At 69.7% G+C, this 114,289-nt stretch carries 89 protein-coding genes and 1 pseudogene; 45 read left to right on the forward strand and 45 right to left on the reverse strand.

The features are described 5' to 3' along the window. Positions 1–625: 625 nt before the first annotated feature. The 3 genes from E3T42_RS03470 to E3T42_RS03480 form a co-directional block, all read right to left on the reverse strand. The gene (locus E3T42_RS03470) at positions 626–3,499 is read right to left on the reverse strand and encodes a cation-translocating P-type ATPase (protein WP_134402451.1); all 2,874 of its coding nucleotides are present in this window, start codon (positions 3,497–3,499) and stop codon (positions 626–628) included. A gap of 652 nt (positions 3,500–4,151) precedes the next feature. After that, positions 4,152–6,518 (reverse strand): bifunctional diguanylate cyclase/phosphodiesterase, encoded by a 2,367-nt coding sequence (locus E3T42_RS03475; RefSeq protein WP_134402452.1) that lies wholly within the window; start codon positions 6,516–6,518, stop codon positions 4,152–4,154. Next, on the reverse strand, positions 6,476–8,662 hold the full coding sequence (locus tag E3T42_RS03480; RefSeq protein WP_134365898.1) for a bifunctional diguanylate cyclase/phosphodiesterase: 2,187 nt from the start codon (positions 8,660–8,662) through the stop codon (positions 6,476–6,478). The genes E3T42_RS03475 and E3T42_RS03480 overlap by 43 nt, the downstream gene beginning before the upstream one ends. Positions 8,663–8,954: 292 nt before the next feature. Here E3T42_RS03480 and E3T42_RS03485 point away from each other — a divergent pair, with 292 nt between their 5' ends. After that, on the forward strand, positions 8,955–9,482 hold the full coding sequence (locus E3T42_RS03485; RefSeq protein ID WP_134365897.1) for a flavodoxin domain-containing protein: 528 nt from the start codon (positions 8,955–8,957) through the stop codon (positions 9,480–9,482). 26 nt (positions 9,483–9,508) lie between these two features. Here the strand turns inward: E3T42_RS03485 and E3T42_RS03490 are convergent, their stop codons facing one another. Further along, positions 9,509–12,982 carry a DEAD/DEAH box helicase gene (locus E3T42_RS03490; RefSeq protein ID WP_194088231.1) on the reverse strand — a complete coding sequence of 1,158 codons (3,474 nt, stop codon included), beginning with the start codon at positions 12,980–12,982 and terminating at the stop codon, positions 9,509–9,511. Positions 12,983–13,163: 181 nt separating this feature from the next. Continuing rightward, entirely contained in the window at positions 13,164–15,314 is a 2,151-nt protein-coding gene (locus tag E3T42_RS03495; RefSeq protein ID WP_134402453.1) for a S9 family peptidase, read from the reverse strand. 116 nt (positions 15,315–15,430) lie between these two features. Here E3T42_RS03495 and E3T42_RS03500 point away from each other — a divergent pair, with 116 nt between their 5' ends. Further along, positions 15,431–16,138 (forward strand): HAD-IA family hydrolase, encoded by a 708-nt coding sequence (locus E3T42_RS03500; RefSeq protein ID WP_134365760.1) that lies wholly within the window; start codon positions 15,431–15,433, stop codon positions 16,136–16,138. Positions 16,139–16,157: 19 nt separating this feature from the next. Here E3T42_RS03500 and E3T42_RS17210 read toward each other — a convergent pair whose 3' ends face one another. Together E3T42_RS17210 and E3T42_RS03510 are read right to left on the reverse strand one after the other, a co-directional pair. Then, positions 16,158–16,319, reverse strand: coding sequence for a dienelactone hydrolase family protein (locus E3T42_RS17210; protein ID WP_241975805.1), 162 nt, complete (start codon positions 16,317–16,319; stop codon positions 16,158–16,160). A gap of 25 nt (positions 16,320–16,344) precedes the next feature. Then, complete coding sequence (locus tag E3T42_RS03510) at positions 16,345–16,731, reverse strand: VOC family protein (protein WP_134365758.1); 387 nt, start codon at positions 16,729–16,731, stop codon at positions 16,345–16,347. A gap of 38 nt (positions 16,732–16,769) precedes the next feature. Here E3T42_RS03510 and E3T42_RS03515 point away from each other — a divergent pair, with 38 nt between their 5' ends. After that, complete coding sequence (locus E3T42_RS03515; RefSeq protein ID WP_134365757.1) at positions 16,770–18,128, forward strand: LCP family protein; 1,359 nt, start codon at positions 16,770–16,772, stop codon at positions 18,126–18,128. 7 nt (positions 18,129–18,135) lie between these two features. Here the strand turns inward: E3T42_RS03515 and E3T42_RS03520 are convergent, their stop codons facing one another. After that, positions 18,136–18,597: a MarR family winged helix-turn-helix transcriptional regulator gene (locus E3T42_RS03520; RefSeq protein ID WP_198415973.1), complete on the reverse strand. Its 462-nt coding sequence runs from the start codon at positions 18,595–18,597 to the stop codon at positions 18,136–18,138. A 57-nt stretch (positions 18,598–18,654) separates the two neighbouring features. On the opposite strand from E3T42_RS03520, the gene E3T42_RS03525 reads away from it, so the two are divergent. Beyond that, positions 18,655–19,464, forward strand: coding sequence for a TspO/MBR family protein (locus tag E3T42_RS03525; RefSeq protein WP_134402454.1), 810 nt, complete (start codon positions 18,655–18,657; stop codon positions 19,462–19,464). Next, positions 19,461–21,143: a DHA2 family efflux MFS transporter permease subunit gene (locus E3T42_RS03530; RefSeq protein WP_134402455.1), complete on the forward strand. Its 1,683-nt coding sequence runs from the start codon at positions 19,461–19,463 to the stop codon at positions 21,141–21,143. Before E3T42_RS03525 ends, E3T42_RS03530 begins: the two co-directional genes overlap by 4 nt. Before the next feature lie 221 nt (positions 21,144–21,364). Here E3T42_RS03530 and E3T42_RS03535 read toward each other — a convergent pair whose 3' ends face one another. From E3T42_RS03535 to E3T42_RS16630, 8 genes are all read right to left on the reverse strand, one after another. Further along, positions 21,365–22,375 carry an FHA domain-containing protein gene (locus E3T42_RS03535; RefSeq protein WP_174776675.1) on the reverse strand — a complete coding sequence of 337 codons (1,011 nt, stop codon included), beginning with the start codon at positions 22,373–22,375 and terminating at the stop codon, positions 21,365–21,367. A 2-nt stretch (positions 22,376–22,377) separates the two neighbouring features. Next, on the reverse strand, positions 22,378–22,581 hold the full coding sequence (locus tag E3T42_RS03540) for a hypothetical protein (RefSeq protein ID WP_134365763.1): 204 nt from the start codon (positions 22,579–22,581) through the stop codon (positions 22,378–22,380). Positions 22,582–22,854: 273 nt separating this feature from the next. Continuing rightward, the gene (locus tag E3T42_RS03545) at positions 22,855–23,133 is read right to left on the reverse strand and encodes an HPr family phosphocarrier protein (RefSeq protein ID WP_134365754.1); all 279 of its coding nucleotides are present in this window, start codon (positions 23,131–23,133) and stop codon (positions 22,855–22,857) included. Between the two features lie 101 nt (positions 23,134–23,234). Further along, positions 23,235–24,920: a phosphoenolpyruvate--protein phosphotransferase gene (ptsP, locus tag E3T42_RS03550; RefSeq protein ID WP_134365753.1), complete on the reverse strand. Its 1,686-nt coding sequence runs from the start codon at positions 24,918–24,920 to the stop codon at positions 23,235–23,237. 46 nt (positions 24,921–24,966) lie between these two features. Further along, complete coding sequence (locus E3T42_RS03555) at positions 24,967–26,967, reverse strand: fructose-specific PTS transporter subunit EIIC (protein WP_134365752.1); 2,001 nt, start codon at positions 26,965–26,967, stop codon at positions 24,967–24,969. Continuing rightward, complete coding sequence (locus E3T42_RS03560) at positions 26,964–27,935, reverse strand: 1-phosphofructokinase family hexose kinase (RefSeq protein ID WP_134365751.1); 972 nt, start codon at positions 27,933–27,935, stop codon at positions 26,964–26,966. The genes E3T42_RS03555 and E3T42_RS03560 overlap by 4 nt, the downstream gene beginning before the upstream one ends. Further along, complete coding sequence (locus E3T42_RS03565; protein WP_134365750.1) at positions 27,932–28,720, reverse strand: DeoR/GlpR family DNA-binding transcription regulator; 789 nt, start codon at positions 28,718–28,720, stop codon at positions 27,932–27,934. The genes E3T42_RS03560 and E3T42_RS03565 overlap by 4 nt, the downstream gene beginning before the upstream one ends. 59 nt (positions 28,721–28,779) lie before the next feature. Next, positions 28,780–28,938, reverse strand: coding sequence for a hypothetical protein (locus tag E3T42_RS16630; protein WP_160140984.1), 159 nt, complete (start codon positions 28,936–28,938; stop codon positions 28,780–28,782). Between E3T42_RS16630 and E3T42_RS03570 the strand changes: the two genes are divergently transcribed. Both E3T42_RS03570 and E3T42_RS03575 read left to right on the forward strand, forming a co-directional pair. Beyond that, a complete protein-coding gene (locus E3T42_RS03570; RefSeq protein ID WP_134365749.1) occupies positions 28,937–30,163 on the forward strand; it encodes an exonuclease SbcCD subunit D in 1,227 nt (408 codons plus the stop codon). The two genes, E3T42_RS16630 and E3T42_RS03570, sit on opposite strands and share 2 nt — an antisense overlap. Continuing rightward, positions 30,160–33,219 (forward strand): AAA family ATPase, encoded by a 3,060-nt coding sequence (locus tag E3T42_RS03575; RefSeq protein WP_134402456.1) that lies wholly within the window; start codon positions 30,160–30,162, stop codon positions 33,217–33,219. The genes E3T42_RS03570 and E3T42_RS03575 overlap by 4 nt, the downstream gene beginning before the upstream one ends. Before the next feature lie 29 nt (positions 33,220–33,248). On the opposite strand, the gene E3T42_RS03580 is transcribed toward E3T42_RS03575, so the two are convergent. After that, positions 33,249–34,070 carry an HNH endonuclease family protein gene (locus E3T42_RS03580; protein WP_241975806.1) on the reverse strand — a complete coding sequence of 274 codons (822 nt, stop codon included), beginning with the start codon at positions 34,068–34,070 and terminating at the stop codon, positions 33,249–33,251. 95 nt (positions 34,071–34,165) lie between these two features. Further along, the gene (locus tag E3T42_RS03585; protein ID WP_134402457.1) at positions 34,166–34,717 is read right to left on the reverse strand and encodes a cupin domain-containing protein; all 552 of its coding nucleotides are present in this window, start codon (positions 34,715–34,717) and stop codon (positions 34,166–34,168) included. 233 nt (positions 34,718–34,950) lie between these two features. Between E3T42_RS03585 and E3T42_RS03590 the strand changes: the two genes are divergently transcribed. Next, positions 34,951–35,985, forward strand: coding sequence for a TerC family protein (locus E3T42_RS03590; RefSeq protein ID WP_134402458.1), 1,035 nt, complete (start codon positions 34,951–34,953; stop codon positions 35,983–35,985). Next, positions 35,982–36,212 (forward strand): annotated as a pseudogene (locus tag E3T42_RS03595) (winged helix-turn-helix domain-containing protein); the annotation flags it as partial. The gene E3T42_RS03590 and the pseudogene E3T42_RS03595, both read left to right, overlap by 4 nt. Positions 36,213–36,356: 144 nt before the next feature. Here the strand turns inward: E3T42_RS03595 and E3T42_RS03600 are convergent. After that, positions 36,357–37,046 (reverse strand): Pr6Pr family membrane protein, encoded by a 690-nt coding sequence (locus E3T42_RS03600; RefSeq protein WP_134365745.1) that lies wholly within the window; start codon positions 37,044–37,046, stop codon positions 36,357–36,359. 70 nt (positions 37,047–37,116) lie between these two features. Between E3T42_RS03600 and E3T42_RS03605 the strand changes: the two genes are divergently transcribed. Beyond that, positions 37,117–38,145, forward strand: coding sequence for a TerC/Alx family metal homeostasis membrane protein (locus E3T42_RS03605; protein ID WP_134365744.1), 1,029 nt, complete (start codon positions 37,117–37,119; stop codon positions 38,143–38,145). Between the two features lie 29 nt (positions 38,146–38,174). Here the strand turns inward: E3T42_RS03605 and E3T42_RS03610 are convergent, their stop codons facing one another. The 3 genes from E3T42_RS03610 to E3T42_RS03620 are packed head-to-tail and all read right to left on the reverse strand — an operon-like array spanning position 38,175 to position 40,459. Then, positions 38,175–38,954, reverse strand: a complete 780-nt coding sequence (locus tag E3T42_RS03610) for an amino acid ABC transporter ATP-binding protein (RefSeq protein ID WP_134365743.1) — start codon at positions 38,952–38,954, stop codon at positions 38,175–38,177. Further along, positions 38,941–39,621, reverse strand: coding sequence for an amino acid ABC transporter permease (locus E3T42_RS03615; RefSeq protein ID WP_134365742.1), 681 nt, complete (start codon positions 39,619–39,621; stop codon positions 38,941–38,943). Before E3T42_RS03615 ends, E3T42_RS03610 begins: the two co-directional genes overlap by 14 nt. Before the next feature lie 25 nt (positions 39,622–39,646). Next, a complete protein-coding gene (locus E3T42_RS03620; RefSeq protein WP_134402459.1) occupies positions 39,647–40,459 on the reverse strand; it encodes an amino acid ABC transporter substrate-binding protein in 813 nt (270 codons plus the stop codon). 198 nt (positions 40,460–40,657) lie between these two features. Between E3T42_RS03620 and E3T42_RS03625 the strand changes: the two genes are divergently transcribed. Further along, positions 40,658–41,671 carry an ADP-ribosylglycohydrolase family protein gene (locus tag E3T42_RS03625; RefSeq protein WP_134402460.1) on the forward strand — a complete coding sequence of 338 codons (1,014 nt, stop codon included), beginning with the start codon at positions 40,658–40,660 and terminating at the stop codon, positions 41,669–41,671. 15 nt (positions 41,672–41,686) lie between these two features. Here E3T42_RS03625 and E3T42_RS03630 read toward each other — a convergent pair whose 3' ends face one another. Together E3T42_RS03630 and E3T42_RS03635 are read right to left on the reverse strand one after the other, a co-directional pair. Beyond that, positions 41,687–43,843 carry a RecQ family ATP-dependent DNA helicase gene (locus E3T42_RS03630; protein WP_134402461.1) on the reverse strand — a complete coding sequence of 719 codons (2,157 nt, stop codon included), beginning with the start codon at positions 43,841–43,843 and terminating at the stop codon, positions 41,687–41,689. Between the two features lie 226 nt (positions 43,844–44,069). Further along, a complete protein-coding gene (locus E3T42_RS03635; RefSeq protein ID WP_134366909.1) occupies positions 44,070–44,549 on the reverse strand; it encodes a PPOX class F420-dependent oxidoreductase in 480 nt (159 codons plus the stop codon). A 90-nt stretch (positions 44,550–44,639) separates the two neighbouring features. Between E3T42_RS03635 and E3T42_RS03640 the strand changes: the two genes are divergently transcribed. Further along, complete coding sequence (locus E3T42_RS03640) at positions 44,640–45,359, forward strand: hypothetical protein (protein WP_134402462.1); 720 nt, start codon at positions 44,640–44,642, stop codon at positions 45,357–45,359. 40 nt (positions 45,360–45,399) lie between these two features. On the opposite strand, the gene E3T42_RS03645 is transcribed toward E3T42_RS03640, so the two are convergent. Both E3T42_RS03645 and E3T42_RS03650 read right to left on the reverse strand, forming a co-directional pair. After that, positions 45,400–45,861, reverse strand: a complete 462-nt coding sequence (locus E3T42_RS03645; protein WP_134402463.1) for a VOC family protein — start codon at positions 45,859–45,861, stop codon at positions 45,400–45,402. Positions 45,862–45,992: 131 nt separating this feature from the next. Next, the gene (locus tag E3T42_RS03650; protein ID WP_241975807.1) at positions 45,993–49,301 is read right to left on the reverse strand and encodes an HAD-IA family hydrolase; all 3,309 of its coding nucleotides are present in this window, start codon (positions 49,299–49,301) and stop codon (positions 45,993–45,995) included. Between the two features lie 144 nt (positions 49,302–49,445). Here E3T42_RS03650 and E3T42_RS03655 point away from each other — a divergent pair, with 144 nt between their 5' ends. Then, positions 49,446–50,732, forward strand: coding sequence for a M18 family aminopeptidase (locus E3T42_RS03655; protein ID WP_134402464.1), 1,287 nt, complete (start codon positions 49,446–49,448; stop codon positions 50,730–50,732). 203 nt (positions 50,733–50,935) lie between these two features. On the opposite strand, the gene E3T42_RS03660 is transcribed toward E3T42_RS03655, so the two are convergent. Both E3T42_RS03660 and E3T42_RS03665 read right to left on the reverse strand, forming a co-directional pair. Beyond that, complete coding sequence (locus E3T42_RS03660) at positions 50,936–51,136, reverse strand: hypothetical protein (RefSeq protein ID WP_134402465.1); 201 nt, start codon at positions 51,134–51,136, stop codon at positions 50,936–50,938. A gap of 119 nt (positions 51,137–51,255) precedes the next feature. Continuing rightward, entirely contained in the window at positions 51,256–52,158 is a 903-nt protein-coding gene (locus E3T42_RS03665; RefSeq protein ID WP_134366914.1) for an oxygenase MpaB family protein, read from the reverse strand. A gap of 449 nt (positions 52,159–52,607) precedes the next feature. Between E3T42_RS03665 and E3T42_RS03670 the strand changes: the two genes are divergently transcribed. Then, positions 52,608–54,068: a cryptochrome/photolyase family protein gene (locus tag E3T42_RS03670; RefSeq protein WP_134402466.1), complete on the forward strand. Its 1,461-nt coding sequence runs from the start codon at positions 52,608–52,610 to the stop codon at positions 54,066–54,068. Between the two features lie 45 nt (positions 54,069–54,113). Here E3T42_RS03670 and E3T42_RS03675 read toward each other — a convergent pair whose 3' ends face one another. Further along, entirely contained in the window at positions 54,114–55,718 is a 1,605-nt protein-coding gene (locus E3T42_RS03675) for a CdaR family transcriptional regulator (protein ID WP_241975812.1), read from the reverse strand. Positions 55,719–55,823: 105 nt separating this feature from the next. Between E3T42_RS03675 and E3T42_RS03680 the strand changes: the two genes are divergently transcribed. The 6 genes from E3T42_RS03680 to E3T42_RS03705 all read left to right on the forward strand — a co-directional run bounded on the left by E3T42_RS03680 (position 55,824) and on the right by E3T42_RS03705 (position 61,672). After that, positions 55,824–56,690: a hypothetical protein gene (locus tag E3T42_RS03680; protein WP_134366917.1), complete on the forward strand. Its 867-nt coding sequence runs from the start codon at positions 55,824–55,826 to the stop codon at positions 56,688–56,690. After that, the gene (gene menC / locus E3T42_RS03685; protein ID WP_134366918.1) at positions 56,687–57,796 is read left to right on the forward strand and encodes an o-succinylbenzoate synthase; all 1,110 of its coding nucleotides are present in this window, start codon (positions 56,687–56,689) and stop codon (positions 57,794–57,796) included. The genes E3T42_RS03680 and menC overlap by 4 nt, the downstream gene beginning before the upstream one ends. A gap of 71 nt (positions 57,797–57,867) precedes the next feature. Beyond that, the gene (locus E3T42_RS03690) at positions 57,868–58,800 is read left to right on the forward strand and encodes an ABC transporter substrate-binding protein (protein WP_134366919.1); all 933 of its coding nucleotides are present in this window, start codon (positions 57,868–57,870) and stop codon (positions 58,798–58,800) included. 3 nt (positions 58,801–58,803) lie between these two features. Continuing rightward, entirely contained in the window at positions 58,804–59,781 is a 978-nt protein-coding gene (locus E3T42_RS03695) for an amino acid ABC transporter permease (RefSeq protein WP_241975808.1), read from the forward strand. Further along, complete coding sequence (locus tag E3T42_RS03700) at positions 59,778–60,569, forward strand: amino acid ABC transporter ATP-binding protein (protein ID WP_134366921.1); 792 nt, start codon at positions 59,778–59,780, stop codon at positions 60,567–60,569. Before E3T42_RS03695 ends, E3T42_RS03700 begins: the two co-directional genes overlap by 4 nt. 149 nt (positions 60,570–60,718) lie before the next feature. Then, positions 60,719–61,672, forward strand: a complete 954-nt coding sequence (locus E3T42_RS03705; protein WP_134402468.1) for an AAA family ATPase — start codon at positions 60,719–60,721, stop codon at positions 61,670–61,672. Here E3T42_RS03705 and E3T42_RS03710 read toward each other — a convergent pair. Further along, positions 61,566–62,078 (reverse strand): hypothetical protein, encoded by a 513-nt coding sequence (locus E3T42_RS03710; RefSeq protein ID WP_174776174.1) that lies wholly within the window; start codon positions 62,076–62,078, stop codon positions 61,566–61,568. The genes E3T42_RS03705 and E3T42_RS03710 overlap by 107 nt on opposite strands. A 95-nt stretch (positions 62,079–62,173) precedes the next feature. On the opposite strand from E3T42_RS03710, the gene E3T42_RS03715 reads away from it, so the two are divergent. After that, entirely contained in the window at positions 62,174–62,464 is a 291-nt protein-coding gene (locus tag E3T42_RS03715; RefSeq protein ID WP_134366924.1) for a hypothetical protein, read from the forward strand. Here E3T42_RS03715 and E3T42_RS03720 read toward each other — a convergent pair. The 3 genes from E3T42_RS03720 to E3T42_RS03730 all read right to left on the reverse strand — a co-directional run bounded on the left by E3T42_RS03720 (position 62,436) and on the right by E3T42_RS03730 (position 65,535). Next, positions 62,436–63,326: a DUF429 domain-containing protein gene (locus tag E3T42_RS03720; RefSeq protein WP_134402469.1), complete on the reverse strand. Its 891-nt coding sequence runs from the start codon at positions 63,324–63,326 to the stop codon at positions 62,436–62,438. The two genes, E3T42_RS03715 and E3T42_RS03720, sit on opposite strands and share 29 nt — an antisense overlap. A gap of 127 nt (positions 63,327–63,453) precedes the next feature. Continuing rightward, the gene (locus E3T42_RS17560; RefSeq protein WP_134402470.1) at positions 63,454–64,170 is read right to left on the reverse strand and encodes an RNase H family protein; all 717 of its coding nucleotides are present in this window, start codon (positions 64,168–64,170) and stop codon (positions 63,454–63,456) included. 183 nt (positions 64,171–64,353) lie between these two features. Further along, on the reverse strand, positions 64,354–65,535 hold the full coding sequence (locus E3T42_RS03730) for a MarP family serine protease (protein ID WP_134365393.1): 1,182 nt from the start codon (positions 65,533–65,535) through the stop codon (positions 64,354–64,356). Between the two features lie 181 nt (positions 65,536–65,716). Here E3T42_RS03730 and E3T42_RS03735 point away from each other — a divergent pair, with 181 nt between their 5' ends. Further along, a complete protein-coding gene (locus E3T42_RS03735; RefSeq protein ID WP_134365394.1) occupies positions 65,717–66,919 on the forward strand; it encodes a DUF4192 domain-containing protein in 1,203 nt (400 codons plus the stop codon). Between the two features lie 48 nt (positions 66,920–66,967). Here E3T42_RS03735 and E3T42_RS03740 read toward each other — a convergent pair whose 3' ends face one another. Continuing rightward, complete coding sequence (locus E3T42_RS03740; RefSeq protein ID WP_134365395.1) at positions 66,968–68,410, reverse strand: aspartate aminotransferase family protein; 1,443 nt, start codon at positions 68,408–68,410, stop codon at positions 66,968–66,970. A 3-nt stretch (positions 68,411–68,413) separates the two neighbouring features. Continuing rightward, positions 68,414–68,896: an Lrp/AsnC family transcriptional regulator gene (locus E3T42_RS03745; RefSeq protein WP_134365396.1), complete on the reverse strand. Its 483-nt coding sequence runs from the start codon at positions 68,894–68,896 to the stop codon at positions 68,414–68,416. A gap of 206 nt (positions 68,897–69,102) precedes the next feature. Between E3T42_RS03745 and E3T42_RS16975 the strand changes: the two genes are divergently transcribed. The 9 genes from E3T42_RS16975 to E3T42_RS03790 all read left to right on the forward strand — a co-directional run bounded on the left by E3T42_RS16975 (position 69,103) and on the right by E3T42_RS03790 (position 87,139). Next, positions 69,103–70,104 (forward strand): FHA domain-containing protein, encoded by a 1,002-nt coding sequence (locus E3T42_RS16975; protein ID WP_241975809.1) that lies wholly within the window; start codon positions 69,103–69,105, stop codon positions 70,102–70,104. 28 nt (positions 70,105–70,132) lie between these two features. After that, entirely contained in the window at positions 70,133–70,975 is an 843-nt protein-coding gene (locus tag E3T42_RS03755) for a PP2C family serine/threonine-protein phosphatase (protein ID WP_134365397.1), read from the forward strand. Between the two features lie 116 nt (positions 70,976–71,091). Continuing rightward, positions 71,092–72,516, forward strand: a complete 1,425-nt coding sequence (locus E3T42_RS03760) for a serine/threonine-protein kinase (protein WP_134365398.1) — start codon at positions 71,092–71,094, stop codon at positions 72,514–72,516. Then, entirely contained in the window at positions 72,513–78,413 is a 5,901-nt protein-coding gene (locus E3T42_RS03765; protein WP_241975810.1) for a fibronectin type III domain-containing protein, read from the forward strand. Before E3T42_RS03760 ends, E3T42_RS03765 begins: the two co-directional genes overlap by 4 nt. A 22-nt stretch (positions 78,414–78,435) precedes the next feature. Then, entirely contained in the window at positions 78,436–79,407 is a 972-nt protein-coding gene (locus tag E3T42_RS03770) for a MoxR family ATPase (RefSeq protein ID WP_134365400.1), read from the forward strand. Beyond that, positions 79,404–80,750 (forward strand): DUF58 domain-containing protein, encoded by a 1,347-nt coding sequence (locus E3T42_RS03775; protein WP_241975811.1) that lies wholly within the window; start codon positions 79,404–79,406, stop codon positions 80,748–80,750. The genes E3T42_RS03770 and E3T42_RS03775 overlap by 4 nt, the downstream gene beginning before the upstream one ends. Next, positions 80,747–83,137: a transglutaminase-like domain-containing protein gene (locus E3T42_RS03780; protein WP_134365401.1), complete on the forward strand. Its 2,391-nt coding sequence runs from the start codon at positions 80,747–80,749 to the stop codon at positions 83,135–83,137. Before E3T42_RS03775 ends, E3T42_RS03780 begins: the two co-directional genes overlap by 4 nt. Further along, positions 83,134–83,853: an FHA domain-containing protein gene (locus tag E3T42_RS16635; RefSeq protein WP_166805299.1), complete on the forward strand. Its 720-nt coding sequence runs from the start codon at positions 83,134–83,136 to the stop codon at positions 83,851–83,853. The genes E3T42_RS03780 and E3T42_RS16635 overlap by 4 nt, the downstream gene beginning before the upstream one ends. 238 nt (positions 83,854–84,091) lie before the next feature. Continuing rightward, positions 84,092–87,139, forward strand: coding sequence for an FtsK/SpoIIIE domain-containing protein (locus tag E3T42_RS03790; protein ID WP_134402472.1), 3,048 nt, complete (start codon positions 84,092–84,094; stop codon positions 87,137–87,139). Positions 87,140–87,247: 108 nt separating this feature from the next. Here the strand turns inward: E3T42_RS03790 and ald are convergent, their stop codons facing one another. Beyond that, on the reverse strand, positions 87,248–88,363 hold the full coding sequence (ald, locus tag E3T42_RS03800) for an alanine dehydrogenase (protein WP_134365403.1): 1,116 nt from the start codon (positions 88,361–88,363) through the stop codon (positions 87,248–87,250). A gap of 236 nt (positions 88,364–88,599) precedes the next feature. On the opposite strand from ald, the gene E3T42_RS03805 reads away from it, so the two are divergent. Genes E3T42_RS03805 through E3T42_RS03820 form a run of 4 tightly spaced genes read left to right on the forward strand, consistent with a single transcriptional unit; the run spans position 88,600 to position 92,731 of the window. Continuing rightward, a complete protein-coding gene (locus E3T42_RS03805) occupies positions 88,600–89,814 on the forward strand; it encodes a PotD/PotF family extracellular solute-binding protein (protein ID WP_134365404.1) in 1,215 nt (404 codons plus the stop codon). A 2-nt stretch (positions 89,815–89,816) separates the two neighbouring features. Beyond that, positions 89,817–91,016, forward strand: coding sequence for an ABC transporter ATP-binding protein (locus E3T42_RS03810; protein WP_134365405.1), 1,200 nt, complete (start codon positions 89,817–89,819; stop codon positions 91,014–91,016). Beyond that, entirely contained in the window at positions 91,017–91,928 is a 912-nt protein-coding gene (locus E3T42_RS03815; protein WP_134365406.1) for an ABC transporter permease, read from the forward strand. Further along, positions 91,925–92,731 carry an ABC transporter permease gene (locus E3T42_RS03820; protein WP_174235674.1) on the forward strand — a complete coding sequence of 269 codons (807 nt, stop codon included), beginning with the start codon at positions 91,925–91,927 and terminating at the stop codon, positions 92,729–92,731. Before E3T42_RS03815 ends, E3T42_RS03820 begins: the two co-directional genes overlap by 4 nt. 75 nt (positions 92,732–92,806) lie before the next feature. Here E3T42_RS03820 and E3T42_RS03825 read toward each other — a convergent pair whose 3' ends face one another. Both E3T42_RS03825 and gabT read right to left on the reverse strand, forming a co-directional pair. Beyond that, positions 92,807–93,832, reverse strand: coding sequence for an asparaginase (locus E3T42_RS03825; RefSeq protein ID WP_134365407.1), 1,026 nt, complete (start codon positions 93,830–93,832; stop codon positions 92,807–92,809). A 12-nt stretch (positions 93,833–93,844) separates the two neighbouring features. Then, positions 93,845–95,227 (reverse strand): 4-aminobutyrate--2-oxoglutarate transaminase, encoded by a 1,383-nt coding sequence (gene gabT / locus E3T42_RS03830; protein WP_134365408.1) that lies wholly within the window; start codon positions 95,225–95,227, stop codon positions 93,845–93,847. 107 nt (positions 95,228–95,334) lie between these two features. On the opposite strand from gabT, the gene E3T42_RS03835 reads away from it, so the two are divergent. Continuing rightward, the gene (locus E3T42_RS03835; RefSeq protein WP_370261659.1) at positions 95,335–95,808 is read left to right on the forward strand and encodes an OsmC family protein; all 474 of its coding nucleotides are present in this window, start codon (positions 95,335–95,337) and stop codon (positions 95,806–95,808) included. Positions 95,809–95,987: 179 nt separating this feature from the next. Here the strand turns inward: E3T42_RS03835 and E3T42_RS03840 are convergent, their stop codons facing one another. Together E3T42_RS03840 and E3T42_RS03845 are read right to left on the reverse strand one after the other, a co-directional pair. After that, a complete protein-coding gene (locus E3T42_RS03840) occupies positions 95,988–97,325 on the reverse strand; it encodes an aminotransferase class III-fold pyridoxal phosphate-dependent enzyme (RefSeq protein WP_134365410.1) in 1,338 nt (445 codons plus the stop codon). An 83-nt stretch (positions 97,326–97,408) separates the two neighbouring features. After that, positions 97,409–98,215 (reverse strand): 1-acyl-sn-glycerol-3-phosphate acyltransferase, encoded by an 807-nt coding sequence (locus E3T42_RS03845; RefSeq protein WP_134365411.1) that lies wholly within the window; start codon positions 98,213–98,215, stop codon positions 97,409–97,411. 111 nt (positions 98,216–98,326) lie between these two features. Between E3T42_RS03845 and E3T42_RS03850 the strand changes: the two genes are divergently transcribed. Further along, positions 98,327–99,409, forward strand: a complete 1,083-nt coding sequence (locus tag E3T42_RS03850; RefSeq protein WP_134365412.1) for a 1-deoxy-D-xylulose-5-phosphate reductoisomerase — start codon at positions 98,327–98,329, stop codon at positions 99,407–99,409. A 54-nt stretch (positions 99,410–99,463) separates the two neighbouring features. Here the strand turns inward: E3T42_RS03850 and E3T42_RS03855 are convergent, their stop codons facing one another. From E3T42_RS03855 to E3T42_RS03865, 3 genes are read right to left on the reverse strand one after another with little or no spacing between them, the layout of a single operon-like run. Further along, a complete protein-coding gene (locus E3T42_RS03855; protein ID WP_134402474.1) occupies positions 99,464–100,393 on the reverse strand; it encodes an NAD-dependent epimerase/dehydratase family protein in 930 nt (309 codons plus the stop codon). A 26-nt stretch (positions 100,394–100,419) separates the two neighbouring features. Beyond that, complete coding sequence (locus E3T42_RS03860) at positions 100,420–100,848, reverse strand: hypothetical protein (protein WP_134365414.1); 429 nt, start codon at positions 100,846–100,848, stop codon at positions 100,420–100,422. Then, on the reverse strand, positions 100,845–102,245 hold the full coding sequence (locus E3T42_RS03865) for a serine/threonine-protein kinase (protein WP_370261662.1): 1,401 nt from the start codon (positions 102,243–102,245) through the stop codon (positions 100,845–100,847). Before E3T42_RS03865 ends, E3T42_RS03860 begins: the two co-directional genes overlap by 4 nt. An 87-nt stretch (positions 102,246–102,332) precedes the next feature. On the opposite strand from E3T42_RS03865, the gene E3T42_RS03870 reads away from it, so the two are divergent. The 3 genes from E3T42_RS03870 (at position 102,333) to E3T42_RS03880 (ending at position 105,879) form a co-directional block, all read left to right on the forward strand. Next, on the forward strand, positions 102,333–103,712 hold the full coding sequence (locus E3T42_RS03870; RefSeq protein WP_198415950.1) for an RIP metalloprotease: 1,380 nt from the start codon (positions 102,333–102,335) through the stop codon (positions 103,710–103,712). A gap of 257 nt (positions 103,713–103,969) precedes the next feature. Next, on the forward strand, positions 103,970–105,223 hold the full coding sequence (locus tag E3T42_RS03875) for a sensor histidine kinase (RefSeq protein ID WP_134402475.1): 1,254 nt from the start codon (positions 103,970–103,972) through the stop codon (positions 105,221–105,223). Continuing rightward, positions 105,220–105,879 (forward strand): response regulator transcription factor, encoded by a 660-nt coding sequence (locus tag E3T42_RS03880; RefSeq protein WP_134365417.1) that lies wholly within the window; start codon positions 105,220–105,222, stop codon positions 105,877–105,879. The genes E3T42_RS03875 and E3T42_RS03880 overlap by 4 nt, the downstream gene beginning before the upstream one ends. Before the next feature lie 459 nt (positions 105,880–106,338). Here the strand turns inward: E3T42_RS03880 and E3T42_RS03885 are convergent, their stop codons facing one another. Then, on the reverse strand, positions 106,339–107,523 hold the full coding sequence (locus tag E3T42_RS03885) for an acetyl-CoA C-acetyltransferase (RefSeq protein ID WP_134365418.1): 1,185 nt from the start codon (positions 107,521–107,523) through the stop codon (positions 106,339–106,341). A 203-nt stretch (positions 107,524–107,726) separates the two neighbouring features. Here E3T42_RS03885 and ispG point away from each other — a divergent pair, with 203 nt between their 5' ends. Both ispG and E3T42_RS03895 read left to right on the forward strand, forming a co-directional pair. After that, positions 107,727–108,887, forward strand: a complete 1,161-nt coding sequence (gene ispG / locus E3T42_RS03890) for a flavodoxin-dependent (E)-4-hydroxy-3-methylbut-2-enyl-diphosphate synthase (protein WP_174235675.1) — start codon at positions 107,727–107,729, stop codon at positions 108,885–108,887. 296 nt (positions 108,888–109,183) lie between these two features. Next, positions 109,184–110,935, forward strand: coding sequence for a proline--tRNA ligase (locus tag E3T42_RS03895; protein WP_134402481.1), 1,752 nt, complete (start codon positions 109,184–109,186; stop codon positions 110,933–110,935). A 171-nt stretch (positions 110,936–111,106) separates the two neighbouring features. On the opposite strand, the gene E3T42_RS03900 is transcribed toward E3T42_RS03895, so the two are convergent. Then, positions 111,107–111,934: a DUF1206 domain-containing protein gene (locus E3T42_RS03900; RefSeq protein WP_134402476.1), complete on the reverse strand. Its 828-nt coding sequence runs from the start codon at positions 111,932–111,934 to the stop codon at positions 111,107–111,109. Between the two features lie 157 nt (positions 111,935–112,091). Between E3T42_RS03900 and nusA the strand changes: the two genes are divergently transcribed. From nusA to E3T42_RS03915, 3 genes are all read left to right on the forward strand, one after another. Continuing rightward, positions 112,092–113,102: a transcription termination factor NusA gene (gene nusA / locus E3T42_RS03905; RefSeq protein ID WP_134365420.1), complete on the forward strand. Its 1,011-nt coding sequence runs from the start codon at positions 112,092–112,094 to the stop codon at positions 113,100–113,102. A gap of 8 nt (positions 113,103–113,110) precedes the next feature. After that, a complete protein-coding gene (locus E3T42_RS03910) occupies positions 113,111–113,368 on the forward strand; it encodes a YlxR family protein (protein WP_134365421.1) in 258 nt (85 codons plus the stop codon). Positions 113,369–113,444: 76 nt separating this feature from the next. Next, a partial coding sequence (locus tag E3T42_RS03915) for a translation initiation factor IF-2 N-terminal domain-containing protein (protein ID WP_174776676.1) occupies positions 113,445–114,289 on the forward strand: 845 nt, incomplete at its 3' end.

The following is a 114,289-nucleotide window of genomic DNA, read 5'->3' on the forward strand; positions in this document are numbered from 1 at the left end:
CCCGCGCCGGCGGGCGGCCCCGAGCTGGGGCGCCCCAGCCGCCGGCGGGCCCGAGCTGCCCCGCTGCGCCGCCCGGCAAGTCCGTTCTGCCTGCGCGCGGGCTCACTGCAGCCACGGATGCTGGCCAAGGCAACGGCGCGGAGCAAGGCGACCCACGACTAACCAATTCGACGGAGATTTTGATCTAAAAAGGTGATTGCGCGCTGTTTTGGCCCGATTTCGGCAGAATCTCCGTCTAATTCGTTCGGACGGGAGGGCCGCGCACAGGTGTCTGTCCGACCGGCGGCCTCCCTCCTTATCTGCGACCTGACCGTGGAGACCGCGACTAACCAATTCGACGGAGATTTTGATTTAAAACATTGATTTCAGCCTGTTTTGGACCGATTCTGGCAAAATCTCCGTCGAATTCGTTCGGACGAGCGGCGAACGGCAGACGGGGAGCGGGGGTGAGCGGGGTGAGCGGGGGTGAGCGGGGTGAGCGGGGGTGAGCGGGGTGAGCGGGGTGAGCTGGGTGAGCGGGGGGAGCTGGGTGAGCTGGGTGAGCGGGGGTGAGCTGGGTGAGCGGGGTGGATGTCGCGGGCGGGGCGAGCGGCGAGCGCACACACGAGCGCATCACACGGACCGGTCAGGCGCGGCCGAGCGAGCGCAGCATCCGTTTGCGCAGTTCCTCGACCCACAGCACGAGCGAAGCCATGCCCACACAGACCAGCCAGTGCAGCGGGTCCATCGAGGCGGTGCCGAACGCGGCCTGCAGCACCGGGAGTTGCACCACGGCGACCTGAAGCAGCACGGCCAGCAGGATCGCACTCCACAGCCACCGGTTCACGAACAGGCGGTGGAAGGCGCTGGTCGACTCCGAGCGGGCGTTCAGGGTGTTGAACAGCTGGGCGAAGACGAGGGTGGTGAAGCCGGCGGTGCGCGCCACGGTCAGGCCGTCGCTGCCGGGGTCCAGCGCAGGCAGGAGACCACCGGGCAGGAACAGATCGATGGTGGCGAGGGTGACCATGGCCATGACCAGGCCGGTGGACATGATGCCCACCCACATCCGCCGGTCGATCGCCCGGTCGGTGATGCGCCGCGGCGGGCGCGCCATCACGTCGTCGATCTCGGGGTCGACGCCCATCGCCAGGGCCGGCCCGGAATCGGTGACGAGGTTGATCCAGAGGATCTGGGTGACCAGAAGCGGCAGCACCACGGTCTCGGTGCTCGCGCCGGTGAGCCCCAGTACTCCGGCCAGGAGCACGCCGAGGAACACCGTGAGCACCTCGCCCATGTTCGAGGAAAGCAGGTAGCGCAGGAACTTCTTGATGTTGTCCAGGATCACCCGCCCGGCCCGCACGGCGGCCACGATGGTGGCGAAGTTGTCGTCGACCAGGATCATCTTCGCGGCCTCCTTCGTCACCTCCGTGCCGGTGATTCCCATGGCCACGCCGATGTCCGCGGATTTCAGGGCCGGCGCGTCGTTGACGCCGTCGCCGGTCATCGCCACGATGTCGCCGTTCGCCTGGAGGGCGTCGACGATGCGCAGCTTGTGGCGGGGGGAGACGCGGGCGAAAACGGATGTCCCGCGCACCGCCTCCCGCAGCCCCGCCTCGTCGAGGCGGTCGAGATCCGCTCCCGACAGCGCGGTCGCCCCGGGCCGGTCGATGCCCAGGTCGCTCGCGATCCGGGCCGCCGTGCCCGGGTGGTCCCCGGTGATCATCACCACCCGCACGTCGGCGCGGTGGGCCTCCGCGATCGCCGCCGTGACCTCGTCGCGCGGCGGATCGATGATGCCGACGACCCCGGCGTAGATCAGGTCGCGTTCGTCGGCCTCATCCAGCGGGGCGGTGTTCTCGTCGGCGCTGCTGTAGGCGACGCCCAGGGTGCGGAACGCCTGCGCGGAAAGCTCCTGAATGTCGGCCAGCAGCCGCCGCCGCGACTCGTCGTCCAGGGGCACGATGGTCTCGCCGACCTGCAGGCGCGTGCACCGGTGCAGCAGAACGTCGGGCGCGCCCTTGCTGAAGATGCGCAGGCTGCCGTCGCTTCGCTCCTGGTGCAGGGTAGACATCATCTTGCGCTCCGAGGTGAACGGCATCTCCCCGAGCCGGTCGAACCGGGCCATGTGCACGGTCGTGCCCTCGAGTTTGGCCGCGGCCACCAGGAACGCGGCCTCGGTCGGGTCGCCCTGGATCTCCCACTCACCGTCCCGCTCCGCCAGCTGCGCGTTGCCGGCGAGAGAGCCGGCGCCCAGCACGAGCTGCGTCTCGTAGCGCAGGGCCGGGTCGGTGAGCGGCGCCCCGCCGTGGCGCACCTCGCCCTCGGGGCGGTAGCCGACCCCGGTCACCTCGACCCGCCCCGACGCGGTCAGCACCCGCTGGATCGTCATCTCGTTGCGGGTCAGCGTGCCGGTTTTGTCGCAGCAGATCACGGATGCGGAACCGAGCGTCTCCACGGATTTCAGGCTCTTGACCACGGCGTTCTGCCGCGCCATCCGTTGCACCCCGATGGAGAGGATCACCGACAGGATCGCCGGCAGCCCCTCGGGGACGGCGGCCACGGCGAGGGAGACCCCCAGCAGGAACACCGTGACGAAGTCGGCGGGGGTGGACACGCCCTGCGCGAGCACGATCGTGAGCATCACGACGAGGGCGATCGCGATGACCACCATGCTGAGCAGTTTGCCGATGTGGCTGATCTCGTCCTGCAGCGGGGTGGGGTGCGCCTGCGTGCTGTCGAGCATGGTCGCGATGACGCCCACCTCGGTGTCCATGCCGGTACCCGTGACGACGGCCCGACCGACGCCCTCGCTGACCGCGGTCGCCTTGAAGACCATGTTCAGGCGGTCGCCGAGCCCGACGGCCGCGGGGAGGGTGCGCGGGTCTTTGGTCACGGACTGGCTCTCGCCGGTCAGGGAGGCCTCCGCGATGCGGAGCGCGGTCGCCTCGGTGAGCCGGGCATCCGCCCCCACGCTGTCGCCCTCGCCGAGCACGAGCAGATCCCCGCGCACCAGCTCGGTGCTGGGCACGGTCGTGAGCAGGCCGCCGCGCAGCACGGTCGAGGATGCCGCGGTCATGGTGGCCAGGGCGGCGACCGCGTTGTCGGCCCGCGCCTCCTGCACGAAGCCGAGCACGGCGTTGAGAATGACGATCGCGGCGATCACGATGGCGTCGACGGGCAGCCCGGCGGCGCCCTCGATCAGCCAGGCCCCGATCGACACCGCGGTGGCGACCAGCAGCAGGTAGATCAGGGGGTCCTGAAACTGGGTGAGGATCTTGCGCCAGCCGGGCACGGGCCGCACCGTGCGCAACGCGTTCGGTCCGTCGGCCGCCAAGCGCCGGGCAGCCTCGTCGGTGGACAGCCCGGTCGTGACATCGACCTCGAGGCGGCGGGCGATCTCGCCGGCATCAACCAGGGACGCGTCGACGAGTGACGCGTCGACGCGTGACGGGTCGACCGCTGACGGCTCGAGGCCCGGCTCACCCTGCCCGGGTTGCTCCGCTGGAACCGACGCGTCCATCTGCAGAGGTCCTCGTCTCCGGTGTCTTCGGTGTCCGGTGTCTCCGGAGTGTCCGGTGCCGCTCCCGGTCCACCGGGTGCCGCCCCGGGAACCCGGGTCCAGCCCAGTCTAGATCCGGCCACTGTTCCCGTTCCGGTCGAGAGTGGCCGCTGTGCCGGTCACTCTCGACCGGAACGGGAACAGTCGCCCCTCACGGCTGTGCCCCACGGCGCGCGCTCAGCGCCACTGGCTGGAGTCGATCTGGATCGCCACGACGTAGAGGTGCCGGCCCTGCTCGATCTTCTCCACTTCGTACACCCGCACCGGCGTCTGCGGCACGGAGTCGAGCGTCGTCTCCGCTCCCCCGGCCGTGATCGGTTACGACGCCATCACCCGGTATGCCCCGGCCGGTGATTTCGAGGGCTACGTCACCTACGGGATCGGCGTCGGACGCCCGATGGACGAAGACCGGTCCACCCGTTTTCTACTCCGCCGCGCGCCGCTCGACAAGGGCACCGTGACTGTTCCCGTTCCGGTCGAGCGCGGCCGGTATGCCGGTCACTCTCGACCGGAACGGGAACTCTCGGGGCTACGGGAACTCTCGGGGCTACGGGAACTCTCGGGGCTACGGGGCTACGGGGCGGCGGGGCTACGGGGCTACAGGGCTACAGGGCTACAGGGCGGCGGGAGCGACGGGAGCGGCGGGCACGAGTTCGGGCGGCGCGCCCCGCGCGGCGAGCCAGTCGTCGAGAACGGCGGCGGAGACCGGGCGCGAGAGGTGATACCCCTGCGCGAAGTCGCAGCCGTAACCGATCAACTTGTCGTAGGCCGCCATATTGTCCACGCCCTCGGCCACCATGCGCAGGCCGAGGCTGTGGGCGAGCGCAATGGCCGAAGAGACCAGGGTCGCGGCCCGGGCATCGTCCACCATCGGGAAGACGAAGGACTGGTCGAGTTTGAGCTCCTCGATCGGCAGGTCGCGGAGATAGGCCAGCGAGCTGTAGCCGGTGCCGAAGTCGTCCACCGAGATGCGAATGCCCTGACCGCGCAGCCGGGTCAGGATGGCGCGGGCCCGATCCCGGTCGTTCAGGAGGAACTCCTCGGTGATTTCCAGGGTCAGTGCCGCCGCGGTCAGCCCGCGGGCGGAGATCATGGCTCCGATCCGCTCCGGCAGCTCCATGTCCACGCGGGAACTGGCCGACAAGTTGACGGCGATCCGCAACGGATGCCCCTGGGCCTGCCAGACGGCCGCCTGGTCCAGGGCTTTCCGCAGCACCTCCTGCGTCAGCGCGTGCATCAGCCCGGCCTCTTCGACCAGTTCGATGAACTGGTCCGGCATGAGCATGCCCCGGGTGGGGTGGTTCCAGCGCACGAGGGCCTCGACGTCCTGCACGTCCCCGGTGACAAGGTCGACCTTGGGCTGGTAGTGCAGCACCAGCTGGTCATCGGTGAGGGCGAACCGCAGGTCCTGCAGGGTGCGCAGACGGATGTCGCCGTGGCTGTCGTCCTCGCTGTCATAGACTTTGTGCCCGGTGTGCCCGGTGTGCGTGGTTTTGGCCTTGTACATCGCCATGTCCGCCTTGCGGAGCAGGGCGATCACGTCCTGTCCCTGCTCGGGGTAGAGGGAGATGCCGATGCTGACGCTGGTCTGCAGCGCGATCCCGTGGAGCGTGAACGGCACGGCCAGTGCGGAGCGCAGCTTTTCGGCCCTGGTCGCCGCGTCCTCCCTGGTCGAGTCGCCGAGCAGGATCGCGAACTCGTCGCCGCCCAGCCGGGCCAGAAGGTCCCCGGAACGCAGCTGCTGCGACAGACGGATGCCGACCTGGATCAGCAGCCGGTCGCCGACGTCATGGCCGAGGCTGTCGTTGACCTCCTTGAACCGGTCGAGATCCAGCAGGAGCAGGGCGCTGTGGCGGTGCTCGGATGCGGCCAGGCGGAGCGGGACATCCGTGTTGAACGCCCGGCGGTTGCGGAGACCCGTGAGGTCGTCGGTTCGGGCGAGGAGGCGCAGCACGCGTTGCCTCGCGACGAGGGGGATCGCGGCCAGGGCCATGGTCGCGCCGGCCAGACCGACGGCCGGGCCGGACACGGGAACCTGGCTGGCCAGGAGCAGCACACCCAGTCCGGCCAGGGTCGACACCGCCGGAACGGCGAGGGCAGACACGTTCGTGACCGGGCGGCTCGGCAAGGGCAGCGGGGTGGTGGAGCGATCAACCCAGAGGGCGATCAGCAGCGTGCCGATGTTCCAGCTCGCGTCCAGCGGGGTGCCGACGAGGTAGCCGCCGCCCAACAGGGCGAAGGCCGTGTCGGCGGCGGCGAAGACGAGCAGTCCCGCGACGAGCAGGAGCCAGCGGCGGCCGGACGTCGGACCGTGGGTGGCGACGATCACGGCGACGGCCGCGACCAGCAGAAGGTCCAGGACCGGGTAGGCGGTAGCGACCGCCATGGTGAGGGAGACCGGACCCGACGTCGCGGAGTCCAGCACGGGGCTGAGCAGCACTGCCAGCACGGCGGCGGCGCCCAGGGAGCCGACGGCGCTGTCGAGGAGCACCGACCACGCCGATCCGCGGAGCCGGCGGTTGACGAGCACGGCCAGCGCGCCCAGCATCAGGGCGTAGAACAGGAGGTAACCCGCGTCTGCCGGCGAGGGGAACGGCGCCGCACCGCCGGAATCCGTCGACGCCAGGTAGTACGTGTCCGCCAGCGCGTTCGCGGTGAGAGCGGCGGCCGCCAGGGCCACCTCGATGCGGCCCCCGCCGACCCGGCGCAAGGCGAGCCAGGCGATGAGCACGGGGACCCACTCGGAGACCATGGCCAGCCAGCCGTCGACCAGCGGGCTGAACCCCGAGCCCTTCACCACCAGGCCCACGGCGTAGGCAACGACGAGGAGGCCGGCGAGCAGGAGCAGCAGGGTCCTCGCCAGCCCGCGGATCGAGGTGTCCCCGGCCGACATCCCGGTCGAGGTACCGGTCGAGGTCCCGGTCGATGTCACCCCGATCAGAGCGACCTGGCCGGGTCGCCCGTGCGGGCGGCGATCCACAGGTCCAGCTGTGCGGCCGGAACGGGCCGGCACATGAAATAGCCCTGCGCGTAGTCGCAGCCGTAGCGCACCAGTTCGTCGTAGGTGGTGGCGTTCTCCACACCCTCGGCCACCATCCGCAGGCCCAGGCCGTGCGCGAGGTCGATCGTCGAGGCCACCAGGGCTGCGGCCCGGGGGTCCTCGGCCATCGGGAAAACGAAGGACTGATCGAGCTTGAGTTCGTCGATGGGTAGATCGCGCAGGTAGGCCAGCGAGCTGTAACCGGTGCCGAAGTCGTCGACGGAGATACGGATGCCGCTGCCGCGGAGCCGCACCAGGATGTCCCGGGCCCGGTCGCGGTCGGCCATCAGGAAGTCCTCGGTGATTTCCAGGATCAGGGCGCTCGCGGTCAGGTCGCGGGCCTTCAGCATGGCGCCGACCCGCTCGGGGAGGTCGGCATCGACCAGGGAGCTGGCCGACAGATTCACCGCGACGGTCAGGGGTCGTCCCTGGCTCGCCCAGTCCTGGGCCTGGTCGAGGGCCTTGCGCAGGACCTCCTGGGTGAGGCCGTGCATGAGGTTGGCCTCTTCGACCAGGGCGAGGAACTGATCGGGGAAGAGCAGGCCACGCGTGGGGTGGTTCCAGCGCACGAGGGCCTCGACGCTGTGGACGATGCCCGCCGACAGGTCGATCTTCGGCTGGAAGTGCAGCACCAGCTGGTCGTTCTCCAGGGCGACGCGCAGCTCCTGCAGGGTGCGGAGCCTGGTCTCGCCGTGGCTGTTGTCCACGCTGCGATAGACGTGGTGACCGCTGTTGTTCGACTTGGCCTTGTACATCGCCATGTCGGCCTTGCGCAGCAGGGCGGTCAGGTCGTCGCCCTGCTCGGGATACAGCGCGATCCCGATACTGACGCTGATCTGCAGGGCGATTCCCTCCAACGTGAATGGCGCCGCCAGCACGTTTCGCAGCTTGGCGGCCACGGACTCAGCCTCGACCTGGCCGGAATGGTCGAGCAGGATCGCGAATTCGTCGCCGCCCACCCGGGCGAGGAGGTCCCCGGTGCGGAGCACGCTCAGCAGGCGGTCACCGACCTGCACCAGGAGACGGTCGCCTGCGTCATGTCCCAGGCTGTCGTTGACCTCCTTGAAGCGGTCCAGGTCCAGGAGCAACAACGCGCGACGCTGGCTGCGGTCGGTGCTGAGGCGCAGGGAGACGCCGGCATACAGGGCGCGGCGATTGGGCAGCCCGGTCAAGTCGTCCGTCCTCGCCTGGCGCCGCAGGGCCACCTGCCGGGAGACCAGCGGGATGGCGGCCAGGGCCATGGTCGTGGCCGCGAGCCCGACCGCGAACGCAGGAATCGGGACCTGGCTGGCCAGGATGAGAACACCGAGGCCGGCCGCAGTGGAGATGGCGGGCAGCGCGAGAGCGGCCGTACCGTTCACATAATGGGGCGACGCCGTCTCGGGGTTGGCGGCGGCATCCGTCCAGGTGGCGATCAGGGCCAGGCCGACGGCCCAGCCGGCGTCCAGCGGGGTGCCCACCACGTAGCCGGTGCCGATCAGGGCGTAGACGATGTTGGTGGAGGCGAAGATCACCAGGCCGAGCACGAACAGGATCCACCGTCGCTTGTCTACCGGGCCCTGCGAGATCGCGATGCCGGCGATGCCGGCCACCAGCAGCAGCGTGAACAGGGGGTTGCCCATGCCCGGTGCCAGGGAGAGGCCCGTCCCGTTCTCATCGATCGATAACAGCACGGGAGTGAGCAGAACGACCAGCGCCGAGGACGCGCCGAGGACACCGATGGTGCTGTCCAGCACCACCGACCAGGTTGTGGTGCGGATCTGGCGGCGCAGCAGGATCACGAGCACGGACAGCATCAGAACGTAGAACCCGAGGTAGCCGACGTTGTTCGGCGCCGGGAAGGCGACCGGTCGGACATCCGCCGGAACCAGGAGGAGGTAGGTGTCGGAAATGCCGACCAGGGTGACACCCGCGGCGGTCAGCAGGAGTTCAGGACGACGGAAGCTCGTTCTGGCCGCGGATGCCCAGCAGACACCGACGAGAGCCAGTTTGATCAGGCCCGCGAGCCAACCGTCGAGCAGGGGGCGGGGAGCGTCGCCGGGCAACAGCAGTCCGGCCACATAGGCGGAGACCAGTAATGCCATGACCCACATGAGCTTCGTGCCCGGACTGGCGATGTACACGCCGAGTCGGCGACGGTAATCAGCACCTGACTTCGACTGCAATGGACCCCCACATATTTCATGATCAGAGTAGCAGCGGGGACGGGCTGTCAGTGGCCGATGACAGCAGGAAAACCGTCGCCCGGTGAACGTTGGGGGCAGGGTGGGATAATCGGTGCGCGGAACGCCCGGGATCAGGCTCGCCACGAATACGATTGAACCGTAGGACTGACGACCCCGTAGGGCCGGCGTGCACGACGAGCGGGAGGCAATCATGACGATACTGGTGGGTTATTCGAGCAAGTACGGCGCCACCGAGGGGATCGCGGAGCGCATCGCACGGAAGCTCCGCGAAGCGGGTCGCGAGGCCGAGGCCCGACCCGTCGCATCCGTTGACAACCCCGGCGACTACGCCGGGTTCGTGATCGGCAGTTCCGCCTACATGGGCTCCTGGCGCAAGGAGGCGACCGAGTTCGTCAAGCGCAATCGGGAGCTGCTCGCGACCCAGCCGGTCTGGCTGTTCAGCAGCGGGCCGCTCGGCGCGGCGGGCAAGGACGCCCAGGGCCGAGACCTGCTCAAGGAGTCCGAGCCGAAGCAATTCGAGGAGTTCAGCCAGGCGCTCCAGCCGCGCGGGATGCAGGTGTTCTTCGGTGCACTCGACCCGGCCGTGCTCGGCCGCCGCGACCGGTTGGTCCGGCGTATCCCGTCGGGCCGCGACCTGCTGCCCGAGGGAGACTTTCGCAACTGGGCCGCGATCGACGAGTGGGCGGCGGCCATCGCCAAGGAGCTGCCGGCCGGCTGACGCCCGCTGACCGCTCTCAGGGCCTGTCAGCGCTCGAGCAGGCCGCGGATATCGTCGGCGGTGAGGGCGTCGCTGAAACCGGTGCCTTCGCCCCCCAGCACGGAATCGAACAGGGCGGCCTTGCGCTGCTGCAGGGCCATCACCTTCTCCTCGATCGTGCCGGTCGCGACCATGCGGTAGACCATCACGTTGCGGGTCTGACCGATCCGGTGGGTGCGGTCGACGGCCTGCGTCTCGGTGGCCGGGTTCCACCACGGGTCGAGCAGGAACACGTAGTCCGCCTCGGTCAGGTTGAGACCGAACCCGCCTGCTTTGAGGCTGATCAGGAACACCGGCTCGGCGCCCGTCTTGAACCGGTCGATCACCTCCGACCGGCGCAGGGTGGAGCCGTCGAGGTAGCAGTACGAGGTGCCTCGGGCGTCGAGCCGGGCCGCGGCCTTTTGCAGGAACGAGGTGAACTGGCTGAAGACAAGCGCCCGGTGGCCCTCGGCGACGACGTCCTCGAGCTGCTCGAACAGGGCGTCGAGTTTGCTCGACGGCACGCCGGCGTATTTCTCGTCCACCAGGGACGGGTCCAGGCTGAGCAGGCGCAGCAGGGTCAGGGAGCGGAAGACGATGAACCGGTTCTGGTCGAGGTCGTCGATCAGGCCGAAGAGTTTCTGCCGTTCGCGCTGCAGGAAGGTGTCGTAGAGGGTGCGGTGCCGGGCGTTCAGCGGGATCTGCAGCACCTGCTCCTGCTTGGGCGGCAGCTCGGGGGCGACGAGTTCCTTGGTGCGCCGCAGCAGCAGGGGGCGGATGCGTCGGCGCAGCCTGGCCAGCCGCTCCGGGTTGTCCCCGCGTTCCACCGGGCGCACATATTCCTCGGTGAACCGGCGGAGGGAGGGGAACAGTCCGGGGGCCACGATCGCGAACAGCGCGTGTAACTCCAACAGGTTGTTCTCCAGCGGGGTGCCCGTGATGGCGAGCTTGAACGGGGTGTTCAGTTCGCGTGCGCACTGGTGCAGCCGGGAGGTGCGGTTCTTCACGAACTGCGCCTCGTCGAGGATCAGTCCGGCCCAGCCGTGGGCCTGGTAGGCCTCGAAGTCGAGACGGAACAGCGTGTAGGAGGTGACCAGCACGTCGGCGCCGGCCGCGGCATCCGTCAGGGTCACGCCGGACGCCGCCTCGGTGGCCGTGATCACCCGCACCGTCAGGCCCGGGGTGAAGCGGGCGGCCTCGGAGGCCCAATTGGCGACGACGGATGTCGGGGCCACCACCAGGAACGGCCGCCGGTCGGTGCCGGGCTCGACCGGGCCCGGCTCGCCGGTGGCGTGCACGATCAGCGCCAGGGTCTGCAGCGTCTTGCCGAGGCCCATGTCGTCGGCGAGGATGCCGCCCAGCCGGTGCCGCCAGAGGAACGCCAGCCAGGTGAAGCCCTGCATTTGGTAGGGGCGCAGGGTCGCCCGCACGCCGGCCGGGAGGGCGGTCGGTGCGAGGACGGGGGCGGGGCTCGTGTCGGTGCTCGCGGCCGCGCCGGTGCCGGTGTCGCCGTTCTCTCCGTTCGGGCCGTTCAGGGCGAGCAGCCCGGACACGGCCGCGCGCCACGCCACGGCCTGCTCGGTGTGCTCGGCGAGGTCCTCGAACTCGGCCCAGAGCCCGGCCTGGTAGCGGCTGATCCGCAGCCCGGTGTCCCATTCCTGCAGGGCGCGGGCCTCGTCGATCAGTTCGTGCAGCCGCTCGAACGCCGGCTGCCGCAGCGAGAGATAGCTGTTGTCGACGAGCAGGAGCTTGTTCCGCCCCTTGGCCAGCGCCTTGAACAATGGGCCGAACGGCACGCTGCGGCCGTCGATGGTCACGATCACGCCGAGGTCGAACCAGTCGCGCTGGTCGGTCTCGATCGTGGTGATGGTCAGCTCCGGCGTCTCGGTCAGCTCGCGGTAGTCCGGCTGCACGCCGACGGCATCGACCCGCACGCCCGGCAGCGCCAACCGCCCCAGCGTCTTCTCGGTGAACTCGGCCGCGTCCACGCCCTGCAGGGTGACGGATGCCGCGGCCGGGCCCAGCCGCCCCTGCCCGGCCTGCTCGAGCTCTGCGTTGACCCGGCCCAGGATGTCGCGCTCGGCGGCCGTGTCCCTGCTGCCGTCGTCGCCCGTGCCGTTGTGGTCCGTGCCGCCGTCCGTGCCGTCGCCGTCCGTCCCGTCGCCGTCCGTCCCGTCGTCCGTCCCGTCGTTCGTCCCGTCGGCGGTGCCATCGTCGCCCGGAGCGTTCGTCGTGGCGGTGGTTACGGCCCGGGGCGCATGCTCGAGCCTGCGCCCCGGGCCAGAACCTGCGCCACGAGAGTCGGCCGGGCTGTCGGCCGGCCTCCCGGCCGGGCTCCCGGCCTCGGCCCGGACGGCCCGGACGGGCAGCAGGGGCAGCGAAGGCAGCACGGGCAGCACGGGCAGCGCGGTCACGGCGGAACCCTCGTGGTACTCCCAGTGCCACCCCAGGTCGAGGGTCTGCCGGGGCCGGAAGCGTGCGGTGAGCACGAGCACGGGCGGGTCGGACTCGGGGAAGTGCACCGTGGCATCCGTGCTGGTCACCGGGAGGGCGTGGCGCAGCGCCGGGTAGAACTCGGTCAGGAACTCGGTCACGTCGGATTCGGGCACGATCACGGAATCGGGCCGGCCGAGCAGCCGGGCCTGTTCGGGGCTAAGCGGGCCGGCGGTGGGGGCCAGGGTGAACGCCGGCTGCGGACCCAGGGCGAAGCCGTACACCCCGTGGGTGCCGATGGCGCCCGCCCGGGCGGGGTCGTGCGGGGCGCCGTCGAACAGGAGCCGGGTGGTCAGGCGCAGGCCGGCGGGCGCGGGCACGGTGGCGGGGGTGGTCGCGGGGGCGACGTCGATGGTGTCAGGCACGGCGGGGTGCGCGGTGGTCTCGAGCGCGATCGCGTCGAGGAGCTCGTAGTCGATGTGCGCGGTGGCGTCGAGGCTGACGCGGGCCTCGCGGTGCACCGTGACCGTGGCATCCTTCTTGCTGCCGACCAGCCGCAGGCCGAGCACGTCGGCTTCGTCGAACAGAGTCCAGAGCAGCGGGCTCGCGAAGTCGTCCAGGTAGAGCCAGTCGGCTTCCTGGCTGGTGTAGACGCCGCGCACGGCCCGGTGCAGGGCGAGGAGCTGGCTGAGCCAGCGGTGGTGGGCCAGGTTCAGGTTCAACCGGTTCAGGTGGAAGCCGAGCTGGTTCCAGGACACGTTGGTGCGCACCCAATTGCCTCGGGCATTCAGGATGACCGGCCGCACCCCCAGCCGCAGGACGCCGTGGCCGGCGCCGAGGGACGTGACCGTCCGGGCCGTGGCGCCGCGCCAGCGGTCGTTCGTGCGGGGTGTCTGCTCGCGCAGCTCGAATTGGAGGCCCATGGCCACGGGCGGGGCCGGGGCGGCGCGCCGCGCGCCCGGTGACACGGCTGCGCCGGCCGGCTCAGCGGCGCGCCCCGCAATCCGCTTCCAGTCCGCCCGCGCCGGGGGAGACCCGGCCTCAGACATGGCTCCATGCTCTCACGCGGGCCGCACAGGCGGAGCGCCGCCGTGTCCGGTGTTCATCCAATTCGACGGAGATTTTGCCGCAAAACTGCTTGTGCGGGCTGTTTGGGGGCGATTCGGGCAGAATCTCCGTCGAATTGGTTCGGGGCCGCTCACCCGGGCCGCGGGCGCGGTCCCCGCCGACTCAGGCCGTGAGCGCCCCTTCACCCGACGGATGCGCCCGCGCGGCATCGATGATCCAGGCGAAGTCGAACGCGGTCTCACGCCAGCGGCTGTAGCGGCCGGACACCCCGCCGTGTCCGGCCGACATCTCGGTCTTCAGCAGCGCGTCCGCCCCCACGTCGCGCAGCCGGGCCACCCATTTCGCCGGTTCGACGTAGAGCACCCGGGTGTCGTTGAGGCTGGTCACGGCGAGCACGCGCGGGTAGTGCGTGTCGTGCACGTTCTCAACGGGGGAGTAGCCGCGCATGTACGCGTACACCTCCGGGTCGTGCAGCGGGTCGCCCCACTCGTCCCACTCGATCACGGTCAACGGCAACGACGGGTCCAGGATCGACGTCAGAGCGTCGACGAACGGGACCCCCGCGAGGATGCCGGAGAACAGCTCGGGGGCCAGGTTGGCGACGGCGCCCATCAGCAGGCCGCCGGCGCTGCGGCCCTCGGCGACGAGCCGGTCGGGAGCGGTGTAACCCGCGTCGATCAGGTGCTGGGCGCAGTCGATGAAGTCCGTGAAGCTGTTGCGCTTGTGCAGCTTCTTACCGTTCTCGTACCAGAGCCGGCCGAGTTCGCCGCCGCCGCGCACGTGCGCGATCGCGAAGATCATGCCGCGGTCGAGCAGGCTGAGCCGGGCGATGCTGAACGACGGGTCGATGCTGATCTCGTACGACCCGTAGCCGTAGAGCAGGGTCGGCGCGGGCTTGCCTGCCGCGACCAGGTCCCGCCGGTAGACGAGGGAGATCGGCACCCGCGTGCCGTCGGCCGCGGTGGCCCACTCGCGGCGCTGCTCGAACAGGCTCGGGTCGTAGCGGCCCAGCACAGGCTGCTGCTTGAGCAGGTGGCGCTCGCCGGTGGCGACGACGTGGTCGTAGACGGTCGACGCGGTGACGAAGCTGGTATAGCCGAGACGGATGGTCGGCTGCTCCCACTCGGGATTGGCCGAGGTACCGACCGAGTACAGCGGTTCTTCAAAGGCGAGCTCGGTGAAATCGAGACCGCCCCCGGCCCCGCCCCCGGCCATGGACGGGGCGACGGCCACGCGGGTGAGCCCGTCCCGGCGGTATTCGGCCACCACGAAATCGCGGAAGGCGTCAATGCTTTCCAGGCGCACGGCGGCGTCGTGGGGCAGCAGCATCCGTTTCCCGCCCTGCGGGTCGGTGACGGAGACGCTGACCAGTTCGAAATTGACCGCGTTGTCGTTGTGCACGATCAACAGGACGTCCTCGCCGCCCAGCACGGCGTGCTCCACGTCGTATTCGACGCCGTCGCGGCGCGGCCAGACCAGCGCGAAGTCCCCGGTGGGGTCGGCGGCGTCGAGCAGGCGGGTTTCGGTGGTGACGCTCGAGCCGGCCTCGATCAGCAGGAACCGGCGGCTGCGGGTGAGGCCGATGCCCACCCAGAACCGTTCGTCGGGTTCGTGGAAGACGGACACGTCGGCGGATGCCGCGGTGCCCACCTCGTGCCGCCAGACGGTGTCGGGCCGCCAGGCGTCGTCGACCGTGGTGTAGAAGATGTAGCGGCCGCTGGGGTCGAACAGGGCGCCCTCGCCGGTGTTCGGGATCTCGTCGGCGAGGTTCTCGCCGGTCGCGATGGTGCGCACCCGGATCGTGTACCGCTCGTCGCCCTCGGCGTCGACGGCGTACAGCAGCCGGCTCGAGTCACCGCTGACGTCGGTGCTGCCGAGCGAGTAGAACTCGTGGCCCGCCGCCTCGGCGTTGTCGTCGAGCACGATCTGCTCGCCCGGAAGGCCCGGCGTCACTCCGGGAACCTGCTCGGGCAGAACCGGCGGCGTCCAGTCGCCCTGCCCCGCGATGGGCGCCCGGCAGTGGATGCCGTACGACTGCCCCTCCACCGTGCGGGTGTAGTACCACCACTTTCCCTGCCGAACGGGAACGCTGAGGTCGGTCTCCTGGGTGCGACCCTTGATTTCCTCGAAGACCTGCTCCTGCAACAGGGACAGGTGCGCGGTGCGGGCATCCGTGAACGCGTTCTCGGCCTCGAGATGGGCGATCACATCGGGGCTGTCCTTGTCGCGCAGCCAGTCGTAGTCGTCGGTGAACACATCGTTGTGGAAGCTGCGCTGCTGGGGCTTCCTGGCGGCGCGGGGAGGAGTGGTCATGAGTTCCAGCGTAGTTGCGGTGGATGCGCTCCGGCCGGGACGCCGCCCCGGATAGGTCCGGGCGCGGCGGGGGCGCAGACTTGAGGGGTACCGACCCAGAGACGAATGGAACCAGAATGACGCAGCCAGGAACCGCCCCGCTCGACACGTCCGTGCCCCACGTGACGGAAGCCCTGGAGGGACGGGTCTTCCAGGCGGTGCTCTTCGACATGGACGGCACCCTGGTCGACTCCACCCGGGCCGTCACCCGGTCCTGGCTGCGCTGGGCCGCCGAGGTCGGGCTCGGGCCGTCGTTCACCGGGCCCGAGCACGGCGTACCGGCACGTCAGATGATCGCGACCCTGGTGGCGGAGGAGCTGGTCGAGACATCCGTCGTGCGGCTGACCGAGCTCGAACTGGCCGACACGGATGGCGTCACGATCCTGGCCGGCGCGGCGGAACTCATGCAGAGCATCCCCGAGGGCCGCCGGGCGATCGTCACGTCCTGCGGCCGGGAACTCTGCCTGCTGCGCCTGGACGCCGCGGGCTTTTCCGCACCGGTCACGGTCGTGACCATCGACGACACCAGCCGCGGCAAGCCGTTCCCCGAGCCGTTCCTGCTGGCGGCCGAACGTCTCGGCGTCGACCCGGCCCGCTGCGTCGTCGTCGAGGACGCCCCCGCCGGACTCGCTGCGGCCCGCGCCGCCGGCTGCGCCACGATCGGCGTCGTCGGCACCCACCTCGCCGCCGAACTGGAGGCCGACCTGGTCGTGCTCGGTCTCGACCGCCTGCGCGTGTCGGTACAGGACGATGGAGTGGTCTTCCACCTGGTCGAGCCGCGCTAGCGGCCCCGGGCCCGGCTGCTCACCCGGGGATCTTGCCCAGGAAACCGATCACCCGCTCCAGAAGGAGCTCGGCGGCGCCGGCATCGTAGGAGGGCAACGAACTGTCGGCGAAGTAATGCTGATCACCGGGATACAGGAACAACTCCGCCTGCGGGGCGGAGGCGACGATGGCGCGGGCCACTCTACCGATCGCCCCCGAAACCGGGTCAGCGTTCGTAGACCTCCAGCGGCAGGCCGTCGGGGTCCCGGAAGAAGAACATTGCCTTCCCGTTGTTGGGATCCACCCGGAGCTCCTCGCAGTCGACATCCTTGCCCAGCAGTTCGGCGTGCGCCGCCGCCACGTCGTCGACCTCGAACGCGAGGTGGCGCAGCCCGAGCGCCTCGGGTCCGCTGCGGCGGGGCGGGGTGTCCGGAAACGAGAACAACTCGATCAGGTAATGGCCGTTCAGGGCGAGTTTGCCCATCCAGGACTCCCGTTCGGCGCGGTAGTACTCCGCTTCGAGGGTGCACCCCAGAATCTCGAGATAGAAGGCCTTGGACACTTCGTAGTCGCTGGCAATAATGGCGATGTGGTGCACTCCGTTGATGAGCATCTCCGCAGTTTCGCATACTCGAGTGGCGGGAGGGACCGGTGGCTCCGGATGGGCAACCCGACGAACTGGCCGAGCCGGGGCGCCGCCACGGCACCGTTCCGGTGCGGCACCGGCGCCGCTCCCGTTGGCACAGCACGGGGCTGCCGTTGCTCGAGTTCACCGCGAGCACCCTCGCGGTCGTGTTGGTCAGCGGCACGGTCCTGGCGGGGTTGTGGGTGACCCGATTCGCCAACGATGTCACGGCGAACGCGGTCGACATCTCCAACGGCCGCACGGATGGCCGCGGGGCCGCCGCCCCGCAGCTCGGCTCGTTCGACGGCGGCTTCAACGTGCTGATGGTGGGGGTCGACAACACGGCCGACCAGAGCGCGGCCTTCGGCGATCGTGGCGGCACGCTCAATGACGTGAACATCCTGCTGCACGTGGCGGCGGACCACCGGAGCGCCGTCGTCGTCAGCATTCCCCGGGACCTCGTCATCCCGCAACCGGACTGCACCGACCCGGTCACCGGCGACGTCGCGGGCGCGGTCTCGGCCCAGCCGATCAACGAGGCGTTCGGCCGGGGCGGTCTGGGATGCGTGGTCGCGACGGTCGGCCTCCTGACCGGACTGTCGATCCCCTACGCGGGGCTGATCTCGTTCGAGGGCACCGTCGCCATGGCCGATGCGGTGGGAGGCGTGCCGATCTGCCTGACCGACCCCATCAACGACCCGTTCACCGGGCTGAACCTCCCGGCCGGACCGAGCGTCGTGTCGGGCCAGACCGCACTGTCCTACCTCCGCAGCCGGCACGGGGTGGGAGACGGCAGCGACCTGTCCCGGATCTCCTCGCAGCAGGCCTACATGTCCTCGCTCGTGCGGGTGCTGAAGAGCAACTCCACTCTGACCGACCTGCCCAAGCTGTCTCGGCTGTCCGCCGCCGCCGGCCAGAACCTCAAGCTTTCCACTTCGCTCGCGAACATGTCCACCATGGTGAGCATGGCGCTGGCGCTGCGGGACATCAGCCTCGACCGGATCGTGTTCGTGCAGTACCCCTCGGAGCCCAACCCGGACAACAGCGCCAAGCTCGTGCCGTCCCCGGACCTCGCCACTGAGCTATTCCGCAAGGTCGCCGCCGACGAATCCTTCGCACTCGCGCCGGATGCGCTCGGTCCCAGTGCCACGCTCGACCAGGCGTCCCCGGGGCCGACCGCCCCCGCAACGTCGGTCCCTGCGTCGGCTGCCCCGTCGGCGCCACCGTCGATCCTGCCCGGCACCAACCCGTCGGCTGGCCCCGTCTCGGGCCCGGCCCCGGCGCCGACCCCCACGCCGACCCCGACCCCGACCAGCCCGGCGGTGCTCGAGGGGCTCCGGGGCCAGACCGCCGCGCAGCAAACCTGTTCGGAGGCGTCCTACTAGGTGAGTGCTACCAGCGGTGGGCGGAGGAAGCGGAGATGATCTGGAGCAGCGTGTCGCGCATCGCGTCGGCGTTCTCGAGCGCGGGAAACAGGTCCGCCTCCAGCGTGCGCGACTTCTCCCAGGCGGCGGTGCCGGCATCCGTTCGGGCCACGGAGTGTCGCCGGGCGTCGTGTTCGTCCCGGGTGCGCACCACGTAGCCCTCCCGTTCGAGCCGTTCGAGGGTGCGGGACATGGTCTGGGTCTGCACCCGGGCGGCGTGCGCGAGTTCGGTCTGGCTGAGCGGTCCCGAGCCGAGCAGGTGCAGCGCGATCATGCCGGCGTGGGTGAGTCCAAGCCGGTCCAGGGCCTCCACCCAGGCGTGTTCGACCAGCCGTGCGGCGGTCGAGAGCAGGCGTCCGGTCGGCCAGCAGGCCATCGACTCGGTCAGCGGCTCCTTCTCCGCGGGAGGTCCCGGATCAGGTGTGGTCATGCCCCTAATCTAGTGCTAGCGTCAAGTCATCAGCTAGCTGATTACTAGGAGACTGAAATGAAACAGAGCAGCGATCGCCTGCGGCAGACGGTGGTGCTGGTCAGCGCCGTCCTGGCCATCGTGGGGTCGTTCATCGGCTCGGGCGCCGCCGGCGGAACCCCGATCCAGAACGCGTCGGGCGGTGCCCTCGCCGCGGACGCGACTCCGATCGCGCCCGGCGGCCCGGCATTCGGCATCTGGACGCCGATCTACCTCGGCCTCATCGCCTACGCCATCTGGCAGTTCCTGCCGGCGCAGAAGACGGATGCCCGGCAGCGCGCCCTCGGTTACCCGATCGCGGCCTCGCTGGTGCTGAACGCCGCCTGGATCCTCAGCATCCAGTTCGATCTTCTGGTGCTCAGCGTCCCCGTGATCGTGCTGTTGCTGATCGTGCTGACCCGGGCCTTCCGGCTCACCCTCGCGTCGCGGCCGAAGAACCTGATCGAGACGATCGTCGCCGACGGCACGGTCGGCCTGTACCTCGGCTGGGTCAGCGTCGCGACCGCCGCGAACGTGACGGCCGTGCTGGTCGCCTCCGGCTTCTTCGGCTTCGGCCTCGGCTCCGACGTCTGGGGGGTCGGGGTGATCGCGGTGGCCGGCCTGGTCGGCGTGCTGATCGCCCTCTACGGCCGTGGCCGGCTCGCCCCCGCCGCCTCGCTCTGCTGGGGCCTCGGCTGGGTGGCCGTCGCCCGGCTGACCGGCTACCTCCTCTCCACCCCGACCGCGATCGCGGCCATCGCCGCGGTGGCCGTGATCGTGATCGTCACGGCCTTCGCCCGCATCCGCAGCTCCTCGTTCGCCTCAACAGAAGGATTGGTATCCGCATGACCGGCCCCGCCCCCGCCCCCGCCGTCACCTCGCCCGCCGCAGCGGCCCGCCGCCGCTGGTTCGGCCTCGTCTTCATCAGCGTCGCGGTGGCCCTGATCATCGTCGACTCCACGATCATCAACGTCGCCATCCCCTCGATCGTGGACGACCTGGCCATCACCTCGACCCAGGTGCAGTGGGTGCAGGAGAGCTACACCCTCGTCTTCGCAGCGCTCCTGCTCGTGTTCGGCACCCTCGCGGACCGCTTCGGGCGCCGCAGCATCCTGATCCTCGGCGTGGTCGTCTTCGCCACGGCATCCGTCTTCGCCGCGTTCTCGCAGTCGGGTGACCTGCTCATCCTGGCCCGGCTGGTGCAGGGCGTCGGCGGCGCGATGGTGCTGCCCACGTCGCTGTCGATCATCAACGCGACCTTCCGCGGCCGGGACCGCGGCATCGCGTTCGCGATCTGGGGCTCGACCATCGGCGGCATGGTGGCCGTCGGCCCGCTGCTCGGCGGCTGGCTGACCACGTATTACTCGTGGCGGTGGGCGTTCGGCATCAACGTGCCGCTCGGGATCGTCATCATCGTCGGCGTGCTGGTTTTCGTGGCCGAATCCAAGGACGCGGGGGAGCCCCGCCGCGTCGACGTGGTCGGCGCCATCCTCTCGGTCATCGCCAGCGCCTCGCTCGTCTTCGGGCTGATCGAGGGCCGCAGCTACGGCTGGTGGCTCACCAACAATGCCCCGACGGTCGGCGACTGGACCTGGCCGTACGAGGTGTCCATCATCCCGTTCGTGTTCCTGCTCACGATTCTCTCCGGGGTCGCGTACGTCTACTGGGGGCTCTACCGCCAGCGGGTCGGCAAGACCACCCTGCTCGCCTTCTCCCTGTTCGCGATCCCGTCGTTCCGCAACGGCAACATCGCCGCCATGATCGTGTCGCTCGGCGAATTCGGCATTATCCTCTCGCTGCCGCTCTGGCTGCAGAACGTGCTCGGCTACGACGCCCTGCAGACCGGGTTCGTGCTGCTCGCGCTCGCGATGGGCTCCTTCGTGGCCAGCGGGCTGTCGGGCGCGTTCGGCAACAAGACTTCACCGGAGACGATCGTGCGCATGGGCATCGTTGCGGAGATCATCGGTGTCACCGGGCTCGGCCTCGTCATCACGGCGGATGCCACCTGGCTGGTGGTCGTGCCGTTCCTGTTCGTCTACGGAATGGGCGTCGGCCTGGCCACCGCCCAGCTGACCGGCGTGGTGCTCAAGGATGTGCCGGTGTCCCAGAGCGGCCAGGGCTCCGGCACCTCCAGCACCGCCCGGCAGATCGGGTCTGCGCTGGGCATCGCGGTGCTCGGCACCGTGCTGTTCACCGCGGTCGGGGCCTCGCTCGACGAGAAGCTGTCCTCTGTGCCGGGTCTGCCGGCCCAGACGCAGACCCAGATCGTGGACGCGGTCGTGGACAGCGCCGGCTCCGCGATCCCGGCCCTGGAGGCGCAGAGCCCGGCCGTGGCGGATGCCGCGCGGGAGGCCTTCAGCGACGGCACCCGTTACTCGGCCTTCGCCGCGGCGGGGTTCCTCGTGCTCGGCTTCCTGGCCACCCTGCGCCTGTCCGGAACGGCGCCGCACCACGAGCCCCGCGAGCAGCCGGAGCCGGCGCCCGGCGCATCCGTCCCGGCGGCCCGAACCTCGGGCGAGCCCCTCTAGGCCTGCCTCGGCTGGCCTCGCGAGCCAGCCCCGCGCGTCTCCCGCACATCCCCCGCACGCGTGGGAGCCCCACGCCCTAACGAATTCGACGGAGATTTTGCCCAAATCGGTCCGGAACCGCCCGGATCCGGGTTTTTAGGGCAGTATCTCCGTCGAATTGGTTCGACGCAGGGCCCGGCCGCCGCGCGTCGAGACGGCGGCGCCGCCTCTGCCGAGAGACCTCAGATTTCGGAATCGTCGACCGGGGCGGCACCGGCGGGTGGCGCGGCATCCGCGGGCTGGGCGGACGCCGGCGGTTGGGGCGGGGTGCTGCGGCGGCTGGGCTGCGGCTTCTGGTACGACAGCTCACCGCCCAGGCGACCGCCGTAGGGGCGGCCGTGGTCGGCATATTCCTCCCGGAAGAACGCCATCCGCCACGGCCCCATTTCGATCCGAGCCCCGGTCCGCAGCACCTGCCCGGCGCCGGCCTGGTCCGGAGGGGACTCCCGCCGGGCGCCGCCGGACACCTCGCCGAGCGGGTACAGGACGTATTCGTCGTTCTCATCGTGGCGGATCTCGGCGTGGAAAGGCTGGAGGCCCTGCAGCTGCAGGTCGGCATCCGGCGCCGAACCGATCGTGGTGGTGCCCGGCAGCAGGTCGAACTCGCGCGGCATCTGCCCGTTCCAGTTCTCGGAACCGACGACGAAGATCAGCCGGGGCCGGCCTGCCCCCGCCGCGTAGTGCGTCGTCGTGATCCTGCGCCGGATCCTGCGGTCGAAGGTGGGCACCAGCGGCAACAGAGTCGGCGGCGGGAGCGGGAACGACGGGGCATCCGCGGCTCCCGCGCTCCGTCGGCGCAGCAGGGGAACCAGGGCGGCCCGGCTGCCGAGTGCGATATGCGCTGAGCCGGTCAGCAGACGTTGGATGACCGGCGCGCGCACGGCGCCGAGACGGATGATCAAACCGTCCGGCCCCGACACGGAGACGGTCAGCCCCCGCTCGGCCAGGTCGGCGGCCAGGCCACGGATGTCTTTCAGCTTCGTCGTTCTGGCCCGCACGAAGAGTTCGGGCTTGCTCGAGAAGACCTCGACGTGCAGTCCGCGGGCGGTGATGGTGCCGTTCATCTGCTCGGCGGGCTCGGACGGCGCTGCGGGGCCGGCAGCCGGGGCGGCGCCGGGCTCCGGGGACGAGGCCGCACCCGGCCCCACCAGGGAGAACGCCAGGTCGATATCCAGGCGCGTGGAGGGACTCATCGCTACGGCGCGAGCGGTTCGGTGCCGGAGCCCTCACTGGTGGTGACTTGCAGCGTCCCGTTCAGCTTCCAGGTGGCGCGCGGGGCGTCCGGCCCGATGTCGCGCGGCACCTCGACGGTCATATCGATGAACTTGTAGTTGATCACGGCGCTCTTGCCGGTGAGATAGGACCACATCTCCTTGCCGAGGTCGGTCCAGTCCTTGATGTTGTGTGCGTCCGGGCCGGTGGCGGGGCCGGTGACGCTGGGGGCGGCTGCGGGGTTCTGGCTGTCAGTCACGGTTGGTTCCTTCTCGCTCGTCTGCAGGGAATCGGGCGGCCGCTCAGGGTCTCGTCCGCCGCGTGTACGGGCAACCCTAGTCAAGGGTGACCGCCGGGGGAAGACCCGCGCGTGACCTGTTCCGGCTGATGCCGAAACAAAAAAAGCACCCTCGTGGCGAGGGTGCTCTTTTCGGTTTCGTCGCGCCGGCGGCGCGGGGTGCTACTCGGCGTCGAGGTCCGTTTCCAGGATCTTCACGAGTGCTTCGAGCACCTCGTCGGATCCGTCGCCCTCGGCGCGAAGAACCACGACGTCGCCATTGGAGGCGCCCAGGCTCATCAGCGACAGGATGCTCGAGGCGTCCATGGCGTCTTCGGCCGGGTCGGTCTCCAGGCCGATCGTGACCTCAGTGGTCTGTTCGCCGACCGCGGCCGCGAAGATGGACGCGGGGCGGGCGTGCAGGCCAACGCGGCTCGCAATGGTGGCTTTACGTTCGGACATTCTTCCTCCTCATTGGTGCTCGGCGAGGGTAAGGCCCGCCGATGGTGATGCTCACAGTGTTGCTCTGTGTTCTGCTGCTGCGACGGATGGCCGGCGAGCGGTCAGAGTCCCAGCTCTTCCAGTATGGGCAATCCGGCGCGCACCCGCGTACGCGCCTCGTCGGCGTTGCGTGCCGAGAGTGCGAGTTCGGCGAGCCCCTGGGCCTCTTCGAGCGTCACGGACTTGAGCACGGCACCGACGGCTGACATCGAGCGGGATGTCATCGACAGGGTTGCGACGCCCAGTCCGACGAGCACCACGGCGAGCACGGGGTCGGCCGCGGCTTCGCCGCACACACCCACGGGCTTGTTGTGGCCTTCGGCGATCGACCCGGCGACGGTAAGCTGGATCAGCTGCAGCACGGCGGGCTGCCAGGGCGAGTTCAGCGCCGCGAGCGTGCCGAGCTGCCGGTCCGCGGCCATCGCGTACTGGGTCAGGTCGTTCGTGCCGAGGCTGACGAATTCGGCTTCGGTCAGGATGCTCGCCGAGCGGAGGGCCGCGGAGGGAACCTCCACCATGACGCCGGGGGTCTTCAGCCCGGCAACGCGGCACATGGCCGCGAAGTCGGCGGCCTCGTCGACCGTGGCGATCATCGGGGCCATCACCCAGACCACGGCGGAGGACGCCTCGGCGGCGGTCGCGATGGCCGTGAGCTGGCGCTTGAGCACGCCGGGGCTGGTCATGTCGGTGCGGTAGCCGCGAACGCCGAGCGACGGGTTGGGCTCCGTGCTGTCGGTGAGGAACGGCAGCGGCTTGTCGGCGCCGGCGTCGAGCGTGCGCACGACGACCTTCTTGCCGGGGAACGCGTCGAACACGCCCCGGTAGGCGACGACCTGCTCGTCGATGGTGGGTTCGGTGTCGCGTTCGAGGAAGCAGAACTCGGTGCGGAGCAGACCGACACCCTGCGCTCCGGCTTCAGCGGCCTTGACCGCGTCCGCGGCCCCGCCCACGTTGGCCAGGATGGGAACGAGGTGGCCATCAGCGGTGGCACCGTTGCCGTCGAACACGGACAGGCTGGCCGCGACGTGCTCCCACGCCTCGACGGCCTTGCGCTGTTCGTCACCCGGACCGACCTGGAGGGTGCCGGCGGCCCCGTCCACATAGACCTCGGTGCCGTCGGCGAGGGCGTCGACGCCGACCGCCGCGACGACGGCCGGCAGGCCGAGGGCGCGCGCGATGATCGCGGTGTGCGACTGCGGTCCGCCGCCGCTGGTGACCAGTCCGAGGACCTTCTTCGGGTCCAGGGTCGCCGTGTCGGCGGGGGCCAGGTCTTCGGCAACGAGAATAAAGGGAACGTCCGAGTGGGGGATCCCGGGCGCGGTGACCCCGCGCAGTTCGGCGACGATCCGGGCTCGGACGTCAAGGACATCCGTGGCCCGTTCGGCCATGTAACCGCCGAGGTTGTGCAGCATCTCAGCGACGGATGCGCCGGACTCCCAGATGGCCCGTTCGGTAGACGTTCCGGTCGCGACTAATTTCACTGCGGCTTTAATCAGCATCGGGTCGGTGGCCATCAGCGCGGTGGCTTCGAGGACCGACTTGCTGGCACCCGTGGCGGCTTCGGCGCGGCGCTGCAGCTCGGCCTGCACCGTCTTGGCCGCGGCGCGTAATTCGCCGGTCGCCTCATCCGCCGATTTCGACGGATCCAGCCGGTCGCCAGCCGGGGGTTCGCTGATCGGTTTCGGCATTTGCCTGACGGATCCGATGATTCGGCCGGGGCTTACGCCGACGCCGGTGAAATTTTGCACGGTATAACCTCTATTCTCGCGCAGCGAAACTACTGCGCTCTTGATGCTACGCGTTGGTCAGTGCGGGCACGGTTGCATCCGTGGTGACCAGCGGTGTCCTGCGGGCGTAGCGCTTCAGAGCGATCACGAGCAGGGCCGCGACAACGGTTCCGATCGCGATGGCCAGGGCGAAGAGCGCGAAGCTGTCGATGGCGAAGAACACGAACACGCCACCGTGGGGAGCCTTCGAGGTGACACCCCAGGCCATCGAGAGAGCGCCTGTGACACCGGCGCCGACCATGCAGGCCGGGATCACGCGGAGCACGTCTGCTGCAGCGAACGGGATGGCGCCTTCGGAGATGAAGGACGCACCCAGCAGCCAGGCCGCCTTGCCGTTTTCCCGCTCAGCGACGCTGAACAGTCGGCGGTCGAGCACCGTGGCCAGAGCCATGGCGAGCGGCGGAACCATGCCGGCGGCCATGACCGCGGCCATGACCTGCCACGGCGCCTGGTTGGCCATGGTGGCCGTACCGAGGCCGGCGACGGCGAAGGCGTAGGCCACCTTGTTGACCGGGCCACCGAGGTCGAAGCCCATCATGAGGCCCAGGATCAGGCCGAGCAGGATGGCGGAGGCGCCGGTCATGCCGGACAGCCACTCGTTCAGCGCGGTGCTCAGCAGCGCGATGGGGCCACCGAGAACCAGGAACATCAGGCCCGAGGCGACGATCGACGCGACCAGCGGGATGATGACGACGGGCATCAGGCTGCGGAGCCAGCGCGGAACGTCGAGCTTCGCGAAGCTGGCGGCTGCGACACCGGCCAGCAGACCACCGGCGATGCCGCCGAGGAAGCCGGCACCCATGAACCCGGCAACGGCACCGGCGACGAAACCGGGGGCGATTCCGGGGCGGTCGGCGATCGCGTAGGCGATGTAACCGGCCAGGGCCGGAACCAGGAAGCCCATCGACAGGGCGCCGATCTTGAAGAAGACGGCTCCCAGGTAGGTGAGCATTCCGCCGTCAGGCAGGTTGAACAGACTGTTCTGCAGCGTCACCGTGTCGGCGACCTTGGTGATCTCGTAGCCTCCGAGGAGGAAGCCGAGTGCGATCAGCAGGCCTCCACCGGCGACGAACGGGATCATGTAGCTGACACCGGTGAGCAGGGCGCGCTTGACCTTCTGGCCGAAGTGCTCGTTGGTCTCCTCGGCCTCGGCCGCACCGACGGTGCCGCCGACGCGGCGGGCATTGGGGTTCTGTGCCGCGGCCAGCGCATCCTGGATGAGCTTGGCCGGTTCGTCGATGCCGCGCTTCACGGGCACCTGGATGACGGGCTTGCCGGCGAAACGCTCGCGACCGCGAACGTCCACGTCGACCGCGAAGATGACGGCATCGGCCGCGGCGATCACGGACGCGTCAAGCATCGTGAGGCCGGCGGAACCCTGCGTCTCGACCTGCATGTCCACGCCGGCGGCCTTGGCCGCGGCGGCGAGGGACTCGGCAGCCATGTAGGTGTGCGCGATGCCGGTCGGGCAGGCGGTGACGGCGACGAGGCGCTTGACCCCGGTGGCCGCGGACGGCGTGCTGCCCACGTTTGCGGACGCGCCGACGGTGACTCCGACGGGGGCGACGACGTTGGTGACCAGCTCGACGATCTCGGCCTGCGTCTTCGCCGCGCGCAGTGCGGCGGTGAAGTCGGCCTTCATCAGCGAGCGAGCCAGCTTGGCCAGGATTTTAAGGTGGTCCTGGTCGGCTCCCGCGGGGGCTGCGATCAGGAAGACGAGGTCGGCGGGGCCGTCCTTGGCGCCGAAGTCGACCGGGGAGGTCAACCGGGCCAGGGCCAGCGTCGGCTCGGAAACGGCCTCTGAGCGGCAATGAGGAATTGCGATGCCGCCCGGAATCCCGGTGGCGGTCTTCGCTTCGCGGGCGAGGGCATCCGCGTAGAGGCCCTCAATCTCGGTGGCTCGGCCGGCGCCGACGACGAGCTCGGCAAGATGCCGGATTACGCTCGAGGGCGCGGCTCCGAGATTCTTATCCAGAGCAACGAGCTCCGGCGTGATCAGTGCACTCACTGGACATCCTCCTTTGGATGGGTAACAAGCGTCGTCACGGTGACGTCGCCCGGTTTGGTTTGGTTCAGTGCCGGAACGGTTGATCCGGGCAAAGACGCGGCGGCTGCCCCATGGGCGGCTGCCTGACGAAGGGAGTCGGGGGCGGGTTCCCCGGCGCTGGTGCTGAGCAGGTATCCGGCGAGGGACGAGTCCCCGGCGCCGACCGTGCTGACCGCCACCATCGGCGGGGTCTGGGCCAGCCAGGCCCCATCGGCGGTCACCAGCACGGCACCCTTGGAACCGAGGGTGGCCAGCACGGCGCCGACCCCGCCGGCGACGAGGCGCTGCGCGGCCCGGGCCACGAGTTCGGGGTTGCCCTCGAGGCTGTCCGGGTCGGGGATGCCGGTGAGCTCGGCGAGCTCCTCCGCATTGGGCTTGATCAGGTCAGGGCCGGCGGTCACGGCGGCGGCCAGCGGCGCTCCCGAGGAGTCGACGGCCACCTTCGGGGCGCTCGTGCCGAAGCGGGTGCGCAGCTCGCGGGTGATCCTGGCGTAGAAGTCCACCGGCACCCCGGGCGGCAGGGAGCCGGCCAGGACCAGCCAGCTGGCCCCTTCGGCCTTCTCCAGCACGAGCTCGATCAGGGCGGCCTGCTGGGCGGGGGTCAGGACCGGCCCGGGCACGTTGACCTTGGTGGTGGTGCCGTCGGGCTCGGTGATGGCCACGTTGCTGCGGATCGTGGCGCCGATCGGCATTCCGAGGTGCGGGACACCGTCGGCGCGCAGGGCGACCAGGACCGGGTCCATATCGTCGCCCGGCAGGATGGCGAGGCTCAGGATGCCGGATGCCTCGAGTGCGCGAACGATGTTCACGCCCTTGCCGCCCGGTTCCTCGTGGGAGGAGCCGGCGCGTTGCACCTCGCCGCGCGCCAGGGGCCCGCTCAGCTCGATCGTGCGATCCAGGCTTGGATTAGGGGTAAGCGTGATGATCACGCGATCACAACCTCAACGTCGGCCGCGGCCAGGGCTGCGGCAAGTTCGAATGATGGGGAGGCGTCCGTGATCAGCACGTCGATTTCACCCAGGGCGGCGAAGCGCATCAGGGTTTCCTTGTCGAGCTTGGAGGAATCGGCCAGCGCGACAACGCGGCGGGCCGAACGGACGATGGCTGTTTTCACTGCGGCCTCGACGGCATCCGGGGTGCTGAATCCGAAATCGGAGTGCACGCCGTTGGCGCCGATGAAGGCGATGTCGGGCCGCAGGGCGTCGAGCTGGGCGATGGTGCTGGGGCCGACGACGGCGCGGGTGAGGCCGCGCACGCGGCCGCCGAGGATATAGAGCTGGATGTCGTCGTTCAAGGCGAGCTTGGTGGCGATGGGGACCGCGTTGGTGATGACGAGCAGTTCGTCGTCCAGTTCGGCCGGGGCCCAGTCGACCAGGAGGTCGGCGAGGAGTTCGGTGGTCGTACCGGCGTCGAGCAGGATCGACCCGGTCTGGCTGGCCGGGATCAGCGCGAGGGCTGCGGCCGCGATCCGCATCTTCTCATCATGGTGCTGGGTCCGGCGCTCTTCGAGGCTCGGCTCCGACATGCTCTGCCGGTCGAGGGCCACGGCACCGCCGTGAACGCGGCGCAACTGGCGGGCGCCCTCCAGGGTGGTCAGGTCTCGGCGCACCGTTTCGGGGGTGATGTCGAAGCGGGTGGCCAGCTCGCTGACCGTGACCCGGCTCGAACTGGACACCAGATCGGCGATCAGGGCCTGGCGCTCTTCAGCGAACATTTGTCCTCCTCGACGATGTATGAAACGGTTGTGGCGGGGACCACGGGACTTCAATGGCTCTACCGTACCTGTGTTTGTTTTTGCTTGTCAAGCAAAACGCAGATAAACAAAGAAGTGGCTGTCCCGGGGCGATTTTCGCCTGCCGCCTGCACGGCGATGGGCCCCGGATCGGCAGGCGTGCGGCCGGTGTCAGTGGTCGGCACTACCGTGAAGAGCATGAAGATCCTGCACACTTCTGACTGGCACATCGGGCGAACCTTCCACACGCATTCGACCCTGGGGCACCTGCGTCAGGTCCTCGACGCCCTGGTCCAGGCCGTGCGGGACCACCGGATCGATGTGGTTGCCGTCGCCGGCGACATCTTCGACTCGGCGATGCCCTCCGCCGACAGCTACACCCTGCTCGCGGCGGCGCTCCGCGAGATCCGGGAGGCCGGCGCCCAGGTGGTCATGACCAGCGGAAACCACGATTCGGCGACCCGGCTGGGCTTCCAATCCGAGTGGGCCCGGCTGGCCGGCATCCACGTGGTGACCCGGCCGGAACAATTCCTCGAGCCCGTCACCCTGCAGGACGAGCATGGCCCCGTGCACTTCTACGGCATCCCTTACCTCGAGCCGGCGTTGATCCGACACCTCTACCCGGACGAGACGCTCAAGACGCACGAGCAGGTGCTCACCTTCGTGATGCGCCGCATCCGCGCCGACCTCGCCGTGCGGGGCGGCCGCTCGGTCGTCCTCAGCCACTGTTTCGCGGCCGGAGTCGCGGTAGCCGAGGCGACCGACGTCGAGCGCGACATCACCGCCGGCGGGCTCGACCTCGTGCCGGTCTCGGTGTTTACCAACCCGGTATTCATTAACGACGGATTCATAAATGACGGCGCGAAGTCCGTCGGTCCCGACTACGTCGCCCTCGGCCACATCCACGGCCGGGCCGTCCTCAACGACCGGGTGCGCTACTCGGGAGCACCACTGCACTACTCGTTCTCCGAGGCCGGCAAGCCCCGCGGCGGCTGGCTGGTCGACCTCGGGCCCGGTGACGGGCGCGGCGGCCACGAGGCGCAGATCGAGTGGGTCGACCTGCCCGTGCCCCGCCGCCTCAGCGTGCTCACCGGTGAGATCGACGCGTTGCTTACCGACGACTCGTTCGATGAGTTCACGGATGACTGGGTGTCGGCGATCCTGACCGACCAGGTTCGGCCCCTCGATGGAATGCGGCGACTGCAGAAGCGTTTCCCGCACTGCGTCACCCTCGAGCACCGGCCCTTCATCGTCGTGCAGTCAGAGGTCGCGACCTACGGGGAGCGCATCTATCGCCAGAACGACCACGAGATCGTGGCGGGATTTCTCGAGTTCGTGCGCAACGGGGTCGGCCAGACGGATTTCGAGCGTGATCTCGTCGCCGAAATCCTCGCCGCGAGAGACCTCCTGGAGGTGACGGAATGAAGATCAAGCGCTTGCGGATCGCCGGTTTCGGTCCCTACAAGAACGAACAGGTGATCGACTTCCAGCGGTTCGATGCCGACGGAATATTCCTGATCAGCGGAAAAACAGGGGCGGGCAAGTCCAGCATCCTCGACGCGGTCTGCTTCGCCCTGTACGCCAGCGTGCCGCGCTATGAGGGCACCGAATCCCAGCTGCGCAGCGACCATTGCGACCCCGACGACCTCACCTTCGTCGAGCTCGAATTCGGCCTGAACGGCCAGAATTACCGCATCTACCGCACGCCCCGATACGAGAAGAACAAAAAGCGCGGGGTGGGCACCACCATGTCGCAGCCCGACGCCCGCCTCGACGTGTTCGACCGCGTTGGTGACAGCGGTGCTGCTGACGGTGCTGCTGACGGTGCCGGCTGGCGCAGCATCGCCACCCGCCCCGTCGACGTCGGACATGAGCTGGCGCGGATCCTTCCCCTCAAGCAGGACCAGTTCCTGCAGGTCATCCTGCTGGCCCAGAACCGGTTCCAGCGGTTCCTCCTGGCCAAGACGGACGACCGCCGTGCCGTGCTCCGCACACTCTTCGGCACGGCACGCTTTGAGAGAGTGGAGACGGACCTCCAGGGCCGGCGCAAGCTGCTCGGCGACGCTCTGGAATCGGTGCGGCAACGGCTGGCCGGGCTTTCCGGCACCGCGGCGCGGCAGCTCCAACGTGAGGACGTGCCGCAGAACCCCGACCGCGACTGGTTCGACGCCGCCCGGGACGAACTCGGCGCCCTGCACCGGGCCGCCGCCGTGACGGCAGACCGATCTGCGGCTGCACTCGCCGCCGCGACGGCTCACCACCAGGCGCAGGGCGACCTGCGCAAACGACAGGATCGCCGGGACGGTGCCCTGTCGTCCCTCACTCTGCTGCATGAACGCGAGCCCGGGGTGGCCTCAGACCGGGGCGCCGTGCAATCCGCGAACCGGGCGGCAAAGGTCTGGCCTCAGCTCCTGGCCCTGCAGGCCGCCGATGACGCCCGTGACCTCGCCCTGGCCGCGGAGCGGGCCGCACGTCAGGCCTGGCAACCGTTCCAGGACGACCCGGACACGGCCGGGGATTCCCCGGCTCCGGGCGGCGCGCCCATCCCGGCCGATCGGGTCGCCGCCTCCACGCGGAAGAGCCTCGGCACCACGATCGAAGTCCTTCTCGGTCAACTGGGCTCGCTGGACGACGTCGTCCTCGCTGAACAACGACTGCCGGGGCTCGACGGTGACCTCGCCGACCTGGCGGCTCGGCTCGGCCGCCACACGGCGGCCGTCTATGCGACGCAGGAGCAACTCGACCTGCTGCCCGACCGGCTCGACGGGATCGACCGGGAACTGGCCGCTGCGGTTCGGACGGCAGCACGCGAACCGGAGGCCCGTGCACTCGTGCAGGCTGCGCTCGCCGCCCAGACCGCGGCGGAAGAGGTGCGAGCCCTTGACGCCGATCTCGCGGCTGCCCTGGTGGCCGACGCCGCCACCGCCCGGGAGAACACCGAGGCCGCGGTGCACTATCAGGACCTCGGTGATCGGCGACTGGCCGGTCATGCCGCGGAGTTGGCCCTGCAGCTCGTCGACGGGGCGCCCTGCGTCGTCTGCGGCTCGAGCGTGCATCCCGTCCCCGCCGTCGGCGACGGCGAACCGGTCACCGAGCGCGACCTCGAGGCCGCTCGTGCGCGGATGGCGCTGGCCCAGGCCGGACTCGACCGCAGCCACGCCCGAATCGGTTCGGTCACCACTGCTCTCGCGCTGGCCGGAATCCGTGCCGGCGAAGGGAGCGCCCACGAACTGGCCGCCGTCATCATCACGGCTGAGGCGGCGCTGGCCGAAGCCGAGGCCGCGGCCGAACGCGCCGAGAGCCTGGGCCGCGACAAGAGCCGGCTGCGGGCCGACCTCGAGGAGGCGGGGCGGTCACTGGCGGACCTGCGACTCGCCCGTGACGAGGCGGCCACGACCCTGGCCGAGCGCCGCAGCCAGCGCCTGGCCATCGACGAGCGGGTCGAAGCCCATCGCGGCGACTTCGCATCCGTCACGCACCGGGCACTGGCCCTGCGCGCCCGACTCGACGCCGCGCGCACCCTGGACGAGGCCCTGGCCCGCAGCCTCGAACGGGACAACGCACGGAAGTCAGCTCTCAACGTCATACACGCGCAGCTGGCGCAGGAAGGTTTCACCGACCAGGCGGCCGCGGTCACCGCTCGCCTGGACGAGGCCGCCATTGCGACGTTGGAGGCGGCGATCCGGCGCCACGACGACGAGCTGGCGGCGTCGCGCGCCGTGCTCGCCGAGCCGGAGATCGTCGGCCTCCCCGACGGCCGGACCGATCTGGAACCGTCCCGCATCGCCCTCGCGGCCGCCGCCGACGCCCGAGACGAGGCCGTGGCCGCCCGCGGGTCGCTGGACGAGCGGGTGGCCGTCATGGCCGGGCTGGTCGCGGACGCCGCGGCGCACTTCGACGCCGGGGCCGAGCTCCTCGCCACCCACACGCGGGTCCGCGAGCTGGCTGCCGCGGTGCACGGGGATGAACCGAACACCAAACGGATGCGCCTGGAGACCTACGTCCTCGCCGCGCAGCTCGAGGAGATCATCGCGGCGGCCAACAACCGGTTGCGCACCATGACCGGCGGCCGTTACTGCCTCGAGCACGATGATTCGCTGCAGTACCGGGGCAACCAGTCCGGCCTCGGGCTGATGATCCGCGACGCGCACACCGGGCGAGCCCGGCCCACCCACTCGCTCTCCGGGGGTGAGACCTTCCTCGCCTCGCTCGCGCTGGCCCTGGGTCTGGCCGAGGTGGTGTCGAACCAGGCCGGCGGCATCGCCCTGGACACCCTTTTCGTCGACGAAGGGTTCGGTTCCCTCGACAGCGCCACGCTGGAGACGGCCATGAGCACCCTGGACGGGCTCCGCGCCGGTGGCCGTACCATCGGCCTGATCAGCCACGTCGACTCGATGAAGGAGCAGATCCCGGCCAAGCTGGTCATCACCGTCACCGATCAGGGTTACAGCGAGATCGACGACGGTCTCGTGCCGGTGTAGTCAGTGGCAAGCGTGAGCCGGGGCCGGGGTCAGAACGCGGGCGCGGGCGTGTCGGCGTAGGCCTGCTGGTCGGGGCAGGCCGCGAGCACGCGCGCCATCGCGTCATGTTCGGCCGGGGCCACCCACAGGCCATAGGCGGCCTTGACCGAAATCTGCCGGGCGACGTATTCGCAGCGAAAGGACGAGGCTGCGGGCAGCCAGGTGGCGGCGTCGCCGTCACTCTTCTGTGAGTTGGAGGCGCCATCGGACGCGAGCAGGTTCACGGGATCGTTGGCCAGCGCGATCCGCTGGTCCTGCGTGAGCTGCTGGGCACCGGTCTGCCAGGCGTTCGACAGCGCCACCAGGTGGTCGATCTGCACGAGTGTCGAGGTCGTTTCGCCGCGCACGAAGGCCACGGTCCGACCGGTGTACGGCGCCAGGAGCTGGCCGCTCATGACCTTGCAGGGCCCGGACGTCACGATCACCGTGAGATCCCGCGCGAGGATGTCGTTGCGGGTGTCGCAGCCGTTTCGATCGACGTCCCGCCAGGCGGACCCGAACTCCCCGGTGCGGTCGTAGCCCGTCTTCGCGGCCTTTCCCTTCACCGGCAGGGTGGCGAGCAACGCCGAGGCGGAGCCGGCGGGGGAGGCCGCCGCCGAGGCCCCGGGTGAAGCCGCAGTGGCCTCGGGAGTGGCCACGGCCGAGGCGGCGGGCGACGCCGAGCTCGCGGCCGGGGCGCCCGGGTTCCCGGTGTTCCCGGCTGCGATCGCCAGCGCGAGAATCAGCAGGGGCAGGGCCACGAGCACGGTCAGGCCCGGCCGCAGCCGCGAACGCCGTCGGGCCCGGCCGACGTGGTGCAGCGAGTTTCGCACGGTTCCCCCAGGGTCGGCTTTCGACCCTACCGGTAGCGATAATGACCGGATGACCACGCGCCTCACCCAGCACAGGATGAAGCGCGGGCACTCGACTACTCGGTGTCGGCGCTCGTCTTGCCGATGCTTGCCTTCCCGGCGGTCGTCTTTCGAGAAGTCGTCTTTCGAGAAGTCGTCTTTCGAGCAGTCGTCTTCCCGGCGGTCGCTTTCCCGGCCGTTTTGTTCCCGGCCGACGTGCCCTTGGCGCGCGCGCGCTCCGTGGTGGTGCCGTCGAAGCTTTCCTCGGCGGACTCGGCGTCTTCCCTGGTCGCGTGCACGGTGCCGTCGGCATGCTGAGGCGGCCCGTACACAGTGACCAGCCGGAGCTTCTTGCCCCCGGTGTTCAACACGTTGTGCCGCGCCCCGGCGGGAACCACCATGCCCATGCTCCGACGGATTTCGGTGGTGATGCCGTCAATCCAGATCTCTCCCCGGCCTTTCTCGACGAGGAAGAACTGGTCCCGGTCATCGTGCACCTCCTCGCCGATGTCTTCGCCGGGCTTGAGTGACATCACCACCAGCTGCAGCCCGCTGCCGGTGTAGAGAACGCGGCGAAAATCCGAATTCTGACCGGCAAGATCCTTGATGTCCTGAACGAAACCCTTCATGGGCGACCTCCCTGTTTGAACGCACCATAGTCGCCGAGCCGGGGCCTTTCAACGTCGTTTGATGCCGTTGCTTGATCCGACAGGTGAAGCATGCTTCACTAATTGCAGGAGGGGAGTAATCCTCAGCGTGTGGTCGTCACTACGGTTTCGTGATCGAAACCCGGCCGCACGGGCCACCGCGGCCGGACCAGACCTCCAGTTGGCGCACCTGACTGGAAGGCATCACTCTCCCCATGGACGTTTCTCTCTCCGCCTGGCTGGGCGTCTTCGGCATCATCCTAGCGATGCTCGCCATCGACCTGTTCGCCCATCGCAAGGCGCACGTGATCCGGGTGCGGGAAGCCGCAGCCTGGTCCGTCGTCTGGGTGCTGATCGGTATCGGCTTCGGGCTGGTGGTCTGGATCACCGCCGGAGCCGAATTCGGTCAGCAATACTTCGCCGGCTACCTGATCGAGAAATCCCTCGCGGTGGACAACGTCTTCGTCTGGGCGATCATCTTCGCGGCCTTCGCGGTGCCGCGGGAATACCGGCACCGAGTGCTGTTCCTCGGCGTGGTGGGCGCCCTCGTGCTACGCGGCGGCTTCATCGCCGCCGGCGCCGTGCTGATCGAGAACTTCTCCTGGATCCTGTATGTCTTCGCCGCGTTCCTGATCTACACCGGCTACCGCATGATCAAGACGCGCGCCGAACAAGCACATCCGGAGAAGTCGCCGGTGCTGCGTCTCTTCCGCCGTTTCATCCCGATGACCAACGCCTTCCATGGCCAGCGCTTCCTCGTGCGCAGGAACGGCATCCTGCTCGCGACGCCGCTGCTGGCCGTCCTCGTGCTCGTCGAGGTGACGGATGTCGTGTTCGCCGTGGACTCCATCCCCGCCATCTTCGCGGTCACCAACGAACCGTTCATCGTCTTCACAGCCAACGCGTTCGCGATCCTCGGGCTCCGCGCCATGTACTTCCTGCTCGCGGACCTCATGCACCGCTTCGTCTACCTGAAGATCGGCCTCGCCCTGGTGCTGGTCTGGGTGGGTGTCAAGATGCTGCTGCTCGACGTCTTCTACATCCCCACGACGGTATCGCTGGCCGTGATCGTGGCGATCCTCCTGGTGTCGATCCTGCTGAGTCTGCGGGCCACGCGGGGACAGGGCCGCCGCAGCGTCGAGGCGGTTCCGGCCGGGGCATTCCGGCTGGCCACTCCGGACGAACTGGCCGAACTCGAGCCGGTCTGGTGGATCCGACCGAGAAGAACCGAAAGTGAGACGAGACGATGACACAGATCCCGGCCCGGTCTCCGTCCCCTGCCCCGTCACTGTCCCCGGCGGACCGCCGGCCTCCCCCCGACACACGGTGGACGTTCCTGACTCACCACGCGCACCTGCTCCTCGCCATCGCGGCGAACCCCGATGCCCGGGTGCAGGAGCTCGCGGACACGGTGGGGGTGTCGTCCCGGGCGGCACTGAGCATCCTGGCCGACCTGGTCGAGGCCGGGTACATCCGGCGTGAACGGGTCGGGCGGCGCAACCACTACAGCATCGAGCGGAACCGGCCGTTCCGGCATCCATCGACCGCGGCGCACAGCGTGGACGAGATGATCGCGGTGTTCGGCACGTTCGCGCCCGCCGAACGGACTCAGTTGAGCCGATCAGGCCGTGGTGTCGGCCCGGAACGCAGGGGAACGGAACCGGCTCTCGGCGATCGCGGCCGCGGCGAGAGCGGTGATGAAGGCCGCGATGCCGAGCACGTAGAGCGCCACCGCGAGGTAGCCGCCCGGCTGGCCTGGGTCGAGGAAGGGGTAGGTGTAGAAGCCGGTCAGGTTGCCCCGCACCACGGCGTAGGCCACCCAGGCCAGCGGATAGATCAGGGCCAGACCGAGGCGCTTCCAGGCCAGGGCGGGGCGCCCCGGGGAGAGTATCCAGTCCAGCGCGATGAAGATCGGCGCCCAGACGTGCAGCACCTCGTTGGGCCAGGCGATCCCGGTGAACCCGTCGGAGACGACGTTGCGCAACAGAGCGTTGTACACGGCTCCGGTGACCACCGCGTAGGTGAGCACCGACATCCGTACTCCGGTCAGGAGCTGGGGATCCAGCCTTCGGCGCAGGGCGAGGGAACCGCCCACGAGGAGCACGACGACGTTCATCAGGCTGGACTGGATGGTGAAATAGCCGAAGTACTCGGTGGCCACGAAGGCATCGTTCCAGAGCTGGTCCGTGACCTGCGTGGCAATGCTCGCGAGAAGCAGCAGGCCCATGCCGATCCGCAGCAGACCGGCGAGGCGCCGGAAGGGGGCGGGCGATGTTGAGTCGGAGACCACCGGAGAAATCGCTGTTGACATCACTGAAGAAGAATAATGCCGCCGAGATGGGGAAAAAATTCTCACCGGGGATACGACAGGAAGGTCACCATTGCTGGAAGTAACCGCGCTCCGCTGGGCGCTCACCATCGCAGTCATTCTGGTTCTGCTCGCGCTGGACCTGGGCCTGGCCATCGCTCGGCCGCACGTTGTCAGGTTTCGGGAGGCCGCACTCTCGTCCGTGCTGTACATCGCGGTCGCGATCCTGTTCGGCCTCGTTTTCGCGGCGCAGGTGGGCTGGGGCTTCGGCGCTGAATACTTCGCCGGTTACATCGTTGAGAAGAGCCTGTCCATCGACAACCTCTTCGTATTCGTGATCATCATGTCGACCTTCGCCGTCCCGGAAAAATACCAGCAGAAGGTTCTTATCTTCGGGATCGTGCTGGCACTCATTTTGCGGGCGATCTTCATCGCCTTGGGCGCCGCACTGCTCTCGCTGTTCTCATTCATGTTCCTGATCTTCGGTCTGGTATTGATCTTCACGGCCGTACAGCTGTACCGGCACCGCAATGTCGACCCCGACGTGCAGGACAACGTGCTGGTCCGGGTGGCCCGCCGGGGCCTGACCGTCACCGACGACTATGACGGCGGAAGGATGTTCTCGCGAAGCGCTGGCCGCCGAGCGGTGACACCGCTGTTCATCGTGCTGATAGCCATTGGCAGCACCGACCTGTTGTTCGCACTCGACTCGATCCCGGCGATCTTCGGAATCACCGACGAGGCCTACATCGTCTTCACGGCCAACGCCTTCGCACTGCTCGGGCTCCGGGCGCTGTTCTTCCTCGTCAAGGGGCTCCTCGACCGGCTGGTCTACCTGTCGACGGGCCTGTCCCTCATCCTGGCCTTCATCGGTGTGAAACTCGTTCTGCACTGGGGACACGGCCTGGACGCCCGCGTGCCGGAGATCAGCACGAACCTCAGCCTGATCGTCATCGGTGTGGTCTTGACCGTGACCACGGTTGCGAGCCTGATCAAGACGCGGCAGGATCCCACGGCGCGGGCTCATGCCGGCTCACTCCGGGCAGCGGATCAGACCGTCGCGGAACCAGCGAATAAGCACGACCCCGAGCACCAGAGCTAGCGGGCGGATTTCAGACGCCGGCCGGTGGTCTAGAACGGGAACAACAGCCGGTGCAGGAACTGGCGGGTGCGTTCCTCTTTCGGCTCGCGAAGAACCTGCTTCGGATCGCCGTGCTCGACAACGGTGCCGCCGTCGACGAACGCCACCTCGGTGGCTACCTCGCGGGCGAATTCGAGCTCGTGAGTGACGATCACCATGCTCCAGCCCTCCACCGCCAGCTCCTTGATCAGGCGCAGCACGTCGCCGACGAGTTCGGGGTCCAGCGACGAGGTGGGCTCGTCGAAGAGCAGCAGCTGCGGTCGCAGCGCGAGCGCGCGTACGATCCCGACGCGCTGTTGCTGGCCGCCGGAGAGTTCGAACGGGTAGCTGTCCGTCTTGTCGCCGAGGCCCACGCGCTCGAGCAGGGCGATTGCCTCGGCCGTCACCTCGGCCTTCGGCCGCCGCTGCACCACGACGGGCCCCTCGAGCACGTTTTCCAGCACGGTCTTGTGCGGGAACAGGTTGTAGTGCTGGAAGACCATGGCCGAGCGGTCCCGCAACGCCGTGAGCTGCTTCTTCGTCGGGGGCGGGTCGAACGAGACGGACACCTCGCCACCCACATCGATCGTGCCGCCGTCGGCCAGCTCGAGGCCGTTCAGGCAGCGCAGGATGGTCGTTTTCCCCGAACCGGACGGGCCGATCAGGGCGAGCACCTGGCCGCGCCCGACCGTGAGGTCGATCGATTCGAGCACCCGGTTCGTGCCGAAGTTCTTCCGCAGGCCGCGCACCCGCAGCAGGGCGTCGGGAACGGGCTGGTCAGTGGGCGACATAGCGGTCCAATCGCTTCTCGAGGATGCTCTGCACCGACGACAGGGCCAGGCAGATCACCCAGTACACCAGTGCCGCTTCCAGGTACAACAGCATGAACTCCTGGCTGAACGCGGCCACCTCCTGGGCCTGGCGGAACAGCTCCGTGACCAGGATCAGGGAGGCCAGGGAGGTGTCCTTGACCAGGCTGATGAAGGTGTTCGACAGGGGAGGGACGGACACCCGGGCGGCCTGGGGCAGGATGATCCGGGTCAGCGCGCGCCGGTGCGACATCCCGATCATGTATGCGGCCTCCCACTGTCCTTTCGGAACCGAGAGGATCGCCGCGCGGATCACTTCGGCCGCATACCCGCCCACGTTCAGCGAGAACGCGACCACCGCGCTCGGCCACGGGTCGATCAGGATGCCCAGCGACGGCAGGCCGTAGAAGATCACGAACAGCTGCACCAGCAGGGGCGTTCCGCGAATGATGGAGATGTAGACGCGGGCGATGCCGGACACCCAGCGGCGCCGGGATAGGCGCATCAGGGCCAGCCCGAGGGCCAGCGAGAGCCCGATCGCGAAGGATGCCAGGGCCAGCGGGATGGTTCCCGTGACGGCTCCCTGCGCGATCGGTCCCAGGGAGGTCAAAAAAAGGTCCCAGGCGGACTGGGTCGCGGTCTCGTTCATCGGTACGCCTCGTCAGCCGAGGCGGTTACTTGGAGACGTCGGTCCCGAAGTACTTCTCGGAGATCTTCGCCAGGGTCCCGTCCGCGGTCAGCTCGGCCAGGGCCTTGTCCGCGGCGGTCTTAAGCGCCGTGCTGCCCTTGATGAAGGCCAATGCGGACTCGGACTTCTCGTCGGTGTTCGCGGCCACCTTGAGACCGGCGGCACCGGTCTGCTTCTTGTAGTCCAGGTAGGTCAGGTTGTCGTTCACGGTCGCGTCGACGCGGCCCTGCTCGACCAGTGCCACCGACTGGGCCCAGCCTTCGACGGCCTGCACGTTGGCGCCGCTCTCGGTGGCCAGGGTGTTCCAGTTGCTGGTCAGCGACTGCGCCGAGGTCTTGCCCGACAGGGTCTTGAAGGAGGTGATGGACGTGTTGTCGCTCTTGACCACGATCACGCCCGTCGAGTACGTGTACGGCGTGGAGAACTCGTACTTGGCGGTGCGCTCTTGGGTGATCGAGACCTGGTTGGCGATCACGTCGAAGCGGCCGGCCTCGAGGCCGGCGAAGATGCCGTCCCACTGGGTTTCCTCGAACTTGGCCTTGACGCCGAGCTTGCCGGCGACGGCTTCGACCACCTCGACGTCGAATCCGGTCAGCTTGCCCGACCCGTTCTCGTGGAACGTGAACGGGCGGTAGGTTCCCTCGGTGCCGACGGTGAGCGTGCCGGACTTCTGCACGGCGGAGAGGGACGTGTCCGCCCCGGCGGTCTTGTCGGAGTCAGTGTCCCCGCCGGTGGAGCAGCCGGCCAGCGAAACGGCGATCGCTGTGAAAAGGACTGCCGACATGATCTTGAGCTTCATTAGTTTCTGGCCTAACCGAGGTTTCGTCGTTCCGTTGCTGATCAGCAACGTCCGAAGACTAACAAGGTGTGCGCACCGGTCACTATTCCCATCCGACATGTCCCGTCACACAGGAGGGGACGCCGGGTCAATGGCCTTGCCCGCGATTTTGCGTGGTAATAGGCTGCGCGAGCCGTACTCAACCCGAAGGAGTCCGCCATGAAGCTCACCCCTGCCCAGCACGATCGTTCCGCCGGCGTGCTCCTCGGCCTGGCTTGCGGAGACGCGCTCGGTGCCGGCTACGAATTCGCAGGCCCCCTGCCCGACTCCACGCCCGTCAGTATGCGTGGGGGCGGCGGGTTCCACTGGGCGCCCGGCGAATGGACCGACTACACCGCCATGGCCGTGCCCCTGGCGCTCGCCGCGGCAGACGGCGGAGACCTGCGGGATGAGGCCGTACTCGACGGCGTGGCCGTCCAGTGGGTGGGCTGGGCGAAATCCGCCCCCTACGGTGGAATCCAGCTGGGGGCGGTGCTCTCGCGCAGCGAACCGACGGCAGCGGGGGTGCGCCGGATGGCCCGGGAACAGCACGAACGAAACGGGCGCAGCGCCGGCGCCGGCTCGCTCCCTCGCACCGCGGCGGTCGCCCTGGCCTACCTCGACGACCCGGGGGCGCTGGCCGATGCTGCCCGGCTGGTCAGTGAGTTGACGCACTGCGAGACGGATACCGGGGACGCCTGCGTGCTGTGGGGACTCGCCATCCGTCATGCGGTGATGGAGGGGGAGCTGGACCTGCGGGTCGGTCTTCCGCTGCTGCCGGCCGGTCGGCGCGACGCCTGGGCGGCGCGGTTCGCCTACGCCGAAGAAAAGCGGCCGGCAGACTTCTCGAACAACGGCTGGGTGGTGCAGACGCTGCAGGGCGCCTGGTCGGCGATCACCCACACCCAGGGCACGGATGCCGGCCAGGTGCGCCGCGCCATCGAGGCCGCTGCGCGGGGCGGGGGCGAGACGGATGCCGTGGCGGCCACCGTCGGTGCGCTCGTGGCCGCGCGCTGGGGACTGGCGGAGGTGCCCACGTCCTGGCGTCGCCTGGTGCAGGGCTGGCCGGGGTTGCGCGGCGTTGATCTCGTGCGCCTGTCCATGCAGGCGGCACACCGGGGCGAGGCCGCGGACGCCGACGAGATCGGTGAGCGGCGGGGCGTCAAGCTGCGGGCGCTGCGGGCGCTGCGCTGACCCGGGGCGCCGGCATCAGGACGTGAGGGCGAGAGCGAACGGCAGCACCGCCGCGACGCCCTGCCGCCGCAGCAGGCGCCCGGCGACGGTCAGCGTCCAGCGGCTCCCGGCGATGTCGTCGACCAGCAGGATCGGCCGCCCGGCGAACGGGGCCAGCGCCTGGGCGAGATCGGGCCCCACACTGAAGCGGTCCCACACATTGGAGAGCCGGTAGGCGCTGTTGCCGCCCGGGGCGCCGGTCGGCCCCGTGCCCACGAGGTCGAGGGAACCGAGCCAGGGCAGCCGCCCGGCATCGGAGAGGGCGCGGGCCACCGAGTCGACGAGCACCGGATGCCGCCGGGACGGCAGGCTCACCACCGCCGCCGGCCGCTCCTCCCAGCCCCACTCGGCCAGCACGCGGATGCAGGCGGCGATCATGGCCTTGCTCGCCGGGGCATCCGTGGCCTGAGCGGCGAAGAGGTCGCGCAGGGGCCCGCCCCAGCCCAGGTCGGTCAGCCGGGCGAGGGCGCGCCCGGCCAGCAGACGCTCGTCGACCGGGATGTTGCCCCGCACGTTCACGCCCAGGCTGGCGACCCCGGTCGGCCACTGGGCGCGCGGCTCGAGGGCCACGCCGACCCGGTCGAGGGACTGGGCGGCGGCTGATGCCATGTCGGGCCGCACCTCGGCCGGGAACCAGGCCGCGGTGCAGTTGTCGCAGCGCCCGCAGGCGACGGCGGTGTCGTCGTCGAGGGCGCGCTGCAGGAACTCCATCCGGCAGCCGGTGGTGGTCTCGTATTCGATCATGGACTGCTGCTCGGCGACGCGGGCGGCGGCGATGCGCTCGTAGCGCTCCTGGTCGTAGAACCAGGGCTCGCCCGTGGCGACCCAGCCGCCCGTGACCCGGCGCACGGCGCCGTCCACGTCGAGCACCTTGAGCAGGAGTTCGAGCGGGCTCCTCTTCAGGTCGACGCGGGCTTCCAGCGCCGGGGTGGAGAGCGGGGCGCCGCCGTGCGCGGTCAACGCGGCGATCACGGCCTCCGCCTTGTTCTTGCTGGGCATCGAGGAGGTCGCGAAGTACTGCCAGATGTCCTGGTCTTCGACCCCGGGCAGCAGCAGCACATCGGCGTTCTCGGTGGCGCGGCCGGCGCGGCCGACCTGCTGGTAGTAGGCGACCGGGGAGGAGGGTGCGCCGAGGTGGAGGACGAAGCCGAGGTCCGGTTTGTCGAAGCCCATGCCGAGGGCGCTGGTGGCGACGAGGGCCTTCACCTCGTTGCGCTTGAGCATGCCCTCGGACTCCTCGCGTTCGGCCGTGTCCGTCTGGCCGGTGTAGGCGCGCACCGGGTGGCCGGCCTCCCGCAGCAGCCGGGCCGTGTCTTCGGCCGCCGACACGGTGAGGGTGTAGACGATGCCGCTGCCGGGCAGCTCGTCGATGTGGCTGAGCAGCCAGGCCAGGCGGGTGCGGGAGTCGGGCAGGCGCAGCACGCCCAGGCGCAGGGAGGCGCGGGCGAGCGGCCCGCGGATGGTGACCACCGCGGCGGAGGTGTCGGCTCCGGCGGAGGTGTCGGTGGCGGATCCGGTCGCCGCGCTGTCCAGCTGCGCCGCGACATCCGTCACCACCCGGCTGTTCGCGGTGGCCGTCGTCGCCAGGACCGGCACCCCGTCGGGCATCTGGGCGATCAGGTCGCGCAGGCGCCGGTAGTCGGGCCGGAAATCGTGGCCCCAGTCGGAGATGCAGTGGGCCTCGTCCACGACGAGCAGGCCGACCCGCTCCAGCAGCGCGGGGAGCTGCTCGTCACGGAACTTCGGGTTGTTCAGGCGCTCCGGAGAGACGAGGAGCACGTCGACCTCGTCGTTCTGCAGCTGCTGCCGTACCTCGGCCCACTCGTGCGGGTTGGACGAGTTGATCGAGACCGCGCGCACGCCGGCCCGGGCGGCCGCGGCCACCTGGTCGCGCATCAGGGCGAGCAGCGGCGACACCAGGATCGTCGGCCCGGCGCCCTGCCGGCGCAGCAGCAGCGTGGCGACGAAGTACACCGCCGACTTGCCCCACCCGGTGCGCTGCACGACCAGGGCGCGCCGGCGCTGGTCGACGAGGGTCTCGATCGCCTCGAACTGCCCCTCGTGGAAGTCGGCGTCATCGCGCCCGACCAGGGTGCGCAGGATCTCGAGGGCGTCGGTGCGGGTGTCGGTCATCGGTCCAGCTTCGCAGGTGCGGGTGACAGGATGCCGGGTGACCTCTGGGTCACGGCCGGTCACCGGGCGCCGGGCCGCACTCGCGGCGCAGGTTAGACCCTGCGCCGGCGGGCACAGGGTCCGCCGCGACGCTGCGGGCGGGCGCGGGCGCGGGCGCGGGCAGGGGCGGGAGGTCGGGCGCGGGCGAGTGTGGGCAGGCGCGGGCTGCGGGCGGGCCGGTGGGGGACTAGAGCGCGTCGAGCCGGGCGGCCACGTCGGCGGGGAAGCCGCCGGTGCCGATCGGGCTCCAGCGGGTAGGCACGATGCGGATCAGCGACTTGTCCTGCAGGGCCATGGCGGCCCGGTACTCGGCCCAGTCCGAGTGCTCGCCGGCGATGCAGCGGAAGTACTCGACGAGACCGTCGGCCGCCTCGGGCATGTGCAGCACCTCGGCGTCGCCGTCGACCTGGATCCAGCCGCCGTCCCAGTCGTCGGAGAGCACCAGCACGGAGGCGTGCACATTGCGCTCGGCGTTGCGGGTCTTGGCCCGGGACGGGTACGAGGAGATCACGATCCGGCCGTCGGGGTCCACCCCGCCGGCGACCGGCGAGATCTGTGGGCGGCCGTCGGCGCGGGTGGTGGCCAGCAGCATCCGGTGCCGCGGGCGAACGAAGTCGAGCATGCCGTCACGGTCGACGACGGTGGAAGTTGCGATGTCTCTGGCCATGCGTCCAAGGCTACGTCAGCGTCGGGCCGGACCGGACCGGTCTCGCCCGGGTGCGTCCGGCCCCCGATCGGGACTCGCTATGCTCGCAGCGTGAAGGTCATCCAGGAACTCGAAACCCGCATGCACCCCGACTCCATCGCGGGCTTCCGGCTGGTGGTGGCGGAGGCCCGGGTTACCGACACGATTCTGCTGCACGAGCGGGCGATGCGCCGGATGGTGGGGCATGTGCAGTGGATGCTGCGCCGCGTCGGCGCGGACGGCATCCGTTTGACCGCGGCCGGCTTCCTCCCTCCCGCGATCGTGGTCGAGGCCACCACCGAGCTGGACTGGGGCTGGCCGGTGGCCGTGAACCGGGAGGTGCACATCCTGCCGCTGCGGGAACTGCGCGAGCACCTGGTCAGGGTCGGCCTGCTGCGGGTGACCCGGGGCAGCCTGCTGCAGACCAGCCGGGGCCGGGCGCTCGCCGAGGCGCCGCGTGAGCTGTGGTGGCATCTCGCCCGCACCATCCACGTCAGCCGCTCCGCGGTGGAGACGGATGCGATCAACCTGCTGCTGCTGCTGATCGCCCGGCGGGGCTTCGACGAGAGCGAGCTGTTCAAGGAGATGCTGGCCCTCAGCCTCGAAACCGTCGGCTGGGTGCAACCGGACGGGGAGCCGTTCTCCGGCGCTGCCGCGTTCGCCCTCGTGCTGACGAAGTGGCGGCTGCTCCACCAGTTGGGCGTGATCGACCGCAGCGACGATTACCTGCGGTGGGCCATCACGCCCGGCGGGGCCGCGTTCGCGCGGGCGGCCCTGCAGACAGAGGTGTGAGGCAGACCGGCAGACCGGCAGACCGGCAGACCAGACCGGGCTACCGCTGCACGTCGGAGACGCCGGCGGCCTGGTCTGCGGCCTGCTGCGTGGCGGCATTCTCCATTCCCGCCAGGTCCATCCAGAACGCCTCCCAGAGGTGCCCGTCCGGGTCCTGGAAGCTGCGACTGTACATGTAGCCCTGGTCGTCGGGGGGATTGGAGGCGCTGCCGCCGGAGGTGAGTGCCTTGTCGGCGAGGGCGTCGACCGCCTCCCGGCTGTCGGCGCTGAGGGCGAGGATGGCCTCGGTGCCCTCGCGTGCGTTCACGATCGACTTGCGGGTGAATCGCTTCATCATCTCCGTGGTGAGCAGCATCGCGTAGACGTGGTCCTGGTCGATGACCAGGCAGGCGGCGTTCTCATCCGTGAACCGGGGGTCGAAGGAATAGCCGAGTGCGCTGAAGAAGTCGGTGGACCGCTTCAGGTCGGCGACGGGCAGGTTGACGAAGATCATCGTGGACATGGTTTCCTCTCTTGGCGTCCATGGGTGGAGTCGGAACGTATGAAGGTGAAGTCCCCTCCAGTACACGCCGGGGTGCGGGTGCCTGCAAGGCCCGCGCAGCATCCGCCGCAGCCTCGGACCAGGGTCGGCCGCTAGGGTCCGAGCGGGAAGTCGCGGGTCTGTCCGGGGGAGAGGATCGCTTCGCGGCCCTCGACGCGCACCCGGATCGGGGTGGCGCCGCCGGCGTGCAGGTGCAGCCTCAGATTCGTGGGCGTCAGCTCCAGCCGGATCGGCTGCTCCCGGTAGTTGATGCCGAACGCCACCCAGGTCAGTTCAGCCGGGAGCACCGGGTGCAGCCAGAGCATGTTGTCCCGGATCTCCAGCCCGGTGTAGCAGCGCACCACCATGTCGACCGAGCCGGCCATCGCCCCGAGGTGGATGCCTTCGTGCGTGGTGCCACCCTGGATGTCCGCGAGGTCGCTGTCGAGCGCCTGGTTCAGGAACTGCCAGGACCGTTCGCGGTCGCGGCGGGCCTCCAGCCAGGAGTGCACGACATTGCTCAGGGTCGACCCGTGGGTGGAGCGGGCGGCGTAGAAGTCGACGGTGCGCACCACGGCCTCGGGCGGCAGGGAGTAGCCCATGCCGCCGAGCAGCTCGCGCAGTTCCTCGGCGGAGAACAGGTAGAGCAGCATCAGAACGTCGGCCTGCTTCGATGCCCGGTAGTTGTTGGTGCTGTCGCCTTCGGCATTGAGGATGAGGTCCAGGCGGCCGATCGAACCGTACCGGGCCCGGTAGCCGGCCCAATCGAGCTCGGGCAGGGCCTCGTAACCCTCGAACTGGCTGAGCACCCCGTCGGCCATGAACGGGACCCGCAACCGTGGGCTGATGTGCTCCCAGCGCCTGACCTCCTCCGGCCGCAGGCGCAGCCGGCTCCAGAGCGGGCGGCAGTATCTTCGTTCGAGCAGGGAAACCGTTTCCGCCGCCCGGAGCAGCACCCACGCCGCCATGACATTGGTGTACGCGTTGTTCCGGAGGCCCTCCCCGGGGGCGTCCGGGTAGCCGTCATGGAATTCGTCCGGCCCCATCACGCCCACGATGTCGTAGCGGTCGTCGGCCTCGTCGTACCGGGCCAGGCTGGCGAAGAACCGCGCCACCTCGAGCAGAAGCTCGGCGCCCTGGTGGATCAGGAAGTCGGTGTCGCCGGTGGACTGGTAGTACTGCCAGACGCTGTACGCGACGGCGAGGCCCACATGCCGCTGCAGCCGGGTGTTGTCGGGCATCCACTCGTCGGTGCGCACGTTGAGGAATTCGGTGGGGGTCACCTCCCGCCCGTCGATCCCGCTCTGCCACGGGAACATCGCCCCCTCGAAACCGGCTTCGCGGGCCGCGGCCCGCGCCTCGTTCAGGCGGCGGTAGCGGTAGCCGAGCAGCACCCGGCTGAGGTCCGGCCGACGCAGGGTGAGGATCGGGTAGACGAACAGCTCGTCCCAGAAGATGTGTCCGCGGTACGCCTCGCCGTGCAGGCCGCGGGCCGGGATGCTGGCGTCCAGGTCGGCGTCGACGTCGGCCAGGGTCTGCAGCACGTGGAAGGTGTTCAGATTGAGCGCGAGCGACTGGCGCGTGCCCGTTTTCAGCTGCACGGCGAACTCGTCCCAGAGGATCTCCCACTCCCGTTCGTGCGCGGCGAGGAGCTCGGCCGGGTCGGTCAGCCGGCGAAGCCAGGTCGTCACCGACCGGGCCGGGGAGGCGATCGCCCGGTCCCGTGAGGTGCTGACGCACACGATCTTCTCCACCCTGACCGGCCGGCCCGGGCTCAGCTGCAGCTCGAATTCCTGCGCGACCCAGCCCGCGTCATCCGTCTGCACCCGGCGTTCCGGGGCCAGGATTTCGTCGCCCGCGAAGGCCCGGGTGCGCGCCGCCATGGCGATGTGGATGCCGGACTGGGTGGTTTCCATCTCCAGCAGCAGGGTGTCCGCGTCGATGGCCACGTTCGTGCGGGGGATGAGGTGGCGGCTCGCGAGGAGCCGGTCTGCGGCCACGTTGCGGTTCGCGATCCGGCCGTCCAGGGCGGACCTGACGGTGATCGGCCCGGACCAGTCCTCGGCCTCGAACGTCGTCTCCAGCACGGCGGCGTGCGGGGCGGCCTGGGAGACGAAACGGCGGGTGGTGACCCGGGTGGTGCGGCCGGCGTCGTCGCGGAACCGCACGACCCGGGTGAGCAGGCCGCGCCGCAGGTCCAGTTCCTGCCGGTAGGTCTGCACCTGGGGGCTGCTCGGCCGGAACCAGTCGTCGTCGGCCACCCGGAACCAGAGCGGCAGCCAATTGGGGGCGTTGACCACGCTCTCGTCCTCGACCCAGTGGGTGCCCAGATCGGTGCGCAGCCGGTTGTAGACGCCGGCAAGGTAGGTGCCGGGGTAGTGCACGTCATCCGCGTCGGTTTCGGGTGCCGCTCCCCGGGTGCCCCAGTAGCCGTTGCCGAGCGTGCAGAGCGCTTCGCGGAGCCCCTCGGTGGCGGGGTCGAAGCCGTCGTATCGGAGCAGCCAGGGGTCGCTCCCCGACTCGCCGCCGGCCCAGCCGCCGGTGGGATCGGTCGTGGGGTCGGGCGTGGGGTCGGCTGCCGGGTCGGCCCGGTCCGCCGGTTCATCCGGGTTGGCCGGCTGGCCTGGTGGCTCGGTGATCGTGCCGTTGAACTCGGCCAGGTCCAGCCCGGCCGGGTCGAGGTCGCCGAGCCCGGAGACCACGAGGTCGGCGCCTGCGTCCCGCAACCGGTCGCCCGTGTTCGTGCGGTCGAGGCCGATCACCAGTCCGAAGCCGCCGCGCGCCGCGGCCCGGACGCCCGCCTCGGCATCCTCGATCACGGCCAGCAGCGGCGGAGGCACGCCCAACCGGCGGGCGGCCTCCACGAAGAGGGCAGGATCGGGTTTTCCGGGCAGCCCCAGGCGGGCCGCGTCGGCGCCGTCGACTCGCACGTCGAACAGGTCTGAGATTCCCGCGGCGGCGAGCACGGCAGCGCCATTGCGGCTCGAGGACACCAGTGCGCGCGGAATCCCCTCCGCGCGAAGCCGACGGATCAGGGTGACCGCGTCGGGGAAGGCGAGCACCCCCGAGACCTCGAGGAGCTCGTGGAACAGCTCCTGCTTGCGCTCGGCCAGGGCGGCCACCGTCAGCCCGGCTTCGGCCCGGTCTGCGGGCCGTGCTGCGGCCGCCGGCCCGTCGGGCGCTGTCAGGCCGCGGGACGCCAGGAAGGAACGGATGCCGTCCTCCCGCGGGCGCCCGTCGATGAAGCCCCGGTAGTCGTCGGAGTCGAACGGGCGCTGGGGGGTGGCGGAGAGGCCGGGCAGCACCTCGTCGAAGAGGGCCTTCCAGGCCGCCGCGTGCACCGACGCCATGTCGGTGACCACCCCGTCGAGGTCGAAGATGACCCCGGCGCACGCCACCCGGGGCGGTGGGCTCTCAGTCACGGGTCTCCCAACGGTCGGGGTGCTTGCGGTGCTTCGGTGCTTCGGTGGAGAGAATCGCACCTTTCCGGCCTTTCCGCACCTGACGGAGGGGATGCGGCGGGGACCGGGCGCCCGGCCCGCCCGCCCCAGTGGTTGGATGGATGCATGACCTTCCCGCCAACCAGCGTCGCCACCCACACCGACGATTTCGCCCGCTTCATCACCGCCTCCCCGTCGTCATACCACGCGGCCGCGGAGGTCGCCCGACGCCTGGACTCCGCCGGCTTCAGCCGTGTCGACGAAGCCGAGGAGTGGTCCGGTGAGGCCGGACGGCGCTACGTCGTTCGTGACGGCGCGGTCATCGCCTGGGTGCAACCGGCCGGCGCGGGCCCGACGACGCCGTTCCGCATCCTGGGCGCCCACACCGACTCGCCCGGGTTCAAGCTCAAGCCGAAGCCGACCATCGGGGCCCACGGATGGCTGCAGGCCGGCGTCGAGGTCTACGGCGGCCCACTGCTCAACTCCTGGCTCGACCGCGAGCTCGAGCTCGCCGGCCGGCTGACCACCATCGACGGCTCCGAGCACCTGGTGCGCACCGGACCGTTCTGCCGCATCCCACAGCTGGCCATCCACCTCGACCGTGATGCCAACACGGGCCTCACCCTCGACCGGCAGCGACACCTGACCCCGGTCTTCGGTGTGGGGGAGGCCGGCCAGGCCGACCTGGTCGGGCACCTTGCCGGACTCGCCGGGCTGCGGGGTGAAGAGGTCGCGGGGTACGACATCCTCACCGCCGACACGGCGGCCCCCGCCCGGTTCGGCCTGGACGACGCACTGTTCGCCGCCGGCCGGATGGACAACCTGTCCTCGGTGCATGCCGGCCTGGTGGCGCTGCTCGCCGCGCCGGAGCCCAGTGATCAGATCCTGGTGTTCGCGGCCTTCGACCACGAGGAACTCGGTTCCCAGACCCGCTCCGGCGCGAGCGCACCGCTGCTCGACGACATCCTGACCCGGATCGGGGCGGGGCTCGGGGCATCCGTCAGTGAGCGGTTGCGTGCTTACGCCGGTTCGTGGTGCCTATCGGCCGACGCCGGTCACTCCGTGCACCCCAACTACCCGGAGAAGCACGACCCGGCGAACCGGCCCGTGGCGGGCGGGGGGCCGTTGCTGAAGATCAACGCGACTCAGCGTTACGCGACGGATGCCGGCGGTGCGGCACTCTGGGCAGGTGTCTGTGCCCAGGCCGGCGTGGAATATCAGGAGTTCGTGTCGAACAACAACGTGCCGTGCGGCTCGACCATCGGTCCGCTGACGGCGACGAGGCTCGGCATCCGCACGGTCGACGTCGGAATCCCGCTCCTGTCGATGCACTCGGCCCGCGAACTCTGCCACGTGAACGACCCGTTCGCGCTGAGCGCGGCCATCGCGGCCTTCTTCGCGCCCGTCCGGTAGCCGTTACTCGGCTGCCGCTCGTCGCCCGTTGCCTCGTCGCCGGTTTCCTCGCCGCCCGTTTCATCGCCGCCCGTTTCATCGCCGAACCGTGAGTTGCGCCCCTGTTTCCGTTCCGGAAACAAGGTCTTCTCACGGTTCGGCGAGGGGCACCAGGGGTAAGAGGCGGTGTTCTGCGACGGGGTCAGTGCGCGAAGGCGCCGGGGTCAGCGTGCGAAAGTGGGCTGCCGGCCGTACACCGACTCGCCGTGCCTCGACTCCACAAGATCCTGCGCGTCGGCGAGTTCGCAGTTGGACTCGTGCACGATGAGCGGCCAGACAATGCGGCGGTCGTTCCCGACGTGGGCTGTACCACCGATTCCGCACTCCCGGCAGTGGACGTTCAGGACCCAGTCGTTTTCTCTCATTCTCAGAGATTTCCTCAAATACGTCCGTGCGGCAAGGGGGTGTACCTCCGCGCCGCAGTGTGCGAGGCCCGGCGGTGTGCACGGCCCGGCATCCGGGCATCCGGACGTCCGGTCCGAGGCTAGGCGGGGTTCGCGGCGGCGAGACGTTTGATCCGGGCCCGGGCCGCGTCCTCCGAGGACGACGAGCGGCCGAGCAGGAACCGCACCGCGCCGAGCACCGCGCCCGTGGCCCAGACCGCGGGCAGCATCGACCGCCGGAGGCCGAGCAGGTCACGGTATTCGCGGGGGATCGACGCGACCGCGCCGGCGAACATGACCCGGTAGAACGGCATCATCGCGGGCCGGAGCGGGGGGTTGCGGATGAAACGCACCGCCTCGGCGACGCGCTCGTCGCTCTTGAGCACGCCGGCATCCTTGAACGCGTCGAGTTGTTGCTTCAGTTCGGCGGCCGACAGCGGCGGGTTTCGCACGCCGACCAGTTCTCCCGCCTTCGCCCATTCGCGCACGTAGCCGTCGGCGCCGCCCGGAATGGCGTCACCCCAGATCGTGTGGGACTGCAGGAAGGCGTCGGTGAAGACGATGTGCACCCAGGCCAGCAGCTCGGGGTCGCCGGCCGCATAGGGGCGTTCGATGCCCTGGGCGTCGCGGTAGGTGCCCGTCACCCGGTCATGGAAGCGCCCCACCCGGGACGATTCGAGCTCGGCCAGCTTGGTGTCGGCGAAGGTCACCGTGACCAGCCACTGGATCGTGCCGGCGAGACGCCCGAGGGGGTCCTCCTGATAGCGCGACCAGTCGTGCACGCCGGCCATGGCGCCCGGGTGCAGGGTCTGCATCAGCAGTGCACGGATGCCGGCGACCATCGTGGCCATCCCGCCGTGAACGGCCCACGAGGCCGAGCCCGGGCCGAAGAACCCCGCGTCGTCGCCGAGCTCGATCTTGTCGACCCAGTTCGGCCGGCCCTCGCTGTTCCCGGAAAATGTCACCAGGAGATGTGACCGCCAGCTGTCTACGAACCTGCCCATGGAGAGAGGCTAACCCGTGGTTGCTGGGCATCGGCTTCGAAGCTCGGCGCTGCTCCTCGAGGGTCGGGCGCGGCGTCCGGCGCCGAACCAATTCGACGGAGATTCTGATCCAAAAACAGGGTTTCAGGCGGTTTGGGCTCCATTCGGGCAAAATCTCCGTCGAATTCGTTGGGGCACTGAGGTGAGCGCCGGCCGCCGGGCAAGGGCGCGTGCAGCGAGGGTGGAGTGGATGCCCGGCGAACCAATTCGACGGAGAAACGGCTCTAAAAAGTGCGATTGCGGGTGTTTGATCCCGATTCGGGCAAAATCTCCGTCGAATTCGTTGGGGCACGGGCACGGGCACCGGCACCGGCACCGGGACCGGCACCGGGACCGGGGGCCGGTGGAACACGGGGCGGGCTCGGCGACCATGGCAGGGCGGGACCGGGTGATCTAGGCTCGGAATCACCATGCCGCCACGCTTCCTGTTTGCCGATCAGCTCGGTCCCCACTTCGATGACGGCGGACCGCTGGTGATGGTGGAGGCCGTGGGGGTGCTCGGGCGCCGCCCGTACCACCGGGCCAAGGCGCACCTGATCCTCAGCGCCCTGCGCCACCGGGCCAGGGAGCTGGGCGACCGGGTGGAATACCTCCGCGCCGATCACTACCGGGACGTTCTCACCGGTCGTGAGCTCGAGGTGATCAATCCCACCTCCTGGGGTTCCCGCGCCCTCGTGCAGGAACTCGGCGCGCACGTGTTGCCCAGCCGCGGCTTCGTCACCAGCGAAGCGGACTTCTCCGCCTGGGCGGCGGGGCGGCCGCCGTCGCGGCTGATCATGGACCAGTTCTACCGCCAGGTGCGCACCGACACGGGACTGCTGATGCGCGGCCCCGACCCGGAGGGCGACCGGTTCAACTTCGACCACGACAACCGTCAGCCGCCGCCGAAGGGCGCGGTGAGCCTGGGCCTGCCCGACCCGTATCGCCCGGTCGAGGACGACATCGACGAACAGGTGCGCGCCGACCTGGACCGGTGGCAGGCGGAGGGGCGCATCCGTCTGATCGGGGACGACGGCCCACGCCGGTTCGCGGCGACCCGCACGGAGGCGCTGGCGGCGCTCGCCGACTTCGTCGAGACGCGGCTGGGCGACTTCGGACCGTTCGAGGACGCCTCCCTGCTCGGCGACGACGCCATGGCCCACTCGCGGTTGAGCGTTCCCCTGAATCTGGGGCTGCTGCATCCGCGCGAGGTGATCGACGCCGTTGTCCTGGCCTACGAGACCGGGGGAGCGCCGCTGCAGAGCGTGGAGGCAGTCGTGCGGCAGATCATGGGCTGGCGGGACTGGGTCTGGCACCTCTACTGGCACCTCGGCGAGGATTACGTGCGGCGCAGTAATTTCCTGGATGCGCAGGTGCCGGTGCCGCGGGAGTTCCTCGAACTCGACGGACAGGGCGTGCGGGCGAAGTGCGTGAGCCACGTGCTCGACCAGGTGCGCCGCACGGGACATGCCCACCACATTCAGCGCCTGATGGTGCTCGGCAACTGGGCGCTGCAACGCGGGTACCGGCCGGCGGAACTCACCGACTGGTTCACGAACGCCTTCGTCGACGGCACGCCGTGGGTGATGCCCGCGAACGTCGTCGGGATGTCCCAGCACGCCGACGGCGGAATCGTCGCCACCAAGCCCTATGCCTCCGGTGGCGCGTACATTTCGAAGATGAGCGACTATTGCGGCTCGTGCACGTTCAACCCGAAGAAGCGACTGGGCGAGGACGCGTGCCCGTTCACCGCCGGGTACTGGGCCTTCCTCGACCGGGTGGAGCCGCGCATCCGCGGAAATCACCGGATGGCGCAGCCGCTCGCCGGTCTGCGCCGCCTCGTCGACCGGGACGAGGTCGTCGCCCAGGAGCGCGAACGCACCGACTGGTGAGGCTAAGACTGGTGAGGCTCAGAGTGGTGAGGCTCGGGCAAACGGTCAGTCGAATTCGGCCACCCGCAGGCTGAGCCACAGGGTCAGGGTGTCGTCCGCGTCATCGAGGTCGATCCCGAACAGCTCCTGAGCCCGGCGTAGGCGGTACCGGAGGGTGTTCTGATGCACCGACAGCCGGCCGGCCGTGACGGCCGAATCGCGCGAACAGTCCAGATAGGTACGCAGGGTCTTGGCGTAGTCGGTGCCCGTGCGGGCATCCGTCTCGAGCACCCGATTCGCCTGCTCGGAAACGAGCCGCGGGGTGCGGCGGAAGATCTCCGCGAGTTCGAGGAGCGTCAGCCGGCTGCGCTCGTCCCTGGCGCTCGCCACGGAGCCGGCTCCCGGGAGAGTCCCGACGAGCAGCAGCACCAGGTCGGCGTCGTGCCGCGACCGGGCGATGCCGGCCAGGGCCGAGACCACCGACCCCACGGATGCGCGCACGGTGATGCCGAATGCCGTGGCCGAGCGGCCCGCGACCCGGGCCGCCAGGGCCTCGACGCCCGTCGGGTCTGACCCGGCCGCGCCGCTGAACAGCGCGTAGACCTCGCCGCCGATCACGACGCATTCGGCGTTGTGCTGGTGGGCCTCGCACTGGATCGCGATCAGGTCGATCAGTCTCAACAGCCGCAGCTCGTCGCCGGTTGCCGCCAGATCCGGCTGGAACGCCAGCACCACGAACGGTCCGGCGGCGTCCAGCCCCAGCTGGGTGGCGAGGAGCCTGGAATCGTCTCCGCCCTCGAGCAGCCGGCGCAGCAGTTCGGCGCGCTGCTGGCGGGCCAGGTCCGCGGTGCTCCGGGCGCGCAGCAGGTGCAGCGCGGCGATGTCGGCGGCCCGTTCGAGCGCACGCAGGGCATCGCTGTCGAGGTCTGCGGCTGCGTCGACGACCCAGATCGAGCCGAGCGGCTGAACGCCGGCCCGGACGGCCACGGCCAGCCGGTCCAGGCCCGGAGGCAGGCCGGGCACCCGCACCGCACCCGGAGCCCGGAACACCGACGCATACTGCTCGGCGTTCTCCGGCAGGTCCGGCACCTGCCGGCCGAGGATGCCCTCCCGTCGATCGTCGTCGATCACCTGTCCCGGCACGGTCGAATAGGCGAGGATGTGCGTCTGGAGGTCCTCGATCGCGGTCGCACCGCCGATCAGGGCGGCGATCGCGTTGGCCAGCGCGAACAGGTCGCCGACCGGGGTGGCCGAGAGGGAGCTGTCGGCCTCACTCGCCGTGGTCAAGGCGGAATTCATGAGCGAGTCCACCTGGCGCCACTCGAGCTCGTCGTCCACGACCAGCAGGGCGATTCCCTCGGCGTCGGCGACGGCCGCGAGGGTTTCCACGCTCAACCCGAGCGACTTCACGACGACCGCGCCGAATCCCCGCCGGGCCGCGTTCCGCACGGCCTCCGCGGATTGCGGCGCGGCCGGGTGCAGACCGATGCCCAGGAGGATGCCGCTGCGCCGGCCGGTCTCGGTGCCGAGCGGGTCGTGCAGCGTCGGACTGGTCAGGGGCAGGCGGATCCGGGTCAGGTGCGAGGCGAGGCGCAGGCCGGAGCCGTCGAGAATCTGCAGCAGTTCGGCGACGCCAATGCCAATGCCCGGTCCAGGCGGATTCGATTGCATCACCCGGCAACCGTAGCGGCTTATTGTGCTGCACGACAATGAATTCACCCAAGCTTCGTGCTGGTCGACGAGGATCGAGCGCCGGGTTCTGACCACACTTGGACCATGTCCCTCAGCCTCGAAGTCAGTCCGCTCGTCCGCCAGGCGCGAGACGCGTCGGCCCGGGCGGCAGCAGCGGCCCGGATCCGCGTCGTCGACGAGTCTGACCTGGATCGGCTCCGAGACGTGGAAGCCCTGCTGATCACCGTGTGGGGAACGTCGCCGCACGGAGCGCCGATCCCGACGGATCTGCTGCGCAGCATCAGCCACGCCGGCTGCAACGTCACGGCCGCGTACTCCGAGAACGGGACGCTCTGCGGGGCGGCCGCGGCGATCGTGTCGCCGGGGAACGCGTCCATGTACTCCCTGATCGCGGGCGTGCTGCCGGGCCTCGCCGACAACGGTGTCGGATTCGCCCTCAAGCAGCACCAGCGGGCCTGGGCCCTGATCCGGGGGATCGAGACCATGACCTGGACCTTCGACCCCCTGGTCAGCCGTAATGCCCGGTTCAACCTCACGAAGCTGGGGGCGCACGCCGACGAGTACCTCGAGAACTTCTACGGCCTGATGGAGGACGACATCAACGCCGGCGACCAGAGCGACCGGCTGGTCGCCGTCTGGCCTTTGACGAGCCGCGAATCCGTCGCCTGCAGCGAGGGCGTTCCCCTGGCCACCGTCCTGCCCGGCTTCGGCCCCGCCGACGTGCGCGGCATCGGGCCCGACGGCCGGCCGAGCGTCGCCGAGAGCGCCGGCTCACTGTGGTGCCGCGTGCCCACCGACATCGTCGCCCTCCGCGGCCGCGATCCGGAGCAGGCAGCGGCCTGGCGGGCGAGCGTGCGGGACATCTTCAGCACCGAATTCGGCCGGGGCCGTTCGGCCGTCGGAGTCACCCGAGGCGGCTGGTACCGGCTCGAAACAGGAGGACAGCAATGAGAATCGAGAACATCGAACTGCGCAGGGTCACCCTGCCCCTGGTGAGCCCGTTCCGGACATCGTTCGGAACGGCCACCGAACGGGAGACGACGCTGGTGCGGGTGAGCACCGCCGACGCCGAGGGGTGGGCCGAGTGCGCCGCCGAACCCGACCCGCTGTACAGCTCCGAGTTCCTCGACGGCTGCGACCTCGTCCTGCGTGACCACCTGATCCCGAGGCTCCAGGCGCTCGGCGACCGTTTGACGGCCGAGCACGTTGCCACGGCCCTGGCGCCGGTGAAGGGGCATCCGATGTCCAAGGCCGTGCTCGAAACGGCCATTCTCGACGCCCAACTCAAGGAAACCGGGGTGTCCTTCGGCGGTTACCTGGGTGCGGTGCACGAGACCGTGCCCGCCGGCGTCTCCGTGGGAATCATGGACTCGATCGAGGAACTCCTCGAAGCCGTGGGCGGCTACCTCGACGAGGGCTACCTGCGGATCAAGCTGAAGATCGAACCCGGCTGGGACCTCGTCCCGGTCCGCGCCGTGCGGGAACGCTTCGGCAACGACATCCTGCTGCAGGTGGACGCCAACACCGCGTACACGCTCGCGGATGCCCGTCACCTCGCCCGACTCGATCCCTTCGACCTGCTCCTGATGGAGCAGCCCATGGCCGAAGACGACATCCTGGGGCACGCGGCCCTGGCGAAACTGATCAAGACCCCGATCTGCCTCGACGAGTCCATCGAGTCCGCCCGAGACGCCGCCGCGGCGATCACTCTCGGCGCCTGCAGCATCATCAACGTCAAGCCCGCGCGGGTCGGCGGCTACCTCGAGGCCCGCCGCATCCACGATGTCGCCGCGGCGCACGGGGTTCCGGTCTGGTGCGGGGGGATGCTGGAGACCGGCATCGGCCGGGCCGCGAACGTCGCGCTCGCCGGACTGCCGAACTTCGTGCTGCCGGGGGACACCTCCGCATCGAATCGTTACTATGCGCAGGACCTCACCGCCCCCTTCGTGCTGGAGGATGGTCACTTGCGCGTGCCCACGGGTCCCGGCATCGGCGTCGAGGTGCTGCCCGATGTGCTGGCCGACCTCACCACCTCCACGGTGGACATCGCCTTCTAACCCCCCCCCGAACATCCTGGACGCACCCGGTCCCGGCCAGCCCGAGCAACACCCCAGTCTGGAGAGCACGAATGAACACTGAAAAACGCACCGGTCCGTCGTGGCTGATGGTGGCATCGATCGGGATCGCGGCGACGCTGGCGCTCTCCGCCTGCGCCACCGCCGACGCGGCGCCGTCCACCGAGAAGGCGCCGTCGACCGCCGACGTGGATGCGACGGCCGCCGCAGCCCTGCCCGCGAAGTACAAGGACGCCGGCATCATCAAGGTCGCCTCCGACATCCCGTTCCCGCCGATGGAGATGTTCGACGAGAACCAGAAACTGACCGGTTTCGACTACGACCTGGCACAGGCCATCGGCGCGAAACTCGGCGTCACGATGGAACTGCAGACTCAGGCCTTTGACAGCATCATTCCGTCCCTGCAGTCCGGCAAGCACGACGTGATCATGTCGGGGATGAACGACACCCCCGAGCGCCAGGTGACCGTCGACTTTGTCGACTACCTCCACGCCGGCTTCTCCATCCTCGTTCCGGCCGGCAACCCCAACAAGATCGCGACCGTTCTGGACCTGTGCGGCCAGGAAGTCGCGGTGCAGAAAGCCACCGTGCAGGCCGAGATCCTCCGCGGCTACGACAAGCAGTGCACGGATGCCGGCCCCGGCCCGATGAAACTCTCCGAACTGCCGCTCGAGACCGACGTGCAGACCGCCGTGCGGGCGGGCAAGGCCGTCGCGGACGTGGTGGACTCCGCCGTGGCCTCCTACGCCGCGCAGACCGCGGGCGACGGGAAGTTCTTCGAGGTCGTGCGCGACCCGGCCAACCCGGCCGGCTACGACCCGGTGTACACCGGCATCGGCGTGCTGAAGAAGGATGCCGCGCTGAGCAAGGCGCTCATGCTCGCGCTGGATTCGGTGATCGCGGACGGGTCGTACGCCAAGATTTTGGGCAAGTACGACATGAGCGACTTTGCCGTTGACGCGGCCGGAATCAACCTCGGGTCCTGAGCGTTGGCGCACGCGACACTGGCGACCCCGGTCGGGGCCGGGCCGGCCACCCAGATCGATCCTGACGACATCGTCGCGGTTCCGCTGCGGCATCCGTGGCGCTGGTTCCTCGCCGTCTTCCTGCTGATCGGCTTCGTCAGCCTCGGGATCTCCCTATGGCAGAACGAGAACATCAACCACCCCACCATCACCGAGTTCATCTTCAACCCGCGGATCCTAAGCGGCGTCGTGCTGACCGTGGTCCTCACGGTCGTCGCGATGCTGGTGTCCACGGTTCTAGGGGTGCTCCTGGCCGTGATGCGGCTCTCGAACAATCCGGTGATGAACACGCTGGCCTGGCTGTACGTCTGGGCGTTCCGCGGCACCCCGCTGCTGATCCAGATCGTCTTCTGGGGCTACCTCGGCCTGCTCTACGCGCAGATCTCGGTGGGCATCCCGTTCACGGACTTCACGATCTTCTCCATGGAGACCAACACCCTGATTCCGGCGCTAACGGCGGGGCTGCTCGCCCTGACCCTGAACCAGGCGGCCTACTCGGCGGAGATCGTGCGCTCGGGCATGCTCTCGGTCGACGAAGGCCAGTACGAGGCGGCGTACTCGGTGGGAATGAGCCCGGTGTTCACCCTGTTCAAGGTGGTGCTGCCCCAGGCCATGCGGGTGATCATCCCGCCGATGGGCAACGAGACGATCTCGATGCTGAAGAACACCTCGCTGTTGTCGGTGATCGCGGTGCTGGAGCTGTACACGGTCGCCACCCAGATCTCGTCGCAGAACCTTCGCCAGGTCGAGCTCCTGCTCGTGGTCAGCTGCTGGTACCTCTTCCTCACCTCGGTGCTGTCGATCCCGCAGTACTACCTGGAGCGGTATTACGGGCGCGGCAAGGCCCGCACCCTGCCGCCCACGCCCTTCCAGCGGGTGCGCGCCCTGCTCGGACGCCGCCCGATCACCGTTCGCCGGACCGAAAGCCAGGACGCCTCATGACCATCGAAGCTCCCGCCTCAGCGCCCGTCGAACCGTTGCTGAGCGCGCTCAAGGTGCGCAAGAGCTACGGCGGCGTCGAGGTGCTCAAGGGCATCTCCCTCGCCGTTAACCCCGGCCAGGTGATGTGCTTGCTCGGGCCGTCCGGGTCCGGCAAGTCGACCTTCCTTCGCTGTATCAACCACCTGGAGCGCATCGACGGCGGCCGGATCTCGGTCAACGGTGAGCTCGTCGGCTATGCCCAGCGCCGGGACCGGATCTTCGAGATGAACCCGCGGGAGGTCGCCCGTCAGCGCCGTGGGATCGGGATGGTCTTCCAGCGCTTCAACCTGTTCCCCCACATGACCGCCCTGGAGAACATCACGGCCGCTCCGATCGGGGTGCGCCGCATCAACAAGCAGAAGGCCAGGGACCGCGGGCTGGAACTCCTCGACCGGGTCGGCCTCGCCAATCTGGCCCAGTCCTATCCCGCCCAGTTGTCCGGCGGCCAGCAGCAACGCGTCGCGATTGCGCGCGCGCTGGCGATGGACCCCAAGCTGCTCCTGTTCGACGAGCCGACGAGCGCCCTCGACCCCGAGCTGGTCGGCGATGTTCTCGACGTGATGCGCACCCTGGCGTCCGACGGGATGACGATGGTCGTCGTGACGCACGAGATCGGGTTCGCCCGGGGCGCCGCCGACGTCGTCGTCTTCATGGACGGCGGTGTCGTGGTGGAATCCGGACCGCCAGAAGTGGTGCTGGACAACCCGCAGAGCGCGCGCACCAAGGCGTTCCTCGACAGCGTTATGTAGGCGACTGCGACGGCGACGGCGCGGCGACCGGCCCATCGGGGCGCGGCGCGGCGCGGCCCGGCCTGGCCGCGGCGACACCTCGACCTGCGCGGCGACCCGGGGTACCGTGACAGTGGCTGCGGCCCCCGCGGCCGGAAGCCGGAGCCACTATGTCCTCCCTCACCAACTACGGCCAGGCCATCGCCTCGACGACGGTCGCGCTCCTGCAGATGCTCTCCTCGCCGCCGATCGGGCTGGAGGTCACCGCGTACCCGCTCAACGCACCGCGCACGGGCGTGTCCGGCCCGTCCGTCAACCTGTTCCTCTACTACGACAGCCTGATCACCTATCGAGAGGAAACCCAGCGGGGTCCCAGCCGCGTGATCGCGGAGCTGCACTACCTGGTCAGCGCCTACCCCGGCGACGACGGCGACACGGATGCCGGCAGCCACCGGGCATTCGGCACGGCGCGGGCGGCCATCGAGCGCCACCCCGTGCTGAGCGTGCCGCTGGGGTCGGCCGACGTCCTGCAGGTCTGGCTGTCGCCCTCGCCGCTGACCACGGAGGTTCTCACCGCACTCTGGGCGGCCGCTGCCGAGCCACTCCGGCTCTCCTTCGCCGTGATGGCCTCCTTCACCCTGGACGCGTCCGAACGGGTCGCGGTCGTCGGAACCGTGCGCGACGTGGTGAAGCTGGCCGGCGCGGGAGCCATCGCGGTGCTCACGGGAGCGGACGCCGCGGGGAAGGCCGAGGCCGCCGCATCCGTCGCCCGGGAACTGGGCAAGCCGCTGGTGACCGTTCCCGTCACGGACATCGTCGGGGCCACCCTGGCCGAGACCGAGGAGAAGCTGACCCGGCTGTTCGAACAGGCGGAGCACCGCGGGGCCGTCCTGCTGATCGAGGAAGCCGACGCGGTGTTCGGGGTGCGTCCCGAGGTGCTCGATGTCGACGACCCGTACGCCGGGCTGGACATCAGGTCGGTCCTGGACCAGCTCGGGCATGCGCCCAGCGTCGTGATCATCGGGTTAGGTCATCTGGCCAGCGACGAGCTGGCGGACCGGGCGAAGGTCGAGGTGCGGTTCCCGGCCGAGGAAGGGTCGGCTGCTGCTCGGACCTCGGGTTGAGCGCATCCGGCGCGTTGACCACGTCGAGCGAGAGCAGCACCAGCACCAGTTCGAGCAGGCCGAAGCCGAAATAGACGGCCTGCAGGACACTGAACGGGATGATCACCATCTGCACGAACACCCAGATCAGCAGGCCGAACCCGGCCGCCGCGGCCGCTGCCGCCGCCGCCCGGCCGTTGCGGCGCCACAACAGCAGGAACGCGGCGAGGTGGGTGCCGCCGACCACCAGGAACAGGATCAGGCCGGGCACCAGATATGAGTCGAAGGGGGTGCCGGCCAGGTACTCCGGCGGGGGCGTGATGCCGAGCCCGCCGATGGCCGGCCCCAGGATCAGGGCCAGTCCGCCCGCGAACGAGGTGACGGCCAGGAAGGCCTGGAGCACCAGGAGTGATCGGCGCCAGATCATGATGTGCCTCGATTCTTCAGATAAATCCAGTGAACAGTGAACCCCTCTTCGCGCCCGGTGGCCACCCGGGGGAGCGGGCACCCTACGCTGGCAGGATGCCTTCGTTCCGCATCACCCTGATCATCGGGGCGCTCCGCCCGGGCGTCACCCCGGACTCCGTTCTGCCCGGCATGGCGGCCGCGGCCGCCGAGTTGACGACCGTGGAGGCCTCCGACCTGGCCGTGGTCGCCGGATCGGCGCGGGCGACGGTCAGGTTCACGGCGAATGATACGGGCATGGCTCTGCGGGTCGGCCGCCAGGTCGTCGCGGCGACCCAGGCCAGAGCCGAGCCGTTGTCGTGGCAGGTGACCGAGCGGGTCAAGGCCCGCTGGTACCCGGTGCGCTAGAGCCGCACGGCGTCGACTGTGACGGCGCCGCCGACAGGACGACGGCTTCGCGGCGCTGTTCCGGGCGGGCCGGCGCGATGATGGTGGGCCGGTGCCCGTCGTCCGAGACGGCGTCCCGGGCACCCAGAACCTGGCAGCGCCGGGTGCCCTCCCGCCACCAGAGTGACGCCGTCCAGGCGCAGAGCAGGGCGTCGATCAGGTCTTCGCGGTGCTTGTAGGCCGTGTCGAGCAGGGGCGAGGCCGTCGTGATCAGGGCGTCGGAGACGGGATGCGAGCCCAGATCGAGCGGCGGGGTGGCGCCGGTGAGCCCCCACATCCGCTGGATCAGGTCATCGCAGACGATCGCCCGCTCGGTGCGGCGTTCCCCGAGCGGAAGCGAGGTGCCCATGCGTTTGTACCGGGGACGCCTGTCGGAGTAGCCCAGCTCCTCCGCGCCGACCAGGGTCGTGTACGGGTAGCACTCGAAGAAGCTCGCGGCGGCCGGCGGCACCGCGGAGAGGCCGTCAGTGTAGGTCCAGCCCGCGGCCTCGAGCCGGCGCCGCACCGCGACCCCGGCGAGCCAGGGGAGACCCAGGTTGGAGGCGTTCGCGGCGACGTGCCAGCGACCGTAGCGGCTGCCGGTCTCCCGCTCGCAGAGTCGCATGCCGGAGGGGTTGTCGACCACGAGGGGCGCGTCGATGGCGAGGACGGCCCCCGGTTCCCACATCCGTTCGATCCACCGCACCACGGCATCCGTGCCGCGGGCCCAGCCGGCGTCGAGCACGCGCCCGTTCTCGTCGACGCAGGCGAGGCCGGATTCGTTGGCCTGTTTCGTGGCGCTGCCCTCACCCCAGGCCAGATCCACTCCGAGGAAACGTGTCATGGGTCATGACTAGCACACGGTCATGACCAGCACAGGGCCGTGACCAGCACAGGGCCGTGACCAGCACAGGGCCGTGACCAGCACAGGGCCGTGAACGGCGCTGCGGGCGCGGTGGCCGATTCATCGGTCAGATCAGACCGCGCAGCAGCTCCTCGACGCTGACGCCGAGCGTGGCTGCGCGCCGGGTCAGGCGGGCGTGCGCCTCCGGAGAGAGCTCCAGCGACACTGTGTGCGAGCCGGCCGGCTCGTCGTCGAACGCGAAGAGCTCCGGATGCGCCGGCCCGGCCGGCGGCTTCCGCGCGGCCGGCAGAGCGGTCACGGCAGCCGGCTTCGTGGCCGGTGCGGTCAGGGCCGGCCGTCGCGGCGGCGGGGCGTCGCCCGCCCGCACCCAGCCGGGGCCGGGGTTGATCGGAGCACTGCGTTGGAATGCCTCTGACACGGCGCGGGCGCGGGTGTCCGCGGCCTCGTTGAGGGGATGGTTCGCGTGCCCCTTGACCCACTCGAACCGGTATTTGCGCCCCTTCAGGGCCTCATCGAGTTCCTGCAGCAGGTCGAGGTTCATCACCGGCTTGCCGTCCGCCTTGCGCCAGCCCTTCGCCTTCCAGCCGCGCATCCACTTGGTGATGGAATTGATCACGTACTGGCTGTCGCAGAGCACGAGCAGGTCGTCGTCCAGGTGCGCGGTGGCCCGGAACAGCTCGAGCACGGCCTTGAGCTCGCCCTGGTTGTTGGTGGCGTGCTTCCACCCGCCGGCGGCCCAGCAGGAATCGTCGACGAACCAGGCCCAGCCGGCGGGGCCGGGGTTGCCGAGAGCGGAGCCGTCTGCGGCGGCGATGATAGTCATACGGGCCTTTCGTGGTGCCGGCTTCTGCGGGACCCGTCTAGTCTGCCATCGTGACGAGGGGCCCAGCCCAGCCTCGCGGCTCAGGTTAGGACCGCCGGCGCAGGCTACAAGCTCCGCCGGCGTCGCTAACCTGCGCCACGAGGCCCGACCACGGGTGCGGGCGGCCATCGTGACGCGGGGCTGCTATTCGCTGATGCAGGCTCCGGAGGACACGGGCGCACGCAGCGCCGCGGCCTGCTCCACCACGGGGTCGACCTCTTCCATGGCGAGGGCGTAGCCGAGGTTGGCGGTCACCGTCGACTTCGCGAAGATGACACCGGAGACGAGACCGGCCTCGCTCAGCAGGGGGCCGCCCGATTCGCCGTGCTGCACATCGGCGGCCAGCGTGTAGATCTGCCGTTGGGAGGGGTCCTGGCCGTAGATGTCGGCCACCAGGGCGGGCGCGACCGCGACCACCTCCGCGGGCCCGGACTCGAACGGGCCGCCGAAGGGATAGCCGTCGCTGACGGCCGGGCTGCCCGGCGCGAGGTTGTCGCCGAGCGGCAGCGGAGGAGCGTCCAGGCCGGAGACGGCGATCACGGCGAGGTCGACGCTCGGGTCGAAGTAGACGACCTGACCCGGCCTGGCGTTGCCGTCGGGGGTCTCGACGACGGGTTCGGCCACGCCGGCGACGACGTGGGCGTTGGTCAGGACACGGTCGGGGGCGATCACGAAACCGCTGCCCGACTGGTTTTGCCCGCAGGCGTAGGCGGTGCCGGTGATCTTCACCACGGATGCCTGTGCCGCGAGCAGCGCGTCGCTGTCCGTTCCCATGCTCGGGAGCGTGGGGGCCGGGCCGTTGAAGGCCTCGATCACCCGGGGGATGCCCTCGGTCACGACGACGGAGCGCAGCTGGGTGAGCAGCGTCCTGACCTGGTCGGGCGTGAGGGAGTCGATCGTGCGGATCACGCTCGAGGAGGCGATCGCCGGGGACAGCACGGGCACCCCGAGGGAGCCGATGCTGAAGGCGATCATGGAGGCGACCAGGGCGGAGACCGTGAGAGCGGCTCCGGCGCCGAAGACGCGGTCGACGGCGTGGAGCCTGGCGCGGGCGCGGCGCGGGCGGAGCGCCCGGCCGATCGCTCCCCCCAGGGAGAGCCCGCCGAACAGGAGCAGGGCCGCGGTCGCGAGCGTGGCCGCCGTGCGCCACTCGGCGGCGGGGACCCAGGAACCCACCAGCGGAACGAAGAAGTAGGCGGCGACGGCGCCGCCGACGAGGCCGGCGATGCCGCTCAGGCTGCCGATCAGACCGCTGCGAAAACCGGAGACGAGGTAGCCGACGAGCACGAGCAGGAGGGTGAGGTCGAGGATGGTGGTGATCGGCATCCGTGGACCTCGTTCGCTAGTCGGTGTGCTGCTTCCCCCACCGGCCGCATCTGTCATCACAGCGTACGTCGTCGGCGGTCGGGTTTGCTGAAGGAAGCCTCCACAGGCGGCGGAGCCCGGAGTTCTTCACCGGTCCCGGGCGGCGCCGTGCCGTGCCGCCGGCCAGGGCAAGGGTTGTCCCATGAATCGGACAATCGTCAAGACCAGGGAAGCCCACGACTTCCTCGCGCTCGTGCCTCAGCTGGCCGGGTTCCTGCCCGAGAACAGCCTGGTGCTCGTCGCCTTCCGCGGCAACCGAACCTGCGGAGCGATGCGCTTCAACCTTCCTGAACCCGACTCCTCCCGTTCCGTGCTGGGACGAGTCGTCTCGTCGCTCATCGGCACGCTCTGCAAGATCCCCGGGGTGGATGCGGTCGTCCCGGTCGTCTACAGCGATGAGCCCATCGCGAGCGTGACCGGTCTGCCCCAGGAACGATTCGCGGAGGTCCTCTCTGCACGCGCACGCCTGTGCGGGTTCCTGGTTCGGGACTCGCTCTGCGTGGCACCCGATGGATGGGGGTCCTACCTCGACCCCGACTGCCCGGCCGGCGGGCATCCGTTGAGCGCCATCGCGGCGTCCGAGGTCAACCGGTCCATTCCCGCCGAGGCGCGCCTCGACCTCGCCACCCTGCGAAGCCGGGCCGACCTGCCGCGGGTCGACCCGGCGCGGAAGGCTCGGGTCGGCCGCAGGCTGGCCAGGTACCAGCGGCTCGGGAGCTCCGCGCAGACCGTGCCGGAACTGCTCGACCTGGCCGGCGACATCATCGACCCGGTCGCCACCGCCGAGGCCGCGCTCGGCTTCGATTCGGAGAACCTCGCCGTGGAGGAAGCCGCCGCGTTGCTCTTCCTCGTGCAGGGACCGGCCTGCCGGGACCAGATGATGCTGCAATTCGCGTTCGGGGAATCGGTCGGGCGCCGAACCTTCGCGCTGAATCTGCACTACGCGGCCCTGCAACGCGCCACCGGGCGCAGCCTCGACGACCTCGTCGCCGAGGAATGCGCGGCATCCGACGTGCCCGATGTGCCGGACGCGCGGGAGACCAGCGACTACATGCTCGGTCTCACGGACGAACGCCCGGACCCCGGCCGAATCGAGCGGGCCGTCCGGCTGCTGAAGGCTGTCGTCGCGCTGGCGCCTCGCGCGTGCCGGCCGGCACCGCTCTGCATGCTGGCGTGGCTCTCCTGGGCGATGGGCCGCGGGTCGGTCGCCGGCATCTTCATCGACCAGGCGCGTTCCATCGACCCCGGTTACGGCATGGCCGAGCTGCTCGACACGGTGGTGTCGAGCGGACACCTGCCGGACTGGGCGTTCGCCGTGCCGCCGGACGAGACCTCAGAAAAATGACCGGGACGCCCTGGCCGTGAAGTCAGGGCGTCCCGGTCGGGTGCTTGCCTAGAGGTACTTGGGTGCCTCGGAGAGCACGCCGTGCAGGATATCGCCGATCTCGCTGAACTCGGCCGGGCCGATGGTGAGCGGGGGAGCGAGCTGCACGACGGGGTCTCCGCGGTCGTCGGCGCGGCAGTAGAGCCCGGCCTCGAACAGTGCCTTGGACAGGTAGCCGCGCAGCAGGCGCTCGGACTCGGCGTCGTTGAAGGTCTCCTTCGTCACCTTGTCCTTGACCAGCTCGATCCCGAAGAAGTAACCCTCACCGCGCACGTCGCCGACGATCGGCAGGTCGAGCAACTTCTCCAGTTCGGCGCGGAAGAGCGGCGAGTTCTCGCGCACGTTCTCGTTGAGCTTCTCCTCCTCGAAGATGTCGAGGTTGGCCATGGCCACCGCAGCGGACACCGGGTGCCCGCCGAAGGTGTAGCCGTGGTAGAAAGTCGTGTCGCCGTGCTTGAAGGGCTCGTAGATGCGGTCGCTGATGATGGTGGCGCCGATCGGCGAGTATCCGCTGGTCATTCCCTTGGCGCAGGTGATCATGTCCGGTTCGATCCCGAAGGTCGTCGACGCGAACATGTTGCCGATTCGTCCGAAGGCCGTGATGACCTCGTCGGCCACCAGCAGCACGTCGTACTGGTCGCAGATCTCGCGTACCCGCTTGAAGTAGCCGGGGGGCGGCGGGAAGCAGCCGCCGGAGTTCTGCACGGGTTCCAGGAACACTGCGGCCACGGTCTCCGGCCCCTCGAACTGGATCATCTCTTCGATCCGGTTGGCCGCCCACAGGCCGAACTTCTCCAGGTCGTCGCCCAGACCGGAGCCCATCTCATCGGCCCGGTAGAAGTTCGTGTTCGGCACCCGGAACCCGCCCGGGGTGACCGGTTCGAACATCTCCTTCATCGCGGGGATGCCGGTGATGGCCAGGGCGCCCTGCGGTGTGCCGTGGTAGGCCACGTTGCGCGAGATGACCTTGTGCTTGGTCGGGCGGCCCTGCAGCTTCCAGTAATACTTCGCGAGCTTGAAGGCCGTCTCGACGGCCTCGCCGCCGCCGGTGGAATAGAACACACGGTTCAGGTCGCCGGGGGCGTGGGAGGCCAGTCGGTCGGCCAGCTCGATCGCGCTCGGGTGGGCGTAGGACCAGATCGGGAAGAAGGCGAGTTCCTCCGCCTGTTTCGCGGCCGCCTGCGCGAGGCGCTTGCGGCCGTGGCCGGCCTGGACGGTGAACAGGCCGCTCAATCCGTCGATGTACTTCTTGCCGTTGGAGTCCCAGATGTGGTGACCCTGGCCCTTGGTGATGATCGGCACGCCGTGGCCGGCTTCGAGCACCGACTGGCGCGAGAAGTGCATCCAGAGGTGGTCCTTCGCCTTCTGCTGCAGGGTGGCGTTCTCGGCATCCGTGTAGACGCGAGGTGTCGCCGTCTCGTCGGTCTGAGCGATGGGTGCTGTGATAGTCATTTTTTACCGTGTTCCCCAGTTGTAGAACTGCTTGTGGAGTTTGAGATAAACGAATGTCTCGGTGGAGGAAACCCCATCGAGACTGCGGATCTGTGAGTTGAGCAGGGTGATGAGTTCGTCGTCGTCCTCGCAGACGACTTCGACCAGAAGATCGAACGAACCGGCCGTGAGCACGACATAGTCGACGGCCGGGATGGCGGACAGCTGCTCGGCGAGAACCCGGGTGTCCCCGGTGGCACGGATGCCGATCATGGCCTGGCGGTAGAAGCCCAGCTGCATCGGGTCGGTGACTGCGACCACCTGCATGACCCCGGCATCCGTCAGCTTCTGAACGCGCTGGCGCACGGCCGCTTCGCTCAGGCCGACCGCCTTGCCGATTTCGGCATACGATCGGCGGCCGTCAGCCTGGAGCTGCTCGATGATCTTCTTCGAGACATCGTCCAGTTGTGCCGTCTTGCCCGCAGCGTTGCGTCCGATTAGAGCCATTCAGCGATTATGACAGCGAGAACACCCTCAGGCAAGCGATTCCGCAGAAAATCAGCTCGAAAGCGACGGAATCGAATGAGAAAGGCCTGGTTTCGTCTGGTTGGGTTTCGGTCGGTCGCCGTTAGGATAAACCCGTCGACGTGGTGCCGTCGGCGATTTGCACCCGGTACCCGGTGCCCGGTGCACTCAACGGAAGGTGGCCTGCCGTGGGACGCGTCGGTTACGAACTTCTGCCCGGACAGGCAGCCGACTGGACCTTTGTGGTGGGGCGCGGCTTCATGGCCGCCCTGCCCGCGGCCACCCCGTCCGGCATCATCGCCACCCTGAACGCGCTGGTAAGCGCACCCCAGGTGGAGGCCGAGGACATCGTCGCGCTCCTGCCGCTGGGTGGCGGGGACGCGGTCGAGAGCTTCGCGGTCATCGTGCAGCGGGCGCCGACGGATGAGGACGGCATCCCGGTGTCCGTGATCGTCCGCGGCGAGGTCGCGGTCGATGTGTTCTCGGTCGGCGGGTCGCGACGGTTCACGGCCGGCGGCATCCGTCCCTGGCACCTCGCGGACTTCCGCGCCGTGATCGGGCTGGCCGTCGGTTCGCCGGAGCGATCCGCCCCCCGGTTGGACCGGCTCGAAGCGGGCCGGGATTTCGGCGTGGGCACGGTTCTGGCGCGCACCCTGTTCTGGTCGCTGGCGGACCTCGCCCAGAGCGAGGAATCGACGCTCATCCGGGTGCCCCGCCCCGATGCGGGCGCGGACGCCGATACCGTCCTGCATCGGCCGACCCTGCCCGCGCCCGCCCCGCAGCCCCAGGCCGAGCCTGCCGACGGGCCCCGGGGCGCGCCCGCCGACCGGCCCCGGTGCGGGTTCCGGCTGCCGGACGGCCAGGAAATCCGCCTGGACACGGTCTGCCAGCTCGGCCGTCGGCCGCGCCCACCGCGCATTCAGCGGTCCGTTCCGGTTCGGCTCGTCACCGTCGCCTCCCCGACCTCCGCCGTCTCCGGAACGCACCTGGAAATAGGGCAGGAGGGGGAGTCGGTGGTGGTCACCGACCTCGGCTCCACCAACGGCACAATCGTCACCGCGCCCCGGGGCCGCGGGCAGCGGCTGCGCCCCGGCGAGTCGCTGGTGGCGCTGCCCGGTACAAAGGTGGACATCGGGGACGGTAATATCATCGAGATCCTCCCCGCGAGCGGCATCACGCCGACTCAGTAAGCGCACGCCGATTTCGGAAGGCACATCCGTGACCCAGATAGGTCAAGGTTCGACCGGCTTCACGGTCGTTCTCCCGTCGGTGCAGAAGACGGTGACCCTGGCCTGGGCCGCCCTCACCGACACCGGGCACCGCCGCCAGGTCAACGAGGACAGCCTCGTCGCCGAACCTCCCGTCTTCGCCGTCGCTGACGGCATGGGCGGCCATTCGGCCGGCGACGTCGCCAGCGCCGCGGTGGTCACCCGGCTCGCCGAACTCGCCGGGACCGACCACCTCGAAGCGGAAGCGATCAACTTCGCCCTCGGCCTCTCGGTCATCGACATGGCCGCCGGCGAAGGCGTGACCGACCTCGGCACCGGAACCACGGTGACGGGCGTGGCAATCGGCATCGTGTCCGGCGCACCCCAGTGGATCGTCTTCAACATCGGCGATTCCCGGGTGTACCAGCTCACCTCCGGCGTGCTCGAACAGGTCACCACCGACCACTCCGTTGTGCAGGAACTCGTCGACGCGGGACGCATCACGCGGGACGAAGCCGACGTGCACCCGCACGGCAACATCGTCACTCGGGCCGTGGGCTTCCACGAACCGCCCGTTCCCGACTACCGCATCCGCCCGCTGCAGGCCGGAATGCGCCTGCTGATCTGCTCCGACGGCCTGACCAAGGAGCTCACGGCGTACGGCATCCGTCATTTCCTCATTTCCAACCCGCGGGCGGATGACGCGGCGGAGGCACTCCTGGACGCGGCCCTCGACAACGGCGGTCGGGACAACGTCACCGTGATCGTGCTCGACGTTCTCGCCGTCGAAGACTCCTCAGCAACCGAAGACACCGCAGCAGCCGAAGGGTCCGTACCCCCAGAGTTGGGGTGATTCCCCGGCCCCGGTTCGGGAAATCCCGTGCCTAGACTTAAAACCACGCCCGTCGATAAACCCGGTCGCCGGCATGGGTCCACGCACGAGATGCATCGATGACACGGGAGGCGACAATGGCCAGACGCTTACCGTCGACGCCCCCGAACCTGCCCGGGTTCTCCTACCTGCGCGTGCTCGGTTCCGGCGGTTTCGCCGACGTCTTCCTTTATGAGCAGAACATGCCCCGGCGTCAGGTCGCGGTCAAAGTGCTGCTGGCGGAGATCGTCAACGACCACGTTCGCCAGCTGTTCCAGGCCGAAGCCAATCTGATGGCCCAGCTCAGCTCGCATCCGTCCATCCTGACGGTCTTCCAGGCGAGCGTCTCCGCCGACGGGCGACCGTATCTGGTGATGGAGTACTGTTCCTCCACCCTCAGTCAGAGCTATCGCGTCGAAGCGCTCTCGGTGCCGGAGACCCTGCGGGTGGGAATCAAGATCGCCAGCGCCGTCGAAACGGCGCACCGGGCCGGAGTGCTCCACCGGGACCTCAAACCCTCCAACATCCTCGTCACCGCGTACGGACACCCGGTGCTGTCCGACTTCGGAATCGCCGCCACGCTCGGCGAGGCCGAGAATTCCGACGCGATCGGGCTCTCCATCCCCTGGTCGGCGCCCGAGGTGCTGCTGAACGAGATCTCCGGCTCGGTGGCCTCCGAGGTGTGGTCGCTCGGCGCCACGCTCTACTCCCTGCTGGCCGGCCGCTCGCCGTTCGAATTGCCCGGTGCGGACAACGGCTCGGCCCAGATCATGGGCCGGATCCAGAAGGCCGGGATTCCCCCGCTGAACCGCACCGATGTGCCCGGCCGGCTCGAACTGATCCTCGCCAGGGCGATGTCCCGGCGCCCGGAACTCCGGCAGCCCAGCGTGCTGGAACTCATCCGTGAGCTGCAGTCGGTCGAGGCGGAGCTGGGGCTCGCGCAGACCCGCCTCGAGGTCGCGGTGGACGACTGGGCGACGAGCACGCTCGCGGACCAGGACGACAAGACCCGGATCACGGCCATCAACTCGATCGACGCCTACGCCGGGCGCCGGCGCCGGAAGCCCGTCCCGGCCGGCGCCGCACCGCGGTCCACGACCAGGGCCGGAACGGGCAGCGGCACACCGGGGGACACCGTGACGACCCTGCCCCGCACGCGCAAGCGAGCGCTCACGCTCGTGGCGCTGCTCACGGCGGCGGTGCTCATCCTCGGGCTGGCCGCGACGGCGGTCGCCTTCCTCATGCGCGACTCCGGGAACGCGATCCCCGGCGTCAGCGATGTGTCCGGCGAACTCCGCAACGGGACGGTCGTCTTCAGCTGGCCCGACCCGGGGGTCAGGGACGGCGACAACTTCGTGGTCGCCCTCCGCACCGGCGAGAGCAGCATCCAGCGCGGAACGGAATTCGCGGTCGACCCGCAGGGCGAGGAGCGGGTCTGTGCGACCGTGTCCGTCAGCCGGGACGGCCAGGCCGGCACTCCGAGCGGCGAGAAATGCGTCGACACCACCGGTGGCGGCCCGTGATCCGTCGGTGGCTCTCCGCCCACCGTTCCCTGTTCGTCACCACGCTCAGCGGCACCGTCGTGGTCGCCGTCATCGCCGCCGTGGCGATCGTCTCCGGCGGCTACACGGCCCAGCGCCTCGACCTCGGCGACGCCGCCGTCTGGGTGACGAACGAGACCCGGCAGGTCGTCGGTCGGGCCAACACGGCGGTGTTCGAGCTCAACACCGTCGTCACCGCCGGGAGCGGGAACCTCGATGTCGTGCAGCAGGGCGCCACCGTCCTGGTGCTCGATCGCGGCAACAGCGCGCTCGACATCCTCGACCCCGCGACCGCGGAGGTCGCCGACAGCGTGGCGCTGCCGCCCACCGCGCCCACCGTGTTCCTCGCGGGGGACCGAGCGGTGATCGCGTCGGATGGCAACGTCTGGAACGTGCCCGTCAGCCGCCTGGACGGCTTCGACGCGGCCGCGGAACCCACGCTGGCCTTCGGCGCCGGATCCGTCGTCAGCGTGGACGCCGACGGGGTGCTGTACGCGTTCACCCCGTCCACCGGCGAGCTGTCCCGGGTGGACCTGCTCACCGCCGGTACTGTCACGGACACTCTCACCCTGGCCGCGGGCGCACCGGAAGACCGCTACCAGCTGACCAGCGTCGACGACCGGTGGGCACTGCTGAACGAGTCGACCCGTCGCCTGCACCTCGAGAGCGGCGAGGTCGACCTGACCGGGATCATCCGTTCGGGGGACGGGCCACTGCTGGCCCAGCCGAGCGTGCGCGGCGACCGGGTGCTCGTCTCCCACCGGGAGGGGCTCGTTTCCGTGAGCCTCGAGGGCGGACCGCCGGCCGCGGTGGTCACCGGTCGCAGTGGGGCCGCTGCCGCCCCCGCGTCGGATGAGGCCTGCTCCTACGCGGCCTGGGCCGACGGCACCGTCTGGCGCCAGTGCGCGAACGACCCCGCCGACGGCACAACGGCCACTCTGACCGGCCTCGCCGGGGACGCCCGGCTCTCGTTCCGCCGGAACGGCACCGGCCTGGTGCTGAACGACGCGCGAGACGGCGCGGCCTGGGCGGTGCAGCAGGGCAACGAACTGATCGACAACTGGGCCGACCTGATCGACGCCGACCAAAACCAGCAGCAGGTCGAGCAGAACACGGATGACGCCACCCCGGAGTACGAGAAATCCCAGGCTCCCCCGGTCGCCGTCGACGACGAATTCGGGGCCAGGCCCGGCCGAACCGTGACGCTCCCGGTCCTGCTCAACGACTTCGACCCCAACGGCGATGTGCTGGTGATCGACGCGGTGACCCCGTTGCCGGCCGAAACCGGCCGGCTCGCCCTCGTCGGGAACACCCAGCAGGTGCAGCTCGCGCTGACACCGGAGGCCACCGGCACGGTGAGTTTCGGCTACACGATCAACGACGGGCGCGGGGGAAGCGCCTCGGCGACGGTGACTCTCACCCTGCGCGGCGACGACGAGAACTCAGCCCCCGTGCAGGCCCGCACCACCAGCACGACCGTGCGGGCGGGCGGGCGGGTGACCAGCCAGGTGCTCGGCGACTGGGTCGACCCGGACTCCGACCCCTTCTACCTGACCGCAGCGACGATCCCCGCGCCCGACCTGGTCAGCTTCACGCCGGCCGGCAGCGTCGTCTACACGGATGCCGGAACCGAGGCCGGTGCCAAACAGGTCACCCTGTCGGTCACGGACGGCCGGGACACCGGCACCGGATCGCTCTCGGTCACGGTGCGGCCGAGCGGGTCGGTCCCGATCGTCGCGGAATCCTTCGTGGTCCTGGCCACCGCCGGCAGCGAGGTCACCGTGGTGCCGCTCGAACACGCCCGCGGCGGCTCGGCGCCCCTCCGGCTGAGCAGCGTGCCGGCCAAACCCGATGCGACCATCACCGCCGACTACGACGGCGGCAGTTTCCGGTTCGAGAGCGCCGTGGTGGGCGTGCACGAGGTCGAATACGCCGTCACGGACGGCCAGCTCACCGGGACCGGTCGGATCCGGGTGGAGGTCGCCCCCGCGCCCGACGCCAACACCGCGCCGGTCACGGTGCCGCACACGGCCTTCATCCGCGGCCAGCAGGCCACCCTGGTCGATGTGCTGGCCACCGACTCCGATCCCGCCGGCGGTGTTCTGCTGGTGACCGGCACGATGGATGTCCCCGCCGACAGCGGCCTCCGGGTCGAGATCCTCGACCAGCGGATCCTGCGGGTGACCCTGACGCAACCGCTCGAGAACGCGACGGCCGTCTTCGGCTACCGCGTCAGCAACGGCCTCGCCGAGGCGACCGGCACGGTCACCGTGATCGAGATCCCGCCGCCGGCGCAGAAGCAGGCTCCCATCGCGGTGCCGGACACGGTCTCGGTGCGGGTGGGCGATGCCATCGACATCCCGGTGCTGGCCAACGACGAGCACCCGGACGGCGACACGCTCACCCTCGACCCGACGCTGGCGACCCCGCTACCGGCCGGTTCCGGCCTGCTCTTCGCCGCCGGAACGAAGCTGCGCTTCCTGGCGCCGAAGACGGCGGGGAACTTCACGGCCGTCTACCGGGTCAACGCGCCGGATGGCCAGTTCGCCAACGCCGAGGTGCGGATCGCGGTTCGGGAAGCGGACCCTGATTCGAACAACCCGCCCGTGCCGAAGACGGTGACCGCCCGCGTGCTCGCCGGCGACACGGTGAGCATCCCGATCCCGCTGTCCGGGATCGACCCGGACGGGGACTCCGTGCAGCTGGTCGGCCAGGAGACCAATCCGGAGAAGGGGTCGGTCACCATCCGTGGCGCCGATTCGATCGAGTACACGGCGGGGGAGTACTCGGCCGGCACGGACACGTTCACCTATTCGGTGGTCGACGCCCTCGGCGCCCGCGCCGTCGGCAGCGTGCGCGTGGGCATCAGCCCCCGCCTGGACGGTGCGCGGAACCCGGTCGCGGCCCCCGACGAGGTCGCCGTCCGCCCCGGCAGCACGGTCGCCGTGCGGGTGCTCGGCAACGACTCCGATCCCGACGGCGGAGACCTGACCATCACCCGGGTCGAGGCGACCGGCACCGCCGGTTCCCGCGGGCGCGCCGTCATCGACGGTGACGTCGTCTCCGTCAGAGCACCGGCGCAGGAGGGGCGCTACGGGTTCATCTACGAGATCCAGAACGCGCGGGGCGGCACGAGTTCGACCTTCCTCACCGTCGTGGTGCGCGCGGACGCCCCGCTCTCCAAACCGGACGCCCGTGACACCCACGTGGCACTCTCCGATGTGCTCGACGCCCGCGGCACGATCGACGTCGACGTCCTCGCCAACGTCTTCTTCGCGGACGGCCCGGTCAAGAGCCTGGGGCTGAGCGTGCCGGCGAGCTTCTCGGGCGTCGCCGAGGTGACGGATGCCCGGCGCATCCGGGTCAGCGTCGGCGACGCCGGCCAGATCATTCCCTTCTCCGTGAGCAACCCGGATGACCCGAGCATCGTGTCCTACGCCTTCATCTGGGTGCCGGGCACCGACGACGCCCTGCCCCAGCTACGCAAGGGCGCCCCGAGACTGACCGTGTCGAGCGAGTCCCTGCTCAGCATCGACATCAACGACTACGTCGTCGCGGTCGGCGGCAAGAAGGTGCGCCTGACCGACCGGAGCCTGGTGCAGGCCACCCACGCGGACGGCGCCGACCTGGTCAGCTCCGATTCCGCCCTCGCCTACACCAGCGCCGACCAGTATTACGGGCCGGCCTCGATCTCGTTCGAGGTGACCGACGGTGCCGGCGCGGCCGACCCGGACGGGCGCACCGCGACGATCGTGCTGCCCATCACGGTTACCCCCCGCAAGAATCAGCCGCCCGCCTTCGACGGCGCCGTGCTGGACCTCGAGCCGGACCAGACGAAGGTCATCGACCTGACCAGGCTCACCTCCTACCCGTATCCGAAGGACCAGGCCGAACTGGCCTACACGGTGCTCGAACCGCTCCCGACCGGGTTCACCTATTCCCTCGACGGCCAGCAGCTGACCCTCCGAGCCGCGGAATCCACGCCGAAGGGCGACCGGAGCGCGATCACCATCGGCGTGCGCGACAGCGTCACCGCGGGCAAGGCGGGCCGGATCGACCTGGGCGTGGTCGCCTCCACTCGACCGCGGGCGATCCCGGTCGCCGACACGGCCATCGCCCCACGCGGACGCACCACCGTCGTCGACGTCCTCGCGAACGACGACGCTACGAACCCCTTCCCGGCGGTGCCGCTGCGGGTCGTCGCCGTGCGCGGCCTCGACGGCGGCAGCGTCCCCCGCGGAGTGACGATCACGCCCAGCGCCGACAAGAGCAGGCTCACGGTCGTGGTGGCCCAGGACGCGGCGCCGGCGGACACGAACCTCCAATACCAGGTCGCCGACGCCACCGGAGACCCGAACCGCTACGCCTGGGGCACGGTGCGGATCTCGGTACAGGACAAGCCCGACGCGCCGACCGGCGTGCGCGTGACCGGCTTCGCCGACCGCGGACTGTCCGTGGCCTTCAACCCGGGCGCCTTCAACAACTCAGCCATCACCGGTTACGAGATCACCCTGCTCGACGCGTCCTCCGGCGCCCCCCTCGGCACCACCCCCTGCCAGGCCACGACCTGCGAGGTGGCGACCCCCGGCAACGGGCAGGGCAACGCCCTGCGGGTGTCCGTCGCCGCCCGCAACGCCATCGGCCTGTCCGACCCGGCCGTGCTCGCCGACCGGGTCTGGTCCGACGTGGTGCCGCCCGCTCCGACCGGGCTGGCCGCCGAACCGCTCGACGGCGGGTTGCGCCTGCGCTGGAACACCGTGGCGGCGCAGGGCGGCGGGACGGCCATCCGTGGCTATGAGGTGACCGTGGGCGGAACCGGCCGCGGCGAAACCAGCGCGTCCGGGGCCGACTGCGGCGCGACCTCGTGCAGCATCGTCGTCACCGGACTGACCAACGGAGCGAACACGGAATTCACCGTGAGCGCCCGCAACGACGCCTACCCCGCCCTGGCCGGCTGGAGCAGCGCCTCGGGTGCGGGAACGCCGTTCGGACCCGCCCGGGCCGGAGCGATCTCCGCGAACGCGACGGATTCCAGCGGCTCGGTGGCGCTCACCTGGGACCCGTTCGATGGCCGGGGCGACGCGATCGACGGCTACGTCGTGCAGCGGCTGAGCGCGGACCAGGTGCCCACCGGGGCCCAAGCCTGCAGCGTGTCCAGTCCGGCGCCGGGCACGCTCAAAGCGCCCACGCAGGGCGGAATCGTCGCCGAACAGAAGATCCTCAGCGGCGCGACGACCTCGGCCACCTTCGACAACCTGCTCACCGACAACGGCCGGTACTACTTCATCGTGTGGGGCTACAACCGGGCCGGCTGCGCGCCGACGGACGTGGTGAGCGCCCTTGTGCGCCAGGCTCCGGGGCCTGTCACCGACGTGCAGAGCTCGATGGCGGCGCGAGGCGACGCCTGGGACCTGCGCGTCGACGGGGTCAGCCCGAGCGCCGGCATCAGGGAGTACAACCTCCGGGCGGTCGACGGGTCCGGCAACGGGGTCCCGGGCAGCCAGGTCACCTTCGGCGGGTCGGGCTGGCCCCGGGAACTGCTGGGCCTCCCGTTCGGGCAGACGGTCCGGTACCAGGTGCAGGCCTGTTCGCCCTGGGGTACCTGCGGGCCCTGGTCCGGAACCTACTCGGCGCCGGAGGCATCCGTCAGGTTCACCGTCACCGGGCTCGCCTACGACCCGGTCACGGGCGTGTTCGGCTGGACCAACGGGCCGGACAACAACGGGATCGGCGCCGACTACACCTGCTCCGTGCGCGGTGACCCCGCCTCCTCCACCCGGGGCGGACCGAACTCCTGCGCCCTGGCCGCGCCCGCGCCGGCCGGCACGGTGCGCCTCACGGTGACCGTCAACGGCCACGCCTACAACTACGATCAGTGATTCCGACGAAAGTGACCACCCGATGACGATGACCCCGCAGCAGGCCGCTCAGTTCGCCGATGTGTTCGAGCGCCTGGTGAACGGGGTCGAGCAGGTGCTGCTCGGCAAACACCACGTCATCAAGATGGCGTTCACCGCCCTGCTCAGCGGCGGCCACCTGCTGCTCGAAGACGTGCCGGGAACGGGCAAGACCTCCCTGGCCAGGGCCATCGCGCAGAGCGTGCGCGGCACCAGCAACCGGGTGCAGTTCACCCCGGACCTGCTGCCGGGCGACATCACCGGGGTGAGCATCTACGACCAGCGCAGCGGGACATTCGAATTCCACCGCGGGCCGATCTTCGCCAACATCGTGCTGGCGGACGAGATCAACCGGGCCAGCCCGAAGACCCAGGCCGCCTTGCTCGAGGTGATGGAGGAGGAGCAGATCACGGCCGACGGGGTCACGCACCCCGTCGCATCCCCCTTCATGGTGATCGCCACCCAGAACCCGATCGAGCAGGCCGGAACCTACCGGCTGCCCGAGGCTCAGCTCGACCGGTTCATCATGAAATCCTCGATCGGCTACCCCGACCACGCCTCGACGATCCGCATTCTCGAGGGGGCCGGCCAGCGCGCGCACGAGGCCACGGTCCCGGCGGTGGTCTCGGCACAGACCGTGATCGAGCTCGCGGCCCTCGCCCGCACGGTCTTCGTCGACGCCACCGTCAACGACTACGTGGCCCGCCTGATCGACGCCACGCGCACCAGCCCCGAGGTGCGCCTGGGCGCCAGCGTGCGCGGCGCCCTGGCGCTGGTACGCACCGCGAAGACCCTCGCGGCCGCCAACGGCCGCCACTACGTCATCCCCGACGACGTCAAGGAACTGGCCGAGGCGGTGCTCGCCCACCGCCTGGTCCTCGACCCGGAAGCCGAGTTCGACGGGGTCACGCCGTCCAGCGTGATCGCCCGGATCCTGATCGAGACCCCGCCGCCCAGTGACAGGCAGGCTGCGTGACCCAGCGGATGCCCGGCGAGGGAAGGTTCGGCCGGTTCACTCCGCGCCGGCCCCGCCCGGTGTCCCACGACGGCCTCCTGGCCGAGGGTGTGTCGCGTGGGATGCGCGCCGCCCGGAGGTCCGGCACCGGCGCCTCCGTCGCGGGCGGGTTCATCTCGGCCGTCGTCACCCCGCTCGGCTGGTGCGTCCTGGGTGTCCTCGCCGCCTCCCTGCTGTTCGGCTATGCCCTGGGCTGGACGGAACTCGTCGTCATCGGCTGGACCGCCATGGTGCTGGTCGGGGCAGCGCTCAGTTTCCTGATCGGCCGGAACGCGTACGAGATCCACCTGTCCCTGTCGGTCGACCGGGTGGTCGTCGGGGCACGCGTTCCCGGCGAGGTGAGCGTGCTGAACCCGACCCGTCAGCGGCTGCCGGGCGTGGGCGTGGAGGTTCCGGTCGGATCCGGGCTGGCCGAGTTCGCGATGCCGAGTATCGCGCGCGGCGGCAGCTTCGAGGACCTGTTCATCGTTCCCACCCTCCGGCGCGGGGTGATCCCGATCGGTCCCGTGCGCACGGTACGCGCCGACCCGCTCGGGCTGCTGCGCCGGGAGATCGTCTGGGCCGAGCGGGTCGAGCTGTTCGTGCACCCGCGCACCCTGTCGATCCCGAGCATGAGCACGGGATTCATCCGTGACCTCGAGGGCAACCCGACCAGGGACCTGACCAACAGCGACGTGTCCTTCCATGCGCTCCGCGAGTACGTGGCGGGCGATGAGCGGCGCAGCATCCACTGGAAGAGCACCGCGAAAACTGGCCGCTACATGGTGCGTCAATACGAGGAATCCCGCCGCAGCCACCTGATGGTGGCCTTGAGCCTGTTCGTGGGGGACTTCGCGACCGAGGACGAGTTCGAAATGGCCGTCAGCGTCGCCGGCTCCCTCGGCGTGCGGGCCATCCGTGATGCCCGCACCGTGTCCGTCGTGGCCAGCGCGCCGACACCGGACCTCGCCCGGCGCGGCGCTCCGGCGCTCCGGCCGCTGAGCACACTCACCCGCACCCGGCTGCTCGACGATCTCAGCCGGGTCGAGACATCCGACCGGATGATGCACGTCGGGGCCCTGGCCAAGGCCGCGGCCGACACGGTCGCGGGCATCTCCGTGGCCTTCCTGGTCTGCGGCTCGGCCGTCACCCTGTCCCAGTTGCGCACCGCAGCGAATCGCTTCCCGGCGGGGGTCGAGGTCGTGGCCGTGGTGTGCGACCCGGAAGCCGTCCCCAGCCTCAAGCGCGTGGCCGAGCTCAGCGTGCTCCGGATCGGCTTCCTCGCGGACCTGCCGCACAGCCTCGCCCGATCGCTGGCGGCATGAGCGCCCGCGCCGCCGTCCGCTCCGGCGCCCGCAGCGCCCGCCCGGGCTGGCGTTTCACGGTCGGGAACACCGTCGGGCTGTTGCTGGCGACCGCCGCGGCCGCCACAGCCCTCTGGCCGGTCTACCGCAGCCGTGAATTCGTCGTACTCGTGGGCGTCACCTTCGCCCTGGGGGCCGTGACCGCGATCCTCGGTGCGGTGTTCCGCTGGCCGGCCTGGCTGGTGGCCCTGGCCACGATCGCCGTTTACGTCATCGCAGGCGTGCCACTGGCCATCCCCGGCCAGGCGGTGCGGGGCATCCTTCCGACCGGAACCGGTCTGCTCGAGCTGGTCTCCGCGACCGCGCTGAGCTGGAAGCAGCTCGTCACGATCGTGCTGCCGGTCGGGTCCTACCAGACCCTGCTCGTGCCCGCCTTCATTCTCGTTCTACTCAGCACCGTGATCGGCCTCTCCGTCGCCCTGCGCGCGCGGATCGGCGAACTCGGCGCGCTCGCCCCGGCGGCGCTGTTCATCGCCGGCATCGGCCTCGGACCCACCGTCCCGTCCGCCCCGATCGCCACCGGCCTCGCGCTCTTCGTCGTGCTCCTGTTCTGGCTGCTCTGGTTCCGCGCCGTGCGCCGCGGAGCCGTGGTGCGCCTGGTCGCGCAACAGTCGCGCCGAACGACCGCGTCGACGGCGGATCGCCGTTTCGCGGCGGTCCGCGGACTGGTCGGCGCCAGCGTCATCGTCGCCGTGGCTGTGGCCGCGGGCACGGCGGCCGCGATCGCGCTCCCGGCATCCGCTCCACGTGACGTGCTGCGCGCACGCGTGCAGCAGCCGTTCGACCCGCGGGACTACCCGAGCCCGCTGAGCGAGTTCCGCAGCTATCTTCAGCCCGCCCGAGCCGAGGCCGCACTGCTCGAGGTCGCGGGCCTGCCCGAGGGAGGGCGGCTGCGACTGGCCACCCTCGACGGGTACGACGGCGTCGTGTACTCGGTCGGCAGCGAGCAGGTGAGCAGCGCCTCCGGATCGTTCACGCGCCTGCCCGACCGCCTCGACCAGTCCCGGATCGATGGCGACCAGGTGACCCTGGCCGTCACGATCGACGGCTACACCGGGGTGTGGGTGCCCGGGGCGGGCCAGCTGGAACGGATCCGGTTCAGCGGCCCGACGAGCAGTGCGCGCTCAGACTCGTTCTTTTACAACGACAACAGCGGCACGGCCGCGGTGCTGACCGGGCTGGCCCGGGGCGACAGTTATCGCAGCGTCGGCGTGGTCCCGCGGTCGCCGGATGCGCTGGCCGGCCTGCGCCCGGGCCCCGCCGTCCTGCCGCCGCTCAGCGTCCTCCCGGACGAACTCGAACAGGCCCTGGCCGGCTATGTGAACGCCGAAGACGCCCCCGGCGTGCAACTCCAGTCGATGCTGGACGGGCTCCGAGCGGACGGCTACGTCAGCCACGGCGTCGGCGCGGACGAGCCGGTCAGCCGGTCGGGGCACGGAGCCGACCGGATCAGCCAGCTGTTCACCGACCAGCCCATGCTCGGCGATGCCGAACAGTATTCCGTGGCGGCGGCTCTGATGGCACGGCGGCTCGGTTTCCCGGCCCGGGTCGTGGTCGGCTTCGTTCCCCGCAGCGGAGACGGAGCCGGGGCCGACGCGACCGGCACGGTCACCGTCGTGGGGTCCGACCTCTCGGCCTGGATCGAGGTGCAGTCCACGACCGGCTGGGTCACGCTCGATCCGAACCCTCCGCTGCGCGACATCCCAGCGAAGCAGCCCGACGACCCCACCGTGGTGTCCCGGCCGCAAACCGTGGTGCCACCGGCCATTCCGGAGATCGCGGAACAGCGGGACCCGGCCCCGCCCGAGAACTCGGTCGAGGACCCGCCGGCACCGCTCAGCCCCTTCCTCGCCTTCCTGCTCGCCGCGGCGAAAGTGGCCGGTTGGAGCCTGCTCGGCCTGGCCGTCGTGCTCTCGCCCTTCCTGCTCATCATCGCGGCCAAGGCCCGGCGCCGCCGGCTTAGACGCACCCGTCCGGCGCCCCTGGACCGGATCCGGGGCGGTTGGCGCGAATTCGCCGACGCCGCGCTCGACCATGGCATCTCGGTGCCGGCGGGGGCGACCCGCACCGAACTGGCCCGAACCGTGGGCGGGATGCGGCCACTGGTGTTCGCCGCGGCGGTCGACCGGGCGGTTTTCGCCCCGGACCGGCCGGGCAGTGCCACCGCCGACGAGGTGTGGCTGTTGGTCGCCGAACATCGCCGTGACCTCAACGCGGGGAAGAAGCGCCTCGCCCGGCTGCGAGCCCTCGTCTCCCTGCGGTCACTGGGTCGCTACGCTGGAGGGGCATCCGTTCGACGGTCGGCTCCACGAGGGGGAGGCCGCGGCCCGGGAGGAGTCGGTTCGTGAACTGCCGGATCTGTGGGGCACAGCTGCCCGTCGGCGCCATGTTCTGTGGCGAATGCGGCAGCTCGAGCACGGCAACCCCGAAGACCCGCAAACGGTCAGACCCTCGGCCCAGCGACACCACCATCATCCAGCCGCTGCCGCCGCAGCGGGTCGTGATCTCCGTCCCGATCGGCGCCGACGGGCGCCTCGGGGCGCCGCCGGTCCCGGCTCCGGTCCCGGTCCCGGCTCCGGCTCCCGTTCCAACCACCGCTCCCGTCCCGGCTCCCGTTCCGGCTCCCGTTCCCGTTCCGGCTCCGGTTCCCGTTCCCGTTCCGGTTCCGGTTCCCGTTCCGGTTCCGGTTCCGGTTCCGGTTCCGGCTCCGGTTCCCGTTGCGACTCCCGCCCCGGCGCCCGCGCTGTTCGTGCTCCAGTTCAGCACCGGCGAGACCGTCTCGGCAAACGGGACGGGGCTGGTCGGCCGCCGGCCTCTTCCTCAGCCGGCCGAGCACTTCGATCTGCTGGTGCAGGTCAACGACCTCGGCCGTTCCGTGTCCAAGAGTCACCTCGAATTCGGGCAGCACGACGGCGAATTCTGGATCAGTGACCGCTTCTCGGGCAACGGCACCATCATCCGTCGCCCGGACGCGGTCTCGGTCCGGTGCGAACCGGGCCGCCGCTACCTCGTGCCCCGCGGCTCGCGGGTCGACCTCGCCGACCAGTTCTTTATCCTCAACTAGCGAGTCCCCGAACCAATTCGACGGAGATTTTGCCCAAATCAGGCCCGTACGCCCACGAATAGCTGTTTTAACGGAGAATCTCCGTCGAATTGGTTACAGGGTCGACACGGTGGCCCGACTCGGGGTGAGCCTGCGCGGGCGGGGCGGCCGGTTCCTCCCCAGCGGGCGGGGGCGGCGAGAGTGCACGGATGCCGCCTCGGCGCGAGCCGGGGATTCGCCCGGGTGCTGAGCTTGCCGGGTGATCCGAGCCCAGGTGCCCCTGACCCTCCCGCCCCGGGCGGCTGACCCTCCCGCGGCCGGGTTTCCGGTGATCGCGAGCCTGGCGCCGCTGGCCGTGGCCGGCATGATCTGGATGATCACCGGCTCGGCCTTTGTTTTGCTGTTCGCCATCCTCGGGCCGGTGATCGCTGTGGCGAGCATGCTCGACGCCCGTCGCACGAATCGTCGGGGCCGGCGCCGGGCCGCGACCGACGAGAGAGAGGCCCTTGCGGCCCTGCGGACGGAAATCTCAGTGCGGCACGATCTCCTGCGCCACGACCGGTGGCAGCGCACCCCCACCGCGGACAGCCTCGCGGTCGCCCCGAACCCGGGAGCGGTGGGCACGGGTACCGACGGGCTGGTCGCCCTGGGCTCCGGCCCGGTGGAGAGCGGCCTCCGGCTGGAAGGAGGGGCCGGCCTGGACGAACACCGCGAGCTGCGGGACACGGCCGCCACTCTGGCAGACGCTCCGATCACCGCCGAGGCGGTTGCGGGCATCGGCATCGCCGGTCCGCTCCCGCTGACGCGTGCGCTGGCCCGCGGGCTCCTGGTGCAACTGGTCTGCGGGCTGCCGCCCGACCAGATCGTGCTGGCCGTGCCGCCGGGCACCGGCTGGTCCTGGGCGCGGGCGCTGCCTCGGGGTACCCCCGGGGCGGCCCCCCGTCCGGAAATTCTGGTCTGCGAGGCTCCGGCTCAGCCCGCCCCGGCCCCGGCCGGCTCCCGGATGATCCTCGCTCTCGCCCCTACGCCGGGCGAACTTCCCTGGGGCTGCGACACCATCGTGCGGGTGCACGGTCCGGGCCGGGCCGAGATCCTGCGGTCCGGGCGGCACGCCCGGGGGCTGGGATTCCAGCCCGAACTGGTCAGCGTCGAACAGGCCGCCTCGGTCGCCGCACGACTGCGCGAGCGCGCCGCGGCGGCCGGGCTGGGCCGCAGGCAACCGTCGGTTCCCGCCACGGTTCGCCTGTCCGATCTCCCCGGCCACCGAGTCTCTGGCACCCGTCCCGTGCTCGAACCGGGCCGGGGCGACGGCCCCGGACCGAGCTTTCCGGCCGGGCTGAGCTGCCCGGTCGGATTGGCGATGCACGGCGAGGTGTCGCTGGACCTGGTCGGCGCCGGCCCGCACGCCGTGGTCGGCGGCACCACGGGCAGCGGCAAGAGCGAGCTGCTCGTGACCTGGGTCGCCGCGATGGCGGCGGCGTTCGTGCCGAGCGAGGTGACGTTCCTGCTGGTCGATTTCAAGGGCGGCGCCGCGTTCGCGCCGCTCGGCGCCCTGCCGCACTGCGTGGGACTGATCACCGACCTCGACGGGCGCCAGGCCGCCCGGGCGCTGGCCAGCCTGGCCGCCGAACTGCGCCACCGCGAACGCGTGCTCCGCGGTGCCGGCGCCCGCGACCTGGTCGAGCTGGGGAAGAGAGGCGGGGCCGCGGCGCTCCCGCGACTCGTGATCGTGGTGGACGAATTCGCGACCATGCTCACGGCTTTCCCCGAGCTGCATGCGCTCTTCGTCGACATCGCCGCCCGGGGCCGGTCGCTGGGAGTTCACCTCATCCTCTGCACGCAACGCCCGAACGGCGTCGTCCGCGACGCCCTCCTGGCCAACTGCACCCTGCGGATATCCTTGCGGGTCAACAACCGCGCCGACAGCGTGGCCGTGCTGGGAACGGATGCCGCGGCGGCGCTGTCCGCCGAACACCCGGGACGCTGCCTGATCGCCACCGCGGCGGGCGCGCCGGTGCTCTGCCAGATCGCCACGACCTCGGAGAGCGAGATCCGCGCCATCGCCGACCGGGTCCTCGACCACGTCGACGGCGCGCCAGCCCTGGACGGACCCGCCCCGCGGCGCCCGTGGCTCGACGTGCTGCCGGTCACGGTGACCCGCGAGGATATTTGGGCGGTGGAGGCCGCCAATGCTGCCGAGTCCGCCGAGTCCGCCGAAGATGCAGAGTCCGCCCCGTCCACCTCGCCGGGACGGGCGCCGGAATCCCGACCAGGCCCCGGACCGACGTCTCTGCTGGGGTTGCTCGACGAACCCGAGCGGCAGCGCTACCGGGTGGCCCGCTACCAGCCGTTCCTCGGCGGAAACCTGCTCGTGCTCGGCGCTTCCCGCGCCGGCAAGACCGGCGTGCTGGCATCCCTGGCCGAGCAGTCTGCGTCCGCGCCGGACGCACCGTGCCAGGTTGAATTCGTCCCGCCTCACGTCGAGGGAGTGTGGGACGCCCTCGACCGTGCTCGGCGCCTCCTCGACAGCGACGTCGGTCCGGCCGGGCGCCTGCTGCTGATTGACGACTTCGATTCCGTCTACGCCCGCTGGGATCAGGACTACCGCCCGGCCGCGCTCGAGTTGCTGGCCGGGCTGCTCCGCGACGGCGGAGAGGGCGGGCTGCGGGTCGTCGTCGCCGCCCAACGGCTTGCCGGGGCGTTGCAGGTGCTGCCCTCCTTGTGCCAGAACAGGCTGCTCCTGCGGCTCGCCGATGTGGCCGAACACGTCGGGGCCGGGGGAACGGCAGCCTCGTTCGACGACACAATGCCGGCGGGCGGAGGCACGTGGCAGGGCCACCGCATCCAGCTCCTCTGCCCGGAACCGGGCGCCGTGGCCCGCTGCGTGGCACTCGCGGCCCGCGGCGCCGAGGCGGGAGTCGCCGAGCACCTCGCCACGGGGCCCGACCGCACACTGCTTGTGGTTTCGGGTTCCCCGCCCCGCACGGCCGCTGCGTTCCGGGCCGCCGGTGGCGCCGAAATCGTGGATCTCGGCCGAATGACGGATGCCTCGCAACTGCGGGCGACGCTTCCCGGGGCCGGAACCGTCTTCGTCGGTGACGTGGACGCGTGGCAGACGCACTGGTCCCTGCTCGCGTCCCTCAAGCCGCGCGCGGAACTCGTGTTCGACGGCTGCAGCCTCGCCGACTACTGGATGATCAGCCGCCGGCGGGACCTGCCGCCGCCGCTCGCTCCCGGACGGGGGCGGATGTGGGCGATCCGCCCGGATGGAACGGTGCGCCGGGCCGTGCTGCCGGCGGGCTCGTGACGGGCGACGCGGGAGAGGGAAGACGCGGGAGAGGGAAGACGCGGGAGAGGGAAGACGCGGGAGAGGGAAGACGCGGGAGAGGGAAGCGGAGGACCGGGCAGGCCCGGGTCAGCCGAGCGCGTCCGAGAGCGCGCGCAACTGAAGCCCGTGGGCGCTGGCCACCGGGGCGCTGGTGACCAGCCCGCCGACCGTGTTCAGGCCCAGGGCGAGCGCGGCATCCGCGAGCACGGCATCCTTCCAGCCCCGGTTCGCGATCATGCGCACATAGGGCAGGGTCGCGTTCGTGAGGGCGTAGGTCGAAGTGTTCGGCACGGCGCCGGGCATATTGGCGACACAGTAGAACAGCGACCGGTGCACCATGAACGTGGGGTCCGCGTGCGTCGTCGGGTGGGAGTCGGCGAAGCATCCGCCCTGATCGACCGCGATGTCCACGAGCACACTCCCCGGCTTCATCCGGGAAACGAGTTCGTTGCTGACCAGCTTCGGGGCTTTCGCCCCGGGGATCAGCACCGAGCCGATGACCAGGTCGGAGTCGAGGAGCGCCTTGTCGATCTCGTAGCTGTTGGAGGCGATCGTCTGCACGCGGCCGAAGTACAGGGCGTCGAGTTCGCGCAGACGGAACAGGTTGGTGTCGAGCACCGTGACCTGCGCGCCGAGCCCGAGTGCGACCTGCATGGCTGCCGTGCCGGCCACACCGCCGCCGAGCACGGTGACCCGTGCCGGGTGGGTGCCCGGCACGCCGGGGACGAGCAGGCCCGGGCCGCCATTGGGCTTGAGCATCGCGTTGGCGCCGACGATGGGGGCGAGGCGACCCGCGACCTCGCTCATAGGTGCGAGCAGCGGAAGCGTGCGGTTGGGAAGCTGCACGGTCTCGTACGCGATGGCCGTGACCCCGCTCGCCAGCAGCGCGTGGGTGAGTGCCGGCTCGGCGGCGAGGTGCAGATACGTGAAAAGAAGCAGGTCGGGGCGGAAGTAGCCGTATTCGGCGGCGACGGGCTCCTTGACCTTGAGCAGCAGGTCGGCGGCGGCCCAGGCGGACGCGGCATCCGGCATGAGGGTCGCCCCGGCCGCGCCATAGCTCTCATCGGTGATGGACGAACCGAGGCCCGCCCCCGTCTGAATCAGCACCTCGTGGCCGTTGGCCACCAGATCCTGCACCCCCGCGGGCGTGATCGCGACCCGGAATTCGTTGTTTTTGACCTCTGCGGGGACTGCGACCTTCATGGTGCTCCTTCCGGCTGCTGTGGACCCCAACGTCCATGCCCGAAATCCTACCTTCGCCCAACCGCCCTTTTCGAGTGCGTTTCTGCCGGGGGAGTGCTGATTCCGTGAGAAACCGCGGCGACAATTAACGATTTGGTCACTCTTGGGTGAAGAAACGGCCGTCCTGTGCGAGTATCTAGCAACTCGCTAAGTTGTGTGTGTTAGATCCCCGCTGAAAAACGCAAGGAGACCCGAACATGTTGCCCAGGCCGTTGCCCGCCGATCCCATGATTCAGCAGCTCATCCGTCAGGCCCAGCAGGCCAAAATGGGGCGTCGCACTCTCCTGGCCGGCGCGGGCGGCGGAGCAGCCGCCCTCGCCCTCGCCGCCTGTTCCAGCGGGGGCGCCAAGAGCAAGCCCACGGCAGCTGCGGACAAATCCGCCACCAGCAAACTCGTGCGCTGGGACAACTGGGCTCTCTACATCGACGTCGACGACGCCGGCAACTACCCCACCCTCCAGGCGTTCGAGGCCGAGACCGGCATCAAGGTCGAGTACACCGAGGCGGTCGACGACAACAACACCTACTACGGCAAGGTCAAGGACCAACTGGCGCTCGGCAAGGACATCGGCGCGGACACCGTCTGCCTCACCGACTGGATGGTCGGCCGGATGATTCGGTTCGGCTACACGCAGGAACTGGACCACGCCAACATCCCCAACCTGAAGAACCTCTTCCCGTCCTTGAAAGACGTGGGATTCGACCCCGGCCGCAAGATGAGCGTGCCGTGGCAGGGCGGGTTCGCCGGCATCTGCTGGAACAAGGAGAAGCTGCCGGGTGGCCTGACCTCGGTGCAGGACCTCTGGGCCCCCGAGCTCAAGGGCCGCGTCGGCGTCCTGTCCGAAATGCGCGACACCGTGGGCCTGATCATGCTCGACCAGGGCGTGGACATCTCCGGGGACTGGGGTGACGACGAGTACAACGCCGCGATCGACGAGCTGTCCAAGCAGGTCTCGGACGGCCAGGTTCGCAACATCAAGGGCAACGCCTACAAGGAGGACCTCATCAACGAGGACACCCTCGCGGCCATCGTCTGGTCGGGCGACATCGTGCAGCTCAACGCCGAGAACGGCGACAAGTGGGGCTTCTCCGTGCCGGAGAAGGGCGGCACGCTGTGGAACGACAACTTCCTGGTGCCGATCGGTGCCACCCACAAGAAGAACGTCGAGACACTGATCAACTACTACTACGACCCGGCCGTCGCGGCCGAGGTCGCGGCGTACGTGAACTACATCACGCCCGTCGTCGGAGCCAAGGAAGCCGCCATGGCGATCGACCCGGAACTCGCGAACAACCAACTGATCTTCCCGGACGAGGCCACCCTGAAAAAGGCGAAGGTCTTCCGCAACCTGTCCGGCGCCGAAGAGCAGAAGTACGACGCGGCGTTCCAGAGCATCCTGCTGGGTTCGTAGGAATGGCAACCGGCGCGTTCGCCAGCGCGGGGGCCGACCTGGAGCTGGTGGGCATCCAGAAGCGTTTCCCCGGCTTCACCGCGATCGAGCACCTCGACCTGAAGATTCCCGCGGGGTCGTTCTTCGCCCTGCTCGGCCCGTCGGGTTGCGGCAAGACCACCACTCTGCGCCTTGTCGCCGGGCTGGAGGAGCCGACGGCCGGACGGATCCTGATCGGCGGCACGGATGTCACGCACCAGAAGACGTTCCAGCGCCCGGTGAACACGGTGTTCCAGAGCTACGCCCTCTTCCCGCACATGACGGTGCTGGAGAACGTGGCGTTCGGGCTGCGCCGGCGCCGCATCGACGACCCGGTCGCCAAAGCCCATGAGGCGCTCCGCCTGGTGGAGCTGGACCACCTGGCGTCGCGCAAACCGCAGCAGCTGTCCGGTGGGCAGCAGCAGCGGGTGGCCCTGGCCCGGGCGATCGTCAACCGGCCGGCCCTGCTGCTGCTCGACGAGCCGCTCGGTGCCCTCGACCTCAAGCTCCGGCGCCAGATGCAGCTCGAGTTGAAGACCATCCAGGAGGAGGTCGGTCTCACCTTCCTGCACGTCACCCACGACCAGGAGGAGGCCATGACCATGGCCGACACCGTCGCGGTCATGAACAAGGGCCGGATCGAGCAGATGGGCGCCCCCGAAGAGCTCTACGAACTGCCGAGAACGGCGTTCGTCGCCAACTTCCTCGGCCAGTCGAACCTGTTCACCGGCCCGGTGGTCGGCAGCACCAGCGAGGCGATCTCCGTGGACGTGGCCGGGCAGCGAGTCGTGGTCCCGGCCGCCCGGGCGCACCGGCACGCCGGGGAGGTGACCGTCGGGGTGCGCCCCGAGAAGCTGAGCCTGCACGTCGAGGCACCCGCGGACGACGTCAACCGCAACATCGTGGGCCCCGGCCGGGTGGTGGACGTCTCGTTCAGCGGGGTGAGCACCCAGTATCTGGTCGAGGTGCCCGGCCTCGGCACCCTCGTCGTCTTCGCCCAGAACATGGCCTTCGGCCCGGTCGCCGGTGAGGGCGACGAGGTCTGGATGAGCTGGAACATCGAGCACGGCTTCGGACTCGACGACGACCCGTCGGACGAACCCCGTTTCGAGGCCGACACCTCCACCCGCAGCATCGCCACCCAGAAACGCGATTCCCTCCTCTCGGAGCTCGGGGGGGCCTAGATGGCATTCGCGGCCTTTGCCACCACCACCGCGCCCGAGCCGGCGGCTCGGCGCAGGAGCCCGATCGCCCTGCTCCTGCTGCTTCCGGGCATCCTGTACCTGGTCCTGTTCTTCCTCGCGCCGCTGGTGTCGCTGCTGCTGACGTCCTTCCAGAAGCCGACCGAGTTCGGCGACATCGGCCAGTTCGACTACGCCTTCAGGTGGGAGAACTACGTCGACGTGGTCCAGGCGTATTGGCCGCACATCGTGCGTTCGTTCGGCTATGCGCTGATCGCCACCGTCCTGGCCCTGCTGTTCAGCTACCCGCTGGCCTATTTCATCGGGGTGAAGGCCCGGAAATGGCCGCTGCTGCAGAGCCTCATGCTCGTGCTGGTGATCGCTCCGTTCTTCATCAGCTTCCTGCTCCGCACCCTGGCCTGGAAGCAGATCCTGTCCGACGAGTCGTTCATCATGACCTCGCTCAAGGCGCTGTCCCTGATGCCCACGGATGCCCATTTCACCGGCACCCCGATCGCCGTGATCTTCGGGATCACCTACAACTTCATCCCGTTCATGACCCTGCCGCTGTACACGACGCTCGAGCGGCTCGACCTGCGATACCTCGAAGCGGGCAGCGACCTGTACGCGCATCCGTTCGAGGTGTTCCGCAAGATCACCATCCCGCTGTCGATGCCGGGGATCGTGGCGGGGACGCTGCTCACGTTCATCCCGGCGGCCGGTGACTACATCAACGCGAGCCGGGACTTTCTCGGCGGACCGGACACCCAGATGATGGGGAATGTGATCGAGGCCAACTTCCTCGTTCTCCAGAACTTCCCGGCGGCGGCGGCGCTGTCGATCATCCTGATGTCGGTGATCCTGATCGTCGTGGGCATCTATGTGAAGCGCGCGGGCACGGAGGAACTGCTGTGAAGATCTCACTGGGCAAATGGCTGCTCCCGCTGTACACGGTTCTGGCGCTGACCTTCCTGATGGTGCCGATCGTGTACACCTTCGTCTTCTCGTTCAACGACTCGCTCAAGTCGAACATCACCTGGCGCGGGTTCACCTTCGACAAGTGGCTCAACGTCTGCGCCGTGCAGAACGGCGCCGTCTGCGAGGCGTTCGCGAACAGCATCATCATCGGCGTCGTGGCGACCATCGTGGCCACCGCCCTTGGCACCATGATCGCGATCGCGATCGTGCGGTACCGGTTCAAGTTCCGGTCGCAGACCAGCCTGTTCCTGTTCCTGCCGATGGCCACGCCGGAGGTCGTGCTCGGTGCCGGGCTCGCCGCGCAGTTCCTGTCGATCGGGGTGCCGAAGGACATGCTCACGATCATCCTGGCCCACATCATGTTCTGCATCAGCTTCGTGGTGGTGACCGTCAAGGCGCGCGTCTCCAGCCTGGACCCGGCGCTGGAAGAGGCGGGGCGCGATCTCTACGGCTCGCCGACGCAGGTGTTCATGCGAATCACGTTCCCCCTGCTGCTGCCCGGGATCCTGGCCGCCGCACTGCTGTCCTTCGCGCTGAGCTTCGACGACTTCATCATCACGAACTTCAACTCCGGCGCCGTGACGACCTTCCCGAAGTACATCTACGTGTCCGCCGCCCGGGGGATCCCGGCCGAGGCGAACGTGATCGCATCCGCGGTGTTCATTTTCGCCCTGGTCATCGTGGTCACCACGCAGGTGTCCCAGGCGGCGCGGGCGAAGCGGCTGGCCAAGCAGGCCTGACGCAGCGAACCCGACCGGCCCCGACGAAAACGCCGGGTCCGGTCGGGTTTCAGCTGTGGTCGCGCACGGGGGCGGCTAGATGTAGCTGGCGCTGACCTGGCCGACCGGCCGGCCTCCGCCGTACACGGTGAGGCCGAGGTCCGGCAGGATGGCCTCCACGTCGGTGTGCGCGATCGCGCCGGCATCCGCCAACAGGCGCAGGGCGACGATGGTCGCGGCCCTCAGGTTGCCGTCCAGCATCTTGAGGGCGACGGTGACGCCGTTGGCGGCCGAGGCCACCATGATCCCTTCGGCGCCGGTCTTGATGAACAGGCCCAGACGCTCGATCACGATCGTGTCCGGCAGACCGGGTCCGGCCACGACCCAACCATGCTGGCGCACGGCCTCGGCCAGGAAACCGGCTTCGCGGTAGATCGCGAACGGGGAGTTGGACTTGGACGTTGCGATGCGGGCGATGCCGCGGGCCAGGGCGGTCAGCGACAGGGCGTGCACGGGCGCGCCGCAGCCGTCGATGCCGGTGGCGGAGGGGCGCTCACCGGTGAACCGCTCGACGACGTCGAGGATTCTCTTCTGCAGCGGATGCTCCGGCTCGAGGTAGCCGGACAGGGCCCAGCCGTTCTGCTTGCAGGCCACGAGCATGGCCGCGTGCTTGCCAGAGCACTCCATGTAGACCGGGGCCTTGCCGGCGCCCAGGCGCACCAGGGCGTCGCGCGTGGCGGAATCGTTCGGCCAGGCGGCCGGGCAGGCTAGCGCCGTCTCGGGGATCCCCGCGCGGGACAGCAGGGCGCGCACGAGATCCGCGTGCCGCTGTGTGCCGCTGTGGCTCGATGTCGCGATCGCGGCGTCCTCGCCTCGCAGCGTGACCCCGCTGGCCATCACGGCGATGGCCTGGAACGGCTTCATCGACGAGCGCGGGAAAACCGGGCTCGTGACGTCGCCGAGGGCGCGGAGGACCGCGCCCTCGCTGGTCAGGACGACCGCCGACCCGGCGTGCCGGGACTCGATGAAGCCGTTGCGTTCGATCGTCGCCAGTTCGACCGCGTCGCCGACCGTGAAGGTGTGGGCGGGGGCGTCGGTGAGTGAGTCGTGTGTGAGGTGCACGGGTGCGAACGCCTAGAGCGCGGCGATCGCGTCGTCGATGACCGCGAGGGCATCGGCGAGGAGGGCGTCGGTCACGGCGAGGCTGGGCAGGAAGCGCAGCACGTTGCCGTAGGTTCCGGCGGTGAGCAGCAGCACACCGTGCTGAGCGGCGTAGGTGGCAATGGACGACACGGCGGCGGCGTTCGGCGCCTTGGTGGTGTCGCCGGTACCCGGCTGCACCAGTTCGATGGCGATCATGGCGCCGCGGCCACGGATGTCGCCGATGATGTCGTACTTGTCCTTCAACGCCCCGAGACCGGCGCGCAGCGTGTTCTCGATCCGCACGCCCTCGGCCAGGAGGTCGTTGCGTTCGATCGACTCGAAGACGGCGATCGCGGCCGCGCAGGAGACCGGGTTTCCGCCGAAGGTTCCGCCGAGCCCGCCGGGCTGGGAGCCGTCCATGATCTCGGCGCGACCGGTGACGGCGGCCAGCGGCATTCCGCCGGCGATGCCCTTCGCGGTGAGTACGAGGTCGGGGGTCCAGCCGAAGTGCTCGCTGGCGTAGTACTTGCCGGTGCGGGCCATGCCGCTCTGGATCTCGTCGGCGATCATGACGACCCCGTTGGCCGTGCACCAGGTCTGCAGAGCGGTGAAGAAGCCCTCGGCCGGAACCATGAAGCCGCCCTCACCCTGGATGGGCTCGACCACCAGGCAGGCCAGGTCGCTGGCGCCAACGACCTTCTCCAGGTACGCGATCGTGCGCGCCGCGGCATCCGCGCCACTGAGTCCGTCGTGATAGGGGTAGGAGCTGGGGGCGTGGTAGACGTCGCTGGCGAGGGGGCCGTAGCCGGTGGCGTAGGGCATGGCCTTGTAGTTCATGGCCATGGTCAGCACGGTGCGGCCGTGGTAGGCGTGGTCCAGTACGGCCACGGCGCGGCGGCCGGTGTACTTGCGGGCGATCTTGACGCCGTTTTCGACGGCTTCGGCGCCCGAGTTGATCAGCACCGATTTCTTCGGGAAATCGCCGGGGGTGTGCTCGGCGAGCAGCTCGCAGACGCGCACATACTCCTCGTAGGGCGTGATGGTGAAGAGGGTGTGGATAAAGTCCTGGGTCTGGGCGACGGCGGCCGCGACGACGCTGGTCTCGGTGTGGCCGATCGTGGTCACGCCGATGCCGGCGCCGAGGTCGATGAACTGGTTGCCGTCGACGTCGACGAGGATCGCGCCGTTGGCCTGGGCGATGTAGACGGGCAGGGCGCTGGCGACGCCGCCGGACACGGTGGCCAGTCGGCGCTTCTGCAGGTCGGCCGATTTCGGGCCCGGAACCGCGGTCACGATCCTGCGTTCCTGCGTCACCGTGTAAACCGGTGCGGCGGGGGTGGACGGGGTGGTCGAAGGCGTCATCGTGTCAGTCATGGTGTGACCAGTTTACCGATCCGGTCCACGCCCGGCGCGGCGTTTTGCTGCGAGAATCGGTTCCCAGGGCTTGAGGTCTGCTTCAGAATCCAAAAGGAGGCGCCGTGATCGGTGCACATCGCTACGCCGTGAGTGTCGCCTGGACCGGCAACCGGGGCACCGGCACCAGCGGCTATCGCGACTACGGCCGGGAACACCTGATCGAGGCGGCCGGCAAGGAGCCGATCAGCGCATCGGCCGACCGCAGCTTCCATGGGAACGCAGACCGGTGGAATCCGGAGGAACTGCTGCTCGCGGCCCTGAGCGAGTGCCACCTGCTGTCGTTCCTGCACGTGGCGGTCCGGTACGGCGTCACCGTTGTCGCCTACACGGATGACGCGGTCGGCTCGATGGTGCAGACCCCGGATGGCGGCGGCCGCTTCACCGAGGCGATCCTCCGCCCGCAGGTGACGGTTTCCGATCCCGGCCAGTTGGAACTCGCCCAGTCCCTGCACGCCGAGGCGGCGCGCCTGTGCTTCATCGGCGCATCCGTAAACTTCCCGGTCACGCACCAACCGGTCACGGTAGCCGTCACCCACTAAGCCACCACGCGCCCACCACCCGCCCACCAAGCGCCGAGCCACCACCCGCCGAGCCGTGAGCTTGACTCCCATTTTTTCAAGAAAATGGGGCGAAACTCACGGCTCGGCGAACGGATGCGACGGGGTGACGGGGTGACACGACCGGGAGAGGCGACCGGGGGAGGCCGCGCCGGAAGGGACTACAGGCCGGACAGGGCGGCGAGGGTCTCCTCGATTACGGTGGCGGCGTCGTCGATCAGTTCCTCGGAGATGACGACTGACGGCATGATGCGCAGCACGGAGTCCCAGCTGCCGGCATCCAGCACGATTACACCGTTGGTGGTGGCGTGCTTGATGATGGCGGTGAGTGCCTCGGGGTACGGCGTGGTCGTGCCGGGGTGCACGAGCTCCACGCCGAACATGGCGCCCTTACCGCGCACGTCGCCGACGACGGAGAACCGCTGGGGCCAGTCGCCGATGCGCGCCCAGAGCGCCTTCTCGACCCGCTGCGCCTCGCCGAGGAGGTCATCGCGCTCGATCAGGTCGAAGACCGCGAGGGCCGCCGCGGTGGAGACCGGGTTGCCGCCGAAGGTGCCGCCGATTCCGCCGGGCTGCACGGAATCCATGATATCGGCGCGGCCGGTGACCGCGGCCAGCGGGAATCCGCCGGCGATGCCCTTGGCCGTTGTGACCAGGTCGGGCACGACGCCGTGGTGCTCGATGGCGTACCAGGTGCCGGTGCGGGCGATGCCGGCCTGGATCTCGTCGGAGACGAAGACGATGCCGTTCTCTGTGCAGAATTCGCTCAGCCGCTTGAAGTAGCCGGGGGCGGGGATGACGATGCCGCCGTCGCCCTGGATCGGCTCGATGAAGAAGGCTGCGATCTCGGAGGCGCCGATGTGGGTGTTGATGTAGTCGATGGTCTTCTCGGCGGCTTCTTCACCGGTCAGGCCGTCCCGGTAGGGGTAGCTGGTCGGCACGCTGTAGATCTCGCCGGGGAAGGGTCCCATGCCGGCTCGTTCCGGCCAGGGGCGGTAGGTCATCGCCATGGTCAGGTTGGTGCGGCCGTGGAAGGCGTGGTCGAGCGCCACGATGGCGCGACGGCCGGTGAACTTGCGGGCGATCTTCACGGCGTTCTCGACGGCTTCGGCGCCGGTGTTCACCAGGACGGAGCGCTTCTCGAAGTCACCGGGGGTGATCTCGGCGAGCTTCTCGGCGACCGCTACGTAGTTCTCGTAGGGAGTGACTGTGAACAGGGTGTGCGTGAGCTTGGCGGCCTGCGCGGCGGCGGCCGCGGCCACGTCCTGGTTCGCGTGGCCGATGGTGGTCACGCCGATGCCGCAACCGAGGTCGATGATCTGGTTGCCGTCCACGTCAACGAGGATCGCGCCGGCTCCGTGATCCATGTAGATATTGACCAGCGTGCCGGCGCCGCGAGACACCGAGCGCAGGCGACGTTCCTGCAATTCGACCGATTTGGGGCCGGGGAGGGCCGTCACGAGTTTGCGTTTTTGGGGTACCGAATACTCTGCAGACATGACTCCAGCTTAGGTCGCGCCCATTTCCGCGGTGTTTCCGACCGGCCGGAGAGCGGCGAGACGGGCCCGGACGGCAGCCGGAGTCAGACGCGTTCGCGCGGGAAGACGCGGTCGGCGAGCTTCTGCAGCGTGCCGGACGGCGGCGATTCGTTGTACTTGCCGGCCAGTTCCTGATGGGACAGGGAGTGGATGGCGGCCATGACCTCGTCGGTCGCGGCGCGCCGGGCCTTGCCGGACTCGGGGGAGCCGTGGCGACGCAGGTCGAGGGGCTCGCCGAAGGCCACGGTGACCTTGCGGATGCGGGGAAACCTCGCCCCGACCGGCTGGATTTCCTGCGTGCCGATCAGCCCGACGGGCACGACGACCGCTCCGGTGGTGAGAGCCAGCCAGGCCACCCCCGTGCGCCCCTTGTACAGACGGCCGTCGAGAGACCGGGTCCCCTCCGGATAGATCGCGAAGGCGCTGTCGGACTCCAGGATGCTGCGCCCGGCGTCCAGGGCATCCTGCGCCGCCTGCCCGGCCCCGCGCTCGACTCCGACCGCGCCGATCGAGGTGAAGAAGGTGCGGCAGACCCAGCCCTTGAAACCCGTGCCGGTGAAATAGGTGGACTTGGCCAGGAACTGCACGCGCCGCGGCGCAGACAGCGGAATCACGATGCTGTCGATGAAGGACAGGTGGTTGCTGGCGAGGATGACGGGACCGGTCCGGGGGATGTTCTCGCGCCCGGTGATGGTGGGACGGAAGACCAGCCGGGCGATCGGCGCCATGATGCCGTAGCCGAGGAAATAGACGAATCCGGGCCGTTTCGTGGCTTCCGGTTCATCGGCGACCGGTTCGACGTGAGGCTTGTCCTGGGGTTCGTCGTGAGCTTCGTCCTTGGCACCGGTCATCCGACGACCCTACCGCCACGGTGCCGCCCGCCACGAAAGGACGGCGTCGCGCGCCCCGGCCGGGGGCCCGGGGCTCTGGGCGGACCGGGCTCCCGGACGTAACATGGAAAGGTGCGCAGACGAGTAGTTATTCTCGGGTCCACCGGCTCGATCGGAACCCAGGCCCTCGACGTGATCAAGCGGAATCCCAGCTGGTTCGAGGTGGTCGGGCTGTCCGCGGGCACCAATCGCACCATGCTCGACGAGCAGGCGGCCGAGTTCGAGGTCGAGCACACGGCGCTCGGCGCCGACGAGGCCGAACAGCTGGTGCGCGATGTGGAGGCCGACGTCGTGCTCAACGGCATCACCGGTTCGGTGGGTCTCGGGCCGACCCTCGCCGCGCTGCGGGCCGGGCGAACCCTCGCGCTGGCCAACAAGGAATCGTTGATCGTCGGCGGAGACCTGGTGAAGTCCCTGGCGGCGCCGGGGCAGATCGTGCCCGTCGACTCCGAGCACTCCGCCATCGCCCAGGCACTGCGCTCCGGCACTGCCCGTGAGGTGCGGCGCCTGGTGCTGACGGCATCCGGGGGGCCGTTTCGCGGTCGCAGCCGGGGTCAGCTGGCGGGTGTCACCCCGGCGGAGGCACTCGCCCACCCCACCTGGGACATGGGCCCGGTGGTCACCACGAACTCCGCGACGCTCGTCAACAAGGGCCTCGAGGTGATCGAGGCGCATCTGCTCTTCGACGTCGGGTACGAGCACATCGACGTGGTCGTGCACCCGCAGTCGGTGGTGCATTCCATGGTCGAGTTCATCGACGGGTCCACGATCGCCCAGGCCTCACCGCCCGACATGCGCCTGCCCATCTCCCTGGGCTTGTTCTGGCCGAACCGCGTCTCTGCGGTCGGCGTGCCGATCGACTGGACCACCCCGCACAGCTGGACCTTCGAACCCCTCGACACCGCGGCCTTCCCGGCGGTCGACCTGGCCAAACAGGTGGGGCGTGCGGGATCGACCTACCCGGCCGTGTTCAACGCGGCCAACGAGCAGGCGGTCGCGGCGTTCCATGCGGGCGCCATCGGCTTCCTCGGCATCGTCGACACCATCCAGCGGGTCGTCGAGGCGCACGAGCAGGACGGCCCGCTCACCCGCGAGTCGCTCGCCGCGGCCGAGGTCTGGGCGCGGGCCGCGGCCGACGCGCTCATCGCCGGCTGACGGCGAGCCCGGCCGCAGGCACGCTCACTGCGACACGGTGACGGATGCCGCGGCTCAGGTCGCGGCGCCGGGCCGCCGGTAGCTCTCCGCGGTCGTGCGAAGTGCCTGCGCCCACGGGGTCGCGGAGACGCCCAGTTCGCGCTCGGTCTCGGTGGAATCGATCAGATAGGGCACCAGGAACTGGTAGCTCGAGGCCCAGATCTCGCGCATCATCGGGTTCATCGCACCGAGGGAGCGCAGCAGCAACTGGGGGTAGCCGCGCACCCGGCCCCGACTGCCGTAGCGGCGGTTCAGCTGGTCGGCGATCTCGGAGCGGCTGATCGCGGCGCTCGGCACATGCCAGAGCCGGCCCCAGTCGCCCGCATGGTCGGACGCGGCCACCAGGGTGGTCACGATGTCCGGCAGGTAGCTCCAGCTGTGCACCAGGCCTGGCAGGCCGACGACCCTCGCCGTTTTCGAGCCCAGGATCGCCGTGAAGAACCGGTCTCCGAGATGGGCCGTGCCGACGACATCCGGGCCGAAGTAGTCGCTCGCGCGCACCTCGACGGCCTTCATCTCGCCTCGTTCGTGGGCTTCGCGTACGAGCCGCCAGCCCTCACGGCGCACCACACCCTTCGTCTCGGTCGTGGTCTCGGGGGAATGCTCGGTCATCGGCCCGTCGGGCAGGCCGTACGGGTAGAGGTTGCCCATCACGACCAGGGCAGCCCCGGACGCCGTCGCCGCCTTGATCGCCGCATCTATCACCGGCGGCCACTGGCTGGGCCAGTCGGTGTAGCGGGGATTGGTGCAGAGGAAGATGGTCGAGGCCCCCGCGGCGGCCCGGCTGAAGGCCGTGGGATCACCGGCATTGAGCACGACCGACTCGGCTCCGGCGGCCGCTGCCCCCGACCGGGTGGCGATGGAGACCTGGTCCCCGCGCGCGGCAAGCCGTTCGGCGAGCGGGCGGCCGATCATACCGGCGCCGACTACGAGCTGCTGGGGCATGGGACCTCCTGGATTCGCCGCCGACGCTAGTCGTCGCAGTTGTCGTCCTTCTTCTTACACGTGTCTTTCCCGTTGTCCTTCCCCGTGTCCTGTCCGGGGTCGGCGGTGGCGGCCGGCGCGGGAGCCACGGTCGGCTCCGGCTTGCTGGCGATGATCGCCGCATCGAGGTCGGCCGAGACGACGTTGAGGGCGGATTGCACCTGCGCCGAACGCTCGGCGGTGACCTGGCCGGCCGCGGCTGCGGTCAGCAGGTCGGCCTGCACCGCGACGAGTGCGGATTTGGCGCCTTCGAAGTCACCGGCTGCGGCGTCGGTGCTCACTTCCTGCACGCCGGACTGCAGCTTTCCGGCGATTGCCGGGTCCAGCGCCGGGGGCGTGTTCGAGCATCCGGTCAGGGTGGCGGCGACCAGGAACACCGTGGCCAGGGCGAGGGTCAAGCGGGGGCCGTGCGTCATGGCGTCAGGCTTTCCTGGAGCTGCTGGAGGTGGGTGCCGAGTGGCCCGTCGACGGCCGGGTAGCTGGCCGGTGGCGCGCTGGGTTCGGCCGCACGGGGGGAGAAGACCACGACGGCGAGCAGGATGGCCGCGGCTGCCACGACGACCCCGATCACCAGTCTGCGCCTGCTGCGGGGCAGGGCGGGGGAGGGTGCGTCACCGCGGGGGTGCGCTGCGGTGAGGAACTCGGTGGGCTCATCCCGGCCCGGGGCCGGCATGACCTTCGTGGCGGCGAAGACCAGAGTCGGGTCGGGAGCCTCGGCCGCGAACACCCTGGTCGGATCGAGGCGTTCCGTGCTCTCGAGGCGTTCCGTGCTCTCGAGGCGTTCCGTGGCGCCGAGGAGCTCGGTGGGGTCGTTGGCGCCTTCGGCCGCGAGGACCATGGTGGGGTCGAGCGTCTCCGGCGTCGGCAGAATTTCCGTGGCGGCCGTGATTCCGTTGGCCCCCATGACCTCGGTGAGGGCCGTCGCATCCGTCTGGGCCTCTGCGGTGGCCAGGCGGCGCAACTGCACGGCCGCGTCCTCCGAGCTCAGCCGGTCGGCGGGCTCCCGGCTCGTCATTCCGCCCAGGACCTCGGCCCAGGCCAGGCCCAGCTCGGCCGGGATTTCGGGCTGGCGCTGCAGCCGGGCCATCGCCGATTCGATCGCGGTTCCGGTGAAGGCGCGCTCACCGGTCAGGCATTCGAGCAGCACGAGGCCCAGCGAGTAGACGTCGCTGGGCGGCCCGATCGTCGTTCCGAGCGCCTGCTCGGGGCTGAGGTAGCCGGCGGTACCCAGCAGCGACCCGGTCGCCGTGAGCCGGGTCGCGTCGAAGAGGCGGGCGATGCCGAAGTCGGCGAGTTTGGCGTGCATGGCCCGGCCGGGGAACCCCGAGGGCGCCAGCAGCACGTTCGCCGGTTTGATGTCACGGTGGATGATTCCGCGCGCATGCACGTAGTGCAGCGCCTCGGCCAGGTCGGCGCCCATCGCGGCGACCTCGTCCGGGTGCAGGGGCCCGGAGGCGATCCGGCTGCGCAGATCGGTGCCGTCGACGAGTTCCATCACGATGAACGTGCGTGAGACGCCGTCGATCACGGCCGTGCCGGCATCGAAGAGGGTCACCAGCGCGAAGTGGTTGAGGCTCGCGAGCACGGTGACCTCGCCGCTCTGGCGTTCGGGACCGGCGTCGTCGGCCGCGTCCAGCCGGAACAGCTTCACGGCCACGGTGCGTCCCAAGTACAGGTCGGTGGCGCGGTAGACGGCCGCCATCCCCCCGGTGCCGAGGAGGGCGTCGATGCGAAAGCGGTCGGCCAGGCTGACGCCAATGGGACCGACGGTGTGTTGCGTGGACAGAGGGGACCTCCCGGTGGATCCGCGCAGTGAGAGGGATCCGTTGGGTCAAGCAAACCACACCTCTCAGGGGGAACGGCCAGCGCCCTCGCAGGATGGTGTGGGTAATCTACGACTGTGGAAACCGTGCTGCTGTACATATTGGGCGTCGTCGTCGTCGTGATCGGCCTTGCCCTGTCCATCGGCCTGCACGAGATCGGCCACCTGCTCCCGGCCAAAGCCTTCGGGGTCAAGGTCACCCAATACATGATCGGCTTCGGTCCCACGCTCTGGTCCCGCCGCAAGGGCGAGACCGAATACGGGGTGAAAGCCGTGCCGCTCGGCGGGTACATAGCGATGATCGGCATGTTCCCGCCGGCCAAAAAGGGCGGCAAGGTGCAGGCATCCAGCACCGGCTTCTTCAAACAGCTGGTCCAGGAGGGCGCGCCCGAGAAGAAGCAGAGCGCCCTGTCGACCATGGTCGACGATGCCCGCCAGTCCAGCGCCGATACCATCGGCGAGGGCGAGGACCACCGCGCGTTCTACCGCCTGCCCGTCTTCAAACGCGTCATCATCATGCTCGGCGGCCCCACGATGAACCTGCTGATCGCGGTCGTGCTGTTCGCGATCCTGCTCATGGGCTTCGGCACGGCGCAGGCGAGCACCACCGTCGGCAGCGTGTCCCAGTGCGTGCTGCCGGCCACGAGCACCCGCCAGGCCTGCGAACCGACCGACGAGAAGGCCCCCGGCGCCGCGGCCGGCCTCCAGCCCGGCGACCGGCTCGTCAGCATCGACGGCGCCGCCATCACGAGCTGGGACCAGTCGACCGCGATCATCCGTGAGTCGCCCGGCACCCCCCTCACCGTCATCGTCGAGCGAGACGGTTCCCCGCTGAACCTCACCATCACCCCGAAACTCACCGAGCGGTACGTGACGGATGCCGCCGGCAAGGTCGAGAAGGATTCCGCCGGCAAGGCGGTCACCCAGGAGGTCGGCTTCGTCGGGATCGGCCCCGCCGGCGAACTCGTGCAGCAGCCGGCGACCGCCGTGCTGCCGGCGGTGGGCGACAACATCGGCGCCGTCGTGCACATGATCGCCAACCTGCCCCAGCGCATGGTCGATATCGCAAACGCCGCCTTCGGACCGGGGGAGCGCGACCCCAACGGCCCGATCAGCGTGGTCGGCGTCGGCCGCGTCGCCGGCGAGATCGCCAGCATCGACACGATCCCGGTGGCCAGCAAGATCGCCAGCCTGCTGGGTCTTCTGGCCTCCCTCAACGTGGCCCTGTTCGTGTTCAACCTGATCCCGCTGATGCCGCTGGACGGTGGGCACGTGGCCGGCGCGCTCTGGGAGGGCCTGCGTCGCTGGGTCGCCCGGCTGTTCAAGCGCCCCGACCCGGGCCCCGTCGACACTGCCCGGCTGATGCCGCTGACGTTCGCGGTCGTGATCGTGCTCGGCGGCATGAGCCTGCTCCTCATCTACGCCGACATCGTCAAGCCCATCAACCTCTTCGGCTGACCCGCCTGACCCGCTCGCTCCGAGGTGCGGTGAACCAATTCGACGAAGATTTTGCCCTAAAAGCGGTATTTCGGCGTTTTCGGGCCGTTTCGGGCAACATCTCCGTCGAATTGGTTAGGGGCGCGGGGGCGCAGAGAGCAGGGTGCGAGCAGCGGGCCGCAGGGCCCCGGACGCTATAGCGGCCTACTCCCGGCGGAGTACGCCGGCCGGGCCCGTCGGCGGACGAAGCAGGGGCGCTCCGGAACTACGATCGGAAGATGCAGCACTGGGATTCCGACGCTCCGTGGTACGACGACGATCGGGGTCGCGCCGGCGGCGACGAAACCCGGGTTCCGATCATCGGCAGGGTGTGGATCCCTGTCGTCATCTCCTTCCTGGTGCAGGTGCCCACGGTCGCCATCCTCGCTCTCCGCGGGTCGGCGTCAGAGCCCGGACACCCCGGGCGGCGTTTCCCCGGCGCGGAGCCCCACCTCCCGGACGACTGGTTCCTTGCCGTGGGCCTCGCGCTGATCGGCCCACTGGCCCTGATCGGCGCCCGCCGTTTTCCCGGCCCGGTCGCGGCCGTCGCCGCCGCGGCCGGAGGAGCGCTGGTGTTGGTGCGTCCTGACATCGGGCTGCCCTACGTGGCGCTGGCCTTCGCGGTCGTGCTCGGCATCCTTCGCGGCGCCCGGGTCTGGGTGTACTCCTCGGTCGCCGCCGTCTGGGTGGCCACCATCGGGCTCGCCGGGATTCTCGATTTCCCGCTGCAGCCGGCCCGGATCGCGTTCACGACGCTCGTGCTGGCCGCGCTGATGGGATTGGGTGAGTGGCTGCGCTCCCGCCGCGACCGGATCAGCACCCTGCGCCGCACCGCGGTCGCGCGGCGGCAAACGGCCGAGCAGCGCGAGCGGGTTCGGATCGCCCGGGAACTGCACGACGTGCTCGCGCACTCGCTCTCCCAGATCAACGTGCAGGCCGGGGTCGCCCTGCACCTGCTCGACAGCCAGCCGGACCGGGCCGCCGAGTCGCTGGCCAGCATCAAGGCCACGAGCAAGAACGCCCTCGACGAGGTGCGCACGGTGCTCGGCATCATTCGGTCCGACGTCTCGGAGGAGAACTCCGCGCCCCTTGCTCCCGAACCGGACCTCGACCGGTTGCCCGCGCTGATCGAGTCCTTCCGCAACCAGGGGATGCGCGTGGAGCTGGCCGGCGAGCTCGGCCCCGTCGCCGAGGCGGCCGGCGCGGCCACCCAGCTGGCCCTGTACCGGATCTGCCAGGAGGCGCTCACAAATGTGTTGCGGCACGCGCCGACGCGCTCCGCGGCCGTGCGCCTGGCCGTGGACGGCGGCGACGCCGTGCTGACGGTGACGGATGGCGACGGCCTCGGGCAGGCCGACGCCCCGATCACCCCCGGCGGCGGCCTGCTCGGAATGCGCGAGCGCGCCGAACTGCTCGGCGGCACCCTGCGGGTCTCGCCCTCGGGCGATGGGTTCGAGGTCGAGGCGCGCCTGCCGCTGGGGAGGACCCGGTGATCCGGGTCGTCATCGCCGACGACCAGCAGTTGATCCGGGCGGGATTCCGGGCCCTGCTCGAGTCCGAACCCGACCTCGAGGTGGTGGCCGAGGCGGCGACCGGTCCCGAGGCGGTCGAGCAGGTCACCCGGCACCGGCCCGACGTGGTGCTGATGGACATCCGGATGCCCGGCGGTGACGGCCTGTGGGCCACCGAACGCATCACCGAGAACCCTGCTCTCGCCGCCACGCACATCGTGATCGTCACCACCTTCGAGCTGGACGAGTACGTGGCCCAGGCCATCCGCGCCGGGGCCAGCGGCTTCCTGGTCAAGGACACCGAGCCGACCGAGCTGATCCGCGCTGTGCGTGTCGCCGCGGCCGGGGACGCGCTGCTCTCGCCCGGCGTGACCCGCCGGCTGCTGGAACGCCTGGGGCCGGACCTCCGCGACCCGCACGACGAGACGCTGCTCGCGAGGCTGACCGGTCGCGAACGAGAGGTGCTCGGGCTGGTCGGCCGCGGCCTGACCAACACCGAGATCGGGCCGCGGCTCTTCCTCAGCCCGCTCACCGCGAAGACGCACGTGTCGCGCATCATGAGCAAACTCGCGGCCCGCGACCGGGTGCAGCTCGTGATCATCGCGTACGAGGCGGGGCTGGTGGGCTCGGGTCAGTAGGCGGTTCCGGCGGGCCGGTCAACGGATGCGCACACCCCCGGGTGGACGCGAAGTGCCTCCGCCCGGCGGATTCGCGTCAGCCCGGCCACGGCGACACTGGGGTATCGGTCTCGTCGGACTCCCGGCGGACCGCCACCGAATCGCCACAGAACCGAATCGCCACAGAATGGACTCCTCATGCTCTCCACTGCAGTGCTCACCGCGCTTGCCGCCCAGCCCGGCTACGGCGGGGGTCCCGGCCACAGCGGCGGGATGATCTGGTTGCTTGTCCTGCTTCCGCTGTTCGGGCTCCTCCTGCTGGGGCTCCTGTTCGCCCTGTTCGGACGTCGCTGGCGCCGGGGAATGGCCAGCCCCGCCGGTTCCGGCTACGGCGCCCGTCCTGGCTGGCCGGTCGCCGGCGACACCAGCAGCGCCGAGAAGACCCTGGACGCGCAGGCCCGCCGACCGGCAGAAGGGGCGCTAGCGGGACAGCAGCAGCGCGTCGCCCTGGCCGCCGCCGCCACAGAGCGCGACGGCCGCCTTGCCGCTGCCGCGACGGGCGAGTTCGAGTGCCGCGTGCAGGGCCAGCCGGCCCCCGGACGCCCCGATCGGGTGGCCGATCGCGATGGCGCCGCCGTGGATGTTGACGCGGTCGGCTGAGATACCGAGCTCCCGGGTGGACTCGAGCGCCACCGCGGCGAATGCCTCGTTGATCTCGACCAGGTCGAGGTCCCCGGCCGCCCAGCCCTGCCGGTCGAGTGCGTGCATGATCGCATTCGCGGGCTGCGAGTGCAGCGAGTTGTCCGGCCCGGCGACCTGACCGGATGCCTCCACGACGGCCAGCCAGCTCAGCCCGTGGTCCTCAGCCCAGCGGCGGCTGCTCAGCACCACGGCGCTCGCCCCGTCACTGAGCGGCGACGAGTTGCCGGCGGTGACGGTGCCGTCCGCGGCGAAGGCCGGGCGCAGGCGCCCCAGCGACTCCGGAGTGCTGTTGCCCCGCACGCCCTCGTCGGTGGAGACCAGAAGCGGCTCACCCTTGCGCTGCGGAACGCTGATCGGCGTGATCTCGCCGTCGAGCAGGCCGGCCTCGGCGGCCGCGGCTGCGCGTTGGTGTGAGGCGGCCGCGATGGCGTCCTGGTCGGCGCGCCCGATGCCGAGGGTGGTGTTGACGTGTTCGGTGGAGAGCCCCATCGACAAACCGTCGAAGGCATCCGTGAGCCCGTCGTGCGCGGCGTGGTCCAGCACGGTGACGCTGCCGAACGGCCAGCCCTGGCGCGAGCCGGGCAGCAGGTGCGGGGCCCGAGACATGGATTCCTGCCCGCCGGCCACGACGACATCCGCTTCGTTCAGACGGATGAGCCGGGCCGCGTCGATGATCGCCGCCAGCCCGGAGAGGCAGACCTTGTTCACCGTCATCGCCGGCACGTTCCAGGGGATGCCGGCACCGATGGAACTCTGCCTGGCCGGGTTCTGGCCGCAGCCAGCCTGGAGCACCTGGCCCATCAGTACGGCGTCGACCTCGTCGGCGGCCACGCCGGCGCGCGCGAGGGCTCCGACGATGGCGGCGGTCCCCAGCTGCACGGCGGTCAGGGCGGACAGCTGGCCGTTGACGCGGCCCTGGGGCGTGCGCGAGCCCGCGAGGATGACCACTTCGATGTCGCTCATGATGACTCCTTTGTCTTCGTGTTCTCTGATCGTGTTCCGGCTTGCCGCCGGCCTGGTGTTCGTCGTCTCTCCTGACAGTATCGCCGACGTTCGGGCGAGAGGCGGGACCCGGCCGGGACATGGCGCGGGCACGGACGACGCTGGTCAGAGGGGAGAAATCCTCAGCCCCGGAAAGAACCAGCCGGCTCATCTAGAATGTTGCCGTGGCTGCAATCAACCTGGGAATGCCCAAAGTACCTGAAGTACTCGCTCCGCGTCGCAAGTCGCGTCAGATCAAGGTCGGCAAGGTGCTCGTCGGCGGTGACGCCCGCGTCAGCGTGCAGTCGATGACGACGACGCCGACGACCGACATCAACGGCACCCTCCAGCAGATCGCCGAATTGACGGCATCAGGATGCGACATCGTGCGCGTCGCGGTGCCGAGCCGGGACGATGCCGAGGCCCTGCCGATCATCGCCAAGAAGAGCCAGATCCCGGTGATCGCCGACATTCATTTCCAGCCGAGCTACGTGTTCGCGGCGATCGACGCCGGCTGCGCCGCCGTGCGGGTCAACCCCGGCAACATCCGCAAGTTCGACGACCAGGTGGGCAAGATCGCCGCCGCGGCCAAAGCCGCCGGCGTTTCCCTCCGGATCGGCGTCAACGCGGGCTCGCTCGAGCCGAGCCTGCTGCAGAAGTACGGCAAGGCCACCCCGGAGGCTCTCGTCGAGAGCGCGGTCTGGGAAGCGAGCCTGTTCGAGGAGCACGACTTCCACGACTTCAAGATCTCCGTCAAGCACAACGACCCGGTGATCATGGTCAAGGCCTACCGACTGCTCGCGGAACGCGGCGACTGGCCCCTGCACCTCGGCGTCACCGAGGCCGGACCGTCGTTCCAGGGCACCATCAAGAGCGCCACGGCGTTCGGGATCCTGCTCGGAGAGGGCATCGGAGACACCATCCGGGTGTCGCTGAGCGCGCCTCCGGCCGAGGAGATCAAGGTGGGCCTGCAGATCCTGCAGTCACTGAACCTGCGTGAGCGCAAGCTTGAGATCGTGTCCTGCCCGAGCTGCGGCCGCGCCCAGGTCGACGTGTACAAGCTTGCCAACGACGTCACCGATGGTCTGGAGGGCATGACCGTGCCCCTGCGCGTCGCGGTGATGGGCTGTGTCGTGAACGGACCGGGCGAGGCTCGGGACGCCGACCTCGGTGTCGCGTCCGGCAACGGCAAGGGCCAGATCTTCGTGCGCGGCGAGGTCATCAAGACCGTGCCGGAGTCCGAGATCGTGGCGACCCTGATCGAGGAGGCCAATCGGATGGCCGCCGAGATGCCGCCGAGCGAGGACTCCCTCGGCGCTCCGGTCGTGACGGTCGGCGCCAACTAGCCGAGCTCATCAGCGCAGCACCGTGCCGGCGGCGAACCAATTCGACGGAGATTTTGCGGTAAAACTGCTGTTTCGCAGGGTTCAGGGCCGATTTCGGCAGAATCTCCGTCGAATTCGTTCGGGACGGAACTGCTGCAGGGACGCTGGCTCAGTCGTCACCGGGTCCACCACGGGCATCCGTCGCCCTCGATGTTTGGATCCGCCCGCCGGCCCGATGCCGGCCAGTCAGCCAGCCCGCCCGCCGCCCGTCGGTCGGGCCGGCCAGCGCGCCGTAAAGTAGGTGCGTGCCTATTCGTATGTCCAACTACTTCCTCCGTACCCTCCGCGAAGACCCGTCGGATGCCGAGGTCGCCAGCCACCGCCTGCTCGTGCGTGCCGGTTACATCCGCCGTCAGGCCCCGGGAATCTTCGCATGGCTGCCGATCGGCCTGCGCGTCAAGGCGAAGATCGAGACGATCGTGCGCGAGGAGATGGCCGCCGCCGGCGCCTTCGAGGTGCATTTCCCGGCTCTGCTGCCGCGCGAGCCCTACGAGATCACGGGCCGCTGGGACGAGTACGGCGACGGCCTGTTCCGGCTCCAGGATCGCAAGGGCAGCGACATGCTCCTCGCGCCCACCCACGAAGAGGTCTTCACCCTGCTCGTGAAAGACCTGTACAGCTCCTACAAGGACCTGCCCCTGTCGATCTTCCAGATCCAGGACAAGTACCGCGACGAGGCCCGGTCCCGCGGCGGTCTGCTGCGCGGGCGCGAATTCACCATGAAGGATGCCTATTCCTTCGACTACACGGATGCCGGCCTCGACGCCAGCTACCAGGCCCAGCGCGACGCCTACGAGCGCATCTTCACCCGGCTGGGCCTTGAGTACGTCATCGTGCAGGCGGACGCCGGCGCGATGGGAGGCTCCAAGAGCGAGGAATTCCTGCACCCGACGCCGGTCGGCGAGGACACCTTCGTGCGTTCCGCCGGCGGCTACGCGGCCAACATCGAGGCGTTCAAGACGGTCGTTCCGCCCGCCATCGACTGGGCCGGCTTCCCGGCCGCCGAGGTGTTCGACACCCCGGACACCCCCACCATCCAGACCCTGGTCGACCGCGCCAATGATGATCACCCCCGTCCCGACGGCCGCGCCTGGACCGGCGCGGACACCCTCAAGAACGTCGTCCTCGCGCTGATTCAGCCCGACGGCTGCCGTGAGCTCCTCGTGATCGGTCTCCCCGGAGACCGTGAGGTGGACCTCAAGCGCGTCGAGGTCGCCGTCGCCCCCGCCGAGGTGGAGGCCGCGAACGAAACCGACTTCGCCAAGTTCCCCGGGCTGGTCAAGGGCTACATCGGACCCTGGTCCGCGAACGGGGCGGTGCTCGGCGAGAAGTCGGCCACCGGTATCCGTTTCGTGGTCGACCCCCGCGTCGTCGAGGGCACCGAGTGGATCACCGGCGCCAACGAGGCCGGGCGCCACGTCTTCGGGCTCGTCGCCGGACGGGACTTCGCCGTCGACGGCACGATCGAGGCCGCAGAGGTGCGCGCCGGAGACCCCGCACCCGACGGCTCCGGCCCGGTGGAACTCGCCCGCGGCATGGAGATCGGGCACGTCTTCCAGCTCGGCCGCAAGTACGCGGAGGCGCTCGGACTCAAGGTTCTGGACGAGAACGGCAAGCTGGTCACGGTCACGATGGGCTCCTACGGCATCGGCGTCACCCGCATTCTCGCGACCATCGCCGAGCTGAACAACGATCCCAAGGGCCTGATCTGGCCCGCGACCGTGGCGCCCTTCGACGTTCACGTGATCGCCACCGGCCGGGACGAGGTCGTCTTCGAGACCTCGCAGACCGTCGTCGCTGCGATCGAGGCCACCGGCCGTGAGGTTCTCTACGACGATCGCCGCAAGGTGTCGCCCGGGGTCAAGTTCGGCGACGCCGAGCTGATCGGCATCCCGCAGATCGTCATCGTCGGCCGCGGGGCAGCCGACGGCATCGTCGAACTCTGGGACCGCCGCACGGGGGACCGCACCCAGGTGGCCGTCGACGACGTCACCGCCAGCTTCAGCTGAGGCGCTGCAGCCTCTCACGCTAACGAATTCGACGGAGATTTTGGCCGCATTGGCCTAAAACGCCCTGGAAAACCGCAATTAGCGGTGAATCTCCGTCGAATTGGTTCACGGCCGGCCTCTTTCCCGGACGGTGATGTCCGTCGTTCGAGGTGCGTTGTCGTTCGATGTGCGTCAGAGGCGGGCGAGCCGGGACCGGGCGAAGCAGTACAAGCCGTAGGCGATCAGGCCCGCGCCGACCACCACCAGGATCGCGACCCCGAACGGCAGGGCGACGAGTGCCTTCAGCGCGCCGTCCATGCCGGTGGCCTTGTCGGGGTTGTGCGTGAACGCCGCGACCGCGAAGAGGACGCCGACGGTGCCGAGCGCGATGCCCTCAGCGCTGTAGCCCACGGTGCCGAGTGCCACCACCGCCGTGCCGGCCGCCCCGCGGGGCACCGTGATGCTCTCGGTGAACTTGTGGCTGGCGCCGCGCACGACGAAGACGGCCCCGATGCCGAGCACGACCAGACCGCCGATGAACAGCAGGATGACCCCGCCCGGGAGCCCGAGCAGGGTCGCCGTGGAATCCCGGGCGGTTTCGGACGAACTCGCCGTGGCGCCGCGCGCGAACGTGAGCGCCGTGGCCGCGATCAGGAGGAAGACGGCGCCCTTGCCGATCAGGACGGCGCGTTTGGCCCACTTGCGCTTGGGGTCGCGCGCGGGTTCGACGAAGGCCTGAACCAGATACCAGAGACCGAGCGCGGCCAGGCCGATCACCACCGTCCACAGCAGGAACACGCCGCCCGGGGTGCGTGCGAGCTGACCGAGCGCGCCCGACTGGTCTGCCGAACCGCCGCCCGCGCCCGCGCCGGTCGCCACGCTGATCGCGATCGAGCCGATCATCACGTGCAGCAGGCCGTTCACCGCGTAGCCGGCGCGGGCCAGCAGCTGGAACGTTCGGCTGCCTTCGACGGTTCGGGCTGCATCCTGGGCATTGTCAGAAACGGATTCGGGTGTCATCCGGCCAGCGTAGCGTCGAGTCTATTGCCGGGGCAGGGTCAGTTTCCGTGCCTGGCGTCCCCGGTCCGGGTGACGGGGACCCGAGGAGTCGGGTACCGTATAGGAGAGCCCGCTGCGCAGTTTCGCGGCGGCAAGATCTGAATAGAGGAGGCCGGCCATGGACATCGACCTCAGCGTGTTGCGGCAGATGGAGCGCGAGAAAGAGATTCCCTTCGAGGAACTCGTGCAGATTATTGAGCAAGCAATTCTGACGGCCTATCAGAAGCACACCCACCAGGGTGACGCTCCGAAGCAGGCCGTCGAGGAAGAGCCGGAAGCGCGCGTCGTACTCGACCGCAAGACCGGCCACGTCGACATTTTTGTGCCCGAAAACGATGAAGAGGGCAACGTCGTCGGCGAAGCCGTCGACAACCCCACCGACTTCGGCCGCATCGCGGCCTTCGCGGCCAAGCAGGTCATCAACCAGCGTCTGCGCGATCTGGCCGACGACGCCGTGCTCGGCGAGTTCAAGGGCCGTGAGGGCGAGATCGTCGCCGGGATCATCCAGCAGGGACCGAACCCGCGCATGATCCACGTCGACCTGGGCACGATCGAAGCGATCCTGCCGCCCGAGGAGCAGGTGCCGAGCGAGAGCTACGTGCACGGGCAGCGCATCCGCGTCTACGTCACGGCCGTCGGCAAGGGTCTGAAGGGCCCGCAGATCACCGTGTCGCGCACACACCCGTCCCTGGTGCGGCGCCTGTTCGCCCTCGAGGTCCCGGAGATCGCCAGCGGCGTCGTCGAGATCGTGTCGCTGGCCCGCGAAGCAGGCCACCGCACCAAGATGGCCGTTCGCGCCACCGAGCCCGGCGTCAACGCCAAGGGCGCCTGCATCGGCGAACTCGGCCAGCGCGTGCGAGCCGTCACCGTGGAGCTCAACAACGAGAAGATCGACATCGTCGACTACTCGCCCGACCTCGCCACTTTCGTGGCCAGCGCGCTGTCGCCCGCGAAGGTGACCAGCGCCTATGTGATCGATGAGTCCATCAAGGCCGTCCGCGCCCTCGTGCCCGACTACCAGCTGTCGCTGGCGATCGGCAAGGAAGGCCAGAATGCGCGCCTCGCGGCGAAGCTTACGGGTGCCAAAATCGACATCCAGCCGGACAGCATTCTGGAGGATGCCGAATAGGGGGTACGATGGAACCCGTTAGAACGTGCATTGGATGCCGTTCGCGCGCTCCGCAGTCCTCATTATTGAGGGTTGTAGCCCGAGAATCGGAACTCGTGGTGGATGAAACCGCCACTCTGTCTGGGCGAGGCGCGTGGCTGCATCCCACTACCGCGTGCTTCCAGGATGCACAGCGGCGACACGCTTTCGGGCGTGCCCTTCGCGTGACCAGTTCTTTGGACGCGAAACAACTAGAGAACAGGCTGAACAGGCTTATGGATAACTAATGAGCGGCTCGAAATGAGACCCGTCCGTTACTAACGGTCTGCCCCTTTCCGGGTGCAGGCCCGGAACAGGAGAATTGTGGCTGCAAAACCACGCGTACACGAGATCGCCAGCGAGCTCGGAGTCGACAGCAAGGTAGCCCTTGCCAAATTGAAGGAAATGGGCGAGTTCGTCAAGGGACCGTCCAGTAGTGTTGAACCCCCGGTAGCGCGCCGTCTGCGCGCCGCCCTCCAGGCCGAGTCCGGTGCGGCATCGAGCACGTCTGCGGCAGTTCCCGCCGGGGCGACCCCCGCCGCGGCAGCAGCACCGGCCAAGCCGGGTGCCGCCCGTCCGTCACCGGCCAAGCTCGCCGTCAAGCCGGGCGCACGTCCTGTCGCCGAGGTTCCCGCAGCGGTCCCCGCCGCGGACGCCCCGCCGATGCCGACGGCCCCGCTGACCGTTGCCGAGCGTCAGGCGCAGGCAGCCGAGAAGGCCGCAGCGGCTGAGAAGTCCGCCGCCGCCGAGAAGGCCGCTGCCGCAGCCGCCGAGCCGGCCGCCGCGACGGATGTTCCGGCCGCCAAGACCGAGGGCGCGGTGGCATCCGCTGCCAAGCCCGGTGGCTCCGTTCCGAAGCCGCCGGCTGCGCGTCCGGGCAACAACCCGTTCGCCAGCAACCAGGGCATGGGCAAGACCCCCAGCCCGCGTCCGGGCAACAACCCGTTCGCCAGTGCACAGGGCATGGGCCAGCGCCCGCCGTCCACGTCTTCCCCCAGCAACATTCCCCGCCCCGCTGCTCCGCGCCCCGGCGCGCCGCGTCCGGGCGGACCCGGCCAGGCTCCGCGCCCGACCGGTTTCGGTCAGCGCCCGGGTGCCTTCCAGCGTCCCGGTGGCGCTCCGGGCGGCGCCGGCGGCGCACGCCCCGGCTTCCAGCGCCCCGGTGGCGC

This window comes from Cryobacterium sp. TMT4-10 (assembly GCF_004403275.1).
Taxonomy (GTDB): domain Bacteria; phylum Actinomycetota; class Actinomycetes; order Actinomycetales; family Microbacteriaceae; genus Cryobacterium; species Cryobacterium shii.

What these genes read in the sequence shown, in the direction of transcription:
- E3T42_RS03780 (WP_134365401.1), top strand. Translation starts at nt 80,747, where the DNA reads ATGAGCGCCCGCGCCGCCGTCCGCTCCGGCGCCCGCAGCGCCCGCCCG.
- E3T42_RS03610 (WP_134365743.1), bottom strand. Translation starts at nt 38,954, where the DNA reads ATGTCGCCCACTGACCAGCCCGTTCCCGACGCCCTGCTGCGGGTGCGC.
- E3T42_RS03745 (WP_134365396.1), bottom strand. Translation starts at nt 68,896, where the DNA reads ATGGCTCTAATCGGACGCAACGCTGCGGGCAAGACGGCACAACTGGAC.
- E3T42_RS03885 (WP_134365418.1), bottom strand. Translation starts at nt 107,523, where the DNA reads ATGAGCGACATCGAAGTGGTCATCCTCGCGGGCTCGCGCACGCCCCAG.
- E3T42_RS03485 (WP_134365897.1), top strand. Translation starts at nt 8,955, where the DNA reads ATGACGATACTGGTGGGTTATTCGAGCAAGTACGGCGCCACCGAGGGG.
- E3T42_RS03600 (WP_134365745.1), bottom strand. Translation starts at nt 37,046, where the DNA reads ATGTCAACAGCGATTTCTCCGGTGGTCTCCGACTCAACATCGCCCGCC.
- ald (WP_134365403.1), bottom strand. Translation starts at nt 88,363, where the DNA reads ATGAAGGTCGCAGTCCCCGCAGAGGTCAAAAACAACGAATTCCGGGTC.
- E3T42_RS03575 (WP_134402456.1), top strand. Translation starts at nt 30,160, where the DNA reads ATGAAGATCAAGCGCTTGCGGATCGCCGGTTTCGGTCCCTACAAGAAC.
- gabT (WP_134365408.1), bottom strand. Translation starts at nt 95,227, where the DNA reads ATGACTGACACGATGACGCCTTCGACCACCCCGTCCACCCCCGCCGCA.
- E3T42_RS03855 (WP_134402474.1), bottom strand. Translation starts at nt 100,393, where the DNA reads ATGCCCCAGCAGCTCGTAGTCGGCGCCGGTATGATCGGCCGCCCGCTC.
- E3T42_RS03670 (WP_134402466.1), top strand. Translation starts at nt 52,608, where the DNA reads ATGCCGCCACGCTTCCTGTTTGCCGATCAGCTCGGTCCCCACTTCGAT.
- nusA (WP_134365420.1), top strand. Translation starts at nt 112,092, where the DNA reads ATGGACATCGACCTCAGCGTGTTGCGGCAGATGGAGCGCGAGAAAGAG.
- E3T42_RS03860 (WP_134365414.1), bottom strand. Translation starts at nt 100,848, where the DNA reads ATGACGCACGGCCCCCGCTTGACCCTCGCCCTGGCCACGGTGTTCCTG.
- E3T42_RS03675 (WP_241975812.1), bottom strand. Translation starts at nt 55,718, where the DNA reads ATGCAATCGAATCCGCCTGGACCGGGCATTGGCATTGGCGTCGCCGAA.
- E3T42_RS03565 (WP_134365750.1), bottom strand. Translation starts at nt 28,720, where the DNA reads ATGTTCGCTGAAGAGCGCCAGGCCCTGATCGCCGATCTGGTGTCCAGT.
- E3T42_RS03520 (WP_198415973.1), bottom strand. Translation starts at nt 18,597, where the DNA reads ATGACCACACCTGATCCGGGACCTCCCGCGGAGAAGGAGCCGCTGACC.
- E3T42_RS03665 (WP_134366914.1), bottom strand. Translation starts at nt 52,158, where the DNA reads ATGGGCAGGTTCGTAGACAGCTGGCGGTCACATCTCCTGGTGACATTT.
- E3T42_RS03735 (WP_134365394.1), top strand. Translation starts at nt 65,717, where the DNA reads ATGAATCGGACAATCGTCAAGACCAGGGAAGCCCACGACTTCCTCGCG.
- E3T42_RS03500 (WP_134365760.1), top strand. Translation starts at nt 15,431, where the DNA reads ATGACGCAGCCAGGAACCGCCCCGCTCGACACGTCCGTGCCCCACGTG.
- E3T42_RS03875 (WP_134402475.1), top strand. Translation starts at nt 103,970, where the DNA reads ATGCAGCACTGGGATTCCGACGCTCCGTGGTACGACGACGATCGGGGT.
- E3T42_RS03645 (WP_134402463.1), bottom strand. Translation starts at nt 45,861, where the DNA reads ATGTCCACGATGATCTTCGTCAACCTGCCCGTCGCCGACCTGAAGCGG.
- E3T42_RS03620 (WP_134402459.1), bottom strand. Translation starts at nt 40,459, where the DNA reads ATGAAGCTCAAGATCATGTCGGCAGTCCTTTTCACAGCGATCGCCGTT.
- E3T42_RS03625 (WP_134402460.1), top strand. Translation starts at nt 40,658, where the DNA reads ATGAAGCTCACCCCTGCCCAGCACGATCGTTCCGCCGGCGTGCTCCTC.
- E3T42_RS16630 (WP_160140984.1), bottom strand. Translation starts at nt 28,938, where the DNA reads ATGCTCTTCACGGTAGTGCCGACCACTGACACCGGCCGCACGCCTGCC.
- E3T42_RS03660 (WP_134402465.1), bottom strand. Translation starts at nt 51,136, where the DNA reads ATGAGAGAAAACGACTGGGTCCTGAACGTCCACTGCCGGGAGTGCGGA.
- E3T42_RS03715 (WP_134366924.1), top strand. Translation starts at nt 62,174, where the DNA reads ATGCCTTCGTTCCGCATCACCCTGATCATCGGGGCGCTCCGCCCGGGC.
- E3T42_RS03655 (WP_134402464.1), top strand. Translation starts at nt 49,446, where the DNA reads ATGACCTTCCCGCCAACCAGCGTCGCCACCCACACCGACGATTTCGCC.
- E3T42_RS03470 (WP_134402451.1), bottom strand. Translation starts at nt 3,499, where the DNA reads ATGGACGCGTCGGTTCCAGCGGAGCAACCCGGGCAGGGTGAGCCGGGC.
- E3T42_RS03770 (WP_134365400.1), top strand. Translation starts at nt 78,436, where the DNA reads ATGACGATGACCCCGCAGCAGGCCGCTCAGTTCGCCGATGTGTTCGAG.
- E3T42_RS03900 (WP_134402476.1), bottom strand. Translation starts at nt 111,934, where the DNA reads ATGACACCCGAATCCGTTTCTGACAATGCCCAGGATGCAGCCCGAACC.
- E3T42_RS03840 (WP_134365410.1), bottom strand. Translation starts at nt 97,325, where the DNA reads ATGTCTGCAGAGTATTCGGTACCCCAAAAACGCAAACTCGTGACGGCC.
- E3T42_RS03480 (WP_134365898.1), bottom strand. Translation starts at nt 8,662, where the DNA reads ATGGCATTACTGGTCTCCGCCTATGTGGCCGGACTGCTGTTGCCCGGC.
- E3T42_RS03635 (WP_134366909.1), bottom strand. Translation starts at nt 44,549, where the DNA reads ATGGCCAGAGACATCGCAACTTCCACCGTCGTCGACCGTGACGGCATG.
- E3T42_RS03630 (WP_134402461.1), bottom strand. Translation starts at nt 43,843, where the DNA reads ATGACCGACACCCGCACCGACGCCCTCGAGATCCTGCGCACCCTGGTC.
- E3T42_RS03810 (WP_134365405.1), top strand. Translation starts at nt 89,817, where the DNA reads ATGGCAACCGGCGCGTTCGCCAGCGCGGGGGCCGACCTGGAGCTGGTG.
- E3T42_RS03510 (WP_134365758.1), bottom strand. Translation starts at nt 16,731, where the DNA reads ATGCTCATCAACGGAGTGCACCACATCGCCATTATTGCCAGCGACTAC.
- E3T42_RS03570 (WP_134365749.1), top strand. Translation starts at nt 28,937, where the DNA reads ATGAAGATCCTGCACACTTCTGACTGGCACATCGGGCGAACCTTCCAC.
- E3T42_RS03910 (WP_134365421.1), top strand. Translation starts at nt 113,111, where the DNA reads ATGGAACCCGTTAGAACGTGCATTGGATGCCGTTCGCGCGCTCCGCAG.
- E3T42_RS03525 (WP_134402454.1), top strand. Translation starts at nt 18,655, where the DNA reads ATGAAACAGAGCAGCGATCGCCTGCGGCAGACGGTGGTGCTGGTCAGC.
- E3T42_RS03585 (WP_134402457.1), bottom strand. Translation starts at nt 34,717, where the DNA reads ATGAAGGGTTTCGTTCAGGACATCAAGGATCTTGCCGGTCAGAATTCG.
- E3T42_RS03700 (WP_134366921.1), top strand. Translation starts at nt 59,778, where the DNA reads ATGACCATCGAAGCTCCCGCCTCAGCGCCCGTCGAACCGTTGCTGAGC.
- E3T42_RS03895 (WP_134402481.1), top strand. Translation starts at nt 109,184, where the DNA reads ATGTCCAACTACTTCCTCCGTACCCTCCGCGAAGACCCGTCGGATGCC.
- E3T42_RS03710 (WP_174776174.1), bottom strand. Translation starts at nt 62,078, where the DNA reads ATGATCTGGCGCCGATCACTCCTGGTGCTCCAGGCCTTCCTGGCCGTC.
- E3T42_RS03530 (WP_134402455.1), top strand. Translation starts at nt 19,461, where the DNA reads ATGACCGGCCCCGCCCCCGCCCCCGCCGTCACCTCGCCCGCCGCAGCG.
- E3T42_RS03845 (WP_134365411.1), bottom strand. Translation starts at nt 98,215, where the DNA reads ATGACCGGTGCCAAGGACGAAGCTCACGACGAACCCCAGGACAAGCCT.
- E3T42_RS03680 (WP_134366917.1), top strand. Translation starts at nt 55,824, where the DNA reads ATGTCCCTCAGCCTCGAAGTCAGTCCGCTCGTCCGCCAGGCGCGAGAC.
- E3T42_RS03740 (WP_134365395.1), bottom strand. Translation starts at nt 68,410, where the DNA reads ATGACTATCACAGCACCCATCGCTCAGACCGACGAGACGGCGACACCT.
- E3T42_RS03720 (WP_134402469.1), bottom strand. Translation starts at nt 63,326, where the DNA reads ATGACACGTTTCCTCGGAGTGGATCTGGCCTGGGGTGAGGGCAGCGCC.
- E3T42_RS17560 (WP_134402470.1), bottom strand. Translation starts at nt 64,170, where the DNA reads ATGACTATCATCGCCGCCGCAGACGGCTCCGCTCTCGGCAACCCCGGC.
- E3T42_RS03760 (WP_134365398.1), top strand. Translation starts at nt 71,092, where the DNA reads ATGGCCAGACGCTTACCGTCGACGCCCCCGAACCTGCCCGGGTTCTCC.
- E3T42_RS03805 (WP_134365404.1), top strand. Translation starts at nt 88,600, where the DNA reads ATGTTGCCCAGGCCGTTGCCCGCCGATCCCATGATTCAGCAGCTCATC.
- E3T42_RS03545 (WP_134365754.1), bottom strand. Translation starts at nt 23,133, where the DNA reads ATGTCCGAACGTAAAGCCACCATTGCGAGCCGCGTTGGCCTGCACGCC.
- E3T42_RS03815 (WP_134365406.1), top strand. Translation starts at nt 91,017, where the DNA reads ATGGCATTCGCGGCCTTTGCCACCACCACCGCGCCCGAGCCGGCGGCT.
- E3T42_RS03615 (WP_134365742.1), bottom strand. Translation starts at nt 39,621, where the DNA reads ATGAACGAGACCGCGACCCAGTCCGCCTGGGACCTTTTTTTGACCTCC.
- E3T42_RS03535 (WP_174776675.1), bottom strand. Translation starts at nt 22,375, where the DNA reads ATGAGTCCCTCCACGCGCCTGGATATCGACCTGGCGTTCTCCCTGGTG.
- E3T42_RS03590 (WP_134402458.1), top strand. Translation starts at nt 34,951, where the DNA reads ATGGACGTTTCTCTCTCCGCCTGGCTGGGCGTCTTCGGCATCATCCTA.
- E3T42_RS03690 (WP_134366919.1), top strand. Translation starts at nt 57,868, where the DNA reads ATGAACACTGAAAAACGCACCGGTCCGTCGTGGCTGATGGTGGCATCG.
- E3T42_RS03495 (WP_134402453.1), bottom strand. Translation starts at nt 15,314, where the DNA reads ATGACCACTCCTCCCCGCGCCGCCAGGAAGCCCCAGCAGCGCAGCTTC.
- menC (WP_134366918.1), top strand. Translation starts at nt 56,687, where the DNA reads ATGAGAATCGAGAACATCGAACTGCGCAGGGTCACCCTGCCCCTGGTG.
- E3T42_RS03705 (WP_134402468.1), top strand. Translation starts at nt 60,719, where the DNA reads ATGTCCTCCCTCACCAACTACGGCCAGGCCATCGCCTCGACGACGGTC.
- E3T42_RS03490 (WP_194088231.1), bottom strand. Translation starts at nt 12,982, where the DNA reads ATGTCTGAGGCCGGGTCTCCCCCGGCGCGGGCGGACTGGAAGCGGATT.
- E3T42_RS03730 (WP_134365393.1), bottom strand. Translation starts at nt 65,535, where the DNA reads ATGCCGATCACCACCATCCTCGACCTCACCCTCCTGCTCGTGCTCGTC.